Genomic DNA, 115343 nt, shown 5'->3' with positions numbered 1-115343 from the left:
AGCCCATGTCATGCCCGCCGGACTCCTTTCGCAGTGGCCTCGGTGTCCAGGTACTGGAGAAGGGGGACACCCATGTCCTCCGGTGGGGGATCACGGCATGGCGGGCCACGTGAACGCCTGAGCCGCTCGCGTGCTGCGGCGATTGAGCCGGCCGGGGGAGGCCGCTGCGCCCAATGGCCCAACAGCGGCCCGCCGGAGCCGCCGCCGCGTTCAGGTGGTGATTGCCTGAACCGCGCCTGCCTGCCGGCCGGAAGCCGGCCGTACCGGAGCGGGCCGGCGAGGAGACAGAGACATCATGGATTCCCACGGCGATGCGGCACGGGCGAGTGCTCTGCCCGCCGGCCTGCTGAAGGGCCAGACCGCACTGGTGACGGGCGCCAATTCGGGCATCGGCAAGGCCACCGCCCTCGGACTCGGCCGGGCCGGGGCCGACGTGGTGGTCAACTACGTGAGCGGCCGCGAGGCCGCCGAGGAAGTGGTCCGGGAAATCTCCTCGTTCGGCGTGCGCGCGGTGGCCCACGAGGCCGATGTGTCGCAGGAGACCCAGGTGACCGCGATGGTGGATCGAACGGTCCAGGATTTCGGAACCCTCGACATCCTCGTCGCCAACGCCGGTATGCAGCGTGATGCCCGGTTCACCGAGATGACGCTCGCCCAGTGGCAGAAGGTGCTCGACGTCAACCTCACCGGCCAGTTCCTGTGCGCACGTGAGGCGGCCAAGGAGTTCCGCCGGCGTGGAGTGGTCCCCGAGGTGTCCCGGGCGGCCGGGAAGATCATCTGCATGAGCTCGGTGCACCAGGTCATCCCCTGGGCGGGGCACGTGAACTACGCGTCGTCCAAGGGCGGCGTGCAGATGATGATGCAGACCCTGGCCCAGGAACTCGCACCGGAGAAGATCCGGGTGAACGCGGTCGCCCCCGGGGCGATCAGAACCCCCATCAACCGCAGCGCCTGGGAGACCCCGGAAGCCCGGGAGGATCTCCTGCGTCTGATCCCCTACGACCGGATCGGGGACCCCGAGGACATCGCCCACGCCGTCGTCGTGCTCGCGTCCGACCTCATGGACTACGTGGTGGGGACGACGCTCTACGTCGACGGCGGCATGACGCTCTTCCCCGGTTTCGCCACCGGCGGCTGACCTTCGCAGGTCCCGAACAGCGAAGGCGGACATGCACCCCTCGGCCCATCTCCTGGCGAGCGCACCGGATCAACTCCTGCCGGCCCGGGAACTCATGGCCTTCACCTTGGCCTCCCACATCATCCTGGTCCCCCTGGGCGTGGCCCTGCCACTGATCACCCTGGTCATGCACTATCGCGGGCTTCGCCACAACGACGCGACGGCCCTGCTGCTGGCGCGCCGCTGGTCGGCGGTGATGGCGGTTCAGTTCGCCGTCGGCGTCGTCACCGGCACCGTGCTCTCCTTCGAATTCGGTCTGCTCTGGCCGGGGATGATGGGCAGGTGGGGCGATGTCTTCGGGATCGGTTTCGGGGTGGAGGCATGGGCGTTCTTCCTCGAAGCCGTCCTTATCGCGATCTACCTCTACGGGTGGCGGCGGCTGAAGCCCCGGACACACTTCCTGCTCGGGCTGCCGCTTCCGGCCGCGGCGCTGCTCGGGGCATTCGGCATCCTGGCGGCCAACTCCTGGATGAACACGCCGAGAGGCTTCTCCCTCGATGCCCGGGGCAATCCCGTGGACGTGAACATCTGGAAGGCGATCTTCACGCCGATGTTCGGGCCGCAGTACTGGCACTTCGTCGTGGCGATACTGCTGACCGCGGGCTACATGGTGGCCGGCGTCTACGCGGTCGGCCGGCTGAAGGGACGCCGCGACCGCTACCACCGGCTCGGCTTCACCGTTCCCTTCACCATCGCCGCGGTGGCGACTCCGGTGCAGTTCGTCCTGGGCGACTCCATCGCCCGGTCGGTGTTCCACAAACAGCCGGTCAAGTTCGCGGCCATGGAGGTCGTCTGGAAGACCGACACCCGCGTACCGGAGTACCTCTTCGGCCGCCTGCACTCCGACGGCTCCATTTCCGGCGGCATCAAGATCCCGTTGCTCGACTCCTTCCTCGCCGGCTTCAGCCCGGACACCGAGGTGGTCGGCCTGACCTCCGTACCGCCGGACCAGCGGCCGACAGCCGTTCAGGCGACGATCGCGCACTGGGCCTTCGACATCATGGTCCTCATCGGCTCCGCACTGGTGCTCCTCGCGCTCTGGTACGGCCTGGTCTGGCTGCGGCACCGCAGGCTTCCCGCGTCCAAGTGGTTCTACCTCGGTGCGGCCTGCGCGGGGCCGGCCTCGGTGGTGGCCGTCGAGTGCGGGTGGATTGCGACCGAGGTGGGGCGCCAGCCCTGGATCGTCTACCAGAACATGCGCGTGGCCGAGGCGGTCACCGCCACGCACTCGTCCGCCCTGTGGACCATGCTCGGCCTCGTGATCGTCGTCTACCTGTTCGTCTTCGGCTCACTCCTCGCCGTCCTGCTCAAGCTGCGTACTCGATGGAGGCTCGCCGACGCACGGTCCGCGGGGCGTCCGGCGGATGAGCCGGAGGCAGACGGTCCCTACGGACCCCGGCCGGCTGTCCCCACGGGTGACGGCGTCACCCCCTCCCGGGGTGACCGGCCGTGACAGCCGACCTGATCGCCGTGGTGCTGCTGCTGGCCATCGCCGCGTACACCTGCGCGGGCGGTACCGACTACGGCGCCGGATTCTGGGACCTGACCGCGGGAGGCGCGGAACGCGGCAGGCGGCCCCGATGGCTCATCGACCACGCGATGGCACCCGTGTGGGAAGTCAACAACGTCTGGCTGATCTTCGTCTTCGTCATCATGTGGACCGGTTTCCCGACCTTCTTCCAGACCGTGTTCTCCGCGATGTGGCTGCCTCTCGCGCTGGCTGCCGTGGGCCTGGTCCTGCGCGGCGCGGGCTTCGCCTTCCGCAAGGTCGTCCACCGGCTGGCGGACCGGCGCCTGTACGGCGCGGTGTTCGCCCTGGCCTCGCTCGTGACACCGTTCTTCCTGGGCGCCGCCGCCGGAGGCGTTGCCTCCGGCCGTGTGAAGCCCGGAACGGAGGCATCGGCGGACGCCTGGGCCAACCCCACCTCGATCATGTTCGGCCTGCTCGCCGTCGCCGCGGCGGCGTTCCTGGGTGCCGTGTTCCTGACGGGCGATGCCCGCCGCTTCGACGCACCCGACCTGATCACCTACTTCCGGCGGCGCGGGCTGCTGAGCCTTGGCGTTGTCGTGGTGCTGGTGGTGACCACCCTGTTCGTCACGAGCGAGGACGCACCGCACGTATGGCACGGCCTCACCCACGGGGCGGGACTGGCGGTCGGTATCGCCGCCGGAGCGGCTTCCCTCCTCACAGCGGTACTGCTCGTGCGGGAGGGGGGACGCTACGCACGTGCCCCGGCAGTCGGAGTTGTCGCCTGCGCGGTCATCGCCTGGGGACTGGCCCAGCGTCCGTACCTCCTCCCGACGTCGATGACGGTCGCCGAGGGCGCCGGTGCGTCTTCCACGCTGACCTGGCTGGCGTTCGTCACCCTTGTCGCGCTGGTGATCGTGGTGCCGGCCGTCGTCTTCCTGTACTGGCTCGACAGCAGGGGCGACCTCGAAGAACTCACCGGGGCCGACCTGGGGCAGGGCGGCGACCCCGGGGACGGCGGCAGGCCCGGAACCACCTGATGACCGGGTACGGCCCGTTTCCTCCAAGCCAGGATTCCACCGAAGGGAGTTGCTGTGACAGACGAAGAGATCCTCCTCGGGCTCGCACTCACCGTCGTCCTCGCCACCGGCTCACAGATCCTGGCGAGCAGGCTGCGCGTGCCGGCCCTGATCATCCTGCTGCCGGCGGGATTCACCGCAGGCGCCCTGACGGATGTCATCCACCCCGACCGTTTGATGGGGCAGAACTTCTCCGCCCTGGTGTCGATGTCCGTCGCGGTGATCCTCTACGACGCGGGACTCGGACTCAACCTGCGGAAACTCACCGGCCGCACACGGTGGACCGTGGGGAGACTGCTCCTGCTCGGTGTGCTCATCACGTTCCTGGTCACCTCCGCCGTGGCACCCGCGATGTTCGACATGCCGCTCAGGGTGGCGTCCATGCTCGGGGTGATCCTCGTCGTCTCCGGACCCACCGTGGTGGGCCCGATCCTCGACTTCGTACGCCCCACCGACAAGGTGCGCCGCATCCTCATCTGGGAAGGGACCCTGACCGACCCGGTCGGCGCCATCCTGGGAGCGCTGGTCTTCCACGCGATCGCCACCACGCACAGGGTCGACATCGGCCGGGGATACCAGCTGGGCCAGTTCGCCCTCAGCATGGCCGTGGGCCTGATCGGCGGTGCCATCGGCACGGCACTCCTGTGGCTGGCGCTGCGCACGCTGCGCCTCGGCGAGACGCTCGGCACCCTGGCCCAGCTGGCCACCGTGATCGCCGTGTCCGCGGTCTGCGACATCGTCCGGGAGGACACCGGTCTCATCGCCGCCATCGTCACCGGGCTCGCCGTCACCAACATCAGTCAGTTCGACATGCCCGCGCGTCGCCCGTTCTTCGAGACGATGGCGCAACTGATCATCGGGCTGCTGTTCGTCTCGATCTCCTCCACGATCACTCCGGCCTCCCTCGTGCCGGTCCTCCTCCCCTCCCTGGGCCTCCTCGCCATCCTCGTGCTCGTGGTCCGTCCTCTCGTCGCGTACCTGTCGACGATGGGCACCGGACTGAGCGCGGGCGAGCGGGCGTTCGTCGGATGGATGGCACCACGCGGCATCGTCGCGGCGGCCACGGCCACCGCGTTCTCGGCGAACCTCGTCGACAGAGGAGTCGACGGGGCCGCCAGAATCCTTCCCGTCACGTTCCTCGTGATCGTCGGCACGGTCCTTCTGTACTCCCTGAGCGCGGCCCCGGTCGCCAGGATGCTGGGCATCGTCAAACCGGCCGGGACACGGATCCTGCTGGTGGGCGGCGAGCCGTGGGTGGTGGACCTGGGCAGGAACCTGCGATCGGCCGGCCTCGACCTCCTGATGTGGGCGGGCCTCGCTGAGGAACGCCGGCGGATCACGGACGCCGGCATCGCACTCGCCACAGGGCGGCTGCTGGCGACGGCCACCAACCCGGGCGCCCGTCTTGAAGGGGTGACGGCGGTGTTCCTGGCCACGGACGACGACGACTTCAACGCCCTGGCCTCGGTCATGATGCAGGACAGCGTCGACGGCCCCGTCTACCGGGTGGGCCCTCCCGAGGACAGCCACGGAGTCGTGGCGCCCTACACGGGCGGGGACATCCTGTTCGGCCGGTCGCTCGTACGTCACACGCTCGCCGCGCGGTACGAGGCGGGCGCGCGGTTCCTGGTCCAGCCGGCTTCCACGCCGTTGCCGCCAGGGAGCGAGATCCTCTTCGTGGTCCATGCGGACATGCGGCTGGAACCCGTCACCGAAAGGCGCCGGGTGAAGCCGGGAGAAGGCGACAGCGTGGTGCTGCTGACGACGTCCTGAGCGTGGTCCGGACCCACCCCCGGCCGGATCTTCCCCGGCCCCAGCGGAATCTGACACATCGCGCTGCCGTACGACCGGCGTCGCGTGGGAGGTATGCCCCGTGCGGATCAAGATGTCATGGGCCGCCGTGTTCAGGCTGCGGCAGTATGTGAAGGCAAGCCTGTGGATCATGCCGTTGTTCGGTCTCGTGCTGGGAGTCGTGCTGGCCGAATGGGCCATCTCCGCGGACAGTTCCCACTGGCCACCGAGCGGCTGGCGCTATTCGGCGACCACGGCGAGCGGCGTGCTGAGCGCCATCGTCGGAGCGATGATCGCGCTGCTGGGATTCGTTGTCACCATCGGCGTTCTCGTCATTCAGCAGGCCACCGGCACACTGTCCCCGAGATATATGCGTCTCTGGTACCGCGACCGGCTCCAGAAGACCGTGCTGGCCACCTTCACCGGCACCTTCGCGTTCGCCTTCTCCCTGTTGCGCAGCATCGAGACGCGGTCGGTCCCCGACCTCGGGGTCACCCTCGCCGGCGGCGCCGTGGCCGTCAGCCTGTTGCTGCTCCTCGTCTATCTCAACCGCTTCACACACAACCTCAGGCCCGTCGCCATCGCCGACCTCGTCGGCCGCATGGGCGAGGAGGTGTTCGAGCAGGCGGCCGGGAAGGTCAGGGCCTCGGCACCGCGCCCCGGCGGGCCCTCCGGGGCGGGCGGGCCGACGACCGTCGTCCGGGCGGCGTCAGGCGGAGCCATCCAGGCCCTGCACACCGCCGGCCTCTCATCCGTCGCCGCGCGCCACGACTGCGTCTTCACCGTGCCCCATGTGATCGGTGACTACGTTCCCCGGGGCGCCGTCCTCGTCGAGATCCGGGGTGGCACATCCGTCCCCGACCACCGGCAGGTGACCGGGCTCATCGCACTCGGCCCCGAGCGGACGATCGAACAGGACCCGGCCTTCGCCCTCCGGGTGCTCGTCGACATCGCCATCCGCGCCCTCTCGCCCGCAGTCAACGACCCCACCACCGGCGTCCAGGTCCTCAACCACATCGATTCGTTCCTCACCGCGGTCGGCCAGTCGCCCCTTCCCGGTCGGTATGTGCTGGCGGACAAGGGCGGCACGCCGCGACTCGTGCTGCGGGGAAGGCAGTGGGAGGACTACCTCCAGCTCGGCGTCTCGGAGATCCGTGACTACGGCGCGACGTCCCTGCAGATCTGCCGTCGGCTGCGCGCCCTGCTCGACGGGCTGCTCGACAGCCTTCCGCCCGTCCACCATCCGGCAGTCCGGGCGCAGTTGGAACACCTGGATGCTTCGGTGGAACGAGCCTTTCCCGATCCGGCCCGCCGTTCCGTCGCGCAGATGGCCGACAGCCAGGGGGTGGGCGGCCGGTCCGGGCCGGTCCGTTAGACGGCTGGACGGCGTCTTCCGGCAGCGCGGATACACCGTCTGCCCGAAGGACCCCTCAGTGTGCCTCGACCCAGCCGTGCCGGACGGCGTGACCGCCGAGCTGCATCCGGGTCCGGACTCCGGCGATGTCCATGAGGCGGCGCAGCCGCCGGTGCAGCGTGCGCGGTGACAGACCGAGCTGAGTCGCGGTCGTCGGGTCGGTCAGACCGGCCAGCAGGAGGGCGAGGATCTTCCGGTCCAGGTCGGTCGGACCCTCCGCACCGATGGCGACGGTGGGCTCGGTGTCCACGCCGATGCCCGACAGTTCGAGTGGGCGGGCGGCGCGCCACACCGTTTCGAACAGGGCGTCCAGCGCATCCAGCAGGCCGCTGCGGTGCAGCAGCACGGCGCCGGGATCGCCCGCAGGCGTGACCGCGAGCGGGACCAGGCCGAGGTCGGCATCGGCCAGCACGAGCTTCATCGGCAACGCGTCGGCGACCCGCAGTTGCACGCCGTTGCGCATCGAATCGACCGCATCGGCGATGATCCCCGGCTCTGCCAGTACGGCCCGGTCCAGTACCGCCCGGAAGTGCACGCCGCGGCTGATGGCCATGGGTTCCGCGGAGTTCTCGCCGGGCGGCACAGCGACGAAGGGCGCGGTGATGAAGGTGCGGACCTGCGTCCGGGCGGCCTGCTGCACCTGCAGGAAGCGATGGCGGATCGCGTCGACGCCCGTGATGACCTCGATCAGATCGCTGATGCTGCTCCCGGTCATCGCCGCCCGGTGTTCCTCGGCGAACGTGACCAAGGCCTGTTCGGCCATGCGCAGCCCGTCCCGGCGCTGGCTGATGAGAGCGCCGAGCGCCATGGCGGGTGGGGCGGCGGTGAACCGCTCGTCCGTCGACCTGATCACCAGTCCCCACTCGACCAGACGGCACAGGGCCGGGCCGATGTGGGCATGCGGGACGCCGAGCAGATCCGACAACAGGGGCGCGGTGGAGTCCGGCCGGCCGAGCAGCTCACGGTAGACACGCTCATCATCGGGCCCCAGGCCCAGGACATCCAGCATCGGCGACCGACTCTCTTCCGCTTGCCGCAGCGGTGCGAGTATGCGCCATGGCGGCAGACTCTGAATAGTCGCTGGTGGGAGCAGGTATGACGGGAAGGGCCCCGGGGAGTCGCCTCCCCGGGGCCCGGCGGGGTGGGTCATCGCAGGCCGTACGCCCGGATGATCTCGTTCTTGACGCTGTAGCCGCTGTCCGTCGCGGCGCTCGCGCGGACCGACACGAAGCCCCCGGGCTTCTTCGTGGTCCGGAACGACCCGGTCCAGGACCCGCCGGCGCGCTTGGCCAGGGTCACCTTCTGCCAGGTGGCGCCGTCGTCGTCCGAGACGTCCAGCTTCACCGTTCCGACGGTGCCCGGCACGGTGCCGGAGTCCATCGACACCGGCTTGAGCGTGATCCGCTGGGTGGCGTCGGCCCTGACGTCGCCGTGCAGGTCCAACTCCAGCGCGTAGTCCAGGTTCAGCACCGAGAACCGCTCGAAGAAATCGGACTCGACGGTGCCGGACATGAAGGTCCATTCGGTGTGGGTGCGCGTCGACAGCCGGAAGGCGTCACCGGGCCGCTCCACATCGAGGACGGTGCGGTAGGGCAGCTTGCCCGCGGGCACCTCCACCCACTGCATGTCGCCGCTGTTCGGATTGTCGTGGATCAGGTCGTCGCCCTGGAACACCTGGAGGTGGGACGGCGTCTCACCCCACGGCAGGTAGCCGCCCAGCCGCATGTTGTCGCTCGCGGAGGCCCAGGCCTGCACGTTCCACGTCATGTAGTTCTGCCAACGGGAGTTGTACACACCGAACGACTCGCCCTGGCCGGGGCGGGTCGCCGGAGCGAACCAGTCCAGCCGGCTGGTGCTGCCCCTGGCGTACGTGTTGTCGCCCGACACCATCGACCACGGCAGCGCCGTGTCGACGCCCTGCGTGTGGAACTCCCTCCACACCTGGCCCGGCGTCACCCACTCGGTGCGCGTGCCCGGGTGCCACTCGAGCTCGGGGAGGTTGAACGACGGGTCGAGGGTGAAGTCGGACCGGTAGCCTTCCGCTCGTCCGCCGTCCGTGGCCGAGTAGTAGCGGGCGTCGATCCGGGCGAGATCATGCTTGGACGGCTTGTAGACCAGCGCCCGGTCCGGCACATGGCCGGGGTAGTCCCGGGTCAGGTCGTAGACGAACGGTGTGAACTCCGTCTGCTTCACGGTCAGTTTCAGGACGCCGGCCCTGGCCATCGCGACGAGGGCCTTGCCCGCGTCACGATGCACGGTGGCGACCGGGACGGCCGACTCGCCGACGTACTCCATCAGGGTTCCGACCCCGTCGTTGACCACGATCAGAGCCTTCGCGCCGGCCGCGACCGCGGCGTCGGTCCGCTCCTGCGGAGAGACCTCGTCGCTGCGCCCGATGACGACGAGTTTGCCCTTGGCGCGCGCCTTCTCGTAGGCGGCGGCAGAGCCGTCGCCCGCGTAGACGGCGTCCAGCCGGTCCGTGGCGGTGCCCCGGGCGCTGCCCGGCTGCACCGTCGCCTCGAAGCGGAGCCGCCCGCCCGGGGTGCTCAGCGCGAGCAGCGGCTCGCCCTTGCGCCAGCGGGTGATCAGTGTGAAGTCGCCCTGTTTCATGGGCTCCGTCGGTGCGACGTAGACGTCGTCGTACGTCGACGGCACCACGTACGCGCTGCGGAAGTCCGTGTACGGGTCGAGGCCCGCGTAGTGGACGTTGAAGTCGACCTTGCGCTGGCGGTCCTCGGTGAGCTGGGGCGCCTCGGTCTCCAGCAGGTGTGCCTTGCTCGCGTCGAGCACCACGTCGGCGGAGCCGTCCTTGAGTACCGTCTCCGGGTCGACCAGCACGGCCAGACCCGAGCGGTCCGTCTTCTCGCCGGCCACGTCGACGTACGCCGCGACGGTGTAGAGGCCGGGTGCCATGCGCATCGTGGTCGAGCCCTCGACGTAGACGTTCCACGGCCAGGAGTCGCCGGCCAGGCTGACCGTGACCCAGCCCCCCGCCGGCTTGCCGTCGCGGCCGACCAGTTCGATGTTCAGGTCGTAGCGCTCCTCCTCCTTGAGCAGGGCCACGGAGGTCCGGGTCAGCTGCTTCCCGGTGGCCGCGTCGGTCCCCGTCACGTAGCCGACGTGGCGGCCCGCCGAGGCGGTCCGCGGGTCACCGGTCACCGGGATCGCGGCGGTGCCGCCCGCCGGAACGGTCACCGCGGTGGCTCCCAGGGTGAACGGGCCGCCCGCGTCGGTCAGCGTCAGGTCCAGCGTGACATCGGCGGAGCCGGTGTTGGTGAAGGTCAGGTCCTTCGTGACGGCGGCGTCGCCCGGCTCGTGGGGCCAGGTGTATTTGCCGAAGAAGAGCGATCCGGTGCCGCGGACCGTCGTGTGCACGGCGGCGGCGACGTCGACACGGCCGGTGCCCACCTCGTACGGCGAGTACCCCTCGTCCAGGCCCTTCGCCGTGCTCATCAGGTGTTCCTTGAGCTGTGCGCCGCTCCAGTCCGGGTGCTGCTGGGACAGGATCGCCGCTGCGCCGACGACGTGCGGGGTGGCCATCGACGTGCCGCTGAGGGTGCGGTAGAGGCCCTCGCCGCCGTCGGTCATGTCCTGTGAGCGGGGCGCGGTGATGTTCACGCCGGGCGCCGCGATGTCCGGCTTCATTCCGCCGGAATAGGCCAGTGGGCCGGTGCTGGAGAAGGACGCGAGCCGGTCATCCTTGTCCGTGGCGGCCACGGTCAGTGCGGAGGCGGCGGCGCCCGGGGCCGAGACGGTCTCCGGGCCCGCGTTGCCCGCTGCGATGACGAACAGCGTGCCGTACTGCGCGGACAGCGCGTCGACCGTCTGCGACATCGGGTCGCTGCCGTCCGTCGGATAGGAGTCGCCGAGGCTCATGTTGACGACGTCGGCACCGGACTCGGCGGCCCACTGCATGCACGCCATGACCCAGGAGTCCTGGCCGTAGCCCTCCGCGCCGCCGAGCACCTTGCCGACGAACAGGTCGGCGCCGGGGGCGACACCCTTGTTGTCGCCACCCGAGGCGGTGCCCGAGCCGACGATCGTGCCGGCCACGTGGGTGCCGTGGCCGTTGACGTCGGTGACGGTCTCACCCGGGACGAAGCTGACCGTGCCGTCGATCAGGCCGGCGAAGTCGGGGTGGTTGACGTCGATACCGGTGTCGAGGACCGCGACCTTGGCCCCCTTGCCGGTGTACCCGGCCGCCCAGGCCTCGGGCGCGCCGATCAGGGGCACGCTGTCCTTGAGGTTGACCTTCACCCGGCCGTCGAGCCACAGCTTGTCCACACCGGCTCCGAGCCTTGCGCCGCCCTGCGGCGCCACGGCGGTCCAGAACGTGTGGGCCTGCCGCTTCCCGGTGCTGAGCGCGGCACCGTGGATGCCCTTGAGGCTGCGGGTCAGCTTGCTGCCGCGCGGTGCCGTCGGCTCGACGGCCGAGCGGGACTTCGACGGGGTGTACGTCGCGATCAGCGGTACCGCTGCCGACTTCGCGTCGTCGTACCCCATCTCGATCAGGTCGGTGACGTTGAACAGCCGGCGGTCGAGCTTGCCGGCACCCAGCAGCGGTGCCGCCTCGTCCGGGACGACGAACAGGTCGCCCCTGACCTCCTGGATCTTCACGCCACCGACGGCGCTGTCCGGCCGGTCGACGTCAGCGGATTGTTTGCCGTCGGCCATCGTGGTGACGGTGACGACGTCGCCGGTGACCAGGGTGACCTTGTGGGTTGCCGAGGGCTTGCCGGGAACGGCGGGCCTGATCGGAGCGGCCTGTGCGGGCGCTTGCAGAGCGACGAGGCCCGACGCCAGAAGCGGCACAGCGGCGGCGGCCGAGATCAGCTGCCGGCGTCTGCGCCGGAAGGCGGAGGACTGAATGGGGGAGAACATGGCATCGGTCTATCTGTGGCGAACCCACGACGTGAAGGGCCGATGGCGGCAAGTCCTCGCCATGGCAGCGACTTGCCGGCGGAGAACGTCTGGAATGCGGGCAAGTCGCCCTCGGCACCCCTGTTCGCCGGTCGCGGGATGCCGCTGTCATGCCACGAACCTGCCGGACGACCGGCTCATCGTCCGGACCCGGGCGTGTGACCGGCGGCGTCCCTGAGCTCGCGCTTGAGGATCTTTCCGGTGGCATTGGTCGGCAGGGTGCCGAGGAACTCCACGATGCGGGGGTACTTGTAGCCGGCCATCTCCTGCTTGCACCAGGCGATCAGCCCGTCCTCGGTGAGCGTCGCTCCCGGGGTGCGGACCACGCACGCCTTGACCTCCTCACCATGGCGGTCGTGCGGCACTCCGATGACGGCCGCCATGCTCACGGACGGATGGGCGAGCAGCACTTCCTCGATCTCCCTCGGATACACGTTGAAGCCGCCGCGCAGGATCATGTCCTTGGCCCGGTCCACGATGGAGAACCACCCGTCGGCGTCGCGGCGGGCCAGATCCCCGGTGCGGAACCAGCCGTCGCGCATCACCTCGGCGGTCGCCTCGGGGCGGTTGTGGTACCCCTTCATGACGTTGTGGCCACGGACGACGATCTCGCCGATCGCGTCGGCGCCCCGTACCGGGACCCAGTCCCTGTCGACCAGGTCCACCTCCACGCCCCAGACCGGGCGCCCGATCGAGCCCGGGCGCACCTGCTCACCGCGTGGGACGAAGGTGGCCACCGGGCTGGTCTCCGAGAGGCCGTACCCCTCCAGGACCGTGACGCCGAAGCACTCGCTGAACCGGCGGTGGATCTCGACCGGCAGGGCGGAACCTCCCGACACGGCCAGCCGCAGGTTCGCGGCGATACGCGCGGGGTCCACGTCGGGTGCCTCGGCTTCGAGGAGGGCCCAGTACATCGTGGGCACACCCCCGAAGAACGTCACCGCGTGACGCTGCATCAGGGCCAGGGCGGACGGGGCGTCGAAGCGGGGCAGGAGTACCAGCGTCGCCTGCGAGGCGATGCCGGCGTTCATCTGAACGACCTGGCCGAAGGAGTGGAAGAGCGGCAGGGCGACCAGGTGTACGTCGTGCCCGGCCTCGCCGAACAGCTTGTGGCAGGTCAGTACGTTGAGCATCAGGTTGGAGTGGCTGAGTTCCGCGCCCTTGGGCTGTCCGGTGGTGCCGGAGGTGTACAGGATGACCGCCGTGTCGCCCGGCTCCGTGGCCACCGTCTCGAAGTCCGCGCTCCGGCCGGCCAGCGCCGCGGTCAGGGTTTCGGCGCCCTCGATGGGGGAGCGCCCGGTGGGGGCGGCGGTCATCAGGAGGAACTCTTCGCAGCCGGGGGTCGCGTGAAAACCGGACCAGCCCTCCCGGCCCATGGGAAGATCCGCGCCGCCCTCGAAGCAGAAGTAGGCCCTGGCCCCGGAGTCGGCCAGGTGATAGGCGATCTCACGGCTCTTGAGCAGCACGTTGAGCGGTACGACCACCGCGCCGGCTTTCAGGATCCCGTAGTAGACGACCGGGAACCACGCGATGTTGGGACAGGACAGGGCGACCTTGTCGCCCGGCCCGATGCCGCGTGAGCGCAGCAGACCGGCGACGCGCCGGGCAGCCGCGTCCAGCTCCGCGTACGTCGTGCTCTGGACGCCCAGCACGAGCGCCGTGCGGTCGGGCACGGTGCGGGCGCTGTTGTCCAGCAGGGTGGCGAGATTGAGCATGAGGTCTCCGTAGGGGGGTGCGTGCGGAGGCGCGGACATGCCGGCGGACGGTGCCGGGGCATGGCCGCGAAAGAGGAGCCATGAAATCGTTACTGGGAGTATTGTTATTAGGGCAGGGTGAGGCAAGGTGCGTGGGGGAGGGGATTCCGCAGCCGGAAGAGCCTCGGGGCCGTCGGCCGGAAGCCGTCAGCCGGCCGAGCCGACCGCCCTGGTGACGAGATCGACCAACGCGTCCACGAAGCGGGTGTCGGGCAGCTCCAGCTCGCCGATCAGCCGGAAGAGCAGGGGGGCGGCCACCAGGGTGGCGGCGGCCCGGACGTCGGTGTCGGGGGCGACGTCACCGCGGGCGATTCCGCGTTCCAGGACGCGCCTCGTCTCGCTCGTGATCCGCTCCGTGTACTCCGCGTACTGGCTGCGCGCCGCGCCCGCATCGGCCGATGCTCCGATGAGGCCGGCGAGCAGTCGGTCCGAACCCGGCAGCAGGTACGCCTCCAGCCGGGTGGTCAGCACGAAGCGGAGCTCGGCGCGGAAGTCGCCCAGGTCGGGCACCGACAGGATGCCGATGCGGGTCTCCGCGGCAGCGATGATCAGATCCTGTTTGGTGGGCCACCGCCGGTAGATGGCGGGCTTGCTCACCCCGGCCCGGGCCGCGACGACGTCCATCGTGACCGCCCCGATCCCCTGTTCGGTGACCAGGCCCACCACCGCGTCGAGCACGGCTCCGGTGACCCGTTCCTCGCGCGGTCGCCCCGGTCCCCGTACGGCCCCGCCGGCCTGCCTCTCCATCATGTGCAGAGCCTACGGCCCCGGCCGGTGCGGCCGGCCCGGCGGCCGTCACCTCGCGGTACTCCCTCATCAGGACGGGGTGCCGTCATCGGCATACGATGGGCCACCGGTGCCGAAAGGGGCGCAAAGTGGATGAATATCCCCTGATCGAGAACCACGGTCTGATCGGAGATCTGCAGACCGCGGCTCTCGTGACCACGGACGCGACGATCGACTGGTTCTGCTGTCCGCGCTTTGATTCACCCAGCGTCTTCGGCGCTCTGCTCGACCACCGCAAGGGCGGTCACTTCACCGTCCGGCCGGTCGCCGACACCTACACCAGCAAGCAGCTGTACCACCCCGACACGGCCGTCCTCGTGACGCGATTCATGACCGAGGCCGGCACCGGCGAGGTGGTGGACTTCATGCCGGTGACCGGGACGGCGGCGACGGACCGGCACCGTCTGGTCCGCATGCTGCGCTGTGTCCGGGGCAGCATGACGTTCGAAGGGGAGATCGCTCCCCGCTTCGACTACGGCCGCACACCGCACGAGCTGCACATTACGGAGCGCGGGGCCCTTTTCGCCTCACCGGACATGAATCTCGCCGTCCACACCGTCCGCGAGCCCCAGGACGAGCGGCTGCTGAACATCCTCGCGGGCGACAAAGACGTGCAGTTCACCCTGACCCTGCAAGCGGGCCAGCAGCGCGGCCTGATCATGGAGTCGTCCCCCGACGGGCCGCCGCACGAGGTCTCGGTGGCGGAGTTCGAGCAACTCTTCGACGAGACCGTCCAGTTCTGGCGCTCCTGGCTGGGCCAGTCCACCTACACGGGCCGGTGGCGGGAAGCGGTGGAACGTTCGGCCGTGACGCTGAAACTCATGACGTACGCGCCCACCGGCGCGCTGGTGGCGGCCCCCACGGCGGGCCTGCCCGAGCAACTGGGCGGAGAACGCAACTGGGACTACCGGTTCACCTGGATCCGTGACGCGTCGTTCTCGGTGTACGCGCTGCTGGGCCTGGGGTTCAGGGAGGAAGCCAGGGCGTTCATCGGCTGGCTGCACGACCGCGTGAAGGAAGAGGCCGGTCACGAAGGCGGCACCGGGCCGCTGAACATCATGTACCGCGTCGACGGCTCCTCGGACCTCGTCGAGGAGACCCTGGACCACTGGGAGGGCTACGGCGGATCCTCCCCGGTCCGCATCGGCAACGGAGCGGCGAGCCAGCTGCAACTGGACATCTACGGTGAGGCGCTCGACAGCATCTACTTCGCGCATCAGCACGGCATGCACCTGGACACGCGGGGCTGGGCCGCGCTGCACACCCTTCTCGACTGGCTGGTCGACCACTGGGACCAGCCGGGTGAAGGGCTGTGGGAGACCCGGGGCGGCCGGAAGGACTTCACCTACGGCCGTGTGATGTCCTGGGTCGCCTTCGACCGCGCCGTCCGCATCGCCACCGACGACGGCCGTCCGGCGGCCCGCGGCCGCTGGGTGGACGCGCGGGACACGATCTACCAGCAGGTGCTCAACCGGGGCTGGGACCCGAAGAAGAAGGCCTTCGTCCAGCACTACGGCGACGACGTCCTCGACTCGTCCCTGCTGCGCATGCCGACGGTCGGCTTCATCACGCCGGACGACCCCATGTGGAAGACCACGCTGGACGCGATGGAGCAGGAGCTGGTCAGCGACAGCCTCGTCTACCGCTACAACCCCGAGGCCTCACCCGACGGGCTGAGCGGCTCGGAGGGAACCTTCTCCCTCTGTACGTTCATGTATGTCGACGCCCTGGCGCGGGCCGGCCGCGTCGACCAGGCCCGGCTGGTCCTGGAGAAGATGCTCACCTACGCCAACCATCTCGGCCTGTACTCGGAGGAGATCGCCCTGACGGGACGTCAACTGGGCAACTTCCCACAGGCGTTCACGCATCTGGCACTGATCGACGCCGCGATCACGCTGGACGCGAGGCTCAACGCGGCGCGCGGGGGCACGGGCGCGCCGTGAGGCCCCCGCGCTCACCGTTGAACGTGGTGTCGTCCGGGTTCAGTCCGAGACCGGGGCCCCGGTCCGTCCGGTGACCGCCGCACCCGGGGCCGCGGTCACCGGACGACACTCTCCCCCGGTGCGAGCGGCCGTCCGCAGCGCAGGTTCCACCGTCCCGACCTGCCGCTGAGCTCCGTCACCGTCAGCGGTGCCACGTCCAGTCGCCAGAACGCCTGGGGCGGGAGGGCCAGAGCGTGGACGACGGCGGCCCGGATCACGGCAGGTTCGACCACCCCCAGGACCCGGCCCGAGCCGTCCCCGCGCGGCGTGTCGAGCCACGCGCCCACCCGGGCACAGAGCTCCATCAGCGACTCGCCCCCGTGCGGAGCGGCCGACGGATCCGCCAGCCAGGCCGCCACCCCGTCCGGTTCGTCCGTGCTCACCTCGGACAGCCGTGCACCGGACCAGCGTCCCATCTCCCAGTCCCGCAAGGCGTGTTCGGTGTCCGGTCGCAGCCCCAGCGCCTCCGCGGTGCCGGAGCACCGGAGGGACGGCCCCCGCAGCCACCGGTCCGCAGCCGGGACCGACCCGAAGGCGGCGGCAGCCCGGGCCGACCGGAGTCCGGAGCCGTCGACGGGGGCGTCACCGGCGAACCGGGCTTCGCGCAGTGCGGCGTTCAGCCCCGGTGAGATCAACATCACCCGTACCGTCATACCGGTCCTCAACTCCTTGAACTGTGGCCCCGTGGCCAAGCACACCATGGCATCCGTGGCTCTCCGGCCCACCCACGGGCACCATGGCGGCCGTCACGCCCAGGCGGTATGGTCGCGACGACACGACGAGGGTGTGACGGAAGTCCGGTGAGAATCCGGCACGGTCGCGCCACTGTGAACCCGTACCCGTACGGGAAGTCAGACCCAGCACCCTCGTCTCAGGCACCACGATCGGGACGCGTGTTCCCCCAGGAGGTTCTGCCATGGCACAGACTGCTGCCCCCGCCACGGTCACACCCGCCATCACCCCCATCTCACTGAAGGCCATTGCCCCTTGGGCGGTCTTCTTCGGCGTCCTCATGCTGATCCTGCTGTACTTCGTCGGCGCCGAGCAGGGTGCCACCGCGCTCATCTCGGGCGAAGGCGTGCACGAGTGGGTCCACGACGGCCGTCATCTCCTCGGTTTCCCCTGCCACTGATCCATCCGGCTGATCCAGGGGAATCCCTCATGAACTCCATATCTGTCAGAGCTCTGCTCGTTCGCGGCATGCTGGCCGGCCTCGTCGCGGGTGCGCTCGCGCTTGCGGTGGCGTACTTCCTCGGCGAGTCACGCGTCGACGCGGCCATCGCCCTCGAAGAGGCGCACAGCCACAGCCACGACCACGGCGGCGGCGAGGAACTGGTCAGCCGGGGCATGCAGGCCACCGGCGGCCTCGCCACCGGTGTACTCGTCTTCGGCGTCGCCGTCGGCGGCATCGCCGCACTCGTCTTCTGTTACGCGCTCGGCCGGTTGGGCCGATTCGGCCCCAGGGCGACCGCCGCGCTGATCGCGGGAGCCGCCCTCCTGACCGTGTACATCGTCCCGTTCCTGAAATACCCGGCGAATCCGCCGGCCGTCGGCAACCCCGACACCATCGGCAAACGCACCACGCTGTTCTTCCTGATGGTCGCGCTCAGCGTGCTGCTGGCGGTAGCCGCGGTGATCCTCGGCAGGCGGCTGGCTCCGCGCCTGGGCAACTGGAACGCCACCATCGCCGCAGCTGCCGGCTATGTGCTGGTCATCGGCCTGGCCTATGCCTTCCTGCCCTCCTTCAACGAGGTCGGGAAGGACTTCCCGGCGTCGCTTCTCTGGGAGTTCAGGCTGGCCACGCTCGCGGTGCAGGTCACTCTCTGGACGACCTTCGGGCTGGTCTTCGGCTATCTCACCGAACGGCTCCTGGTGCCGGGGCCGGACGCGGCGACGGCCACCGACGGCAGGACGAAGCGGCCGGCCACGGTGGCGGGCTGAAGTTCCGTCAGGGCCCGCCCGGGGAGACCGTCATCCCCGGGCGGGCCCTGCCGCGTGCGGAAGCCGGCTCACGCCTGCCCGGTGGAACCGTCCCAGTCGATCCGGTAGTACTTCAGCAGCGCGTCCTCCTTCACGAGGCGCATGCCCGCCGCGGCCATGACGTGCTGGGAGGCGATGTTGTCGAGGTCCGCGTCCCCGTGCACGCACGCGATGCCCTGGTCACGGGTGAACCGAAGAAGCGCACGGAGCGCCTCGGAGGCGTACCCCATGCCGCGCGCCGAAGGCACGAGTCCGTAGCCGACCGTGACGTGCCCGTTCTCGTCGGGCGCCCCGTGGAACCCGGCTCCGCCGATCAGCAGCCCGTCGTCGCGGCGCCTCACGTGGTACGAACCGTAGGGAGTCGGGTCGCCGGTGCCGGCACAGGTCTCCAGGAACCGCTGGGCCGCCCGCATCTCACCCGGCAGGGGAAAGTCAGGAGCCCAGCGTGCACCCTCGGCCGGCCTGCCCGCCGCCACCTGCTCGGCCTCGGCGAGGGTCATCGGGGACAGGATCAGCCGTGGTGTGCCGAGTGGAGTCATGCCCTGTGAGGTATCACGCGGCCCTGCCGGGCCGCACCCGGATATCCGGGTGCGGCCCGGTGTGTGCGGCGGTCAGGCACCACCGGCCGGGGTGAAGTCCCCGGACAGGGCGGCGGCCATCCGCAGCTGGGTGTCCGCCTCGGACTGCCGGCCCTGGCGCTCCAGCGTGCGGCCGAGCATGAGCCGTGCGTACTGCTCCACCGGGTCGAGTTCCAGTACCGCGCGCAGCTCCGTCTCGGCCCGGACGAGCCGTGCCGAGTGGTAGTAGGCCCGGGCCAGCAGCAGCCGGGGCGCGACCTGGTCCGGCACCTCCTCGACGAGTCCGCCAAGGATCCTGGCCGCCGTCGCGTACTCCTTCGACCCGAAGAACAGCTGCGCGCGGTCCCAGCGCTCGGCGGCGGTCCCGAACTCGTAGTAGGTGTCGCTCATGTGACCTCCTCGGTCGACGGTGCCGCCGGGCCGCTCCCGTACGTATCCACCCGCCACAACACCGACGGGTGGTTTAACATTCCACTAAATATTCGGCGTGGGTGCCACCCGCCCGGAGCCGCACGGGAATAGGTTGACCGCCATGAGCAATCTCGATCGCCAGGCCGCACTCTCCGTCTGCGGAGGGCGGGGTTTCGTCGTCGCCGAACCCGTACGTGAACTTCTCACCCCGCGCCATGTCCGGCTCGGCGAGTCCACCGAGGTCCGCAGACTGCTGCCCAATCTGGGCCGCCGCATGGTCGGAGCCTGGGCCTTCGTCGACCACTACGGCCCCGACGACATCGCGGACGAACCCGGGATGCAGGTGCCGCCGCACCCCCACATGGGCCTGCAGACGGTCAGCTGGCTGCACGAGGGCGAGGTCCTGCACCGCGACAGCCTGGGCAGTCTGGAGACGATCCGCCCGCGCGAGCTCGGCCTGATGACATCGGGCCGTGCGATCAGCCACTCGGAGGAGAGCCCCCGGCCGCACGCCGCTCTGCTGCACGGCGCCCAGCTCTGGGTCGCCCTGCCCGATGCCCACCGCACCGTCGAGCCGCACTTCCAGCACCACAAGGACCTGCCGACCGTGACCGCCCCCGGCCTCACGGCCACGGTGATCCTCGGCACCCTCGACGACGCCACCTCGCCCGGCACCGCGTACACCCCGATCGTCGGCGCCGACCTCGCCCTGAGCAGCGGAGCCGAGGCCCGCCTCCCGCTGGACCCCGACTTCGAGTACGCCGTGCTGTCGATGTCCGGCGAGGCGGAGGTCGACGGCGTGCCTGTCCTGCCCGGCTCGATGCTCTACCTCGGCTGCGGCCGTTCCGAGCTCCCTCTGCGTGCCACGTCGGACGCGGGGCTGATGCTCCTGGGTGGCGAGCCCTTCGAGGAGGAGATCGTCATGTGGTGGAACTTCGTGGGCAGAACCCAGGACGAGATCACGCAGGCCCGGGAGGACTGGATGAGCGGTGATCGGTTCGGCGCCGTACGCGGCTACGACGGTGCGCCGCTCCCGGCTCCGGCGTTGCCCCCTGTGCCCTTGAAGCCACGGGGGCGTGTGCGCTGAGCTGCGGGTTCTTGCAGATTCACGGGTTTCGAGGCGTGCCCGACCGTGCCTGCGTCGCCCTCTGGGAGGGGGAGGTCTGGAAGCGGCTGAGAGTGCCTCAGGGGCAGGCTTTCCGCTGGACCGGCGTTCCCGTCTGTGCCCCCGTCCGACCTCGTGTGCCGGGGCGGCTGCTGACTCAATGCTGACTATTGAGAGCGCGTCAGGTGTTGTGGCTGCTGCTTGGGCCGGCCGGGGGGCTGGAGCGACTACGCGTGAAGGTCGATGAGTCGTGACGTTGTGGTCCGGTCGAGCCACCCACGAGCTGTCGCAGCAGGAAGAGCCGGCCACGGCCGGCAGGCTCAACTCGTATGTGCGCCGCACGCTGCGACGTGCCGCGGGAATAGGGGCGGTCGGCCCGACGAAGAGCGACCCGTTCCGCACTGACCAGAAATGACGGCGCTCGGTTGCCCCCGAACCCGCTGAATCAGCCCACCACTACGAGATCCTGCAGGCGAGCGAGTCGTCCTGCACGGTGGCGATCTCTTCGGCGAAGCTCGCCACCTCCAGCGATGCCCGGTCCAGGGCGAGCGAGCGGCTGGACCGGGCAGGGCTGCCGGCCGACGCCTCCGAGCGGCTACCGCGCGAGTTCAGCGGCGGGCAGCGCCAACGCGTGGCGATCGCCCGCGCGTTTGCCTCGGCGCCCAGGCTGATCGTCTGCGAAGAACCCGTCTCGGCACATGATCTGTCCGCGTTGGCCCGTGTGCTCGACCTCTTCGTGGACACGCAACGGCATACCCGGGTCGCATCGCATACCTCTTCGTCTCCCGCGACCTCGCCGTGACCCGGCAAGCGGGCCACCGCGTGGGCGTGGTCGGCCAAGGGCACATAGTGGAGACCGGGTCCGCCGGCACCGTCACCGCGAGCCCCGACTACCCCTACACGCAACGGCTCCTGCCCACTGCACCGGTCGCCGACGCACTCCGGCGGCGGGAGCGGTGGGAAGAGTGCCGGCGCCTGAGGCTCCAGCGCTGACATTGAGCGTGAGGGCGGATGGACCGTGCGGTCGTGCTCAGGCGGCGAGTCCCGGGATGATCGAAAGCAGGAACGTGCGGATCGCGCCTTCTACGTTCACCGAGTCCCGGTCGAACAGCCACTGCTGCTGGAGGCCGTTGATGAGAGCGATGGTCATCGTGGCCAGCGCTGCGGGTTCGATCGGAGAGGTGAGTTCCCCGCGCTCCGCGAGAGCGCTGAACACCGCCTCGTAGAATTGGCGGAGGTTGCGGTAGCGCTCGGCGTAGTGTCGTGCAGCCTGGACATGCCCTATCGGATCCTGGCCGCGGACCCGGCCGTCTGGAAGGCCCTGACACGGGCCTTCGCCGAGCATCTCCCCGCGACCCCCTTCGCACACGTGGCCAGGAGGAGCATGGACGCCTCGCCGCGTACCGCCCTCGGACACTTCCCCGACCCCGGCGGCAAGCTGAAGACCGCTTTCGGGGCGGCGCTGGGCACGGTCCCGAACGAGCAGTCCGTCCGCTTCCGACCGCGCCACCTTGCACCGCAGGAGGCTGATGCCGAGGCCTCGTGCCACCACCGCCCGCAGTCGCCCTTCGTGATCTCATGTGGCGGTCTCGTGCCGAAGGATGATGCGGAGCGTTCTGGTCGGTGCGATTTCACTACGCCGTGTTGCGGCAAGCGCACGACGACGAGACGTTCCCTGCCCGGGCATGCTGGTCGGGCATTCCGCGAAGAACCGGTAGCCGCACCTCTTTCACCGTGGAGTTCGGTCGTGGAGCCCGTGTCTCGCGTGCCGTGTGCGGGATGCGTCGTACTCCTCCGCCCCGCGCCGGTCTCCTGCGCGTGGGCCGACAGAACAGGAAGACCTCCATGAGATGGAAACGAGCCGGCCTTGCTGGGCTGCTGGCCTGCGGTGTCCTCTGCACCGTGATCACGCTCACGCACGACGACTCCTCCGGCCGGAGGGCTTCGGCCGATGTGACCGAAGGCCCCTACGTCGCCATGGGTGACTCGTACACATCCGGTCCGAGAATTCCCGGCCAGAGCGCCACGCCCGTCGGATGCGCACGCTCCGACCACAACTATCCGACGCTCATCGCCCGCACGCTGGGGGTCAAGGCCGCAGATTTCCGTGACGTGAGCTGCAGCGGTGCGACCATCGCCAACCTGTCCGCGCCGCAGGCAACGAGCAAAGGAACCAATCGCGAGCAGCTGGCGGCGCTTTCGAAAAGTACGCGCCTGGTCACGCTGGGCATCGGCGGAAACGATGCCGGTTTCTCCGATGTGATAACGAGCTGTGTCAAAGCGGGAATCTTCTATCGAGCTACCGGCAGTGGCAAGTACATACCCGGCGATGCTCCTTGCGAGGGGCAATACGTACGTGGTGGTGTCGATAAGGTCGATCAGCAACTGCAAGAAACAGCAAAGCGACTGGCGGACGTCTTGGCCGAAGTGAAGCGCCGCGCTCCGCTCGCACGGGTATACGTCGTCGGCTACCCGGCGGTCGTCCCGCCCTCCGGAACCGGTTGTCTTCGGGAGATGAGCCTGGCGCCGGGCGACGTGGCGTTCCTCCACCGCGTACAGCACCAGCTCAACAGCATGCTGCGCGATCAGGCACATGTGGCCGGTGGCACCTACGTCGACACCTACACATCGTCCATCGGCCGTGATGCCTGCTCGCCACGCAGTACCCGCTGGATCGAACCACTCGTTCCCGCCTCTCTCGCTGCCCCGGTTCACCCCAATGAGCGAGGGGAGCGCGGGATGGCAGACGCGGTGCTGAGCGCTGTCAACCCGCGAGGATGATGCCGGCGGGGCACCAGGGGCGGCTCCGGCTCTGCCGCGGCGTCCCAATCGGCGGCGATGCCGTCGACCAGCCCCCAGCACAGAGCCTCCGCTGCGCTGAGCGCAGCTCCTGAGAGCGCGAGGTAGGCGGTCCGCTCCCGGCCGATGCGGGCCGGGAGGCTCGCCGTGCCTCCGGCGCCCGGTATCAGACCCATGCTGACCTCGGGCAGCCGTATCACCGTGTCCGGAGCGCTCGTCACCCTGCCGGCGAAGGCCGGCAGTTCGATGCCCGCGCCCACGCACGCGCCGTGGAGGTGCGCGGTCACCTTGGCGCCGCACCGCTGAAGCAGTGCTGCCGGACTGCGGTGCACGCGTACCCGGTGCGCCTCGGCGGGATCCCGGGAGCTGCCGAACTCGGCGAGGTCCCCTCCGCCGCAGAACGCGGGCCCACGGCCGTACAGGTCGACGCGAGCGATCGATGGGTCGGCGACGGCGACCTCCAGTGCCTCACACAAGGCATCACGGGTGGCCGCGTCGAAGGCGTTGCGCGCCCAGGGGCGATCCAGGGTCACGGCGAGGCGGTCGCCGTCGCGCCGTGTCCGTACCGGTTCCGCGGCGGGACGGTGCGTCCTGGGGCGGGCGGCCGACAACCAGGCGCGGAAGCCGGAACCGCCCTGGAGGGCGGAGTAAGCGAGGGATTCGACGATCAGCCGCTGCCGTGGCAGGAGCACTGAACCCATGCGGAGTACTTGTACGAGGGTGATGGCGGCGGCGGGTTGAGCTGCGACGACCTTCCGGAGCTGTTCGGCGGTGGCGTGGGGGTCGGCGCATGACACCCAGGGGCGGTGTGCTCCGGGGGCCCGTGTGAGCAGGACGTCGAAGTCGCCGGTCACCACGCCCGGTCGGGCTGCCACGCCGATCGCCACCACATCCGGTGAGGGCGCCGGCGGTTCTGTCCGGTCGAGGTCGACCAGTAGTGCGGGCAGCTCCATGGAACCGGAGTGTAATCTCGCACTGTCGAATGTGAGAAGGGTGTTTACCTGATGAGGAATGCCACTCTCGATCGTTGGATGGCAGCCGTAGACCCTTGTCTTGGCCCTCTCGTGGCCGTGGCGCAGGACTTCACCGGCCGTACCGGCGTTCCGGTCGACCTGGCCGAGATCCTGTTCCTGCGTGCGTGTCTGGCCGGCCTCCCGTGTCCCGGCCGGACGTCTGCGGGAGGCTCCTGCACCCTTCTCGAAACCGCTGACGGCTGGGCCGCGGTCAACCTGGCCCGCACGGACGACCATGCCGCCCTGCCCGCCCTGCTCGCCCTGCTCGGTATGCCGGGCACGGACCTTCGCACCGCCGCTCGGCGAACCGGTTCTGAACAACTCGTGCAACAGGCGCAGCTGTTGAGCGTGGCGGCGGCGGCCCCGGGCTCCGCGCGCGGCGTGCGTGCCCCCGTACACGCTGAGCGGCACGGAGAGCGACGGCCGACGGACCTGGCGGGTCTGCGCGTCGTCGACTTCTCGGCGCTGTGGGCGGGCCCGCTGTGTGCTCGACTGCTGGGCACGGCCGGGGCCCGTGTCACCAAGGTGGAAAGCGCCGGGAGGCCGGACGGGGCGCGGTTCGGTCCGCCGGAGTTCTACCGGTGGTTGCACGAAGGGCACGGGAGTACGGTGCTGGACTTCTCGCCCGGCGCCCTGGCCGCTGCCGTGTCCGACGCCGACATCGTCATCGAGGCGTCACGGCCGAGGGCGTTGCGGCGGTTCGGACTGCGTGCGGAAGAGTTTCTGGCGGCGCGTCCCGGAAGGGTCTGGGTGAGCATCACCGGATACGGCCGCGGTGACGGGCGGGTCGCCTTCGGCGACGACGCGGCGGTCGCCGGCGGCCTCATTGGGCTGGACGAGCGGGGCGACCCGCTGTTCCTCGGTGACGCGCTCGCCGATCCCGTCACCGGCATGTACGCCGCCGGGGCTGTCGCCCGCTGCCTCGCCGCCGGCGGAGGGGAGCTGTTGTGCGTGTCCATGGCCGCCTGCGCTGCCGCGCTTGCCGAGTCCCGGGGCCCGGTGTGCTGATCCGGGACGCGGAAGTCGAGGGTTACGGCCGGGTGGACGTGCGCGTCGGCGGTGACGGGCGGATCGCCCGTATCGGGGCCGGGGTGCTCCGGTCCGCCGGGGAGGCCGAGGTGGACGCGGGCGGCGGTGCGCTGCTGCCGGGGCTGCACGACCACCACGTTCATCTGACCGCTCTGGCCGCCGAGGCGTCGTCGGTCCGGGTCGGGCCCGTGGACGTGGGTGGGCCCGGCGGATTCGCCTCGGCGCTGCGGCGCGGGGCGCCGGGGGAGTGGGTGCGGGCCGTCGGTTATCACGAGAGTGTCGCCGGGGACCTGGACCACCGGGTGCTGGACGCGATCGTGCCGGACCGGCCGGTTCGGGTGCAGCACCGCAGTGGCGTGATGTGGTTCCTCAACAGCGCGGCGCTGCGCGCCGCCGGGCTGGACGGCGACGGGCGGCTGTGGCGGGAGGACGAGCGGCTGCGCGGGGTCGTACCGCTCGTGCGGCTGGATCTCGAGCGGGTGGGCCGACGCGCGGCACGCAGGGGCGTCACCGGGTTCACCAACGCCGACCCGAACCCGGCGCACGGCCTCGGGCAGACACTGTCGGTGCTGCCGCAGCGGCTCCTCGTCATGGGCGTCGACCCTCCGGTGAAGCTGGTGCTCGACGACACGACACTGCCGAGCCCTGCCGGTCTGGCCGCCGCGGTCGCCGCGGTCCGGCCCCGGCCCGTCGCGATCCACTGCGTCACTCGCGTGCAGTTGATGGTGACGCTGCTCGCGCTGGAGGAGACCGGTGGTGTCGAGGGCGACCGTATCGAGCACGGATCAGTGATTCCGGCAGAGACCATCCCCTGGATCCGGCGGCTCGGAGTGACCGTCGTGACGCAGCCGCACTTCCCCGTCGAGCGGGGAGCGGAGTACGCCGTGGACGTCCGCGCCGACGACCAGCCGCACCTCTACCGCTGTCGCAGCCTGGCCGACGCGGGCATCCCGCTCGCCGCTGGTACTGACGCCCCGTACGGCACCGACGACCCCTGGGCGGTGATGCGGGCCGTCGTCGCCAGGAACGACGGGGAGGGCATCACCGCACGGGGGGCACTGGGACTGTTCCTGGGCGCATCCGAGCAGCCTGCCCGGATGCGCCGCCTGGCCGTCGGTGAGGCCGCCGACCTGTGTCTGCTCCACGTGCCCCTGCGGGAGGCACTCGACGTGCTGTCCGCTGACGTCGTACGCGACGCCTATGTCGGTGGGCGGCGGCTCACACGCTGTACCCGCCGTCCACCCCGAGCGCCTGGCCCGTGATGAATCCAGCACGCTCCGAGGCGAGGAAAGCGACCGCTTCCGCGATGTCCGCCGCCCGCCCGAACCGACGCAGGGGGATGTTGCGCCGGGCGACGTTGAGGGCCTCCTCGTCGAGCTCGCTGGAGTCGATGAGCCGGGCGGCGATGCCGTCCGTGAGCATGCCGGGGGCGACACAGTTCACGCGCACGCCGTACCGCCCCTCCTCGGCCGCCAGGGCGCGGGCCACCGCCTCGACCGCACCCTTGACCCCGGACGACAGTCCGTCACGCACGGGGTAGCGGCGGGTGGCGACCGTGGTCACCGCGACGATGCTGCCCCGGTTCTCCCTCAGCAGGGGCAGTGCGGGATGGACGAGGTTGAAGAACGCCACCGCGTCGGCCTCCAACTGCTGCCGGTAGCGGCTGGGAGTGACCTTGCTCAGGTGCGTCATCGGCACGTGCGGCCCGGCCGCGTAGACCAGGGTGTGGAGTCCGCCACCGGCTCTCGCTGACTCCTTCACCGCCCTGGCCGTCGCGCCCTCGTCCGTCAGGTCCAGGGGCCACGGCACAGCCTCCCGGCCGAGAGCCTTCGATTCCGCGACGAGTTTCAGTGCCGTCGCTTCCGCGGACCGGAAGGTGAACACCACATCGCTGCCCCGCCGCGCGAGGGTTCGTACGATCTCGGCGCCGATCGCACCGGTCCCGCCTGCTATAAACGCCAGGCCCGGACGATCCGCGAAGTCCTTCTCGTTCATGCTTCACAACCCCAGCGACTTGGCGATGATGACCTTCATGACCTCACTCGTACCGGCGTAGATGCGGGTGACGCGTGCGTCCGCGTAGAGCCGGGCGATGGGGTAGTCCTGCATATAGCCGTAACCGCCGAAGAGTTGAAGGCAACGGTCGACGGCTCGGGCTTGCATCTCGGTGCAGAACAGCTTGACCTTGGCCGCGTCGGCCCCGGCGAGCCGGCCATCGACCAGTTCGAGTACCGCCCGGTCCAGGACGGCCTGCGCGGCCTCGATCTCCGCCGCCACAGCGGCGAGTTCGAACTTCGTGTTCTGGAACGAGGCGACCGGCGAACCGAAGACCTTCCGTTCCCTGACGTACGCGAGGGCCGCGTCGAGCGCCGCGCGGGCCTGCGCCACGGAGCCGACGGCGACCGTCATCCGTTCCTGCGGCAGGTTGTGGCCCAGGTACTCGAAAGCGAGGCCGTCCGCCCCGAGCCGGTTGGTGACCGGCACACGCACATCGTCGAAGGCCAGCTCGACGGTGTCCTGGACCTTGATGCCCATCTTGTCCAGTACCCGGCCCCGTGTGAAGCCCGGCATGCCGTCCTCGACCACCAGGAGGGTCAGTCCCGCACGGCGGTCGCCGGTGACGGTCGCGGTGCGTGCCACCACGATCACCAGGTCGGCGAGCAGCCCGCCGGTGATGAACGTCTTGGCGCCGTTGAGGACGTAGACGTCACCGTCGCGCACCGCGGTGGTGCGGATCCCCGCGAGGTCGGATCCGGTGCCCGGCTCGGTCATCGCGACCGCGCTCAGCAACGTGCCGGCCGCCAGACCGGGCAGCCAGCGTTCTCGTTGCTCCGGGCTCGCATAGGTGAGGAAATAGGGCAGGACGACGTCCAGTTGGGTACGGACCGTGCCGAGGGTGACCAGGGCCCGGGCCGCCTCCTCCTGAAGCACGACGTTGTAGCGGTAGTCGGGCTGCCCGCCGCCGCCGTACTCCTCGGGTATCGCCATGCCCAACAGGCCCAGCGTGCCGAGCCGTTCGAAGAACGGGCGGGGCAGTCGACCGGCCTTCTCCCAGTCGGCGTAGTGCGGGACCACTTCCTTCGCCACGACCTCCCGGACCAGCTCCCGGAACGCCTCGTGGTCAGCGGTGAAAACATCCCGGCGCATGTCAGCAGCCCCCGTCAGCCGACGAGTTCGACGAGGGTGGCATTGGCGGTGCCGCCGCCTTCACACATGGTCTGCAAGCCGTAGCGGATCCCCTGGTCGCGCATGTGGTGGATCATGCGGGTCATCAGGACCGCACCCGAGGCCCCGAGTGGATGGCCGAGCGCGATGGCTCCGCCGAGCGGGTTGAGACGCCCGGGGTCGGCTCCGGTCTCGGCGAGCCAGGCCAGCGGGACGGGGGCGAAGGCCTCGTTGACCTCGTACACACCGACATCCGGCAGGCCTACGCCTGCCTTCCTCAGCACCTTCTCCGTCGCCGGGATCGGCCCGGTGAGCATCAGCACCGGATCGGAGCCCGCCACGGCGCCCGCGCTGTACCGCACGAGAGGCGTCAGGCCCAGCTCCCGCGCCTTCTCCGGTGTGGTCACCAGCAGCGCCGCGGCCCCGTCGGATATCTGGGAGGCGTTGCCCGCGTGGATCACACCGTCCTCGGCGAAGGACGGGGTGAGCGCGGCGAGCGTGTCCACGCTGGTGCCCCGCCGCACACCTTCGTCAGTGGCGATCCCCGCCACCGGGACGATCTGCGCGTCGAATGCCCCGCGGTCCTGCGCGGCGGCTGCCCGCTCGTGGGAGAGCGCCGCGTACGCGTCGATCCGGGTGCGGGTCAGGCCCCACTTCTGCGCGATCAGCTCGGCCGAGATCCCCTGGTTGAAGGAGAAGCCCCGGTAGCGGTCGATGACCTGCGGCCCGTACGGAGTGCCACCGGCTCTGGCCGAACCGAGCGGCACCCGGCTCATCACCTCGACGCCGCCCGCCACCACCACGTCCTGCTGGCCGGACATCACGGCATGGGCGGCGAAGTCCAGCGCCTGCTGCCCAGATCCGCAGGCCCGGTTGACCGTGGTCCCGGGCACCGTCTCGGGCCAGCCGGCGGCCAGCACTGCGTAGCGTCCGATGTTGGCCGACTGGTCACCGACCTGGGACACACACCCCCAGATGACATCGTCCACCACCTCCGGATCGATCCCCGTCCGCTCGGCCAGCGCCCGCAGTACGGCGGCGGACAGGTCGGCCGGATGCAGACCGGCCAGCCCTCCGTTCCGCTTTCCGACGGCCGTGCGGACCGCCGCGGCGATCACCGCTTCGCGTGTCATGCGTCATCCTCTGTTCGTGTCGGCACGGCCCAGCGGCCGGTGAATCGGGCTTCGCGCTTCTCCGCGAAGGCGGCGTACGCCTCGGGAGCGTCGGCGGTGGCGAAATTGACGGCCTGTGCTCGCGCCTCGCCCGCCAGCGCCTCCCGCAGGGTGCGGTCGGTGTTCTCGTTGAGCAGCGCCTTGGTCTGGGCGAGCGCGACCGGTGGCCCCGCCGCGAGGCGTGCGGTGACGTCGTCGGTGAAGGCGTCCACATCGGCGGCCGCCACCACCCAGGTCACCAGGCCCCGCGACAGGGCTTCCCCGGCGTCGATCGTCTCCGCGAGCAGGGCGAGCCGCTTGGCCTGCTGGAGGCCGACCAGACGTGGAAGGATCCAGGTGCCGCCGCAGTCGGGGGAGAGCCCGCGACGGGCGAAGATCTGCGAGAACCGTGCTTCGGGAACGGCGATCACCAGATCGCAGCCGAGCGCCAGGTTCCAGCCGGCGCCGACGGCCACTCCGGTCACCTTGGCCACCGTGGGCATGGGCAGCTCGTGCAGCAGGAGCGTCACCTCGGTCAAGGTCCGCATCCGGTGCAGCGGGTGCGCGGTGCTGGGGCGCTTCGGAAGGTCCGCGCCGGAACAGAACGCGTCACCGGCACCCGTCAGGACGAGGGCGCGCACCGACCGGTCGGCGCCCGCATCGACGAGCGCCGACCGCAGCGCCTCCCACAGCTCCGCGTCGAGGGCATTGCGCCGGTGGGGCCGGTTCAGGACGAGGGTCCGTACGCCGCCGCTGTCGCAGGTGAGCAGGACGGGCTCGCCCGTCATCCCACCGCCCCCTGCTCCCGCAACGCGGCGATCTCCGCGCCGGACAGGCCCAGTTCGGCGAGCACGGCGTCCGTGTGTGCGCCGAGCGCGGGCACGGCCCCCATCGGTGGGTCGAACCCGGCGATCACCGGAGGCGGCAGCAGAGCCGGCACCGGGCCCGCGGGCGTGTCGATGTCCCGCCAGCGGCCACGAGCGGCCAGGTGCGGGTGCACGAGGACGTCCTTCGTGGTGTTGTAGCGCGAGTTGCCGATCCCGGCGGCGTCCGCGCGCTCCTGGATGTCCGCAAGATCATGTCGCAGACACCAGGCGGCGATCTCCGTGTCAAGAACGGCCCGGTGTTCCACCCGGCCCGAGTTGACCGCGAACCGCACGTCGTCCGCGAGGTCCGGCCGTCCCAGCAACTCGGTCGCGAGCCGCCGCCACTCGCGGTCGTTGGTCGTGCCGAGGACCACCGTGCGGCCGTCGGCGGTTCGGTAGGCGCCGTACGGGGACACGGCCGGGGAGCTCATACCGAGCGGCTGCTGCTCCACTCCCGAGTGCCGGGTGTACGTCAGTGGGTAGCCCATCAGCTCCGTCATGGTGTCGAACAGGCTCACCGCGACGGACGACGGGGGGCAGCCGCGCCCCTTGCCGTACAGCAGCGCCAGCACCGAGAGGGCGGCGTACAGGCCGCTGCAGATGTCGGCCACGGGCGGGCCCGGCTTGGCGGGCGCGCCGGCCTGCCCCGTCACCGAGCAGGCGCCGGATTCGGCCTGCACGAGCAGGTCGTAGGCGCGCTTGTGGGAGAGGGGACCGCCCGGGCCGTAGCCGTCGATCTCGACAGCGATGAGGCCGGGATGGAGTACCTCCAGGTCGGCCGGTGCCAGGCCCAGCTTGGCCGTGGTGCCGGGAGTGAGGTTGGAGACCAGGACGTCCGCGTGTTGCAGCAGACGGTGCAGGACCGCCATTCCCGCGGGTGACTTCAGATCGAGGGCCACCGACTCCTTGCCCCGGTTGACCCACACGAAGTGCGCGCCGAGGCCGCCCACCACGTCGTCGTAGTGCCGGGCGAAGTCACCGCCCGCCGGGTTCTCCACCTTGATCACACGTGCGCCGAAGTCGCCGAGCGTACGAGTGCACAGGGGAGCGGATACGGCCTGCTCGATCGCCACCACCGTGACGCCCGCCAGGGGACCGCTGTCGGTGGTCACATCAGCTCCCGAACCGAGCGCGCAGCTCGTGCTTGAGTACCTTCTGACTGGCGTTGCGCGGAAGCACGTCCACGAACCGCACATGCCGCGGGACCTTGAAGTTGGCCATGTGCTCCCGTGCCCAGGCGATGAGGCCGGCCTCGGTGGTGTCCGCGCCGGGCCTGAGGACGACGTACGCGCAGCCGACCTCGCCGAGCCGTTCGTCCGGCACGCCGATCACGGCGGCCTGGGCGACGGGCTCGTAGGCGAGCAGCAGCTTCTCGATCTCGGCGGGGTACGCGTTGAATCCGCCGACGATGTACATCTCCTTCTTCCGGTCGACGACGGTGAGGTTTCCGTCCCGGTCGAGGTGTCCGAGGTCGCCGGTGCGCAGCCATCCTCCGGGGTCGATGGCCGCCGCGGTCGCGTCGGGGTTGTCCCAGTACCCCCGGGTGACGTTGTAGCCGCGGACGAGGATCTCCCCGTCCCGGCCCGCCGGCACGTCCTCGCCGGCGTCGTCGGCGATGCGGACCTCGACGTCGGGTATCGGCCGGCCTGTGGTGCGAGCGACCACCTCCTCGGCGTCGTCGATGCGGGTGCTGGTGACCAGCGCCGTGGCCTCGGTGAGGCCGTACGCGCTGAGCACGACATCGAAGGACAGGTCCTTCTTCATCGCGTGGATCAGGGTCTCCGGGATCGTGCTGCCGCCCGTCATGGAGACGCGCAGGGACGACAGGTCGTGGCCGGGACGGCCGGCGTGATGCAGCAGGTCGTAGAAGATGGTCGGCGGTCCGAGGAGGATGCTGACCCGTTCCGCGGCGATGATCTCGAGCGCGCGTCCGGCATCGAAGACGGCCATCGGGACGACCGTCACTCCGTGCATCAGAGAAGCGAGCCAGCCGGCCTTGTAGCCGAAACAGTGGAAGAACGGCGGGACGACGAGGAAGGTGTCCGAGGCGTCGAAGGTGTACTCCGTGGACATCCACCCGTAGGCGCGCAGGGTCTGGCCGTGAGTGAGGATCACCCCCTTGGGATGGCCGGTGGTGCCGGAGGTGAACATCACGTCCGACACGTCGTCCGGGGTGAGCCGGTCGATCGAGGCGTGCGCGGCTTGCTTCGACGAGCCCGAGCCGGCGTCGAGAAAGCCCTGCCAGGACAGTCCGGCAGCGCCTTGTGCACCGGGCAGTGCCACCGTGGTGCGCAGCGCGGGCAGGCCGGGATCGGCCTCCTGGAGGGCGGCGATGTAGTCGGTACCGAGAAAGGAGGCGGCGAACAGTGCGCGAGCGCCGGACTTGCGCAGGATGTAGGCCATCTCACCGGCCTTGAAGCGGGTGTTCAGCGGGACGACGATGCCTCCGGCGCCTTGGATCCCGAGGGCGGCGATGATCCACTCCGCGGAGTTCGGAGCGCACAGGCCGACTCGGTCGCCCGGCCCGATGCCCAGCACGAGTGCGGAGCGGACGGCCTGGACCATACGGTCCTGCAGCTCGCGGAAGCCGAGGCGGAGCGGCCCGTCGATGAGGGCGGTCGCGTCTTCGAACCGGCGCGCGGCAGTTCTGATCACGTTCGGGATACTGCGGAATTCCTGGTCATGGTTCATGACACGGCTCCGTGGTCAGTCGCGGCGGTCGGCGGGCAGGTGAAGCAGGCGTTTGGCGATGATGTTGCGCTGGATCTGGGACGTCCCGCCGTAGACGGACGCTGCTCGGGAGTAGAGGTAACCGCCGAGGACATCGCCCGGCCCGCCGTGCAGTTCATCGGGGAACACCTTCAGCGCGGTTTCGTACAGCCGTTGCTCGGTGCGGGTCATCAGGAGCTTGTCGACGGAGGATTCCGCGCCTGCGGTCTGCCCGCCAAGCCGTTCCGCTGTGCGGCGGCGCGCGTGTGCGACGAGCATCCGGTAATCGACGACACATCGGCCGATCTCCGACAGCAGACCGTCGGGGAGCCCGTCCCGCCGGGCCCGCGCGTATGTGCGCAGACGCTCGACGAGGAATCCGTACGTTGCCAGATGACCGGTGTCGAGGGCGTTGCGCTCGTACGACACCGTCGTCATCGCCAGAGGCCAGCCGTCGCCCTCGGCGCCGAGTCTCTCGGCGTCCGCGAGCCGGACATCGTCGAGGAACAGTTCGCAGAACTCGTCGTCCCCGTTGGCCGCGCGCAGGGGCCGCACCGTGACACCCGGGCGGTTCAGTGGCAGGACGAACGCGGTGATCGAGGTGTGCGGGGGAACGGCAGGCCTTCCGTCTGTTCGAGCGGAGCCGGGAGCCCGGGCGACGCCGGTACGGGCCAGCAAGAGACAGAGGCCCGAGTACTGGGCGTAACTCGTCCAGAGCTTCTGGCCAGTGACGGTGTAGTGGCCGTCCTCGTGCCTGGTCGCGAAGGTACTCATCCCCGCCAGGTCGGAGCCCGCGGCCGGCTCGCTGAAGCCCTGGCACCACACGTCGTCCCCGGCCAGCATGCGCGGCAGCAGGCGGCGGCGCTGTTCCTCGGAGCCGAACTCCAGCAGGGCGTGCGCGAGATAACCGATGCGGGGGACACCGGGAGCACCGCGCGCGCCCAGTTCATCGCTGAGGGCGACCTGGTGGGCCGCCGTCAGGCCGCGCCCGCCGTACTCCTCGGGAACGTCGAGCCCGATCCAGCCGCCGGAATGCAGCAGCCGGTGCCAGCGGTGCAGGTGGACGGGGGACGGTTCGTCCGGCAGCCGTTCGGGAAGCGGGTGCTCGGCCAGCCAGGTGCGGAAGTCGCGTCGTAGCCGGCCGAGGTCCGCCGGGTCGCCGAAGTCGAGTGGGTTGTCGCTCACCGGTTCGTCTCCTCGGGCTCGGCAAGGACGGGCAGCAGGTCGTCCGTGGTCGCCAGCAGCGTGGCGCCCAGCAGGACCCTGCGCAGGAAGAGGTGGGCGACGTGTTCCCAGGTCTGGGCGATGCCGCCGAACACCTGCATTCCGGCGTGTACCGCCTCTACGGCCGAGATGTTGACCTCCGCCTTGGCAACACGGGCAGCCGTCAGCGCACGGTCCGGCGGCTCGTGGTCCAGGCACCAGGCGGCGTACCGGGTGGCGCTGGTGCAGGCCTCGACCTGGACGGTCGCGTCGGCGAGCAGATGCTGAACGGCCTGGAAGGACCCGATCGGGCGCCCGTACTGGTGGCGGTCGCGGGCGTAGTCGATGCTCTGTTCCACGAACGAGCGTGCTGAGCCGACCAGTTCACTCGATACGATGGTCAGCGCGTATGCCTGCCAGTGCTGATGGGTCTCGGTGGTGAGCCGACCGATCACCCCTCCGGTGGGCATGGCTCGCCTGACGTCGCGCACCAGGTCGGCGGTGGCCATGGGTGCCCCCAACTCGGCCGTGGTGACAGTGCCGTCCGGGGCCACGGACAGTGCGAGGTCGGCACCCGAGCAGTCCCACGCGACCAGGTCGGCCGATGAGGTTCCGGCAAAACGCAGGTCACGTGAGAGCGCGATGGTGGGCCGTGCATCGGTCCGGCCGAGACCGAGGCCGAGGCTGCTGTCGTGGGCGCCTTCGCCGTTGCCGAGGAGGCGCAGCAGCTCCGGCGCGAGGAGGACGGTGCCCAGCAGGGACGTCGTCATCGGCCGGCTGCCGTGCTCCTCGGCGAGCAGGGCACACTCTTGGACTGTGGCCGCCGGAGGATCCGCGCGGCGCAGCTCACCGAGGCCCAGTTCGTCGAGTGCCAGTTGCGCGGCCGCGCCGGACTCCGGCTCCACGCCGTCGGCCGATTCCTTGCCGAACCGAGTGCTGAACACCCGCAGGGTGTCCCGGACCAGGGCGAACTCCTCGCGTTCCACGCTCAGTCCTCCTCTGTCGCCGTGGCCCGGCGACTCGCGCGGGAGGCGAGCTCATCCACGATGCGGATGTGGTCGGGGCTCGTCATCGTGGACCGTTCGGCCAGTAGCGCCGCTTCCATGCCGCCGCGGGACACCTGCTCCACCACCAGGGCCAGGGCCGCTTTGGTGGCGCGGAGTGCCTCGGGCGGCTGAGCGGCGAGGCGGTGGGCCAGGCGGAGGGCTTGGTTCATCAGGTCCGCCGGGGGCACGACCCGGTTGGCCAGACCCAGTTCGACGGCTGTGGAAGCCGGTATCCGGTCGCCGGTGAAGAGGTACTCCTTGACCCGTAGCAGGCTCGTCAGATGAGGCCAGAGCGTCACCCCGCCATCGCCCGCGACCAGGCCGACCGATATGTGCGGGTCGGCGAGGTGGGCCGTCTCGGACATCAGGACCAGGTCACAAGCGAGGGCGAGGCTGCACCCCAGTCCGACGGCGGGGCCGTTGACGGCCGCGACCACGGGGAGGGGGAAACGGATCATCTCGGTCTGGATGGTCCGGTCCAGACGGATCGACTGTTCCCGCAGATCCGCGTCGTGGTGATGGCGGCGCAGATGGTCGAAGTCGCCTCCCGCGCTGAACGCCCGGCCGGCCCCGGTGAGGACGACGGCCCGCGCGTCGGAATCGTCCGCGAGCTCCCGCCACACCTGAGACAGGCGGAGGTGCAACTCTTCTGACACGCCGTTGAGTCGGGCGGGCCGGTTCAGCGTGACGATACGGACGTCGCCATCCGCGGCCACGGTCAGGACGGGGCTCAGGTCGGTCATGGCGGCCATGATATTAAAGGTCAGACCGGTAGTGTCAATGGTGTTGCGCAAGAAAGAGAATCAGATTCTCACCCGGGGTCGGCCGGGTGTCGCCTTCCCGTTGAAGGGGCGTGCGGGCCCGAAGCGATGACCGGGCGGCTGCCGGTGCCGCCGTTGCTCCATTCGTGCCCTGAAGGGTTGGCGTGAGTGCTGGGGGGCGGCTCGTGCATGTGCTGCCGGGTGTCGAATCTCGGGATCAGCTGCGGGGTGACTCGGGAGGCACGGGCCCGGGTGTCGCCAAGGCTGCGCGCGCGGCGGTGAGGATCTCCTCGGAGAGCGGGGAGTCCTTGGTGGCGCGGGCCAGGACGAGCGCGCCGAGCATGGTGCACAGTCGGGTGATGCCGTCCTGGTCGTCGGTGGCGAGGTGTTCGGCGAAGTCCCTCACTCCCTCGGTGTAGACGCGGCGTGCTTCGCGGTCTGCGGTTTCGCGTGCCATGTCGGTGGCCATTGCGGCGGCGGGGCAGCCGTCAGCCGCACTGTCGCGGTGCTCCACGGAGAGATAGGTGTCGATCAGTGCCTGCTGGGCGGCGTCGCGCTGTCCGGTGTGCCGCTCGAGCCCGTCCTTGTGGTGCCGGGCGAGTTCATCGAAGGCGTGCGCGGTGGCTTCCTCGATGAGTGCGTTTTTGGAGGTGAACTGCTTGTAGAAGCCCCCGTGGGTCAGGCCGGAGGCTTTCATGAGGTCGGCGACGCTGACGTGAGTGCCCTGCTCCCGGAAGAGTCGGGACGCGTTTTCCACGACCCGTCGGCGGTTCTCCTCGGCTTGCGCCTGCGATACGCGGCCCATCGGCCACCTCCTGTTGGATGTCGGTTGCAATCTATTCTAGACTGTGATTTAGATTGTGATTGAAATCTAAATTCGGCGGGCTGCCCCGGCGCCCGCGACGCAGGGAGAGTACACATGGAACTGAAGGACGCGGTCGCGGTGGTCACCGGTGCCAACCGGGGGCTCGGGCGGCATCTGGCCGGCCAGCTCGTGGAGCGCGGAGCGAAGGTGTACGCGGCGGCCCGCCGCCCCGAGACGGTGGACCTGCCTGGCGTCATCCCGTTGCGGTTGGAGCTGACGGACGAGGAGTCGATCCGGGCCGCGGCCGTCACCGCGTCCGACGCCACGCTGTTGGTGAACAACGCGGGCATCTCCACCGCCACACCGCTGATCGCGGGCGGCCTGGACGGGGTGCGCCTGGAGATGGAGACGAACTTCTTCGGTCCGCTCGCCGTGACACGGGCGTTCGCCCCCGTCATCGAGGGCAACGGAGGCGGCGCCGTACTCAACGTACTGTCCGTCCTGTCCTGGCTGCACCCCGCCGGCCTCGGGTCGTACGCCGCTGCCAAGGCCGCGGCGTGGGCACAGACCAATGCCGCCCGGGAGGAACTGGCGCCCCGCGGCATCACCGTCTCGGCGCTGCACGTCGGATACATGGACACCGACATGGGCGCGGGCGTTCCCGCCGACCAGAAGGCGGACCCCGCCGATGTCGCCGCCCAGGCCCTGCACGGCATCGAGACGGGTCTGGCCGAGATCCTCGCCGACGAGACCACTCGATACGTCAGGCAGAGCCTGGCCGCCTCGCCGAACGCGGTGTGAAGCACACCTCCTGCCGCGCCGTCTCCTCCCTCACGAGGCGGCCGCCGGATCCCGGGGCGGCATTCAGGGAGGCGACTTGGGCCGCGTCATCGCCCCGGCCACTCCGGTGGTCTGACGGGCGGTGCCCCGGAAGGCCGCAGCACACACCGCAGAGTCCGTTCCGGGAGATGCCCAGTACGGACAGAGACCCCGCCCCTGGCGGACGGGTACGGAGACGACGATGAAGACCTTCATGATCGAGCGATACGGCGACAAGGCCGGTGTGCACGCCCGCGAGATGCCCGACCCGCAGGTGGGCGCCGACGACGTCCTGGTCCGGATCCACGCGGCGAGTGTCAACCCGCTGGACCTCAGGCTCCGCGACGGGGCGTTCAAGGCGTTCCTTCCGTACCGTCTCCCGCTCATCCTGGGCAACGACCTCGCCGGGGTGGTTGTCCGGACGGGGTCGGCCGTCACTCGGTTCGCGGTGGGCGACGAGGTCTACGGGCGGCCCGACAAGGACCGCATCGGCACTTTCGCCGAACTCATCGCCGTCCACCAGGATGACGTGGCGGTCAAGCCGGCCAACCTCACCATGGAGGAGGCCGCTTCCCTCCCCCTGGTCGCCCTGACCGCGTGGCAGGCGCTGGTCGAGCGGGCGCAGGTGCAACCGGGCCAGAGGATCCTGATCCACGCCGGCGCAGGCGGCCTCGGCTCCATCGCCGTCCAGCTGGCCAAGCAGTTGGGCGCGCACGTGGCCACTACCGTGAGCACGGCCAAGGTCGACGTGGCTGAGGAGCTCGGCGCGGACGTCGTCGTCGACTACAGGAAACAGGACTTCGCGACCGTCCTCGACGGCTACGACGTCGTCCTGGACAGCCTCGGCGGCGAGACGCTCGAGAAGTCCCTGCGGGTACTCAAGCCCGGTGGCAAGGTCATCAGCGTCGCAGGCCCTCCTGACGCGGCCTTCGCACGTGAGCTGGGCCTGAGCACGGTCCTGCGGCTGGTGATGAGCGCGCTGAGTTTCCGGACCCGCCATCGTGCCGGGCGCCACGACGTCACGTACTCGTTCCTGTTCATGCGCGCCAGCGGCGACCAGCTGCGTGAGCTCGCGCCGCTCATCGAAGCCGGGAAGATCCGTCCCGTCGTCGACCGCGTCTTCCCGTTCGAGCAGACCCGACAGGCCCTGGAGTACGTCGAGAAGGGCAGCGCGAAGGCCGGCAAGGTCGTCGTGACGGTGGCGTGAGGACAGGCCCTCGCGGGCCCGCGGGTGAAGGCCTCCTCGGGCACGCGAGGATCCGGTCGGGAAGGAGGGTGTCGGCGCCCCCGGCGCCGCCGACGCGCAGCCCCTTCACTCGTCGACGTCGGCCAGGTCCAGCCGCTCGCGCGGGTCCACCTCGGCCGCCGCGCGGGCGAAGCCGCACACATGGCGGCTCATCCGGCGCTGGGCCGCCGCGTTGTCGCCGGCGCGGATCGCCTCGGTGACCTTCGCGTGCGCGCGGATGGTGACCTCGCGGACGCCGGCGTCCATGAACGTCTCCAGATTGGTCGCCGCGTGGATCGACTCCGACAGGGCGCTCATGAACCCGATGAGCAGTTCGTTGCGGCCGGCTCGTGCGACCGCGCCGTGCCAGCGGATGTTCGCCCGCAGAAAGCGCGGGATGTCGTCGTCGGCCTGAACCAACTCCGCATGGGCTGCGTCCAGTTCGGCGAGGTCCTGCGCGTCTCGGCGGCCCGCGGCGAGTGCGGCACAGGCCGGTTCGATCGCCTCTCTCGTCTCGTGCAGCGCCTCCAGCCTGATCTGCTGGCCGCGGATCACCAGGTGGACGGTGTTCGCCAGCGAGTCCCGCCCCGGACGGTGCACGAAGGCCCCGCCTCCGCGTCCGGGGCGGATGTCCACCAGCCGCTCGACCTCCAGAATGCGCAGGGCTTCGCGTACCGTCGCCCGGCTCAGACCCGTCTGCTCGACCAGTTGGCGCTCCGGGGGCAGCGCGGTGCCTTCCGGCAGCTCACCGGTGAGGATGCGTTCGCGCACCTCGGCCGCGAGTACGTCCGAGGCCTTGGGGACGGTCAGGGCGCTGAAGTGCGGCACGCTGGATGGGGGCGTGGTGCTCGGCACGGGCCTGGCCTCTCGTCGGGTGTCCGTTTGGCTGGACCATTCAACACAGCCGGGACGGCCCCTGTCACATGACCATGCCCCCGTCCACGGGCAGTACCTGGCCGGTGATGAACGAAGCCGCGTCGGATGCCAGGAAGACGAAGGCGCCCGCGACCTCCTCGGGCTCGGCCCACCGGCCCAGCGGGATCCGTGCGAGCATCTGGGCCGCGAACTTCTCGTTCGTGCGGATCGTCCGGGTCATCGGCGTCGCGGCGAGCGGTGCCAGCGCGTTCACCAGCACCCGCCTGCGGGCCAGTTCGCGGGCGAGTGACTTGGTCAGGCCGATGATGCCGGCCTTGGCGGCGGAGTAGTTGACCTGCCCGAGTGTGCCGACGAGGCCGGCGGAGGACGTCACGTTGATGATCCGACCCCGTCCGTCGTCGGGCAGGAAGGGCAGCGCGGCCTGGGCGCAGTGGTAGGCGCCCATCAGGTGGATGTCGAGGACCCGGCGCATGGACTCCTCGCTCAGCTTCTCGAACATCGACGGTTCGGTGACGCCGGCGTTGTTGACCAGGATGTGCAGGGTCCCCTCGGTGACCGCCGCCGCTCGGGACATCGCCGCGTCGGCCGCGGACCGGTCGGTCACGTCGAGGCCGACGCTGTCCGCGGTCAGGCCGGCAGCGGAGATCTGTTTGGCGACGGCTGCGGCGGCCTCCCCGTCAGCATCGGTCACGAGCACGGCGGCGCCGGCCCGTGCCAGGGCCTCGGCGACCGCCGACCCGATGCCGCCTGCGGCGCCGGTCACCAGGGCCGATCGTCCCGTGAGATCGAACAGACCGTTCACTCTGGCACTCATCGTTGGCTCCTTGTCTTTCATGCGTCAACACTGGTTGCTGGGATGTCGTCCGTCGGCCGGATTCCGTCGCGGGTCAGTAGCTCCTGGGCAGACCGAGGGTGTGCGAGGCCAGGTAGTTCAGGACCATCTCCTGGCTGATAGGCGCGATCCGCGTCAGGCGTGCCTCACGGAAGTAGCGGGCCACGGCGTACTCTTCGGAGTAGCCCATGCCGCCATGGGTCTGCAGCGCCCGGTCGGCAGCGGTGAAACCGGCATCCGCGCACAGGTATTTGGCGGTGTTCGCCTCACGGCCGCACGGGCGGCCGTTGTCGTACAGCCAGGTCGCTCTGCGCAGGACCAGCTCGGCCGCGTCGAGGTGGGCGAGTGAGTCGGCCAGGGGAAACTGGATGCCCTGGTTCGCGCCGATCGGCCTGTCGAAGACCACGCGTTCACCTGCGTACCGCACGGCCCGGTCGAGTGCCGCGCGGCCGATACCCAGGGCCTCGGCGGCGATCAGCATGCGTTCCGGGTTGAGGCCGTCGAGCAGGTAGCGGAACCCCTGACCCTCCTCGCCCACCCGGTCGCTCACCGGGACGCGCAGCTCGTCGATGAACAGCTCGTTCGAGCTGACGGCGTTGCGGCCCATCTTCGGGATGGGCTTGATGTCCACGTGGTCGCGGTCCAGGTCGGTGAGGAACAGCGTCATCCCGTCCGTGCGCTTTGCCACCTCGTCCACCTTGGACGTACGGGTCAGCAGCAGGATCTTCTCCGACTCCATCGCCTTGGAGATCCACACCTTGCGGCCGCTGATCACGTAGTGGTCGCCGTCCCGGCGTGCGAAGGTCGTGATGCTCGTGGTGTCCAGTCCCGCTCCCGGCTCGGTCACCCCGAAGCAGACGTGCAGGTCGCCGTTGGCGATGCGCGGCAGGGTCCGGCTCTTCAGCTCCTCGGTGCCGTGCACGACGACCGGGTGCATGCCGAAGATGGACATGTGGATGGAACTGGCCGCGTTCATCCCGCCCCCGGACCGGGCGACTTCCTCGAGCAGCAGCGAGGCCTCGGTGATGCCGAGTCCGTGCCCGCCGTAGTCCTCCGGGATTGTGATCCCCAGCCAGCCGCCTTCGGCGACGGTGGCGTAGAACTCCTCGGGGAAGGCGTGGTCGCGGTCCTTCTCCATCCAGTAGTGGTCGTCGAAGTCGCGCAGCAGACCGGCTACGGCCTTACGGATCGTCTCCTGGTCATCGGTCAGCTCGAAGTCCACGTGCTGGCCCCTCTGTGACGGTGAAGTTGTTAACCATATCAAAGGTCAGACCGAAGTGGACGTCAATACCTCTCGTCCGCTCGGGGGGCGGCCGAGCCCAACTGTGACTTTGGCTGGGGTGGTTGGCGGAAATGGGTGAGCCCGTGCCGACGGGGTCGGCACGGGCTCCGGGTTCTTCGACGGGAGGGCCTCGACGTCTTGCGCGTCGTGAGGCCTTGCGTCATCCTCCGGTCTGCGGGGCCGCCTTTGCCGCCCTGTCCGCCTTGCCGCGTCCGGCCGCGGCCGTCTTGGCGGGCGCTCTCTTCGTCGTCCTCTTCGCAGCCGTCTTCTTCGCCGCGACGGCGTCCTTGGCGGGTGCTTCTGCGGGTGTGGGCTCCGCGGCCGGTGCGGACTCCCGGTCGGTTCGGGGTGCGGAGCCGGTGATCCCGCCCAGGCAGAAGTCCCACACCTCCTGGGCGCTGATCGGCGACGGGCTGGAGCCCACCGGGGCGGCCGGGGCCTGGGCCGTGAACATGGCCGTCTGCATGATCAGGGACGCCGTGCGGCGCGGCTTGGGGGCGACGGCCCGGCCGTCGGCCACCGCTGCCTCCACGAGCTCGGTGAACAAGCTGAGCAGCGGCAGGTGGGCGGTGGCCACCTGGTCCGGGTGGGTGACCAGCAGCTGGATCGCGAAGTCGGTGAAGAGTGGCGACTGCTGGCCCTCGCGGGGGCTCGACGCGTCGTACAGCAGGTCCACTGCGATCCGCAGTCGCTCCAGTGGGTCGCGTCCTGCGGCGGTCTTCGCCTGGATCTCGACGGCGGACCGTGCCAGGGCGTCCTCGAAGAGGGCCAGCAGCAGTTCGTCCTTGCCGCCGAAGTGTTGGTAGAAGCTGCGCAGCGATTGCCGGGAACGCTCCACGATCTCCTGCACCGTGAAGTCGGTGGTGCCCTTGTCGGCGATCAGCTCCTGGGCGGCTTCGAGGAAGTGTTGTACGCGCTGTTCGGCGCGTAGCTTCGCCGCCCGGGTGGATCGCTCGACGGCGCGCTGCCGCCAGGCGGGCTCGGGGGACTCGACTGGTTCAACGGAGACAGCACTCATGAGGAGAACGGTACTCCACGCATGTGAAATGAAGGCACACGGTTCCTACCGAGTAGCGCTGTCTCAGAAGTGAGACTATTACTTTCCTGAAATGAGAATGATATTCTCGTCCGAGTGTGATCTGGGAAGGCGAGATGCGGAGGGCCTGGCGTGGAGTTCGAACTCGACGGAGACCAGCGGTTGCTGCGGCGCACGGTGCGCGAGACGGTGGCCAAGGTGCGAGGCCGGCCCGGGAGTGAGCAGTGGGACACCTACCTGCGGCTCGGCTGGCTGGAGGCGCCTCCGCTGGAGCTCGCCATCATCCTGGAGGAGCTGGGCTATGCGGCTGACCCGACCCCGTTCCTCGCCAGCGCCACATGGTTCGCACCGTTGGCCGGCCGCCTGCCCCGGGGCAGCGGCACCGCGGTGTTCGACGGTGAGGGCCGGTACGTTCTCGACGCGGACCGCGCCGACGAAGTCGCGCTCCTGACGGCCGAAGGGATCACCGTCGTTCCCGGATCCGATCTGGCAGCCGAGCGGACCCCCGTCCTCGATCCCCGGCTGCACGTCGCCCGGGCCGCGGTGGACGGTCTCGTCGCAGGAGTGCCGGACCTCGCTCTCGTGGGCCTTGCGGCCACCGCCGTCGGCGCATGCAGACGCGTTCTGGACCTCACCCTCGGGCATGTGGCCCAACGGGTTCAGTTCGGCCGTCCGCTCGGCTCCTTCCAGGCGGTGAAGCACAAGGCGGCCGACATGCATGTAGCCGTCGAACGGGCCCGCGCGCTGACGCATTTCGCCGCCCTGGCGATCGCGGAGGATGATCCACGCCGCGCCCGCGCCGCGCACATGGCCAAGGCGGCGGCGGGGGAGTGCCAGCGCACCGTCTTCCAGCATGGCCTTCAGCTGTTCGGAGCGATGGGCTTCACCTGGGAGAACGAACTCCAGTTCCACCTGAAGCGCGCCCAGGCCTGCGATCTGCTGCTGGGCAACGCCTCCACCCACAGGAAGGCAATCCTCGTCGCATGAGGCTGACCGACGATCCGGAGGTGGCGGAGTTCCGCGCACAGTTCTCCGCCTTCCTCGATGCCCATCTGCCCGCCGAGGCCGCGGCTCGCGACCGTTCGCGGTCCAGCGCCGACGTACCCGACTGGGCACGCCGCTGGCAACGCACGCTCTTCGACGCCGGCTGGCTGCTGCCCGGCCAGCCGCCCGCGTACGGCGGTCGGAACGCCACGTTGGCCCAGCAGCTCGCGCACCTGGAGGAACTGGCCGAGCGGGGCATCTATCACAGCTTCAACCCGCAGGGCCTCGGAATCATCGCCGCGTCCCTGCTCACGTTCGGTACGGAGGAGCACAAGCGCCGATGGGCGGTGCCGATCCTGCGCGCGGAGATCACCGCGGCTCTCGGCATGAGCGAACCGGAGGCGGGCAGCGACCTCGCCTCCCTGCGCACCCGCGCCGTGCTCGACGGTGACACGTTCACGGTCAACGGACAGAAGATCTGGACCTCCGGAGCGCATGACGCCGACGTCCTGCTCACCTTCGTCCGCACCGATCCGGACGCCCCCAAGCACAAGGGCATCAGCGCCCTGCTGATCCCGACGGACTCCGAAGGTGTCATCCGCCGTCCCTTCGGCTCGATCGCGGCCGAGGACGACCTCGACTTCAACGAGGTGTTCCTCACCGACGTCCGGGTACCACGCGAAAACCTCGTCGGACCGCTCCACGAGGGCTGGCGGGTGGCGAACGGCTCACTCGGCCATGAACGCACGCTGCTGTGGCTGTCGTACGCCGAACGGCTGGAGGACCTGGCGCGCGACACCGCGGACGTCGGTCGTGACCACGAGTGGTACGCCACCCTCCTCATGGACCTGCAGGCGCTGCGGCTCCTCGGCTACCGCCAGCTCGGCCCGGACCGCGACCCGGCGGAGATCTCCGTACTCAAACTGCTCGGCTCCGAAGCCGTCCAGTCGGCGGCTCTGCACGCTCTCGAAGCGCACGGCACGGACGCACTGCCACACCCGGCACGCACCGGCCCCTACCAGCACATGAACAACGAGGCGTTCATCTCCAGCTGGTTCGAGCGCTATGCCCGAAGCTTCGCCGGCACCATCGCCGGCGGCACCAGCGAGATCCAGCGCAACATCATTGCCGAGCGCATCCTCGGCCTGCCGCGATGAGGACTCCAGCCATGGACCAGATCCTGTACGAAGTCGAGGACGGCGTCGCTGTCATCACCCTCAACCGCCCGGAGGCGGCCAACGCCCAGACCATGGCCCTCCTCGACGACCTCGACGCCGCCTGGACGCGGGCCGCGCGCGACGAGGAGGTGCGCGTGATCCTGCTGCGCGCCAACGGGCGTCACTTCTCCGCCGGTCACGACCTGAACGACCGCTGGCCCGGGCCCGACGAGATCACCCTGGAGTGGATCTACGCCGCGGAGACCCGCCGCTATCTGGAGTACTCGCTCAAGTGGCGCAACACCCCCAAGCCGTCCATCGCCGCGGTGCACGGCAAGTGCATCGCGGCCGGGCTGATGCTGTGCTGGCCGTGCGACCTCATCGTCGCCGCGGAGAACGCCGAGTTCTCCGACCCCGTGGTGCACATGGGGATCGGGGGTGTCGAGTACCACGGCCACACCTGGGAACTCGGCCCGCGCAAGGCCAAGGAGATCCTCTTCACCGGCCGGCCGCTGACCGCCGCCGAGGCCGAGCGGACGGGCATGGTCAACTCGGTCGTTCCGCTCGACGCCCTCGACTCCACGGCCCGGGAACTGGCCGGGCGCATCGCGCAGATGCCGCCCTTCGGCCTGCGCCAGGCCAAACGCGCGGTCAACCAGACCCTCGACGTCCAGGGCTTCTACGCCGCGCTCCAGTCCGTCTTCGACATTCACCAGACCGGGCATGGCAACGCGCTCAGTGTGGGCGGCCTCCCGATCCTGACCGACCTGGACGGGATGAAGCAGCGGCTGAAGCGGGGCTGAACGGTCCGGCGGCGCGGACGGGGGGCCCGTGCCCGAGCCATCCGGCTCCGGCACGGGCCCGTCCGCGGTGCGGCTCTCAGGAGGCGTCGAAGCCCCCGTCGTCCAGACCGGAATCCAGTTCCACCCCGCAGGTGTTGAAGACCATCGCCAGCAGCCCGTACGTGCCGACGGTGAACACGAAGTCCAGCAGTTGCTGTGCGTCCAGTTCCTTTGCCAGCTCGGCATAGGTGTCGTCGGTGAGCGCCGATGTGGTGTCCAGTTGGTCGACCGCACGGTTCACCAGTGTGTCCGCGCCGTCCCGCACCTGGGCGAGGTCCTCGTCGCTCACGCCGGCCCGGCGACCGATGAGCACGTGCTGGGCCCACTCGTAGCGGCACCGGCGCCGCCACGCGACGCGCAGGATCACCAGCTCGCGCGTTCTGTCCGGCAGCGAGTTACGCGTCAGGAGATGGGTGTTGAAGGTGAGGAACGCCTTGGCGAGGGCCGGATGGTGCATGAACAGCCCCAGGGCATTGGACGGCGGTACGCGCCGCCCGCCGGTCAGCGGCCGCAGCGCCTCGGCGTCCCATTCCTCGTACGGGACCGGGGGCAGCCTGGTCATGTGTTGCGCCCTCCGTTCACCCCGATGATCTGCCCGGTGATGTAACCGGCCTCCTCCGAGATCAGGAAGGAGCAGGTCGCGGCGATGTCCTCCGGGCGGCCCACCCGGCGCACAGGGGTGCGCGCGATGTGGTCCTCGACGGTGCCGCCGAGCCGACGGCGCTGCTCGGCGCTGCGCAGCATCGGGGTGTCGATGAAGCCCGGGGGGACGGCGTTGACGGTGATGCCCTTCGGGCCGAGTTCGAGCGCGAGTGACTTGGTCAGCCCGTTGACGGCGGACTTCGCGGCGACGTAATGGGCCATGAAGGGCTGGCCGGAGTGCGCGCTGGAGGAGGAGATGTTGACGATCCGGCCCCAGCCGGCGTCGACCATGTCCGGCAGGACCGCCTGCGCGCAGTGGAAGACGCCGTTGAGATTGATGTCGACCACCCGTTGCCATTCCTCGGCGGACAGTTCGGCGAACCGGGTGAAGCCGTCCCGTCCCGCGGCGTTGACCAGGACATGGATCGGGCCGAGGCTTTCACGTACGGAGTCCATCGCCTTGTCGACCTGCGCCCGGTCGCTGACGTCGGCGGTGAACGCGTGTCCGTCCTCGGCCGGAGAGATGTCGAGGACGGCGACCTGCATGCCGTCGGAAGTCAGCCGTCGGGCGATCGCCCGGCCGATACCGGAGGCGCCGCCCGTGACGACCGCAGTCCTCATGCGAACGCCTCGTCGCCGACGACGGTGGTGCGGTGCAGTAGCCGCTCGGAGCTCTCGTCGTACGGCAACGCCCGGTGCAGGACACCGGTGTTGTCCCAGACGACGAGGTCACCGACCTCCCAGTCGTGCGCGTAGCGGAAGCGCTCCCGGGTGGACCAGTCCAGCAGTTCGTCCAGCAGGGCGCGACTCTCCTCGGGGTCCATGCCGACGACGTGGTCGGCGGTGGTGCCCGTCACCAGGGAGCGGCGGCCGTCGCGGCGTTGCCACACCAGGGCCACCTCATGGGTGGGCTGGGTGCGCCAGGCGGCCAGTTCCTCGTCGGTGGGGTCCGGGGTTACCAGGCGCTGGGCCGCCTCGAAGCTGTGGACCACGCGCAGGTCCTCGTAACGCTCGCGGTCCTTCTGCGGCAGGCTGTCGTAGGCCGCGTAGGTGCTGGCGAACTCCGTGCCTCCGCCGACCGCGGCGATGTGCCGGGCCGTGAGCGTGGTGGCCTTGACGGGTACGTCGTCGCTGGTGCCGTCCAGATGCCAGTAGAACGCTCCCCGGAGGTACTTCGCGCTCTTGCTCTTGGACGGGTTGACCGAGATCGGGAAGATCTCCTGCCCGCGCAGTGCCACCACCTCGCCGAGCTTCCGGCTGAACGCCAACTGCTGTTCGTCGTCCAGGTGCAGCCCGCGTACCAGGAGCACGCCCCGCCACTTGAGGGCTTCGGCGCTGCGTTGGACGAAGGTGTCGTCCAGAGGGTCGGAGACCCCGGTGAACTCCACGCCCAGCGACGGACTCAGGGCCTTCGATTCGATCATGGAAACTCCCCTTTCGTGTATGAGAACCATATTCTCATCGTGGGTGGTGCGGGAAGGCTTGTGCGCGTCCGGGATGCGGCGGCGCGTCGACGGGCGGCTGCGGCCCGCCTGCGGATTACAGCATTCTCGTGTGCGAGTTCTTGCTATGTTCCTGGTGAGAATGTAGTTTCCGGACCAATCGAGCAAGGAGGCTGTGATGCGATTCAAGGGCAAGGTGGCCGTCGTCACCGGTGCCGGCCAGGGCATCGGTGAGGGGTATGCCAAGGCGCTGGCTCGTGAGGGGGCCCGAGTCGTCGTCGCGGAGCTGAACGAGGAACAGGGTCAGCGGGTCGCCAAGGAGATAGGTGACGCACTCTTCGTACAGGTGGACGTCGCCGACCCGGCCTCCGCCGAGGCGCTCGCCCGGACGGTGATCAGCGAGTTCGGTCAGATCGACTACCTGGTCAACAACGCGGCGATCTTCGGTGGCATGCGCCGCGAGGGCATCGTCACCGTGGACTACGACTACCTCGACCGGTTCCTCGGAGTGAACCTCCTCGGCGCGCTCCACATGACCCGCGCCGTCCTTCCGCACCTGAAGGAAGGCGCCGCGATCGTCAACCAGTCCTCCACCGCCGCCTGGCAGCCCACCGGCTTCTACGGGCTCGCGAAGGCCGGCATCAACCACCTGACCGCCTCGCTGGCCGCGGAGCTCGGCGGGCGCGGTATCCGGGTCAACGCGATAGCGCCCGGCCCGACGGACACCGAGGCCATCCGCAGCATCGTCCCGGAGGAGCACCGCACGGCCATGGTGCAGTCATTTGCGCTCAAGCGCCTTGGGACACCCGCCGACCAGGCAGGAGTCCTGCTCTTCCTGCTGTCCGACGACGCCTCCTGGCTCACCGGCCAGATCGTCGCCGTCGACGGCGGATCGGTGGTGCGGCTGTGAGCGACCTCGTCGTCAAGTCCCAGCTGATCGATGGCAAACTGGTCGCCGCCGAAGCGACCTTCGCCTCGTACAACCCCGCCACCGGCGCCCTTCTGGGACACGCCCCGGACGCGACGGAGGCGGATGCCCGTACGGCCGTCGCCGCCGCCCGCCGTGCCTTCGACACCACCGACTGGTCCACCGATCACGCTCTGCGCGTGCGGTGCCTGCACCAGTTGCACCAGGCCCTCGACGAGCACCGCGAGGAACTGCGCGAGCTGACCATCGCCGAGGTCGGAGCGCCCCGCCAGCTCACCCACGGTCCCCAGCTCGACGAGCCGATCGGCATCGTGCCTTACTACGCCGATCTCCTGGAGGGCTACTCCTTCACCGAGGACCTCGGAGAGACCGACTCCCGCGGGCAGCGCCACCACCGGTGGGTGGAGAAGGAGGCGGTCGGCGTCGTCGCCGCCATCCTCCCGTACAACTTCCCCAATCAGCTGGCCCTCGCCAAGCTCGGTCCCGCCCTCGCGGCCGGCTGCACCGTCGTGCTCAAGGGCGCTCCGCAGACCCCGCTCACCACCCTCGCGCTCGGCGAGATCATCGCCGAACACACCGACATACCGCCCGGCGTCGTGAACGTCCTCAGCTCCTCGCGCCCCGATGTGGGGAAGGTCCTCACCACTCACCCCGACGTCGACGCCGTCACCTTCACCGGCGCCACGACGACCGGCCGCCACATCATGGCCGCCGCCGCGGGCACCGTGAAGCGCGTGTTCCTCGAACTCGGCGGCAAGTCCGCCATGATCGTCCTGGAGGACGCGGACCTCGTCCAGGCCGCCATGTTCGCCGCGTTCACCATCTGCTCCCACTCCGGGCAGGGCTGCGCCCTCACCTCCCGCCTCCTCGTGCCGCGCGCCCAGCACGACCGGATCGTGCAGATGGTCGCCGCGGGCATGGACCGCGTACAGGTCGGGGACCCCACCGACCCGAAGACCGCCATGGGCCCGCTCATCAGCGGGGAGCAGCGTGACAAGGTGGACGGGATGGTGCGGCGCGCCGTCGAAGCCGGCGCCACCCTGGTCCGCGGCGGCGCACGGAGGGACCCCGGCTTCTTCTACGAGCCGACCCTCCTCGTGAACGTCGACCCCGACAGCGAGATCGCCCAGGAGGAGGTCTTCGGACCGGTTCTCGCCGTCATCCCCTACGACGGTGACGACGACGCCGTCCGTATTGCCAACCAGTCCCGCTACGGGCTGTCCGGTGCCGTGCACAGCGCCGACGAGGAGCGCGCGATCCGCATCGCACGCCGCGTCCGGACCGGCACGTTCTCCATCAACGGCGGCAACTACTTCTCCGTCGACGTTCCGTTCGGCGGCTACAAGCAGTCCGGAATCGGACGCGAGAGCGGACGCAGCGGATTCGAGGAGTTCCTGGAGCAGAAGTCCCTCGCCCGCGTGGTCCGCACGGAGAGCACCGCATGAGGCCGCTGGAGGGCATCCGGGTCCTGGAGGTCGCGATGTACGGCTTCGTGCCCTCCGCCGGCGCCGTGCTCGCCGACTGGGGCGCGGACGTCCTGAAGGTGGAACACGCCGTCACCGGTGATCCGCAACGGGGGCTGCGCCAGACCGGCGCTTTCCGGGTCGAGGGAGACCCCAACCCCAACGTCGCACACGCCAACCGGGGCAAACGCTCGATCGGGCTGGACATGGCCGCACCCGGCGGCCGGGAGCTGCTGTACGAGCTGGCCAGGGATGTCGACGTGTTCCTCACCAGCTTCCTGCCGGAGGCCCGGACCCGGTTCGGCATCGACGTCGACGACATCCGCGCCGTCAATCCGCAGATCGTGTACGCACGAGGCAGCGCACTCGGTCCGCGCGGGCCCGAGGCCGACCGCGGCGGCTACGACATGACGGCCTTCTGGGCCCGTGCGGGCACCGCCGCCAGCATTACCCCGCCCGGCACCGAGGGCATGATCAGCCCGCCCGGCCCGGCTTACGGTGACACGATCTCCGGCACCAACCTGGCCGGAGGCATCGCCGCCGCGCTGCTGCGCCGTGAACGCAGCGGCGAGGCCGCGGTGGTGGACGTATCCCTGCTGGGCAGCGGCCTGTGGGCGATGGGCCACGCGATCGGGGTCTCCCTGCATCTGGACCGCGCCTGGGAGGGCGTACCGCCCCGCACACACGGCTCGCCCACCAACCCGCTCACCGGGCTGTACCGCACCTCGGACGAGCGCTACCTGTCGCTCGTCATGCTCCAGCCGAGGAAGTTCTGGCCCGAGGTGTGCCGCTGTCTGGGCCGCCCGGAACTCGCCGACGATCCTCGCTTCGCCACGGCCGAGGACATCGCACGGCACACCGGCGACGCGGTGAAGATCCTCCGCGAGATCGTCGCCGGCCGCACCCTGGCCGAGTGGTCGCAGCGTCTCGCCACCCAGAAGGGTCCGTGGGCGCCCGTGCAGGACACACTCCAGGCCGCCGCCGATCCCCAGGTGCGGGCCAACGGATACATCGGCCGGGCGGGCGAGCTCGAACTCGTAGCCAGCCCCGTGCAGTTCGACGTCGAGGACATCCGGCTCGACCCCGCACCCGAGTTCGCGGCACAGACCGAGGAGGTTCTCACCGAGCTCGGCTACGGCTGGGAACGCATCCTCGCCCTCAAAGCGAGTGGCGCCATCACCTGAACGGCGCCCCCGCCCTCCGATCCCGCGGACGAAGGCGTCCGTACTTCCCGAGGAGGCACCTTGCGCAGAGTGCTGATCGGCACAGTGGCCGCTGTCGCGGTCCTGCTGGCCGGCTGTTCCACCCGTTCCGGCGACGACCCCGGCACCACGCGGCCGACCGGACCCGCCACCCAGAAGGCGTCGCCCAGCGGCACCGACTTCGGCACGCTGAAGGACGTGTGCGGTTCCGGCACCCCCGGAACCTCGACCTCCCAAGGCGTCACCGACGACAGGATCCAGGTCGGTGTGATGTCCGACGTGGGTTTCACCAAGAAGTCCGAGTTCGAGGACACCGCGAAGGTGTTCACCAGCTGGTGCAACGACGCCGGCGGCATCAACGGACGGAAGCTCGTCCCGGTGACACGTGACGCGAGGTTCACCGAGGTGCGCCAGCGCACGTTGGAAGCCTGCAAGGAGGACTTCGCCCTGGTCGGTGGCGGGTCGGCGCTGGACAGCCTCGGCGTCAAGGACCGCCTGAAGTGCCTGCTGCCGAACTACCCCGCGCAGACCAGCCAGATCGGTGCCATCGGCTCCGATCTGCAGGTGATCACCTCCGGCCCGGCCGCCGGCTACTTCCAGTACTCCGGCTACTACAACTGGCTGCTGAAGAAGAAGTACCCGGACTCGGCACAGAAGGTCGGCATCATCGCAGGCGACTCACCGGTCACCAAGGTGATGCTCGCCCAGTTCAAGGAGGCGGTCGCCGGCCTGGGCGGCAAGGTGTCCTACACCGACCTGTACCCGGCGGCCGGTGTATCCGACTGGACCCCGTACGCCCAGTCGATCAAGGAGAGCGGCGTCAAGGGCCTCGTCTTCCTCGGCGACTTCGCGAGCCTGGCCAAATTGGAGCAGGGCCTGACCAACATCGGCTACGCGCCCGACTGGACCGACGCGAACAGCAACGCCTACGGCCCCGCCTTCCTGCAACTGGCGAAGCCCGCCCTGGGCAAACAGCACAACTACGCGGAACTGTTCGCCACCGCCCCGCTGGAGAGCGCGGCGGACAACCCGGCCGTTCAGCAGGTCAAGGATCTGTTCGAGAAGTACGCTCCGGACAAGCAGGTCACCTACCCGGCACTGCGCGCCTTCTCCGCCTGGCTGGTGTTCGCCACCGCCGCCCGCGACTGCGCGACCCTGACCCGGGCGTGCGTGTACGACAACGCCCGCAAGAAGACCGACTGGACAGCCGGTGGCCTCCAGGCCCCCTTCGACCTGTCGTCGGACAAGCCGCCCGCCTGCTACTCGATCGTCGAGGCGAAGGAGAAGGGCTGGCAGCCGGCCGCCTTCGCACCGGACCGGGGCGACTTCCGCTGCGACGCGCCCGCCTACCGCTACAAGGGCGACTACGGCAAGCCGGTCACCCTCGCCGACGTCGGAAAGTCCATGTCGGACCTGACCTGACCCGAAGGAGAGATGAGACAGGTGAAGGTACGCGTCGATCCCGAGCGATGCCAGGGCCACACCCTGTGCGCGATGCGCGCCCCGGGGATCTTCGAACTGAGCGAGATCGACGGGCACTCATCGGCGTCGGCCGAGGAGATTCCCGCCGACCAGGAGGACGCGGCGGTCGAAGCCGTCCGCTCCTGCCCCGAACGAGCCATCGGCGTGCTGTAAGCACGCGCCCCGCCTCCGCACGCGCCAGGGCCTTCCGGGAACGGGCAGGCCGCAGCGCACTGGAAGGAAGCACACATGACCGCACGGGACCCCGCGGACCACGAGGCCCGCAAGCAGCCCCGCATCCACTTCGACCGGCATGCTCCCTCGTACCGGGACCAGTTCGAAGAGCAGACCCGGGAGTTCCACGACCGTTGCCCGCTCGGCTGGAGCGACACCTACGGCGGGCACTGGGTGGCCGCCGGCAACAGGGAGCTGCTCGCCTTCGCCCGGGCCGGTGAACAGCTTTCCAACGACCACGACATCCACGGCGAACGCCGCGGCTACCAGGGCATCAGCATCCCGGCGCCGCCCCGCGGCCGAGGGCTGCGAGGCGGCTTCCTGGAGATGGACCCGCCCGAGCAGCGCGCCTACCGCAACGCCCTGAACCCCTACCTCTCCCCGGCGGCGGTCAAGCGCTGGATCCCCTTCATCGACGAGGTGGTCGGCGCCGCGATCGACGAGCGGATCGAGAGCGGCCGGATCGACTTCGTGGACGACCTCGCCAACATCGTCCCCGCCGTCTTCACCCTGGCGATGATGGGCATTCCGCTCTCGAAGTGGGAGCTGTACAACGAGCCCGCCCACGCCGGCGTCTACACGCCGCCCAACTCCCCGGAGATGGCGCGCGTCGTCGAGAGCCACATGGCGATGATCCAGGACATCGCCGCCACGCTCCACGAGGTACGCGCCCACCCGCGCCCGGGCCTCGCCGACGCGCTCGCCCGGCTGGAGATCGACGGTGAGACCCCGTCCGACGCGGACCTCGTCGGCGCGCTCGCCCTGCTCATCGGAGGCGGCTTCGACACCACCACGGCCCTCACCGCACACGCCCTGGAGTGGCTCTCCCGGAACCCCGACGAACGGACGCGCCTCAGCAGCGAGCGCGACACCCTGCTCGACCCGGCAACCGAGGAGTTCCTGCGCTACTTCACCCCAGCGCCCGGGGACGGGCGGACGGTCGCGGAGGACTGCGAGGTAGCCGGCACCGAGCTCAAGGAGGGCGACCGGTTGTGGCTGTCCTGGGCCATGGCCAACCGCGACCCGGCCGTCTTCTCCGACCCGGACAGCGTCGACCTCGCCCGCTCGGGCAACCGGCACACCGCGTTCGGCCTCGGTATCCACCGCTGCATCGGCTCGAACGTCGCCCGCACGGTCTTCAAGCGGATGCTCATCCAGGTCCTCGACCGCCTGCCCGACTTCGTGTGCGACCCCGAGGGCACCGTTCACTACGAGACCATCGGCGTCATCCAGGGCATGCGTCACCTGCCGGCCACCTTCACCCCCGGCCGGCGCCGCGGTCCGGGCCTCGACGCGACCCTGCGGTCCCTCCAGCAGGTCTGCGACGAACAGGGCCTCGCCGAACCCGTCACAGTGCGCAGAGCCGAGGCGAAGGTCCGTTGAGCATGACGCCGGAGGCCGGACGTCCGCAGCCGCAGGTGACCCAGGAGACCGAGTTCTTCTGGACCTCCGGCCGCGACGGACGGCTCCGATTCCAGTCCTGCACCGCCTGCCGGGCCCTGATCCATCCGCCACAGCCCGTCTGCCGGAACTGCCGCTCACACGCGACCGCGATACGTACGGTGTCCGGCCGGGCGACCCTCATCGGCTTCACGGTCAACCACCGCTTCCCCTTCCCCGGTCTGCCCACCCCGTACGTCGTCGCCCAGGTGGCGATCGAGGAGGACCCGCGGGTCCGGCTGACCACGAACGTCGTCGACTGCCCGCCCGAAGATCTGTGTCTGGGCATGCGGATGGAAGCCGTCTTCGCTCAGGCCGGCGAAGCGTGGCTGCCCCTCTTCCGTCCGTGCGCCGACGACGAGAACCCTCTCGCGACCCTGCCTTCCGACGACCCCGCACCCGAGCGGATACGCGCGTACTCCCGCGCACCGCTGCCGACGCGCAAGTTCGAGGACCATGCCGTCATCAGCGGCGCGGGCGCGTCCCGCATCGGCAGGCGCCTGATGGTCCCACCGCTCGAACTCACCGTGGAGGCCTGCGAGAAGGCTGTCGCCGACGCGGGGCTCAGCCTCGACGACATCGACGGTCTGTCGGCCTATCCAGGGGCCGGCGCGTACGGCGGCTTCGCCGAGGGCGGCGTCACCGCGCTGGAGTCGGCGCTGGGCATCCGCCCGGTCTGGCACAACGGCGCCGGAGAGACCATGGGCCCCGGTGGCTCGGTGATCGCCGCCATGCTCGCGGTGGCAGGCGGCCTCGCCCGGCACGTCCTGTGCTTCCGCACGGTCTGGGAAGCCACGCACGCCGAGCTGGTCCGCCAGGGCCGCATCAGCCTGCCCCGGCCGGCCGGGGCCGACGGATGGCTCAAGCCGTACGGGGCGACCTCACCCGCGATCACGCTGGCGATGAACGCCCAGCGGCACATGCACCGCTACGGCAGCACGCGCGAGACGCTCGGCTGGATCGCCCTCAACCAGCGCGCGGGCGCCGCCCTGCACCCCGACGCGGTCTACCGCGAGCCGCTCACCATGGACGACTACCTCACCGCGCGCACGGTCTCCACCCCCTTCGGACTCTACGACTGCGACGTGCCGTGCGACGCCTCGGTGGCTGTTGTCGTCTCCGCCGTCGAGACCGTGCCCGACCTGCCGAAGCCGCCGGTGCGCGTCGAGGCCGTCGGCACCCGCATCCTCGAGCGCCTCGAATGGGACCAGTCCACACTCACCCACGAACCGCAGGTGCTCGGCCAGTCCGCCCATCTGTGGACCCGCACCGATCTGCGCCCCGCGGACGTCGACGTGGCACTCCTGTACGACGGCTTCACCTTCAACTGCCTGTCCTGGATCGAGGCCCTCGGCTTCTGCGGCATAGGAGAGGCCCGCGACTTCCTGGACGGTGGCAAGAACATCGCCCGCGACGGCGTGCTGCCCCTCAACCCGCACGGCGGCCAGCTCTCGCACGGCCGCACCCACGGCATGGGGCTGCTGCACGAGGCCGTCGTGCAACTGCGCCACGAGGCCGGAGCACGGCAGGTCACGGGCGCACGCACCGCCGTCGTCTCCAGCGGCGGGCTCACTCCCAGCGGCGTACTTCTGCTCAGGACGGACGGATGACCTCACTCGATCCCGGCCTCGCCACCACGGTACGGAGGCAGGTGGTCGACGTACACGGCGTCCCCTCCTCCGCCCTGGTCGCCGAGGTGCCCCGCCCGCAGGCCGTGATCGTGGCCCTGCACGGCGGCGCCACCACCTCCGCCTACTACGACCACCCCGGCCACCCCAGGCTCTCCTTGCTGCGCACCGCGAGAGCGGCGGGCTTCACGGTGCTCGCCCTGGACCGTCCCGGCTACGGCTCCTCGGCCGGCCACCAGGACCACATGCGTCAGCCGGAGGGGCGGACCGACTTCGCCTACGCCGCCGTCGAGGCACACCTCCACGGACAGGACCGCGGCCTCGGCACGTTCGTCTGGGCGCACTCGGCAGGCTCGGAACTGGCCATCCGGATGGCCGGCGACCCGCGAGGAGCCGAGCTGCTCGGCGTGGAACTGGCCGGAATGGGCCGGGTCCACCACCCCCGCGCCCTGGACGCCATGGAGGAGTGGCGCCGGGACCCGACCCGTACCCGGCCCAGTCTCCGCCACGCCCTGTGGAACCCTCCGGAGGCCTATCCGCCCGACGTGCACGGCGGGCGGCGCATCGGCTCCGCCTCGCCCGCCTACGAGGGCCACCGGGAGGGCTGGCAGGAGGAGCTCCTCCTTCTGTCGGGCCGGGTTCCGGTGCCGGTCCACATCACCCTCGCGGAGCACGAGCAGGTGTGGGCGAACGGGCCGGAGGCGCTGGCCGATCTGGCATCCATGTTCACGTCCGCGCCCCGTGTCGCTCTGCACGAACAGGCGGGCGCCGGCCACAACACCAGCATCGGGCGCACAGGTCTGGCCTACCACCTGCACGTCCTTGCCTTCGTCGAGGAGTGCGCGCTCGGGGTCCAGGCGCTGTCCGCAGAGAGGGCGTGGCGCGATGGGTGAGGCCTCGGACGTCGCCCTGCTGCTGACGAGGCTCGCCCTGGGCGGCGTGATGATCGCGCACGGCTGGAACCACTGGCGCGGCGGGGGCGGAATCACCGGCACCGCCGGCTGGTTCGGCGGCCTCGGCCTGACCCGCCCACGGCTCCAGGCATGGCTGAGCGTGCTCACCGAACTCGGCGCGGGCGCCCTGCTGCTGGTCGGCCTGCTGACCGCGCCGGCCTGCGCCGCCGTTCTCTCCGTGACGCTGGTCGCCGGTCTGCTCGCGCACCGCCCGCACGGCTTCTTCGTGTTCAAGGAGGGTTACGAGTACGTCCTCGTCCTCGGCGTCCTCGCGGTCGCCATGGGCGCGTGGGGGCCGGGGGAGTACGCACTGGACGAGGCGTTGGGCATCGCGGTGACCGGATGGGCCGGAGCCGGTGCGGTGCTCGGCCTGGGGGTGGTGTCCACGGCTGGACTGCTGGCCGCCTTCTGGCGGCCGCTGCCGTCCGCCCCTGATCAGCAGACGACTTGAGGAGGAACCTGTGCGCGTCGGTTTCATCGGACTGGGCAGCCAGGGGGCGCCCATGGCCCGCAGGATCGTCGATGCGGGCTTCCCGACCACCTTGTGGGCGCGGCGGGACAGTTCCGTGGCCCCGTTCGCGGACACCACGGCCAGGACCGCCGGCACACCCGCCGAACTCGCCGCTGTCAGCGACCTGGTGTGTCTGTGCGTCGTCGCCGATGCCGATGTGGCACAGGTGACCTCGGGCGTCGACGGCGTCCTGGCCGGCATCCGGCCGGGCGCGGTGATCGCCGTGCACTCCACGGTTCACCCCGACACCTGTCGTGCGCTGGAGGAGCGGGCCGCCGAGAAGGGCGTAGCCGTCCTGGACGCCCCGGTCAGCGGTGGCGGGCGGGCTGCCGAGACGGGCACCCTGCTCGTCATGGCCGGTGGCCATCCGGAGGTCTTCGCGCGCTGCCGGCCCGTGTTCGCGAGTTATGGCGACCCCGTCGTCCACCTGGGCCCGACCGGCTGCGGGCAGCTCGCCAAGCTCCTCAACAACGTTCTTTTCACCGCTCAGTTGGGTCTGGCAGCCGACGCACTGGAGACGGGCGCGGCGCTCGGCCTGGACCCCGGAGGGCTCGGCCGGATCCTGCCACGGGGCAGCGCGGCCAGCTTCGCGCTCGACCGGGTCGCCGACGCCGGCGGCACCCTGGACCGCATCGCGGCCCACGCCGGCGGGCTGCTCGCCAAGGACGTGCGGCTCTTCGCGGAGGTCGCGGAGAGGGCGGCGGTCCGCGGCGAGGGAACACTGCGGGAGACGGCCATGGCCGCACTGGCAGCCATGGGGCTGTGAACAAATTGTGTTCGCGCCCCTCGTGCTGTGGCGATGACCGTACGTACTGTGAGCGGGCACCGGTCCACGAGCGGAAGGGCGCGGCATGGAGTCGTCGGCACGGCGTGAGGACATTCTCCAGTCGGCGCTGGAGGTGTTCGCCGAACGAGGGTTCAAGGGCGCTTCGATCGACGCGGTGGCCGAGCGTTCCGGACTCACGAGACAGGGTGTGCTGCACTACTTCCCCAGTAAGAGGCGGCTCCTGCTGGACCTGCTGGACTTCCGTGAGCAGCTCAACCGCGAGCATCTCGCCGGCCGCCGGGTCGGTGAGGACTGGGCCGGGGACTTCGCCGAAGCCATCTCCTTCGAACAGGACCACCCCTCGTTGGCCACGGTGCACAGCGTCATGGTCGCCGAGGCGGTCACCGGACAGGAACCGGCCGCGGGATATGTCAGCGAGCGCTGCCGGTCGCTTCAGGACCACCTCACCCGACGGATGACGCAGAAGTACGGTCAGCGTCTGCCCAGCGGGCTGAGCGCGCCGACGGCCGCGGCGGCCGTCCTGGCCCTGGTCGAGGGCATCCACCAGATGTGGCTCGTGGATCCGGATACGGCGGGCCGATACCCGGGGGTGGTGCGGGAGGCGGTGTCCGTGCTCATAGGCGCGGTCGACGGGGTTCAGCTGCTGGAGGATCAACTGCCCGTCGTGAAGGGGTAGACGCGGGTGAAGTCCGCTCCGGGCAGTGCGGCGGCGAACCGGCTCCACAGGTCCGCCGTGACCGCGCCGACCACCGCCGGGCCGTCCAGTCGGGTCACCTCGTCCAGATAGAGACGGACATCCTTTGCCATCAGAGTGTTGCTGAACCCGGAGGCGTAGCGGCCGGTCAGGACCTCGTCGGGGAACTTGTCGGTACTGGCCCCGCTGCGTCCGCTGGAGGCGTTGAGGACGTCGACCATCACCGCGGGGTCGAGTCCGGCGGCCGTGCCGAAGGCGACGGCCTCGCTCGTCGCCGCCAGGGCCGTCGCGGACAGGAAGTTGTTGGCGAGCTTGAGGGCCTGCGCCTGCCCGGGCCGGTCACCGATCAGTCTGCGTCGATCGCTCAGGCCTGCCAGCACGGCCTCCACATGGGCACAGTGCTCCTGCCTCCCCGCGTACATGATCATCAGCGTGCGCATGCGGGCGCCGGCCACGCCGCCGGACACGGGCGCGTCCACATAGGCCAGGCCCATCCCGGCCAGGGCGCCCGCTGCCGACACACCGACTGTCGAGGTGTCCACGACATGGGTGACCCGCCGCTCCCGGGCGCTCGCCAGTTCCTGTACGACCTCGCGGCATACCTCACCGTCCGGCAGGCTCAGCACCACGGTGTCCGCCGCGCGTGCCGTGTCCGCGCAGCTCCGGGCCCAACGGGCGCCCTCCGGGAGGCGTGCGGGTCCGGCCGCGTCATGGGCCACCACCTCGAATCCGGCCGTCACGAGGTTCTCCGCCAGCACGCTGCCCATGCTTCCCAGGCCGACGAAGCCGACGACCGGGGCGGTTCCGCTCACGCCGCATCCCGGGCTTCGCGCACCTCGCGGATGACCGCCAGGGCGTCGATGCCCGCGGGCGCACCGCAGTAGGCGGTGAGCTGGTAGAGTAGCTCGTCCACCTCGGCGTCGGTGACGCCGGCCCGCGATGCTGCCGCGAGGTGGATGCGGAAGGCGTTCATCCGGGCCGTTGCCGCCGTCATCGCCAGCACCAGCAGGCTTCGGTCCCGGGTACTCAGGGGGCCGCCTCGCGCCCATACGCCCCAAGCGGTCGCGGTGACGTAGTCCCGGTAGCCGGTGGGCGCCCCGCCGTCGGAGCCTTCCTGAGTCCCGCCCCCGCCGATGACCTCGGCGCGAACGGCTCGCGCGGCTTCCTGCCACTCACTGTCGTACATCCGGTCTCCTCGTCAGCCTATGAGAGTTGTGCTAACGATATAGGAGAATGCCGTTTCTGACTGTGCCGAGTCACGTTTTCGGCTCACGGACTGCGAGGTGGAGGTTCCTGTGGAGCTGGGATTCATCGGTGCCGGGCGCATGGGCCGCCCGATGGTGGAGCGCCTGGTCGGGGAGGGGCATCGTGTGCGCGTCCACGTCCGTACCCCGGAGGCCTTGGAGGCGCTGGCCCGCGTCGGTGCCTTTCCGGTCGCGTCCGCCGGTGCGGCCGCGCGGGATGCCGAAGCCGTGCTGGTCTGCCTCTACGACGACGAGCAGGTGCGGGCCGTCTGTCTGGAGGGGGAGTTGCCGGCCGCGCTGTCGGCCGGTGCCGTTCTCGTGGTGCACACCACCGGCAGTCCGCGCGTCGTCCAGGCGCTGGCCGCACGGGGCGCCACCGTGGTGGACGCGCCGGTCAGTGGCGGGCCGCACGACGTCGCGGCCGGCCGGCTCACCGTGTTCGCGGGCGGTGAGCGTGGTGCGCTGGAGTGCGTGCGGCCCGCGCTGCGCGCCTACGCCGATCCGTTGGTGCATGTCGGTCCGCTCGGTGCGGGCCAGTGTCTGAAGCTGGTGAACAACACCCTTTTCGCTGCCCAGATCGGGCTGCTCGCCGAGGCGGTCCGGTTCGCGCGTGACCTCGGCGTACCCGAGGAGACGCTGCTTGCCGCGCTGCCCCATGCCAGCGGCGCGAGCCGGGCCGCCCTCGGTGCCGCGGTCAAGGGGTCGGTGGCCGCGCTCGCGGCGAGCGCGGGTCCGTTCCTGCGCAAGGACCTCGCAGTGGGCGCCGAGGTGCGTGCCGAGCTGGGGAGCGCGCGGCTTGGTGCGCTGGAGCCCGCCCTGCGGGCGCTCCTGCTCCTCCTGGACGGGACGACGGCGTGAGTGCCGGGGGAGAGGAACAACGAAAGCGGAAATCCTATTCTCGCTGAACGAGATTGCTGTTACCGTATGCACGTCAACAGACCGGAGGTTCCGTTCCATGGCCCACTTCCCCAAGCCGCCCGAGGGCAGCTGGACCGAGCACTTCAAGATCGGCACGGAGCCGGTCTCCTACGAGGACTCGATCTCCCCCGAGTTCTACGAGAGCGAGCGGGACGCGATCTTCCGCCGCACCTGGCTCAACGTCGGCCGTGTCGAACAACTGGCGCGAAACGGCAGTTACTTCACCAAGGAGCTGGACGCCGCCCGGGCATCCGTCATCGTCGTGCGCGGCTCCGACGGTGAGGTGCGCTCCTTCTACAACGTGTGCCGTCACCGCGGCAACAAGCTGGTGTGGGACGACTATCCGCGCGAGGAGACCAAGGGCAACTGTCGTGCGTTCACGTGCAAGTACCACGCCTGGCGCTACGACCTGGAGGGCAAGCTCGCCTTCGTGCAGCAGGAGTCCGAGTTCTTCGACATCGACAAGTCGAAGTACGGGCTGCTGCCGGTGCAGACCGAGGTCTGGGAGGGGTTCATCTTCGTCAACCTCGACCCGGACAACACGACGCCCCTGAAGGAGTACCTGGGCCGCTTCGCGGACGGCATCGAGGGCTACCCGTTCCACAAGCTGACGCAGGTGCACAAGTACCGTGCCGAGATCGGCAGCAACTGGAAGCTCTTCATCGACGCGTTCGCGGAGTTCTACCACGCGCCGATCCTGCACTCGGGACAGTACGTGGCCGAGGAGGCCGCGAAGATCAAGAAGTACGGGTACGAGGCGCTCTCGTACGACATCGACGGCCCGCACAGCATGGTCTCGTCCTGGGGTGGCATCGCACCGCCCAAGCAGCGCGCCATGGTCAAACCGGTCGAGCGCGCCCTGCGCAGCGGCCTGTTCGGATCGTGGGATGCTCCCGACATCGGGATGACCACCGAGGAACTGCCGCCGGCGATCAACCCGACGCGCAGCGATGTCTGGGGCATGGACACCTTCGTGTTCTTCCCGAATTTCATGCTGCTGGTCTGGCGGCCCAACTGGGTGCTGACCTACCACTACTGGCCGACCTCGCACAACACCCACATCTTCGAGGCGACGTGCTACTTCGTCCCGCCGAAGAACGCCTTCGAGCGGCTCCAGCAGGAGCTCGCGGCGGTGTCGTTCAAGGAGTACGGCCTGCAGGACGGCAACACCCTGGAAGCGACCCAGACCATGCTGGAATCGCGCACGGTGGACACCTACCCGCTGGGCGACCAGGAGATCCTGCTGCGTCACCTGCACACCACCGTGCGGCAGTTCGTCGACCAGCACCGGCAGACCCCGTCCCCGGCATCTGCCGACGCCAACTGAGACGTCCCGCGAGAAGACAAGGAGGATCCCGGCATGCCCAACGTCTTTCCCCCCGAGTTCGCCGCCCTGGAGCCGTTCGCGGACTGGGCGATCCACAGTGAGAAGGCCCGGTACGCCAAGCGCGTGGCCAGTACGATGGAGGAACTCCACGCCTTCTACGACGTGGCGTACCCCCTGCTGCAGGAGCACACCGCCTACCTGGAGAAGGTCGAACTCGACGGCATCGGCGACCAGGACAAGCACCTGTTGTGGGCGTTCTGCTCATTGGTGACGGTCGCCTTTCCCGTGGAGGCATGGGGCCAGCCCAGGGTTCCCGACAGCGGCCCCTCCAGCATCGATGCCGTCGTCGAACCCGCCGTGTGATGGCCACGAACCGTCAGCGGGCCCCGCGGCCGCCCGTGCTCCTGCGGGCGGCCCGGATGCTCGACGTCGACAACGGGAAGATCGTCGAGCCGGGCGAGGTACTGGTTCACGGCGAGCACATCGCCGAGGTGGGGCGGCCCGCACAGCTGCCCGAGGGCACCGTGGTGCACGATCTCGGCGATGTCACCCTCCTGCCCGGCCTGATGGACATGGAGGTCAACCTCTTTCTCGGCGGCCCCGACCACCGTAGCCCGCTGATCCCCGTCCAAGAGGATCCGGCGGTACGCACCCTGCGCGCGGCTGCCAACGCGCGGCGCACGCTCCGGCGCGGCTGGACGACCGTACGGAACCTCGGACTGTTCGTGCAGACCGGCGGCGTGCTGCTCGACGTCGCGCTCAAGAAGGCGATCGACCTCGGCTGGACCGAGGGCCCGCGGGTCGTGCCCGCCGGGCATGCGATCGCACCGACCGGTGGTCACCTCGACCCCACCATGTTCCAGGCGCTCGCGCCCGGGGTCCTGCCCCTCACCGTGGAGGAGGGCATCGCCAACGGCGTGGCCGAGGTGCGCAAGGCGGTCCGTTACCAGATCAAGTACGGCGCACAGGTCATCAAGGTGTGTGCCTCCAACGGCGTCATGTCGCACACCGGCCCGGCGGGGGCGCAGCAGTACTCCGACGAGGAACTGCGTGCCATCGTCGACGAAGCACACCGGGCAGGTGTGCGGGTCGCCGCGCACTGCATGGGGGACAGCGCGATACGGGCCGCGGTCGAGGCAGGCATCGACTGCATCGAGCACGGCTTCCTCGCCAGTGACGCCACGCTCGACCTGATGGCGGAGCGGGGCACCTTCCTGGTGGCGACCACCTGCCTCACCGAACGCATGAACACGGAGCATGCCGACCCGGCCCTCAAGGCCAAGGCAGCCGACGTCTTCCCGCGGGCGCGCGAGTCCACCGCCCGCGCGATCCGCCGGGGCGTCAAGATCGCCCTCGGTACCGACGCGCCGGCCATCCCGCACGGCAAGGGAGCCTTCGAGCTGCTGGCCCTCGCCGACCGCGGTATGCCACCGGCGGACGCGCTGCGCGCCGCGACCACCGTCGCGGCCGACCTGATCCAGGCCGATGACCGGGGGCGGCTGCGCCCCGGGCTGCTCGCCGACGTCATCGCCGTTCCCGGCGACCCCCTCACCGATCTGTCCGTAGTGGAGCGGGTCTGCTTCGTGATGAAGGGCGGTCAGGTGTACCGCGACGACACGCCGGAGGCCTGACCGCCGCCAACGCCCCGTCACTCCTCTCACGCAGCGTCTCGCGGCCACGGCGGCGAGGCGCTGCCGTGGCCGGTATGACGACCGACCAACACCCGACCAACACCCGGCCGGCACCGTACGGGCAGTCCGGGGACGCGCGCCGGCCGCGGCCCTTCCCAACGGAGGTCTGTGATGTTCGACTACGTCGTCGTGGGTGCCGGCTCGGCGGGCTGTGTACTGGCCGATCAGCTGTCCCGCGACCCCGGAACCACTGTTCTGCTCGTCGAGGCGGGCGGCCCCGACCGCCACCCGTACCTGAGGATCCCGAAGGGCGTCGGCAAGCTCTTCGGCGACCCCTCGTTCTCGTGGCACTACCGCACGCGCCCGGTGCGTCCCGGTGGCAACCCGGACATGTGGGTGCGAGGCAAGGTGTTCGGCGGGTCCAGCTCCGTCAACGGCATGGTCTACAACCGCGGCAGCCGGCCCGACTGGGACGCTCTGGAAGCCCTCGGCAACCCCGGCTGGGGCTGGGACGACGTCCTGCCCGCCTTCCGCTCCATCGAGGACAACGCCCTGGGCGGCACCTCCACCCGGGGTACGGGCGGACCCCTGCACGTCTCCTCGGTCCGCGACCCCGATCCGCTGTGCGACGAGCTCATCGCCACCGGGGGCGCCCTCGGTCTGCGTACGGTCAAGGACCTGAACGAACACGAGGGTGAGCGCATCGGCTACGCCATGGCGACCATCAAGTCGGGGCAACGCTTCAGCGCGGCGCGCGCGTTCCTCCACCCGGCCCGCTCGCGTCCCAATCTGACCATCGCCTCCCGCACCACCGCCACACGGGTGCTGTTCGACGGGGACAAGGCGGTCGGGGTCGAGGTGCGCAGGGCCGAGGGGGAGAGGGAGGAAGTCCGCGCACGGCGCGAGGTCATCCTCAGCCTGGGCAGCCTGAACACCCCCAAGCTGCTCCAACTGTCCGGTGTCGGACCGGCCGAGGTGCTGCGGGCCGCGGGCGTGGACGTACGTCTTGACCGCCGGCAGGTCGGTGGCCGCCTGCGCGAACACCGCTGTCTCGCCCTGCGCTTCCGGCTCAACGCCGATCTGGGCGCCAACCGGCAGCTGTCCACCACCGTTGCGCAGGCCCGCACCGGCGCGGGCTACCTGCTCACCCGCAGAGGCCCGCTGGCCCGTCCCGCCTACGACGTGATGGCCTTCCTCAAGTCGCGCCCCGACGTCGAACGCCCTGACGCCGAGGTGCTGTTGGCCCCCTGGTCCTTGGGCTCCCTCATACCGGGAAAACCCGCCGCCGTGGAAAGGGAGCCCGGCCTGTCCGCGTGCGCCATGGTGCTCAAGCCGTCCTCCGAAGGGTCGCTGGCCATTACCTCGGCCGATCCCGACGCGGCCCTGGACATCGACGCGGGGTACTTCACGTCGGGGCACGACCGCCAGGTGGCGGCCGATCTCTTCCGGCGGCTGCGGGAGTTCTTCGCCGCGGATCCGATCGCCTCCCGTATCACCCGCGAGACGTTCCCCGGCCCGGCCGTCCACTCCGACGACGACGAGGGCATCGTCGGCTCCGCCCTCGACGGCGGCTACTGCGGCTTCCACGCCATCGGCACCTGCGCCATGGGCCCCGACCCGGACGACGTCACCGACTCACGTATGCGGGTGCGGGGCGTCGAGAACCTTCGCGTGGTCGACGCATCCGTGCTGCCGGTGATGGTGTCGGGCAATCTGAACGGCCCCGTCATGGCCATGGCCTGGAAGGCGGCTGAGTACATCCGCGAGGATGGCTGACATGCCTGTGGGGTGTGCGGCCGGAGGGCCCGGCCGCACACCCCACAGGCATACTCACCCGGCGGGCTCGGCGAGCCGGCTCGGACACCACGCCCGCAGGAAGTCCGCCGTCGCGCCCAACTGGCGCAAGCCCTGCGCCGACGCGTCCTCATAGACACGGACGTCGACCGCGACACCCGAGTGCGCGGCACGGGTCGCGAAGGACAGTGTGTCGTCCAGGAGGACTTCGGTCCCGGCCGCGTGGAGCTGGATGGGCGGCAGACCGTGCAGGTTGCCGTGCAGCGGGCTGAGCCGTGGGTCGCTGCGCGGTGTCGTCCCCGCGTACGCCGCCGCGCGCACCCGCAGCACGTCGACCTCGACGGTGCGGTCGGCCGCCGCGTTGACCAGCAGGCTCTGGGTGTCCAGGGTGAAGTCCAGAACGGGCGAGGACAGCACCGCGCAGGACGGCGGCGGGGCGCCCTCGTCGCGCAGCCGCAGCAGCAGCCCGGCGGCGAGCGCGCCGCCGAGGCGCTTGCCGATCACCGCTGCCGGCCCCCGGTCACGGCAGTGGGCCCAGGCGGAGAGGACGTCGTCCAGAGCTTCGGGGAAGCGCGGCCGGTAGCGGGCGCAGAGCACGGTGTGGCCGGATTGGCGGGCCAGTTCCCGGGCGGTCGGCAGTGCGTCCTGAGGGGTGCCGGAGAGTCGCGGATCGCCGTGCAGGTACAGCACCGTCTGCTCCGGCCGGGTACCCTCCGTATGGACTTCGGGACCGAACGGGCCCTCCACGACGCAGATTTCATTTGCCACGGGACATCACCTTCTCAGCTGCCTGCCAGTGCTCGTCGGACACCCAGAGCCGGGCGAAGGCCGCGGCGGCCTCGTGCGGCGACCTGGTACGGGTCGTGAGGTTCTTGATCTCGAGACCCTGCGGGGAAGCGAGGGTGCGGGCCGCGGCCCGCCAGACGTCCGGGAAGTCCGCCCGGGGAACGACGAGGTCCACCAGGCCCGCCCGCTCGGCCTCGGCCGCGTCCAGCACCCTGCCGGTACCGGCCAGCAGCAGCGCCCGCCCCGGGCCCACCAGCCGGGCGAGCCGTTCCGCTCCGCCCCACGCCGGGACGATCGCCAGCCGCGACTGGTTGAACCCGATGCGGATGTCCTCGGCTGCGATGCGGATGTCGGCCGCGACGGCCAGTTCCGCCCCGCCGCCCAGGGCGTGTCCGTTCAGGGCGGCCACGACCGGGCCGGGGAAGGCGGCGATCCGGTCGCACAGGGCGCGCATCCTCAGCGCCATGTCCGCCGCCTCCTCCTCGGTGCGCAGCCGCGCCAGTTCCTTGAGGTCTCCGCCGGACACGAACGCCTTGTCGCCCCCTCCGGTGAGGACCAGCGCGGCCGCGCCCGCGGTCGCGTCCAGCGCCTTCTCCAACTCGTCCATGGTGGTCAGGTCGATGGCGTTGCGGGCATGCGGACGGTCGATGGTGACGACGGCGAGGCCCGCGTCGGACTCCAGCTCAACCATGGAAGGCCTTCCAGTCGGTGGATGGGTGCGGTCAGGACTCGTACACGACCGTCACATCGGGGGTGGTGGGCTCCGCCTGGCAGGTGAGTACATAGCCGTCGGACACCTCGTCGGGGTCGAGGGCGTTGTTGACCCGCATCTTGGCCTCACCGTTCGTGAGCCGCGCCATGCATGTCGCGCAGTCGCCGGACTCGCAGGAGAAGGGCGGCGTGAAGCCGGCCCGGCGCGCGCTCTGCAGCAGCGTCTCGCCCGACCGCTGCGGCACGGTACGCCGCTGTCCGCGCAGATCGACGGTGAGGCTGCCGGCGCCGGTCACCACGGGAGGAACGGTCTCGGCGGGTTCGGCCTCCGTGGACGTGAACCGCTCCACGAAGATGTGTTCGGAACCCGCCCCGCCCGCCGTCAACGTCTCCTCGACCAGATCCATGAAAGGGGCGGGTCCGCAGACGTAGAAGTCCGCGTCCGGCGAGGAGCGGCCGGCGACGGCAACGATCTCCGCCCGGGTGACCAACCCGTCCCGGTCGTCAAGATGCTCGTGGACGTGGAGGCGACCGGGATGCCGCTCGGCGAGGATGTCCAGCGCCTCGCGGAAGATCGCCGTATCCGCGTTCCGATGTGCGGTCAGCAGGTGTACGGGCCTGGCCGTCATGGTCAGTGCGCTCTTGACGAGTGAGAACACCGGAGTGATACCGCTGCCGCCCGCGAAGGCGACCAGGGGCGCCGAGGTCGGCTCGCGCAGACAGAACGAGCCGCTCGGCCGGGTGGCTTCGAGCGTGTCGCCCGGTTCCAGCCGGTCGTGCATCCACGCGGAGACGAGCCCGCCCGGCACTCGTTTGACGGTGAAGCGCACATCGCTGTCGGCGTCCGGCGAACTCGACATCGAGTAACTGCGGAGAGTCCCGCACACCTTGAACGTCAGGAACTGGCCGGCTCGATAAGGGAACTGGGCGTCGAGGGCGAACGTGCGGGTGTCCGGCGTCTCCTCGATGATCTCGGTGATGCGCACCGGATGGAAGCCGTGGTCGCGTGCCATGTATGGAACTTACCTTCTCGCTGTGCGAGAGTGCAATTCTCTTACATGGGCGAGAGGAGAACTTCTGCCATGCGGACGACTTCCCCCGGTGCGCTTCGGCCCCTGCCGATCGAGCTGGCTGAGCGCTACGAGGCCGAAGGGTGGTGGACCCGGGACACGCTGGGGGATCTGCTGGCGCGAGGCATGGAGGCGGCGCGGGACACGGAATTCCGGGTCCACTCCGAGGTGCGGCCCTGGTCCGGCACTTTCGCCGAGGTCGAGCTGGTGGCCCGCAGGCTGGCCGCCGGCCTGCGGGTGCGCGGCGTCGGCCCCGGTGACGTCGTGGTCATGCAGCTTCCCAACTGGATGGAAGCGGCGGCCGTGTTCTGGGCGTCGGCCTTCCTGGGGGCGGTGGTCGTGCCCGTCGTCCACTTCTACGGGCCCAAGGAGATCCGGCACATCGTCCGGGAGACCCGCCCGAAGGCGTTCTTCGCCGCCGAGCGCTTCGGCCGGTCGGCCTTCGATCCGGACCTGTGCTCCGGGGTGCCCGTCGTGGGCGTGGTCGGTCGCGACTTCGACGGTCTGCTCGCCGACGAGCCGATGCCCGGCGTGCTTCCCGTCGATCCCGGTGACCCCGCCCTCATCGCCTTCACGTCCGGGACCACCCGTGACCCCAAGGGCGTGGTGCACAGCCATCAAACCCTGGGCTGCGAGACCCGGCAGCTCGCGGCGACCTATCCGCCGGACCGGGGGAGGCAGTTCACCGTGGCGCCCGTCGGCCACTTCATCGGCATGGTCAACGCCTTCCTCATACCGGTACTGCAAGGCACGCCGATCCACCTCGGAGACGTATGGAGCCCGGCCCAGGCCCTCGCCCTCATGCGGTCCGAGGGGCTGACCGTGGGGGGCGGCGCGGCCTACTACATGACCAGCCTGCTCGACCATCCCGACTGCACGCCCGAGTACATCGGGCACCTGAAGTACGCCGGCCTGGGTGGTGCCCCCGTGCCCTCCGCCGTGACGAACAGGCTGGAGGACCTGGGTGTCAGCGTGTTCCGCGCTTACGGCTCCACGGAGCACCCCTCGGTCACGTGCGCGCCGTACGACGGTCCTGTCGCCAAGCGCGCGCACACCGACGGCCTTCCGCTGCCCGGTGTCGAGCTGCGCCTCGCCGACGACGGGGAAGTCCTCACCCGTGGCCCCGACCTCTGCCTCGGATACACCGATCCGGAACTGACCGCCGCCGCGTTCGACCAGGACGGCTGGTACCGGACCGGCGACATCGGCGTGCTGGACGACGACGGGTGGCTGTCCATCGTCGACCGCAAGGCCGACGTCATCATCCGGGGCGGCGAGAACATCAGTGCCCTGGAGGTGGAGGAAGTGCTGCTGCGGCTCGACGGGGTGGCCGAGGCGGCTGTCGTGGCAGCGCCCGATCCGCGCCTGGGTGAGCGGGCGGCGGCATTCCTACGGATGCGCCCGGGCCGGCCCGCGCCGGGCCTCGACGAGGTGCGACGCCATTTCGAGCGTGCCGGGCTGGCTCGGCAGAAGTGGCCCGAACGGCTGCGCTGCGTCGACGACTTCCCCCGCACCCCGAGCGGCAAGGTGAAGAAGTTCGCCCTCCGTAAGGATATTGCCACTTCCGATGAGTGAGAATACGATTCTCAAAACCAGTCAGGGAGGATCTCATGCCGTCGCGCGAGCTCGCCTATCCGCTTTTCGATGCGGACAACCATCTCTATGAGACCGAGGAGGCGCTCACCAAGTACCTGCCGAAGGAGTACGCCGGGGCCATCGAGTACGTACAGGTCCGCGGCCGTACCAAGATCGCGATACGTGGCCAGATCAGCGAGTACATCCCCAACCCCACGTTCGACGTGGTCGCCCGGCCGGGCGCCATGGAGGAGTACTTCAAGGTCGGCAACCCGACGGGCAAGACCCGCCGGGAGATCTTCGGCGAGCCCATGCGTTCGATCCCCGCGTTCCGTGCCCCCGGTCCGCGGCTGGAACTCATGGATGGTCTCGGTATCCAGCGCAGCCTGATGTTCCCCACGCTGGCGAGCCTGATCGAGGAACGGATGAAGGACGACCCGGAGCTGATCCACGCGGTCATCCACGCGCTCAACCAGTGGCTGCACGAGACCTGGTCCTTCTCCCACAAGGACCGCATCCTCACCGTCCCGGTCATCACTCTTCCCATCGTCGACAGGGCGATCGAGGAGCTGAACTGGGTGGTGGAGCGGGGCGCCCGCGCCATCCTCGTCCGCCCCGCGCCGGTGCCCGGATACGGCGGGACGCGCTCCTTCGCACTTGAGGAGTTCGACCCGTTCTGGAAGCGGGTCGTGGAAAGCGGGGTCATGGTGGCCCTGCACTCCTCCGACAGCGGTTACGCCAACTACGCCAACGACTGGGAGGGCAACAGGCGCGAGTTCCTGCCCTTCAAGCCCAACGCCTTCCGGCAGGTCAACGAATGGCGGCCGATCGAGGACGCCGTCTCCTCCCTGATCTGCCACGGAACCCTCTCCCGCTTCCCCGAGCTGAAGCTCGCGGTCATCGAGAACGGCGCCTCCTGGGTGGAGCCGCTGCTCGGCCGGCTCGCCGACGTGCACAAGAAGATGCCGCACGAGTTCCGGGAGGACCCCGTCCAGGTCTTCAAACGGAACGTCCACATCAGCCCGTTCTGGGAGGAGGACCTGGCAAGCCTCGGTGACCTCATCGGCATCGAACGGGTCCTGTTCGGCTCCGACTACCCGCACCCCGAGGGCCTTTCCGACCCCATTACCTATGTCGATCACCTCGGCAAACTCAGCGAGGCGGACAAGGCGAAGGTCATGGGCGGCAATCTGGCTCGGCTGATCGACGGATGACAGCCGAAATGGCCTGGCGCAGCATCCCCGAACTCGTACGCAGCGCGGGGGAACGGTTCGGCGGTTCCGAGGCCGTTGTGGACGGTGACCTGCGGCTGACATTCGCTGAACTCGCCGACCGGGTCCGTCGCACCGCAGGGGCGTTCGCCTCGTCGGGCGTCGGGCCCGGCGACCGGGTCGCGGTCTGGGCGCCCAACTCCGCCGAGTGGATGATCGCCGCGTTCGGCCTGCTCACCGCCGGCGGGGTGCTCGTCCCCGTGAACACCCGCTTCCGCGACGAGGAGGCGCACGACATTGTCATCCGCAGCGGTGCCAAAGCGCTCTGCGTACAGAACGGCTTCCTGGACCGCTCGTTCACCGGGCCGCCGGGCGTTCCCGTCATCGATCTCAAGACGGACGGGTTCCTGGCCTCCGGTACGCCCTTCGAGCATGAGGTCGGCGAGGAGGACCTGTCCGACATCGTTTTCACTTCCGGCACCACCGGCCGGCCCAAGGGCGTGATGACCACCCACGGCCAGACCCTGCGGTCGTACGCCGAGTGGTGCGACCTCGCACAACTGAGGCAGGGCGACCGCTACCTGATCGTCAACCCGTTCTTCCACATCTTCGGCTGGAAGGCCGGCTGCGTCGCCTCCATGATCCGGGGTGCGACCGTCCTGCCGGTCGCCGTCTTCGACGGTGACCGGGTGCTGGACCTCGTGGAGAAGGAGGCGGTGACCGTCCTGCCCGGACCTCCGACCCTCTACCACTCCCTCCTGGAAGCCGGCGGAGACCGCGATCTGTCCTCCTTGCGCGTCGCGGTCACCGGCGCCGCCGACATCCCCGTCGAACTGGTCCGGCGCATCACCACCGACCTGCCCTTCACCCACCTGATGACCGGCTACGGCCTCACCGAGGCGGGCACCGTCACCGCCTCCCGCCACGGCGATCCCTACGAAGCCGTCGCGACCACCGTGGGCCGGCCCTGCGCGGGCTTCGAGGTCCGCATCGCCGACGACAAGGAGGTGCTGGTGCGCGGCTACTCCGTCATGCGCGGCTACCTCGACGATCCGCAGGCCACCGCGGAAGCCGTCGACGAGGACGGCTGGCTCCACACGGGCGATCTCGGCGCACTCGACGGCGAGGGACGGCTGCGGATCGTCGGCCGCAAGAAGGACATGTTCATCGTCGGTGGCTTCAACGCCTACCCCGCCGAGATCGAGGGCTTCCTCCTCGAACACCCGGCCGTCGCCCAGGCCGCCGTCATCGGCGTGCCTGACGAACGGATGGGACAGGTCTGCAAGGCGTTCGTGGTGCCCCGGGGAGAGGTGACGGAAGCGGAGCTGATCGCCTGGGCGAGAGATCGGATGGCCGGCTTCAAGGTGCCCCGGCAGGTGGCTTTCCGCACCGCACTGCCGCTGAACGCCACCGGCAAGGTGATGAAGGACGAACTCCGCCGACACTCACAGACCAAGGGATCCGACGCACCATGACCGACTCCGCCCGGACAGCCTCCGGCATCCCGCTCGCGCCGGTCTACGGCCCGGACAGCAGCCGCTCCGAACCACCGGACCCCGGCACCTACCCCTTCACCCGCGGCAACTACCCCACCGGCTACCGGGGCCGCACCTGGACCCTGCGCCAGTACTCCGGCTTCGGCACCCCCGAGGAGTCCAACCACCGCTACCGCTACCTCCTCGACCAAGGTGGCACCGGGCTGTCGGTCGCCCTCGACCTGCCCACCCAGTGCGGCTACGACTCCGACGACCCGGAGTACGGCGACGAGGTCGGCCGGGTCGGCGTCGCCCTCGACACCCTGGCCGACGCCGAGATCCTCTTCGACTCCATCCCACTGGACCGCATCAGCACCAGCTTCACCATCAACGGCACGGCAGCGATCCTGCTGGCCTTCTACGTCGCCGCCGCGGAGAAGCGCGGAATCCCGCGCGCCGCCCTCACGGGCACCATCCAAAACGACATCCTCAAGGAGTACGCGTCCCGCGGCACCTGGATCTGGCCACCGGAACCGTCACTCAGGCTCATCGCCGACACCATCGAGTTCTGCGCCGCGCAGGTGCCCCGGTTCAACGCGATCTCCGTCGCCGGAGCCCACTTCCGTGACGCGGGAGCCAACGCCGTACAGGAGATGGCGTTCACCCTCGCCGACGGCGTGACGTACGTCGAGACGGTCCTGGCACGCGGCCGCATGACCATCGACCAGTTCGCCCCGCAAGTCTCCTTCTTCTTCTACACACACGGCGACTTCTTCGAGGAGATCGCCAAGTACCGCGCCGGACGCAGGCGCTGGGCGACCATCGTGCGCGAGCGCTTCGGCGCCACGACCGACAAGGCCTGCATGTTCCGCTTCGGCTGCGTCGCCGGCGGAGCCTCCCTGTACGCCCCGCAGGCCCGCAACAACACCGTCCGCGTCGCCTACGAGGCGATGGCCTCCGTGCTCGGCGGGGTGCAGTCCATGTTCACCGCCGCCTGGGACGAGCCGTTCGCGCTGCCCAGCGAGGAGTCCGCGACACTCGCCCTGCGCACCCAGCAGATCCTCGCGCACGAGACGGGCGTGACCCGCGTCGCCGATCCGCTCGGCGGTTCCTACTTCGTCGAGGCACTCACCGACGCCACCGAGGAACGCATCGAAACGATCATGGCCGATCTGGAGGCGCACGGAGGCATGGTCCGCTGCATCGAGGACGGCTACCTGCAGGGCCTCATCGCCGACGAGTCGTGGCGCCTGCACCAGGAGGTCGACTCCGGCGAGCGGCCCGTCGTCGGCGTCAACCGCTTCGTCACCGAAGAGCCCCCACCGGACCTCGCCACCTACGAACTCGACGCCGAAGGCCGCGAACGCCAGCTCAAGCGGCTCGCCCGGGTCAAGGCGGAACGCAGCCCGGCGGACGTCCGCGCCCGCCTCGCCGAACTCAAGAGCGCCGCCCAAGGAGACACCAACCTGATGGACCCACTCATCGCCTGCGCCCACGCCTACTGCACGGTCGGCGAGATGGCCGGCGCCCTGCGCGACGTGTGGGGCGAGTTCCGGCAGCCGGTGGTGTTCTGATGCCGGCGCCGGCGCGCATCCTCGTCGCCAAGCCCGGGCTCGACGGCCACGACCGTGGCGCGAAGCTCGTCGCCCGCGCCCTGCGGGACGCCGGGTTCGAAGTCGTCTTCACCGGTATCCGGCACCGTGTCGACGACATCGCGGCCACCGCCGTCCAGGAGGACGTGGACCTCGTCGGGCTGTCCATCCTGTCCGGTGCCCACCTCGCCCTGACCCGGCGCACGGTCGCCGCGCTGCGCGCGGCCGGCGGCGACGACATCCCGGTCGTGGTCGGAGGCACCATCCCGACAGGCGACGTGGAGCGCCTGCGGGAGACCGGGGCCGCCGCCGTGTTCCCGACCGGCACCCCCCTCGACGCGGTCGTCGCCGGAGTCCGCTCCCTCACCACCACCCGTCACGAAGGGACGACATGCGCATCGGAGTGATGAGCGGCCCCGAACGGGGCGACGCCGCACACAAGGCAGCGCGGATGGTCGACGACGCCCGATGGGCCGAGGAGGCCGGCTTCGACACGGTATGGGTGCCCCAGGTGCCCACCGACTTCGACGCCCTGACAGCCGTCACCCTGATGGGCGCGGCGACCTCACGTATCGAACTGGGCACGGCGGTCGTCCCGGTACACGCACAGCATCCCGTCGCTCTCGCCCGGCAGGCGCTGTCCGCGCACGCGGCGGCGGGCGGTCGGCTCGCCCTGGGCGTCGGAGCGTCCCACCACTGGATCGTCCGCGACATGCTGGGCCTTCCCTACGAGAAGCCGGCCGCCTACACGCGTGACTACCTGGAGGTGCTCGCCGCCGCGGTGAGCGGCACGGACACGGTGGACGTCGAGAACGACGCGTTCCGGGTCCACAACCCGCTGACCCTGGCCCCCGTCGCCCCGCTGCCCGTCCTTGTGGCGGCCCTGGGCCCGGTGATGCTGCGCATCGCGGGGGAGCGTACGGACGGGACGGTGCTGTGGATGGCCGACGAGCGCACGGTCGCCGAGCACGTCGTACCGGCCATCACCAAGGCGGCCGAGTCCGCGGGCCGCCCTGCCCCGAGGATCGTGGCGGGAATCCCCGTCTGCGTGTGCGCGCCGCACGAGGTCGATGCGGCCCGCGAGCGCGCCAACCGAATTCTGGGCGAGGCCGAGGTGTCCCCCAACTACCAGCGGCTGCTCGAGCGCGGTGAGGCCCGCAACGTCGGCGACCTGTGCGCGGCCGGCGACGAGGCGGCCGTGGCGGCCCGCTTCCGGAGCTTCGCCGACGCGGGAGTCACCGACCTCTCCGTACGTCTGCTGCCGATCGGTGAGGACCGCGAGACGCTGGTTGCCTCGAAACTGCGGACCCGGGAGGCGGTCGCCGCCATCGCCGCGGAATTCCGATGACCGGCGCCGGCCCGCTCGCCGGGCTGCGCGTCCTGGAGGTCGGCCACATCCTCGCCGGGCCGTACGCCACCATGCTTCTGGCCGACCTGGGAGCACAGGTGACCAAGGTGGAGCCGCCGGGCGGGGACCTCTCGCGCAGGGTTTCGGACGCGTACTTCGCCAGTCTCAACCGGAGCAAGCGTTCCGTCCGGCTGGATCTGGCCACCGAAGAGGGCCGGGCGCGGCTGCACGAACTGGTACGGGGGGCAGACGCGTTGCTCGTCAACCTCAAGCCCTCGGCCATCCGCCGCTTCGGCCTCACCTACGCGGATCTGCGCCCCTGGAACGAGCGCCTGGTGTGCGTCGCCCTCACCGGCTGGGGGATGGATGCCGGTGACGACCCCGCCTTCGACTACGTCGTCCAGGCGGCCACCGGCGTCGCCGCGCTCACCGGGACTCCGGAGGGGCCGCCGCAGCTCCCCGGCTACTCGGCCGCCGACAACTCCGCGGGCTTCGCCGCAGCCCTCGGTCTCCTGGCGCAGGTGGTGTCGGGACGGGGCGGGCAGATCGATGTCTCCCTGCGCGACGTGATGCTGTCGCAGCTGAACTACCACGCTGCTGCCTGGCTCAACGACGGCACAGCCCCGCGCCGGCGCGGGGGCGCCCACGCCTACTACGTCCCCGCCCAGCTGTTTCCCGCAGCCGAGGGCCACTTGGCGCTGTTCATCACGCATGACGGCTTCTGGCGCTCGCTGGCCAACGAGATCGGTGTGAGCGGCTTCGACACGATGGCCGAACGCGCGGCCTGCCGGGAGGAGGTCGTCGCCGCGGTGACGAAGGCGCTCGCCGCTGACACGGCGCTCGGCTGGGAGGCGCGGCTACGCCCGCTCGGAGTGCCTGCCGCTGCGGTTCGAACCCTTCCCGAGGCTCTCGCCGGCCTCCCCGGCGCAGTGGTGCGGGCTGGTGGACACCGTTTGATCGGCAGCCCGTTCAAGGTGGATGGATGCGAGCCACCGTACGACCCCCCGCCCGGCCTGGGAGAGCACGGCGACTTCGTCGGCGAGGCGTAGGAAGCCTTCGGTCTCCGGGCTGCGGCGCCCTCGGCGCCGCAGCCGTGGGCAGGCTCCGTCCTACTTCGGAGGAAACCTCAACGCCCCGTCGAGACGGACCACTTCACCGTTGAGGTAGTCGTTCTCGCACAGGTGCTGCACCAGCGCCGCGTACTCCTCGGGCCGGCCCATCCGTCGTGGGTGCGGCACCTGAGGGCCCCAGTGCGCTGCCACCTGTTCGGCCGAGCGCCCGTAGGCGGGTGTGAGGACGGTGCCGGGTGCCACGGTGACGACACGGATGCCCAGGGGAGACAGATCACGCGCGGCCACCAGGGTCATGGCCGAGACACCGCCTTTGGCCGCAGCGTACGGCAGTTGCCCGACCTGGCCCTCGTACGCCGCTATGGAGGAGGTGGTGACGACGACCCCTCGGTCTCCGTCTTCACCGCAGGGTGCGGTGCGGGCGATGGCCGCTGCGGCGAGCCGCAGCACATTGAAGACACCGGTCAGATAGACGTCGATGGTGGTGCGGAAGGCGTCGAGATCCAGCGGCTCTCCGCCCTTGCCTACCAGTCGGCCGCCGCCGGCGGGGCCCCCGTGGCAGTCCACGGCGATGCGGAACGGGCCGGTGCTCTCGGCTTCCCCGACCGCTGCCGCGACCGACGCCGGATCGGTCGCGTCGGTCCGTACGTAACGGACGCTCAGCTCCGACTCCAGGGCCTTCCCCTTCTCGTCGGCGAGGTCTGCCACGACGACATCGGCGCCCGCGGCGTGCAGTCGTCGCACGGTCGCCTCGCCCAGGCCGCCCGCGCCGCCTACCACCAGAGCGGTGACACCTTTGATGAGCATGTTATTCCTCTCTCTTGCTAGTAAGCCTCTTACTGTACGAGAATGTCGTTCTCATGAATATAGCCATGATCCTGGAAATGGCCGCTTCCGCGGGGGACCGTCCAGCCGCCACCGAGGGTGGCCGCTCGTACTCCGCCGCGGATCTCCTGCGCCTCGCGCGGCACGCGGCCGACCGCTTCCGAGACCGCTCCGCGGTTCTGTACCTGGGCACCAACCACCTCGCCTATCCGGTCGCCGTGTTCGGCGCCGCACTGGCCGGGGTTCCGTTCGTGCCTCTCAACTACCGCCTGGGCCGGGACCAGCTCGACGGTCTGATCCAGCGACATCCGGGCGCGGAGGTCCTGCGCTCCGGCGACCTGGACGCCCTGCTCGAACCGTCGGAGGAGGCAGAGCCCGCCGTCGTCCCCGACAACCGGGACGGGACCGCGGTCGTCCTCTACACCAGTGGCACCACGGCAGCGCCCAAGGCGGCCCTGCTCCGCCATCGGCATCTGCTCGCCTACGTCCTCAACACCCAGGACTTCGCTGCCGCCGACCCGGCCGACGCGGCCGTAGTGGCGCTGCCGCCCTACCACGTGGCCGGGCTGATGAACCTCCTGACGAACCTCTACACCGGCCGCCGCATCGTCTACCAGGCCGCCTTCGAGCCCGCGGGCTGGCTGGAGACGGTACGACGCGAGGGCGCGACGCACGCCATGCTGGTGCCGACGATGCTCGCCCGCATCACCGACCTCATCGGCGACGGCCGGGCCGACGCGCCGAGCCTGCGCAGCCTGGCCTACGGGGGTGCGCGCACTCCGCGTCCGGTGGTGGAACGTGCGTTGCGCCAGTTCCCGGATACCGCCTTCGTCAACGCCTACGGGCTCACCGAGACCGCGTCCACCGTCAGCGTGCTCGGGCCCGATGACCACTGGCAGGCGCTGGCATCCACGGATCCGGCCGTCCGCGACCGCCTGAACTCCGTCGGCCGCCCACTGCCCGGCATCGAGGTAGCGATCCGCGGCGGTGACGGCGCACTCCTGGCCCCCGATGCGACGGGCCTGGTCTTCGTGCGCGGCGAACAGATCTCGGGTGAGTACGAGGGCGCGGGCGGCCCCGGCCCGGACGGATGGTTCGCCACCCGCGACCGCGGCCGGCTGGACGGGGCGGGCTACCTGTTCATCGAGGGCCGCGCCGACGACACGATCATCCGGGCCGGTGAGAACATCGCCCCCGCCGAAATCGAGGACGTCCTGTTGCAGTATCCGGGCGTACGGGATGTCGCGGTGCTCGGCGTGCCCGATCCGGAGTGGGGGCACCGCCTGGTCGCGGTCCTGGTCGGCTCGGGCGATCCGGAGGCCGTCCGGGCCTTCGCCAGGGAACGCCTGCGTTCGTCCAAGACGCCGGACACGGTCGTCTTCCGGTCCGAACTGCCCCGAACCGCCACGGGGAAGCTGCTGCGCCGCACTCTCGTATCCGAGCTGGAAGAGGTCACCGATGTCTGAAGCCGTCCTCGTCGCCGCCCTGCGTACGCCGATCGGCACCGCGTTCAAGGGAAGTCTGCGCGACACCACCGCCTACGACCTGGCCGACCGCATCGTCACGACCGTGGCGGAGGGCCTGGAGCCGGGCCTCGTGGACGACATCGTCCTCGCCGAGTCGCACTACGGGGGCGGCGTGGTCGCACGGCATGCCGCCGTCACGGCCGGACTGCCCCGCGTGCCAGGTCTGGCGCTCAACCGGCACTGCGCGGGCGGGCTGGCCGCCATTCAGACCGCCGCGGCCTCGATCCGGGCGGGCATGGACCGTCTGGTGCTCGCCGGCGGGGTCCACTCCTCGTCCACCGGGCCCCGGCTCACCTACCGGGGGTCGGGCCAGGAGTGGGTGGAGCGCTGGGTGCCGCCGACCCATCCGGACCGGCCCGACGCGCCCAACCTGGACATGTCGATCACCGTAGGCTGGAACACCGCGGTGCACGCCGGCATCAGCCGGACGGACATGGACGCCTGGGCGCTCCGTTCGCACCGGCGTGCGGTGCGCGCACTGGACGAAGGGCGTTTCGAGCAGGAGACGGTGACGGTCGAGACACCGTACGGCCCGTTCGAGGCGGACGAGCATCCGCGCCGGGGCACCAGCGAGGAGAAGCTGGCCGCCCTCAAGCCGTTGCACCCGGAGATCGACGGGTTCTCCATCACCGCGGGGAACGCCTCCGGGGCGAACGACGCGGCCGCGGCCGTCGCCGTGGTGGAGGAGGGGCTCGCCCGGGAGAGGCTCGGGCTCCCGGTCCTGGCCACCGTGCGTGCGTGGGCGTCGGCCGCACTGGATCCCGCCGAGACCGGGCTCACTCCTGGCCTGGCCATCCCGCGCGCCCTGCAGCGGGCCGGCATGGAGGTGTCCGACGTCGACCTCTTCGAGATCAACGAGGCGTTCGCCTCGGTGCCCATCGCCGCGGTACGGCAGCTCGGCCTCGACGAGGAGCGCGTCAACGTCAACGGCAGCGGGTGTTCGCTCGGGCATCCCGTCTCGGCCACCGGTGCCCGCATGGTCGTCACCCTCGTGCACGAGCTCCGCCGACGTGGAGGGGGAGTAGGGGTGGCGGCCCTGTGCGCCGGGGGCGGCATGGGTTCGGCGCTGGTCCTGGAGGTCCCCGCACCCTGACCTGCGGCACGCGGAAAGGGGAGGGGCCCGGGGCCCCTCCCCTTTCCGCGTGCCAGGCGTCAGGCGAACCGCAGCAACGCCTCCTGCGCGTACGACGCGAGCAGTACTCCGTCCCGGTTCAGCACGTCCCCGCGGCCGAAGCAACGCCCGTGCGCGGCGAGCGGGCTGTGCTGGCGCAGCAGAAGCCAGTCGCCGCCGGTGATCCGGCGGTGGAACCACAGCGTGTGCGAGGTGACGGCCGAGGTGAAGGCCCGGCCGGAGTCGTCCTGGGTCATCCCGTGGACGGGCCGCAGAGCGGTGCCGATCAGGGTCAGGTCGCTGGTGTACGCCACCATGGGCGCCGCCAGGCTCTCGCCGGCGTCGGGCATACGGGACCACAACTCATGGACGGGAGGGCCGGATTCCACGGTGTCCAGGTCGTCCGCGGCCCGCGACTCCCACGGCAGCAGTGTCAGATCCACGGTGCGTTCCGGTCCGGGCGGTTCCCCAACGGCCTCCACGCTCTGGCGGTCAGGCCCCTCCTCCCACTCGTGCAGGCAGGCGTCGGCTACGGCGACGATCCCGTGTTCCTGCCATGCCGTGAGCCGTACGGCGGAGAATGTGCGGCCGGACCGCAGCACGTCGGTGTCGTATCGGACCGGTTCCCCCGTACTCCCCTCCCGCAGGAACTGTGTGTGCAGCGACTTGAGGGCCCGTCCCCCGGCGGCGAGCGACGCCGCGCGGGCGAACTGGGCCAGCAACTGTCCGCCGTACACCCGGCGGTAGGCCAGCCGCTGTGAACGGCCAAGGTAGGAACCCGTTTCCAGCGGTTTCAGCTCCAGACACCCGACGAGGTCCGACAGCTTGTCGTCAGTCATGCGATCCACTTCCTCATAGCTCGGTCAACCGGGGCGTACACCGTTCGTGACGCAGCATCCGGCCCGCCTCACGCGTCAGTTCGCGGGACGACCCGAGCAGTCCGTCGAGCACCAGGACTCGTCTGACGTACAGGTGCAGGGGATGTTCGGCTGTGAAGCCGATGCCACCCAGCGCCTGCTGGCAGTGGCGTGCGGCGGTGAGCGCGGCGCGGCCGGCTGCCGCCTTGGCCAGCAGCGACCCCGTCGCGTCCGTTGCGGCGACCAGCACCGCCTCGGCCCCTTCCAGGGCTACGTAGGTTTCCGCGAGCCGGTGCCGCAGCGCTTGGAACGAGGCCAGCGGGCGCCCGAACTGGTCGCGGCTCAGCACGTGGTCCCGGGCGAGGGCGAGCATGGTCCGGCCGGCGCCGAGCAGCCACCACCCCAGGGCCCGGTGCCCCGGCGCCATGACCACCGGCTCGCCCGCCGGGACAGGCCGGAGCGGCAGAGCGGGATCGAGCGGGCTGCCGTGAGGGGCGTCGCCCCGCGTCCACTCCACCCAGGCCCCGCCCGCATACGGCAGCGGCAGCGTGCCGCCCACCGGCCGGCCGACCGCCGCGAGCAGTACGTCGTTGAGGACGGAGGCGTGTGCGCCCGTCTCGCCGAGCAGCAGGAACACCAGGGGGACAGCGGTGTCCGGCTCCTCGGTGAGCATCGTCGGCCACCCCAGATCCGTGAGTGCGGCGTCGAGGGCCGCCCCAGTCGTGTCCGCCATCGCCTTGCGCAGTACTTCTTCCATGAGCCGGCGTTCGCCCGCGTCCACGACGGTCACTCCTTTCCGAGGCCCAGAAGGCGTCGGGCGACGATGTTGCGCTGGATCTCCGCTGTGCCGCCGTAGATGGTGGCGGCCCGCGAGTACAGGTACTCCGTGCGCCAGGGGGTGCCGGCGTCGAGCTCGACGGTCCCGGGCAGCAGGTCGCGTGCCGTGTCGAAGAGCCGCTGCTCGGCCCCGGCGAGCAGGATCTTGTCCACAGAGGTCTCCGGCCCCAGCCGGTCGCCCAGCGCCAGCCGCCTCTGAGTGGCGACCGACCGGCACCGCGCCGTGTACAGGTCGAGCCAGGCGGTCCCGAGAGCGTCCGCGTCTGGCTCGCAGCCGTCGGCCAGGAGCCGGTCGAGACGGCTGTACAGATGGGCGATGCGGTGCCAGAAGCAGGTGGAGCGTTCGTGGGGCAGCAGGTCCATGGCGAGCCGCCAGCCGTCTCCGGGCGCACCCAGCAGCCGGGAGGCGGGGATCCGGACATCGTCCAGGAAGACCTCGGCGAACTCGTCCACGCCGTGCATGGTCCGCAGCGGCCGGACGGTGACGCCGGGGGAGTCCATGTCGAGGAGGAAGGCACTGATGCCGTCGTGCCCCGGCCCGCCCGTGCGGGCCAGCAGGACGCAGCGCGCGGCGTACTGGGCGAGGCTGGTCCACACCTTCTGACCGGAGACCACCCAGGTGTCGCCCTCCATGACCGCGCGCGTCGAGAGGGACGCCAGGTCGCTGCCGGAGCCGGGTTCGGAGAATCCCTGGCACCACTGCTCGTCGCCGCTCAGCAGCCTGGGTACCATCTCGGCCGCCAGCGCGGCCGGCGCGTAGTCGAGCAGGGTCGGTACAAGGACTTCGACCATCGACCAGATGCCGGGCTCCGCCAGGTCACGTGTGGCGATCTCCTCGCCGAGTACCGCGCGCAGTGCGCTCGGCCCGCCGAGGCCGCCGACGGTCCGCGGCCACCCGTAGCGCATCCAGCCCGCCTGCCACAGCTCGCTTCGGACGCGGGCCAGTTGGGCCACTTCCGCGTCGAGACCGCTCGTCGGGGGAGGGGTCAGGTCGTGGGTCTCCAGCCACCCGCGCAGTTCCCGGCGGAACTGATCGGTCTTCATGACCCCGTACGCGCGAAGGCGTGCGGACGGCCCGAGTCGTGGTCGCCGTTGCGACGGATGAAGGTCATGGCCCTGGTGCGCAGCCGCCAGCCTCCGGGGGTGCGTGCGTAGGTGTCGTTGTAGTAGCCGATGCGCATGTCGTGCCGCGCGTGTTCGACGAAGCACAGCGGCTGGGTGCCGGTCGCCCGGTCGCCGTCCAGGTCGATCGCGGGTGGGCCCACAAGGAACAGGCCCTTGGGCGCTGCGGCGATCAGGCCGGGGAACTCGTCGAGCGGGTAGGTGTCACCGAACGCGCTGTACGTGCCGTCGGGAGTGAAGAGGGTGAGAACCCGGTCCGTGTCGCCGCGCGTCATGGAGACCGCGTAGCGAGCCAGTAGTTGGCCGATCTCCACCACGTCGTCCGTGCTGGTGACCGGGGCAGATGAAGTGTTGCTCACGTCTCGGCTTCCTCTCCACGTGCGTCGAATCCTCTGGAGTGAGAATCGCATTCTCGCAATCGAGTACCACGCTTCCATGCTGATCGGGCGGCGTCAATGACGAGGTCGCCGCCAGTCGTCTCGTCGGAGGCGGAGTGGTCGCGGCGTGCGGGGATCGTGCCGCTCGGATCCCCATGTGTCCGAATGGTTGCTTCTCTCATAGCGAGAAGATAGTTTCCAACTCATGGATCAGTTCCTGGTCTTCACCGTGGTGGGCCTGAGCACAGCCGCCGTATACGCCGTGATCGGCAGCGGACTCGTGCTCACCCACACCGCTGCAGGCGTCTTCAACTTCGCCCACGGGGCGGCCGGAATGCTCGCCGCCTTCTCCTACTGGCAACTGGCCGTCGGATGGGGCTGGCCGGTGCCGCTGGCCCTCGCCACCGTGCTCCTGGTGCTGGCCCCCGCGTTCGGCCTCCTGGTGGAGCGCGTACTGATGCGCCCCGTCCAGAACCTGGGCGAGGCGGAACGACTCGTCATGACGGTCGCCCTGCTCACCGGCTGCATAGCGTTCGCGCGCTGGGTGTGGGACCCCAACGCGCCCCGCCCGCTTGTTCCGTTCTTCAGTGACCGGGCCGCACTGCGCCTGGGTCCGGCCACCGTCACCTGGCATCAGGCCGTCACCATGGCGGTGGCGCTCGCCATCGCCGCAGCCCTCTGGTTCCTGCTGCACCGCACCCGTGCCGGCACGGAGATGCGCGCATCGGTCGATGACCGCGCCCTGGCCCGTCTTACCGGGGCCGACCCCTTGCGGGCCGGCCGGCTCGCCTGGGTGCTCGGCATCCAGCTCGCGGCCGTGGGCGGGATCCTCATCGCGCCGACCGTCGCCCTCGACGCACAACAGCTGTCGCTGCTCATCGTGAGCGCCTACACCGCCGCCGTGTTCGGGCGGCTGCGCAGCCTGCCGCTCACCTTTCTCGGCGCGGTCGTCGTCGGTCTGCTGGAGGCCTACCTCGCCGGATACCTTCCTCGGAACGACTACCTGCCCGGCGTACGGCTCGCCGCCCCGGCGCTGCTCCTGTTCCTGGCCCTGCTCGTCTTCCCGCACCGGCGCCTGCGAGGACGGGACCGCAAGGCGATCCCGGTTCCGATGCCGGGCCGCCGCGGGAGTCTCCTGCTCGCCGGGGCCATCGTCACCCTTGCCGTGGTCTTCGTCACGGTGCTCGACGAGAACGCGGTCATCTCCTACGGCGTGGTGTTCTCGCTCGGGCTTGTGGCCCTGTCCTTCGTCCCTCTCGCGGGCCTCGCCGGGCAGGTCTCCCTCTGCCAGCTGTCCATCGCCGGTGTCGGGGCGCTCACGTGGGGGCACCTCGGAGCGCAGGGCGGACTGTGGGCACTCGTGGTCGCGGTGCTGACAGCCGCGGGGGTCGGCGCGCTCATCGCGCTGCCCGCGCTGCGGCTGTCCGGCATCTACCTCGTCCTGGGCACCGCCGCCTTCGCCGTCGTCATGGACCGCTGGATCTTCACCCTCCCCGCCTTCGAGGTGTTCGGCGTACGAATCGCCCTCTTCGACCAGGGGTCGGTCTCCGTGACCGGTCCGGATCTGTTCGGGCTGCACCTCACCTCCCCGCGCGAGCTGATGGTGCTGGCCGCCGTCTGTCTGGCCCTCACCTCACTGGCAGTCGCCGCGATCCGGCGGAGTCGGTTCGGCCGCCGTCTGATCGCGCTGCGCGACAGCGAGGCCGCCTACGTCACCCTGGGCGGCCGACTGCTCGGTGCCAAGGTCGCGGTGTTCGCGCTGTCGGCCGGAATCGCCGGCCTCGGCGGAGCCCTCTACGGCATGCAGCAGCAGACCGTCACCGCCGAGCAGTTCAACCTGGTGGCCGGACTGCCGGTCTTCCTGATCGCGGTCATCGGCGGGCTCGGCACCATAGGGATGGGTCTGTTCGCAGGTCTCGCGTTCGTCGTCCCCACCCAGGTCCTGACCGGCCTCGGCCCGTGGGCGCACGACCTCTCCGCCCTCCTCATCGCCCTCACCGGTATGGCGCTCGCCCACAGCCCGAGCGGTGTGGCGGCCCGGATGCGCGACCAGTGGGCTCCCCTGGCCCGGGACCGCGTGCTGATGCCGGTCCTGCTCGCAGTGCTCTCAGCGTGCTGGGCCGCGGCGGGGCTCGGGGCGGCCCCCGGGTGGTACCTGGTGGTCCTGGCGGCCGCCGTGGCCGTCGCCCTGCGCACCCGCGCCGCCGCCCGGCAGGCGGGCCCCGACGACGTACCACCGGAATGGTGGGGTGTGCGGCGCCCCTGGCGACACGACGACGGGGAGGTGCTCGACCGTGCCCTTGCTGCACACCGATGACGTGACGGTCGCCTTCGGCGGCCGCCGTGCTCTCGACAACGTGTCCCTGGACGTCGAAGCAGGCCGCATCACCGGACTGATCGGCCCCAACGGGGCCGGTAAGAGCACGTTCTTCGACGTGGTGTCCGGACTGCGTCGCCCCGAGACCGGGCGGGTTGTCCTCGACGGCGAGGACATCACCTCCCTGGGACCCGCCAGGCGTGCCAGGCGCGGCATGGCCCGCACCTTTCAGCACCTCGAACTCTTCGGCCGGCTGTCGGTGCGGGACAACCTCCTCGTCGCTGCCGAACTTGGCCCCGGACGACGCCACGCGTCAAGAACCGTCAACGCGGTGCTTGCCCGGCTGGGCATCGAGGACTCCTGCGACGATCTCGCGGACTCGCTGCCCACCGGCACGGCCCGCCTGGTCGAAGTAGGCCGCGCGCTCGTCCTGGAACCGCGTGTACTCCTGCTGGACGAGCCGGCGGCCGGTCAGGACGCTCAGGAGACCGAGAGGTTCGCCGCCATGCTGCGCGACCTGGCAGCCGAGGGCACGGCGGTGCTCCTGGTCGAGCACGACATGAGCCTCGTCATGTCCGTCTGCGACCGGATCCACGTCCTCGACCTCGGCGTGGTGGTCGCCGGCGGGCCGCCCGCCGACATCCAGCGGAACCGAGCGGTCCTGGCCGCCTATCTGGGGGAGGGCTGATATCCACGCCGCGCCGACCGCTGCTCACGATGTCCGGGATACGTACCGCCTACCACGGCATCACGGTGCTGTCCGGCGTCGATCTCGCGGTCGACGCCGGACAGGTGCTGGCGCTGCTGGGTCCCAACGGCGCGGGCAAGAGCACCACGTTGAAGGTGGCTGCCGGGCTGCATCCGCCGAGTGGCGGCCGGGTCCTGCTCGGCGGACGGGATGTCGTCGGGGTCCGGGCGCAGGACCTGGTGCGCGCGGGGGTCTGCATGGTCCCCGAAGGCCGCGGCGTCTTCCCCAACCTCTCGGTCCGCGACAACCTCCTGATGATGACCTTCGCCGGGCACGGCCTGGAGAAGATCGAGGAGTCCTCCTACACCCGCTTCCCCGTCCTCGGCACGCGCCGGCACCAGCCCGCCGGCACGCTCTCCGGCGGCGAACAGCAGATGCTCGCGCTCGCCCGCGGCCTCGCCACCGACCCTGCGGTGCTGCTCCTCGACGAGCTCTCCATGGGGCTTGCTCCGAGGGTCGTCGCCGAGCTCTACGAACTGGTCGGCGAGATCGCCCGGCAGGGCGTCGCCGTGCTCGTGGTCGAGCAGTTCGCCACGGCCGCCCTGAAGATCGCCGACCGCGCCGCGGTCCTGGTGCGCGGCCGGATCCAGTGGCAGGGCCAACCCGACGACTCCCTGCATGCCGCCCTTTCCTCCTACTACCTGGGGAGCTCCACATGACGTCGTCCCACGTCCCGTCGCCGCGCGCGGAGCGGTTCGTGCGCGAGCTCGCCGAGCTCCGGATTCCCGATCCGGCCTCCACGCGCAACGCCCTCTGGCTGCGCCTGGGCCTCCTGCTGATGATCGCCGGCCTGATCCTGGGCGCCCTCGCCTTCCCCCTCGCCCACGCAACCGACAGCAGCCTCGGCCAGGGTGACGCCCTGGCCCTGGGACTCGGCGGTGTGGCAGCAGCGGTCGTGGGCTCCGCCTTGTTCCTGCGCTACTCGCTCACCGCGTTCCTGCGCTTCTGGCTGGTTCGCCAGTCGTTCGACCTGGACGTGCTGGGGGAGCGGCTCACCACAGAACCGCTGGAGCCCCCAGCGGCGACCACACACGCACCCGAAGGAGAGACGCACCATGGCACCACCCACCCCGCCCCTGCACCCCGGTGACCAGCTCGCCTGCGCCACCGGCACCACCCGGGTGATCGTCATCCGGGCACCCGAGGGGCGGTCCGGCACCGTCGCCTGCGGCGGCAGACCGATGACCGCGGCCCAGGCCGCCCCCGCCCGCCCTTCGACCGACGAGCCCCCCGGCGCCCTGATCGGGAAGCGGTACGTGGACGCCGACGACACCATCGAGCTCCTGTGCACCGCCTCCGGTGCGGGCGAGCTGACCTTCGACGGTGAGCCGCTGACCATCAAGGCGCCCAAGGCCCTGCCCGCCTCGGACTGAGCCCGGCCCCGGCCCACGACCGTCCGTGCCCCAACGCAAGGAGAGCCGACAGCATGAACCGCGACGACATGATTCTCATCAGCGTCGACGACCACATCATCGAACCCCCCGACATGTTCGTGAACCACCTGCCGGCTCGCTACAAGGACGATGCCCCGCGCCTGGTCCATCGCGACGACGGCACCGACGTGTGGACCTTCCGCGGGACGGTCATCACCAACTCGGCGCTCAACGCCGTGGCCGGCCGCCCGAAGGAGGAGTACGGCACCGAACCTCAGGGACTCGACGAGATCCGGCCCGGCTGCTACGACGTCGACGAGCGGGTCGCCGACATGAACGCCGGCGGCGTCCTGGCACAGATGAACTTCCCGTCCTTCCCCGGCTTCGCCGCCCGCCTGTTCGCCACCGAGGACCCCGACTTCTCCCGCGCCCTGGTGCGCGCGTACAACGACTGGCACATCGACGAATGGTGCGGAGCCCACCCCGGCCGCTTCATTCCGATGGCGCTGCCCGCCATCTGGGACCCGGAGCTGTGCGCACAGGAGGTCCGGCGGGTCGCCGAGAAGGGCTGTCACTCGCTCACCTTCCCGGAGAACCCCGTTCCGCTCGGCTACCCCAGCTTCCACACCGATCACTGGGACCCGGTGTGGCGGGCGCTGAGCGACTGCGGCACGGTGATGAACCTGCACATCGGATCCTCCGGCCGTCTCGCCGTCACCTCCGCCGACGCACCGCCGGACGTCATGATCACGCTGCAGCCGATCAACCTCGTCCAGGCCGCCGCCGACCTGATCTGGTCCCGTGCGCTCAAGGAGTTCCCGGACGTCAAGATCGCGCTGTCCGAGGGAGGCACCGGCTGGATCCCGTACTTCCTGGAACGCATCGACCGCACCTACGAGATGCACTCCACGTGGACGCTCCAGGACTTCGGCGGGAAGCGGCCCTCGGAGATCTTCCGCGAGCACTTCCTCACCTGCTTCATCAGCGACCCCATCGGTGTGAAGCTCCGCAACGAGATAGGGATCGACAACATCTGCTGGGAGTCCGACTACCCGCACAGTGACTCGATGTGGCCCAACGCCCCGGAGGAACTGCACCAGGTGCTCACCGCGAACTCCGTCCCGGACGACGAGATCAACAAGATGACGCACGAGAACGCGATGCGGTGGTATTCCTTCGACCCGTTCACGTACGTGCCGCGCGAGCAGGCCACGGTGGGCGCGCTGCGCGGGCGGGCGGCAGGCCACGACGTCTCCGTTCAGCCGCGCAGCCATCAGATCGTCGCGCCGGCGCAGAAGCTCGCGGCCTTCCGCAAGAAGGCCGAAGCGGCGACCGCGGCGGCCGCCCGGGGCTGAGTGCCCGGTTCTGGTGGCCTGCCCGGCTCAGGCAGGCCACCACGGGCCGCCGACGGATGGAGGGCGTTCCTGAAATCCGATCACAGTTGAGTCAGCTCATGGAGCGGGACGCCGTTACGGCTGCTTCTCGATCAGCTGCAGGAACTGCCGCAGCGGCTCGACGACATCGAGTGAGCGATCCAGCAGCCACTGTGTCTGCAGCCCGTCGAGGACCGAGACGAGGAGCGCCGCGCCGACTCGGGGGTCGAGTCCCGCACGCAGTTCCCCGAGCTCCGCCCGTGAGCGCAGGTGTGCGGTCATGATGTCCCTGGCCTGCTCGTAGCGGCCGACGAAGTAGTCATGTGCCGGGTGGTCGTTTCTACGGGCGGCGATCGCGAGTTCTGCCCACAAGCCGGTGAGTTCAGGCGTCTCCTGATGATCGCGGAGCAGCCTGGTGAGGAATTCTGCCGGGGACGCGTGGGGCGTGTCGCGGCTCCTGGTCTCCTCGATGGCGTCGCGTTCCGCGAGCATGGCCGCCAGCACCGCCTCCTTGGTCGGGAAGTGGTGCTGTACGCCCGCATGGGTCAGACCGGCCCGCTTGGCGATGTCACGCAATGAGGACGCGGCGTACCCGTGTTCGGCGAAGGCGGTGCCGGCAGCGCTCAGGATCTGGGCGCGTCGGGCCGCCGTCTTCGCGTAGGTCCCGCGGCTGCGCGGACTCTCCATCTGTCCCCCTCCGGTAACGGATTCGCATCGCCGTGCCCGTGCTCTCGCGGTTCGGCCCGGGCAACGCTACCGTCCACCGAATACCGGCCGCATGGCAGGTTTTTATGACGACTAGCTGGTGGCGCGCTGACCCCGCGCCCGACGGAGGACGCCGTGACATTCCCCGAACCCCCTGCCAGAGCCGAACGCCAGGCTCGCCGTCGGCGTGCTCAAGTCACCGCGACTGCCGTGGCGGCGGCCTTGACGCTGGTCGCCTCGGCCGGGCTGACCGCCCCGTCCGCGCTCGCGGTCGACACGGCTACGAGCCGGACAGTGATCACTCCGTCGTCACGCGTCACCGCGCTGATCGCGCGCATGACACTCGATGAGAAGCTGTCGTTCGTCAGCGGGTCGGTGGACCCGCAGCCGACCGGTGCGGCGGGCTTCGTGCCCGGTGTCCCGCGCCTGGGGATCCCGCCGCTGCGTCTGACCGACGGTCCGAACGGGATCCGCCTGAACACCGGGGCGACGGCCTTTCCCGCACCGGTGGCACTGGCCTCCTCATTCGATGACCGCCTGGCCCGCGCCTACGGCCAGGAACTGGGCAGGGAAGGCCGAGCCCTGGGACAGGACGTACTGCTCTCGCCGATGACGAACATCATCCGGGTGCCTCAGGCGGGCCGGAACTTCGAGACGTTCAGCGAGGATCCCCTGCTCAGCTCCCGCATGGTGAGCGAAGAGGTCAAGGGCATCCAAGGCCAGGGCCTGATCGCCACGGTCAAGCACTACGCGCTCAACAACCAGGAGACCGACCGCACCACGGTCGATGTCCGGGCCGACGAACAGACGATGCGCGAGGTCGAACTCCCCGCCTACCAGGCGGCCGTCGACGCCGGCGCGGGTGCGGTCATGTGCGCCCACAACAAGGTGAACGGCGCGCACTCCTGCGGCAGCGACGAGCTGCTGAACACGATTCTCAAGGAACAGTGGGGCTTCCAGGGCTGGGTGATGTCCGACTGGGGCGCCGCCCACTCGGCCCACGACATCGAGGCGGGCCTCGACCAGTCCATGTTCGCCGCCGGTCTGCAGGAGAGCCCCTACTTCTCCCGTGACCTCAAGGCCGCGATTCAGGCGGGAACGATCCCCGAGTCGGCGCTGACCGACGCCGTCGCCCGCATCCTCGGCCAGATGGAGCGCTTCGGCCTCCTCGACGGGGCCGCCGCCACCCGCCCGCCCCGCGATCGGAAGGGTGCGGCCGAGGTGGCCCGACGCGTCGCGGAATCCGGCGCGGTGCTGCTGAAGAACGACGACGGTGCCCTGCCCCTGGGCACCGAGGACGACAGCCTCGCCCTCATCGGCACACCGGCGAAAACCCCCAAGGTCACCGGCGGCGGCAGTGCCAACGTGGTCCCCGAATCCGCGGCCTCGCCCATTGAAACGATCACAAGGCGGGCCGGGAAGCGTACGACGGTCCGGTACGAGGCGGGGACGGCTCCTGGCACGGCGATACCCGCCGCGTCGCTGAGTCCGGCTCCGCCGTTCGACCGGGACGGCACGGTCAAGGTCACCACGGACAGCACGTTCACCTACACGGCGAGCCTGTCCGTCCCCGCCGAGGGCGACTACACCTTCCGTCTTGACGCGGCCAACGGGTACGGATCGCTGGGCGTCGACGGCAAGAACGCGACCGTCAGCGTCCTGGGCAGCACCACCGCCACCGTGCACCTGACGGCAGGCACCCACACCTTGTCCCTTTTCGGACTCGCCGCCAATGGCGCGGAGTTCCCGCTCTCGCTCACCTGGGTCACACCGGCCGCGGCAGCCGAGGCACGCGACCGGGCGGTCGCTCTTGCCCGGAAGGTCCGGACGCCGGTCGTGTTCGTGCAGGACGAGGGAACCGAGGACAAGGACCGGGCCGGCCTCGGTCTGGCCGGCGGACAGGACGAACTCATCTCCGCGGTCGCCGACGCGAATCCGCATACGGTCGTGGTCCTGAATACGGGTTCGTCGATCACGATGCCCTGGCTCCCGAAGGTCGACGCCGTACTCGACATGTACTACCCCGGCCAGGAAGGGGCCGCGGCCACCGCCCGGTTGCTCTACGGCGACGTCAACCCGTCGGGAAAGCTGACCCAGACCTTTCCCACCAGCGAGAGGGCGACGCCGGTAGCGGGTGACCCGCAGGCGTTTCCTGGCACAGGCGGCACGGAGACCTACTCGGAGGGCGTCCACGTCGGCTACAAGTGGTACGACAAGCAACGAGTGAAACCGCTCTTCGACTTCGGCCACGGTCTGTCCTACACCTCGTTCTCCTACCGCGACATCGCCGTCAAGCAGCGCCAAGGCGGTCTGAGCGTGTCGTTCACCCTCACCAACACCGGCAGACGCGCCGGCCAGGAAGTCGCCCAGGTGTACGCGGGCCCCAGCCGGAACATCGATGCTCCTCAGGCCGTGCGCAAGCTCGTCGGCTACGAGAAGGTCCGTCTCGCCCCGGGGCAGTCGCGCCGGGTCACGGTCACCGTCGATGCCCGCACGTTGTCGTCCTGGGATACGGACCGCGGCCGGTGGGCCCTCGGTACCGGCCCACGCGACATTCGAGTCGGGGGCTCGTCGGATGCACTCCCGCTCCGGGCGCGCACCGTGGTGACCCGCTGAAGCGGCGCACCGTGGTGACCCGCTGAAGCGGCGCACCGTGGTGACCCGCTGAAGCGGGTCTTCTCTTCGATGAGTCTCCGCCTGCCGCGCGGTCACGCGGCAGGCGGAGACATCAGCGGAGGCGAAGAAGGGGCTCCGGTCGTCCAGGTCCAGCCCGCCTTCTACGGGCGCTGCCTGTTCGAGGCCACCTGTGCGACCACGCCGCTTCGTCCCCGTAGCACGCTCCGCCGCGTCAACGCAGGGCGTTCCGCCGCGCGATCTCGCCGAGCCGGCGAGCGCTGTCCTTCACTGTGCGCTGCTGCGTTTCGCGGTCCACCGCTATGAGCCCGAACGTCGGCTTGTACCCGAGCATCCATTCGAAGTTGTCAAATGTGGACCAGTGGTAATAGCCGCGCACGTCGATGCCGTCGGCCAGGCAGCGTTCCAGGCCCTGCAGAGCGAGGCGTACGAATTCTACCCGGCGAGTGTCGTCGTCGGTGGCGATGCCGTTTTCGGTGACGAACATCGGCACGCCGGCCGAGGCCGCGCGCCGCAGGACGTTCTCCAGCGCCTGAGGGTAGAACTCGTGCCCCATCTGGGTGAGTTCCGCTCCTTCAGGATGGGGCAGGGCCCCGTCCGGACCGACCAGTACGCGGCTGTAGTTCTGCACCCCGAGGAAGTCGTCGCCATCCAGCGCCGGCAGGAAGGACTCGAAGGCAGCGGCCCACCTCCGGTCGGAGGCCTTTTCCCCACCCGGAGCGGGCTGGTAGTCCTGCAGGGCGAGCGTCAGGCCGACCTGCGTCGAAGGGCTCACCTCTTTGATGGCGCGACGCGCCATCGTGTGGGAGCGCTTGACCACAGCCATGCCCGTCTCGCTCCAGGTGAACAGGAACAAGTTCCGCTTGTCGGCGGTCGTGCCGAGCGCATCGGCGCCCGGCTCGCCACTGTCGATAGTTGGGCCGGCCGGCACCGGCCCCACTCCGACAGGAGCTTGTTCCACCCCCACAGGAGCCGGCGAGCCCGTCCCCCCGGTCATGTCTTCGATCATCTGGCGGGTGAGTGTGGCGATGTTGGCCTCGTTGATCGTCGCTGCGTGCGGGATCAGCGAGCCGAGTTCGCTCATCACCACCCGGCAGTAGGCCGCGAACCGGTTCGGCGTCTTCTCGTACTCCCAGCCGCCGAGCCGCATCAGCCAGCGTGGGCTGCTGAAGTGGTGCAGTGTCACCATCGGAGCGATCCCGAACTCGTGGCAGGTCTCCAGGACATCCCGGTAGTGGGCGATCGCCGCTCGGGAGAAGACGCCGTCCTCTGGTTCGACCCTCGCCCACTCGATGGAGAAGCGGTAGCTGTTGAACCCCAGTTCCTTGAGCAGGGCGATGTCCTGGCGGTAGAGCCGGTAGTGATCGCACGCGTCTCCGCTGGGCTCGGCGAAGCCGGAGTCGGGGACGTGCTCCACGGCCCAGAAGTCGCTGGCGAGGTTGTTGCCCTCGACCTGGTGAGCGGCGGTAGCCGAACCCCACCGGAAGTCATCGGGGAAGGTCATTCAAGTGCTCCTTCTGACCCCTGGCGCCACCACGGGCAGCTCAGAGGCGGTCGACATGAGGTTCGGGGTCGAGCGATGCGGCGGCGTTGCACGGGCGTGGACACCACAGAAGTAACGCGCGTTAGTAAGTAAGTACTGTCAGATACGGAAGGGCAAGGGGGTGGCTCGAAACGGCTTGATAACGAGACTGCCCTCGGGTTCCGGGCCGCGCCGCCCCGCCTCCGGTGGCCCTTGTTGTCTGTCGCCGCGCCGGAAGCGGGGCGTTCTCGTGCGGGCGTTGCCGGGCCCCGGCCGGTGACTCGTCGCACGTGGTCGGGACCGTGCCGGCGTCCGGTTTCCGTGCGGAGGCCGGGCATCTGCGGGCCCCGGCCCCGGAGCCGCAACGGGAGGGCCGGCGCGACAAGGGGCCTGTGTGGGTGGGGTGCCCACGCCAGGCCTCAGGTCATCTCGTCAGGTCGAGGAGCGCTGCACCACGCGCGGGGCGACTGTGGCAGGTGGAGGCGTGTACTCGCGGCCCGCCAGCCCGGCCACGACTGCCTCGGCGCGCTGCTTGCCCGTCTCGTGAAGATCGAAACAGACCGTCGTGAGCGGGGGCGAGGCCAAGCGGGCGGTGGGGATGTCGTCGGCCCCGATGACCGCGAGGTCCGCCGGAGCGGAAAGGCCCGTCTCCCGCATCCCGGCGAGGACGGCGATCGCGGTCTCGTCGTTGTAGGCGCACACGGCTGTTACGGAGTGCTGTGTCCACTCGGTCACGGCGTGAGTGCCCCCGGCGATCTCCAAGTCGGTGGTCATGACGAGCGGAGGCTCGACGCCGGCCTTGGCGCACACGGCCATGACGCTCTGCAGTCGCTCCTGTGCCATGGTCCGGAACCGGGGCTGCGCCGGCAGGGCGTACCCGATGCGCCGGTGTCCGCGTGCGATCAGGTGTTCCGCCTGCAGCGTGCCGATGAGGCCGGTCGGAGAGACGGGACCCATGCGTGACGACGGGATGACGACATCCGCACCGGCGCGTCGCAGCGCCTGGGTGGCTTCGTCGTCGAATGGCTCCAACCCGAGCACCGCCGAGGCGTCGATGCTCGCGCACACGTCGGGGAGCGGACGCCCGTGGGTGCCGGCCAGATGTGTGACCAGTGTCAGGCCCGACGTTGCCAGGGCCGCGGTCAGTTCCTCGACGAACCGGCTGATACCCGAGCCCATGGGCAGATCGGGGACGGAGAGCAGGACGACGTCACTGCGCCCGGCCGCGAGAGCGCGCGCCGAGGCGTGCGGACGGTAGTCAAGGTTCTTGGCTGCGTCGAGGACCCGGCGTCGGGTTTCCTCCGGGATCGAAAGCCCCGGACGGTCGTTGAGGACGAAACTAACCGTGGTGCGGGAGACGCCGGCGGCACGGGCGACATCCTGGCTGGTAGTCCGCTTTGCGGGTCGCGTCATAGCCCTCTCGTTACGTACGGGTGGTCCACATCGGGCCGGGCTCCGATCTTAGACGATGAAAGTAACGCGCGTTAGTGAACCTGCGTGATCTTTGGCTTGCCGCAGTGGGTGAATTGCCCGACGCGGTTGCCGTGTGCCGTCAGGAACGGCCCGTCGTGCCGGTGTCGCTCGGGCGCGGGTTCCGCGGCCTTCCGGCCGGCCGCGAGTGGTGGCCTCATACCTGAGGAGGATGCGCGGCGTGAGCTCTCGTGCGATTTCAGCAGACTGAGAGGCGGCAGGCGCACGACGCCGGCAGGGGCCCTGTCAGCGAGTCTTGAGATCTACCCAAGATCAGATGTGGAGATTCCTGACTCGTGGCTACCATCCTCTACCGCTTGGGCCATATGGCCTTTCGGCGGCGCTGGTCCGTTCTTCTGGTGTGGACGGCGGTCCTCGTCGCGGTCGGCGCCGCGGCGGCCGTGGCGCCCGCTGCCAAGGAAGACGGCTCCTTCATGCCCGGAATCGAGGCGCAGAAGGCCTTCGACCTGATGGAGCAGCGCTTCCCCGGCACCGACTCCGAAGGCGCCAACGCCCGGATCGTCTTCGTCGCCCCCGACGGTCAGAAGATCACCGCCGCTGACAACCGGGCCGTCATCGACGAACTCGTGGAAGAGGTCGGCGGGGGTGCGCAGGTCGATCATGCGGTGAGCCCGTTCCAGGGAAAGGCGGTGAGCAAGGACCTCTCGACCGCGTATGCGACTGTCAGCTACAAGGTGAAGGCGGCCGATCTGACCGACGGGACCAAGAACGCGCTGGAAAGCGCCATCGACGTCGCCCAGAAGAAGGGGCTGACGGTCGAACTCGGTGGAACCGCGTTGGCGAGCCAGCCGGCCGCAGGCGGCATGGCCGAAGGCGTGGGCATCGCCCTCGCCGCAGTGGTGCTGGTGATCACCTTCGGGTCATTGGCAGCTGCCGGGCTTCCGCTGCTCACCGCGATCATCGGAGTCGGCATCAGTCTGGCGTCCGTTCTGGCCCTGGGCAGCACATTCGGCCTGTCCATGACGACCGGCACCCTGGCCAGCATGCTCGGAATCGCGGTCGGGATCGACTACGCCTTGTTCGTGGTGTCCCGCTACCGGGAGGAACGATCGAAGGGGCACGATCCACAGGAAGCAGCCGCTCTGGCCGCGGGAACCGCAGGGTCGGCTGTGGTCTTCGCAGGGCTGACAGTCGTGATCGCGCTGGCAGGCCTCACGGTCATCGGCGTTCCCATGCTCAGCAAGATGGGCCTGTCGGCGGCAGGCGCCGTCGTCATCGCGGTCCTCATCGCGCTGACTCTGGTTCCGGCGCTGCTGGCCTTCTGGCCCAACGCCGTTCTGTCCCGTTCCGCACGAAAGGGCGGCGCGAAGCGCAACGGCACCGCGGAGGAGAGCGGCGTCCCGAAGGAGAACGGCGGAAGCCGCTGGGCGCGGTTCGTACTGAGGCGTCCCGTGCCGGTCCTGCTGGCCGGTGTCGCGGGCCTCGGCGCTCTCGCCCTGCCGGTGATGGACCTGCAGATGGGTATGCCCGGTGACGAGGCGAAGCCCACCTCGACCACCGAACGCCGGGCCTACGACGCACTCGCCGACGGCTTCGGGGCGGGGTTCAACGGCCCGCTGACCATCGTGGTGGACGCCAAGGGCGCACCCGACGCCAAGGCCGCTGTCGAGACCATGAGCAAGGAGATCGGCGGCACCCGGGGAGTCGTCTCGGTCTCGCCCGCCCAGTTCAACGAGGCCGGCGACACCGCGATCTTCTCCGCGGTGCCCACCGGCGGCCCGAACGACGCGACCACGAAGGATCTCGTCCATGAGATCAGGAGCGAACGCGCCGCGACGGAATCGGCGACCGGCGCCACATTCGAAGTGACGGGTAGTACGGCGATGAACATCGACGTCGCCGGAGCTCTGCAAGATGCCCTGGTCCCCTACCTGGCCATCATCGTGGGGCTGGCCTTCGTCCTTCTCCTCGTCGTCTTCCGCTCCATTCTCGTCCCCGTCAAGGCCGCTCTCGGTTTCCTGCTCTCCGTGCTGGCGGCTCTCGGATCGGTCGTGGCCGTTTTCCAGTGGGGCTGGGGTGCAGAACTCCTCGGCATCGAGCAGGCCGGGCCGATCATGAGCCTCATGCCGATCTTCCTCGTGGGCATCGTGTTCGGCTTGGCCATGGACTACGAGGTGTTTCTCGTCGCACGCATGCGGGAGGCGTACGTTCACGGTGACAGGCCCGCCCAGGCAGTCGTCACCGGGTTCCGTCACAGCGCCCGCGTCGTCGTCGCGGCCGCGCTCATCATGATCGCTGTGTTCTCCGCGTTCGTCGCCTCGCCCGAGTCGATGGTCAAGACCATCGGGTTCGGCCTCGCCATCGCGGTGCTCTTCGACGCCTTCGTCGTCCGCATGGCCCTGGTGCCCGCCGCACTCGCTCTGCTCGGCCACGCGGCCTGGTGGCTGCCGCGCCGGCTGGAGAGGATTCTGCCCAACGTCGACATCGAGGGCGCGGCCCTTCAGAGCCGCCCCACCACCGATCAGCAGCACGACGAAACCAGAGAACCCGCCTACAAGTGACCGCGCGCCCTTGAGAGCGGAGTGTCACGAGGACGGCACTTCCTCCTGACGCTCCTGCCTCTCCGGTGCGTCCCCGCCCGTGTCCCGGCATCGGTATCCCGGTGCCGGGACACGGGATTCCGCCTGCGGCGGCCCGCCGCAGCAGCATCCCGGACGGCGGTTACGGGACGATGGGCGAGACAGCGGCCGGCTTGGACCTTCGGCCCACAGCAGGCGAATGTGCGGGCGAGAAAGGGAATCATGAGCACTCCTTGGCGAGGCCGCATGGAGTCGCACCCCCGCAGGGTGGACGTCACCCTGGTCCTGGCGCTGTTCGCGTTCTCCGCTGCCGGAAGCGTGTTCACCAGCCACAGCTTCGACGAGCAGCTTCCGAGCTGGCCCGCGGTGCTGCTGTCCGCGATCTCCAGCGCCGCGCTTCTCTGGCGCCGGAAGCGACCTCGAACGGTGCTGGCCGTGACCGTCGGATGCGCCCTGGCGGAGGCAGCACAGGGGTACGTGCTCAGCCCGCTGACGCAAGCCCCGCTGATGGCAGCCCTCTATTCACTGGGACTGCTCACCGACCGCAGGAAGACCCGTACGTGCGCCGCGATCACCATGGGATTGCTGATCGCCATGGCGCTCCTCGTTCAGCGGAACGACCACCTCACACTCCTGCTCACCGCGGTCAACCCCATCGCATGGGTTCTTCTGCCGGCTGTCCTCGGCAGTGCCGTTCAGCTGCGCCGCGCCTATATCGCCGCCGTGCACGCCCGCGCCGAACACGCCGAGCAGACCCGCGAGGAAGAGGCCCGTCACCGGGTCGCGCACGAACGTATGCGTATCGCCCGCGAACTCCATGACGTCGTCGCACATCACCTGGCCCTGGCCAACGCACAGGCCGGCACTGCGGCACACCTCGTACGCACCCAGCCCGACCAGGCGGGCCTCATGCTCGACAGCCTGGCGGAAACCACCGCGGCCGCGCTGCGGGAGATGAAGGCCACCGTCGGGCTCCTGCGTCAGGACAGCGACACCGACACACCGCTGGGCCCCGCGCCCGGCCTCGCCCAACTCGAAGAACTGAACCGGGCCTTCGCCACGGCCGGTCTCACCGTCACCACCAGCGTCGAGGGAGACCCGTGCCCTCTGCCGCCCGGGGGCGACCTGAGCGCGTATCGCATCGTGCAGGAAGCGCTGACCAATGTCACCAAACACTCCGCCGCCGGGGCGGCACACGTACGGCTCATCTACTCAGTGGACCGGCTGACACTGATCGTCAGCAACGAGGGGGGCACTGTCACGATCGCGCCCGCCACCGGTGGCGGCTTCGGCCTGGTCGGTATGCACGAGCGAGCCCAATCCGCCGGCGGGACCCTCTCTGCCGCGCCCCGCCCGGAAGGTGGCTTCGAGGTCACCTGCACGCTGCCGCTGCACCGCCGGCGGTCCGAGAGAGAATGAGCCACATGACGACCATCCGTGTCCTGCTCGTCGACGACCAGGCGCTTCTGCGTGCCACCTTCCGGGTCCTGATCGACTCCGTCCCGGACATGAGCGTCATCGGCGAAGCAGCCGACGGGAGCGAAGCGGTTGACCGGACACGCGCACACCACCCTGACGTTGTCCTGATGGACATCCGCATGCCGGGAGTCGACGGCCTGGCCGCGACCGCCACCATCTGCGCCGATCCCGACCTGGCGGATACCCGGGTCCTCATCCTCACCACGTTCGAGAACGACGAGCATGTCGCCCAAGCGCTCCGGGCCGGCGCCAGTGGCTTCCTTGGCAAGGACGTCACCGCCGACGTACTGCTGGCCGGCATCCGCACCGTGGCGGCCGGCGACTCGCTTCTCTCCCCCCTCGCGACCCGCGCGCTCATTACACGTTTCCTCGCCGCTCCGGAACCCGAGAACGGCCTCGTCCCTTCGGACGGCCTGAACGCCCTGACCGACCGTGAACGGGAAATGATGGCGCTGGCCGCTTACGGCAAGTCCAACACCGAGATCGCCGACGAACTCTTCCTCAGCCCCTTGACCGTACGAAGTCACATCCAGCGCGCCATGATGAAGCTCCATGCGCGCGACCGCGCGCAGCTCGTCGTCATCGCCTACCAGAGCGGGCTCGTCAAAGCCTGACGACTCCGGCTCGGCCGGCCGGCCTCGCGTCAGGCGCGCGATCGAAGCCGCCCCTGTGCCGGAAGTGTTCCGGCACAGGGGCGCAGTCATCGGCGATCACGCCCGTTCGGCGCCGTGGGCGGCGCGGGAAGCCGCAGTCGCTCAGCAGCGAGCGCGGGGCCTCACGGCCATACGGTGAAGCCCTCGTGGTGCACCGTCCAGCCACCGTCCTTGGGGAAGCCGGGACACTCGGTGTCCGATCCGTCCCAGCCCGCCGCCATGAGTGAGACCGCGGCGAGCAGTCCGCCGTTGGCGGGGAGGTAGACAGGCAGCATGCTGCCGATCTGCGGGCTGTGACCGGTCGGCAGGTACCGGTTCTTTCCGGCTTCCATGAGCAGCGCGTCCACCGCCAGGTCGGGTCGACCGATGCGTGTGGCGGTCATCGCCATGACAGGGAAGTCCCATCCCCACGCGCTGTTCCACTCCCAGTTGGCACGGACGTCGAGCAAGGTCGTTTCCATCGTGATGGGATCGATGAGAGGCGTGGCGGGTACGACTCCGAGTGCGCACAGCATGGAGGGATGATCGTCCCGGCGCAGGTACGGTTCACTCGCGACAGCCGAGTAGACGCCGTCCTTCTGATGAGGCGTCGCCAGGCCGTCCTGGACGCGCCGCCACTGTGGGTCCCGGTCGAGACCCAGGCGTTCGCGCCACGACTGGGCGATTTCCAGGCCCCACCACCAATAGGCCAGCTCGAAGGTGGGGTCCTTCGTCGTCCTGGGGTCGTAGAACTCCTGCGCCGGCACGAGCGGCGCAGGGAGGTGGTGCACGCCGTCGGCCTCCTCGGTGAAGGACACCATGAACAGCGCGGTCTCTTCGACGAGTTCGGCGAACTCCCGCACCAACTTCTCTCGTTCGGCACCAGCGAGGCAGCGGTAGAGCAGTTCGAGGAGATACAGGGGGTGCGGCTGCTGCCAGATGAGCAGGGAGCCGATGTCCGAGGGGCTTTCACGGCCGTCCGGACCGACGTGCTTGGGCCAACGAGCGCCGGCGTAGTGCTGGCGCAGTGCGGTCGCACGGGCCGAGTCCAGGATGGACAGGTACCAGCCCATGCTGCGCCGGAGGAGGTCAGGTCGGCCCCACGCGGCGAAATGGGCCGCATGCCACCAGTGCATCTCCAGGTGGAACTTTCCCTGCCAGGAGTTCGTGATCAGGCCGGTTTCCTGCGGCGGGAGAGTGCCGGCGCAGTTAACGGCGGTCAGGTACTGCGACAGGACGACTCGCCTTTCGAGCTCGGCGGCCCGGGGGTCGGCGCTTCCGGTGAAGTCGATCGCGGCTCCCGATGTCCAGAAGTCCCGCCACCGGTCCACCGATGAGCGGTGGACCGCCTCGAAGGAACCTCGGGTGCTTGCGTCGTCGCCCCCGGGTGTGAAGCCGGCGACGACGTCGAGTGTCGATGCGGACGTGGCCAGCGCGCATTCATGCGGCCCGTCGGAGGTAATGATGTGGCCCTCGGACCAGTCGAGGCGTACGGAGTACTCGGTGTCGTCGAGAGCCCGGGCGAGCAGGCAGGAGCGGTCGTCAAGGAGACGCAGGGTGGTGGTGTGACGCTGCGGTCGCGTCCAGTCCGAGGTCCTGTAGAAGTTGTCGCTGGCGTAGGGGAAGCGCGCGACGACACTGAGCTGACCGGTGGCGAGCAGGGCCGATTCGATGCGGAAGGCGACCCGGGCATGGTGGGCATCCGCGACCGTCCGGACACGCACGTGGTGCCCGGCGTACTCGAACGTGCTGGTGAGCACACCGGTCCACAGGTCGAGTCGCTGGTGGGTGTTGGTCAGCGCGGAAGGATCGTCCTCAGGCGGACCGTCCGGTGTCGGTCGAAGGACGAGGCCTATGCGCCCCAGGTCGAACCGTTGAGGGTTCATGTGGAGCCAGCTCCCGGCACGGAACTTCTCGGGGACGTCACCTCCGAACGTGCTCGTCATGTCGAACCTGTCCGGATACTCCACCGGTCCGCGGGCGGTTTCGTAGGTGGACATCGCGTCTGCCAGGACGAAGTTGTCGGGGTTGGGCATCGAGTGCCAGCCCCAGGTGGACATGGTGGCGGTATTCAGAGCGAGGCGCTTCTCGGCCGCCGCCGCGCTCTGATCGTGGAAGGAGACGAAGGACTGCATTCCGGTGATGTCGGCGGTGAAGGCGAAGTCGCCGTTCCCGACGGTCAGAGCGGTTGAGGGGTCTGCCCGGGTGATCTCGATGGTGTGACGGCGGACGAGTGACTCTCGGTCGATCATGGAGCCGTTCCTGCTGGATGAGTGGGTGGGTCTGCTTCCCGAGGGGGAGCGGTGGGCTACTCGACAGGGATGAGCACCTCGACCGGCTCACAGTCGGCCGCCGTGGCGACGAGCCGGATCCTGCCCGGTGCGGTGGGCCGCAGGATCACAAGCGCGCGACCTTCATAGGTGCTGCCTTCGACGGAGTCGAAACGCGCCTCGGTGGACGGGTCGGCGTTTCCGAACCCGGCGAGGACACCCGTTCCCGAGATGTCCAGGCTCACCGTCCGGTCGGCAGCAGGGTGACACGTCCCGTCCGGGGCCGTCAGAGTGAGTTCGACGTAGGCGAGGTCGTCCCCGTCGGCAGTGGCATGCTCGACCGAGGCACGCAGCTGGACCGGTCCGTCGGCGGACCGAAGGGTGTGGCGTCCGGTCTCGACGCCGTCGAGATAGGCGATCGCGACGATCTCACCCGGTTCGTAGGCGGTTTCGAACTCGGTGCGGAAGCGGTGGTCCTCACCCACCGGACGGCGCCCGAGGCTACGGCCGTTGACGAGCAGTTCGACCTCTTCGGCGTCACTGTAGACCTCGACGGTGACAGGGGCTTCGTCGAAACCGGGCCACGTCCAGGACGAGATCGAGTCGCTCCACGTCCACGGTCCCCCGGCGAAGACCTTGCCGTGGTGCTGCGGCTTCCGGACCGCGATGTAGGGCCGCGCGCGGAGGCCGAAGACGATCTCCCGGTAGTAGGAGGCAGGCCGACGGTGCCCGGTGATGTCGATGTCGCCACAGCCTGCCACCAGGTAGGGGTACGGCGCCGTGTGCGTGGGCCGCGGGTCGTCGGCGGTGAGGTACTGGGGGTGTCCGATGCCGACCTCGCCGAGATAGTCCCAGCCGGCCCACGTGAAGTCGCCGATGACGTGGCCGTGCTGCTTCACGAGCGTCCAGTTGCCGTCGATGCGGGTCGGGAAGGTCTCCGTGCCGAGGATGATGCGGTTGGGGAAGAGGCCCTTGTCGAGGGCGTAGCGGCCTTCGGCGTAGTTCATGCCGGCGACATCCAGAGCCGCGAAGGCCTCGGCTGTCCGCTGGGAGACGAGTTCGGACGAACTGATCCTGTCCATCATGTCCGCGGTATCGCTCATGAAGGTGTTGATGCCGGTGTCCTCCTGCACCGCTTCCGGTGTCCGGTTTCTCATGGCGATCAGATCGGACAGGACCGTGAGCATGCCGTTGATGGCATTGGTGACGAAGCGGGTGTCGTCGAGGGCGCGTACCTTGTCCGCGAGCTTGCGTCCCCAGGCGGCTCCGGCCGGCGACCCCACCTCGGGTATCTCGTTGCCGATCGAATACAGGATGACACTGGGGTGGTTGAAGTCCTTGGTGACCATGGCTTCGATGTCGCGTTCCCACCACTCGGGGAAGTTCAGGCTGTAGTCGAACTCGTTCTTACCGGACGTCCATACGTCGAACGCCTCGTCCACGACGAGCATGCCGAGACGGTCACACGCGTCCAGCATGGCCCTGCTCATGGGGTGGTGGGACATGCGGAGTGCGTTGAATCCCGCGTCCCTGAGTATCCGCACGCGCCGCTCCTCGGCACGGGCGAAGGTGGCGGCGCCGAGGATCCCGTTGTCATGGTGGATGCAGGCGCCGCGCAGCTTGACGGTTTCGCCGTTGAGGCGAAGCCCGTGCTGGGGATCGAGGCGCAGCGACCGGATCCCGAATTCGGCCGACTCTGTGTCCACCTCGCCGCTTTCGTCCGTCAGCGCCACCTCGGCCGCGTAGAGGGCGGGGGACTGCGGGCTCCACAGGGACGGGTCACTGACGTAGAGGCGTTGGCGGACGGTGGCGGGTTCGTTCGGCAGGACGGTGATCCTCGAGGCGTCCACAGCGACGACCGTCCCGGCCGTGTCGCGCACCTCGGTGACGACATCGAGGGTTCGCATCGCGATGGAGTCGTTCTCGATGGTGGTCTCGACCTCGACCACCGCGCGTTCCCGGTCGATGTCCGGTGTGGTGACGCGCACGCCGTAGGGCCGGACGCGGACCAGGTCACCGATGAGCATCCAGGTGTCACGGTAGATTCCCGCGCCGGTGTACCAACGGGAGTCCTGGTGGCTCCGTGCCTCGACACGGATCTCGTTGTCCTCACCGAACCGCAGAAAGGGGTCGGCGTCTATGCGGAAGTGGGAGTAGCCGAAAGGGCGCTGGCCTGCGTAGGCCCCGTTGATGTGGACCGTGGCGTCACGGTAGACGCCTTCGAACTCGATGACGATGCGCTTGCCCCGGTGGTCTTCCGGTACGAAGAACGTCTTGTGGTACTCCCACGTTCCGCCGGAGAAGTAGGCACCCGCTCCACCCGACATCGTGACCTGCCCGGACGGAGCGGCACGCCCCTGCGCGAGCATCGCGTCATGAGGCAGCCTCACCGGCTGGTAGACAGCGGTCTCACCCGACAGTTCGGCGAACGGGTTCACCTTGCGCCGCCACTGCCAGTCGCTGTTGAAAGAAGCGCGGATCATTAGATTTCCTCGAAACGAGTTGGGTCGACGAACGCTGCACGACCACCGGCTGCCTCCGGTCGCGGAGGCGGCCGGTGGTCGCGGGTCACAGGGCTGCCTGCCCGACTTCCGCTTCGTCGAGCTTCTTGACCTTGGGGATCAGCAACACGAGGAGAGCTCCCACCGCGCCGACAGCGGAGATCAGCCAGAAGGCGTTGGTGAAGCCGGAATCGACATAGAACTGCGTACCCTTCATGACCTTGCCGTTCTGGGACATGATCACGAAGGCGATCTGCGTGACGATCACCTGAGCCACGCTCTGGAGCAGGTTCTGAGCACCGTTCGCCACGGCTTGGTCCTTGGGCCCCACCGCGCCGATGACCATGATGGGAATGATCGAGACGATGATGCCCATGCCGACACCTGCCACGAGGCCGAAGGTGACGATGTCGCTCACCGAGTGGTGGATCTGTGAGCCGAGCCCGTATCCGACCGCGGTGAAGGCCCCTCCTATGCCCAGCAGGAGGCGTGTGTCGATGCGGCGGGCGAGGGTACCGGTGACCACGGCCATCACGAGGATGATGATGCTCATGGGGGCGGTTACCTGGGCATTCTTCGTGGCCGACCAGCCCAGGCCGTCGGAGAGACCGGGGATCTGCGGCATCAGCGCGAGAAGCTGCATGACCACGCCCACCGAGTAGACGGCGCCGGCGGCCACGGAGGTGGCCAGGAAGACCGTCCACACCTTGCGCTGCGTCAGGAGCGACAGTGGGAGGAGCGGGCTGGCGACACGACGCTGGACGAGGAAGAAGGCGATCAGTGCCACCAGTCCCAGGCCGACGAAGGCACACAGCTTGCCGCTGGTCCAGCCCCAGTGCGAGCCTTCGCCGATCGCGTAGACGATGGAGGTGAGCCCACCGCCCAACAGCAGACCGCCGAGCCAGTCCATCCGGCCCCCGTCCTCACGGACCGGGCTCTCGGGCACGAAGACGAGGAGGAGCAGCAGGTTCACCGCAGTGGCGACAGCCATGAACCACAGCGAGCCGCGGAAACCGTGGTGGTCGAGAAGGTAGCCCGAGAGGAACGGGCCGACCAGGGCTACCAGACCCACGCCGCCTCCTAGGACACCGCTGGCCGGTCCGACCAGGCGTCGGGGGAACACGTCACGAGCCATGGCGTAGGCGAGCGGCATGGCTACCGTGTAGAGGCCGGCTATGCCACGTCCCAGGAGGAGCATGTCGTAGCTCGTGGACATCGCCGCGATGACGTCGCCGACCAGGCCGAGCGCGGTGGCGATGACCATGACCCGCTTCTTGCCGTAGAGTCCGGCGGCCTTGGCCGCGAACGGCAGAACGAAGGTTCCCACGAGTGCGGTGATCAGGGTGAACCAGGCGATCCTGGTCGTTCCGAAATGGATGGCGATCTCGGACTGGGCGTTGCCGGAGAGCAACCCCATGATCGGCAGGAGCTGCACGCTCAGCAGCAACGAGATCAGGATCAGGACGTAGCGCCCGGTGAAGCCGCTAGGTCCCTCTTCTCTCGTAGCGGGGGCAATCTTGGCGTCGGACATGGGTGGCCTTCCAGGAGGATACGAGGCAGTTTTTGCGAGGGCTGCCGGAACTACGGGGCGGGGACCGTTGCCCACTCCGTGAGCCGGCTCAGAGGTGCCGCGTCCATGCGGCCCGCGCTCATGGCGAGGAGCCGCTCGAGTGGCAGGGACTCGATCATCCGGGAGATCTCCGGGTCGGTTCCGAGAGCCGAGCCCTTCGTGGTGTTCAAGAGGTCCCGCAGGAGTGGCGCACCTTCTGGGTGTGCCAGCCACTCCCCGACGGACGAGGCCATCCCCAACGGGCGGACGACCGGGGGTGCCGTGACCGGCACGGTGGCGGTGAGGCGCAGGTCGCGGGACGAGGAGCCGACCGAGACGTGGAAGTCGCCGCTCTCGAGGACCCAGCGATGGAGCGTGGGGCTGTAAAAGGAGAGGTCACGGGCGGACAGGTCGAAGGTGACCGTCGTCTGCTGTCCGGGCGCGAGCTCGACCTTCTGGAAGGCCTTGAGCTCGCGCAGCGGTCGGTCGACGGAGGCGTCGACATCACCGACGTAGACCTGTACGACTTCCTTGCCGATGACCGGACCGGTGTTGGCCAAGGTCAGCCGCAGCCGCACCGCCACCCCTTCTTCGTTCTCGCCCAGCACCTCTGTGTGCAGATCGGAGTAGGAGAAGGTGGTGTAGGAGAGGCCGTGTCCGAAGGGGTAGCCGACCGGCATGTCGACGGTGTCGTAGTAGCGGTATCCGACATAGAGGCGCTCGCCGTAAGGGACGACTCCCTCGGAGCCGGGAAAGTTGAGGTAGGAGGGGGTGTCCTGCAGCCTCAGGGGAACGGTTTCGGCGAGTCGGCCCGAGGGATTGACCCGGCCGAAGAGAAGGTCGGCCACAGCGGCCCCGCCGGCTTGCCCGTTCAGCCACCCTTCCAGGATGGCCTTGGCGTGGTGCTGCCAGGCCGCCGTCTGCACGACCCCTCCGTTGGCCAGCACGACGACCACGTGGGAGTTGACGCGGGCTACCTCCTCCAGGAGCCGGACCTGTACGTCGGGCAGATGAAGGTGCGTCCGGTCGAACCCTTCCGATTCCTCGCCCTCGGGCAACCCGAGAAAGACGACGGCGATACCGGCGCTTGCGGACGCGGCCACGGCCTCGGCCAGCAGCGCTTCGTCGGGCTCGCCGGCGAGAGTGAACCCGGCCGCGAACGACACGTCCAGGTGCTCTCCCGCGGCGGCGGTCAGGGCGTCGAGGGCACTGTCGACCTGGGTGGGATTGACCCAGGAACTGCCGGCGCCCTGGAAACGGGGAGTCCGTGCAAACTCTCCCACCACGGCCACTGTCATCCTGGCGTCAGGATCCAGCGGGAGCAGGGAATCCTGGTTCTTGAGCAGGACCGCCGACTCCGCCGCGGCACGTCGGGCCAGAGCGTGGTGGGTTTCCGGATCGACGGGCGACACGGAGTCGGTGGTGCCCGCAGTACGGGCGACGAGAGTGAGAAGACGGGCGACGGCTCGGTCGAGTACGGCCTCCTCGATCCGCCCGGTTCGGACGGCATCAACCAACCGGGCAGCGCTGGCGGCGTTCGCGGGCATCTCCAGGTCGAGCCCGGCTGTGACGGAGGCTTCGGGGTCCGACACCGCACCCCAGTCGGACATGACCAGGCCGTCGAAATTCCATTCGCCCCGCAGTACGTCCGTGAGCAGCCAGTGGTTGTGAGCGGCGGGAACGCCGTTGATCCGGTTGTATGCGGCCATCACCGTCCATGGCGCTGCCGCGGTGACCACGTGCTCGAAGCCTGCCAAGTAGATCTCTCTCAGCGTGCGTTCATCCACGTCGGCGCTGACCCGCATGCGCTCGGTCTCCTGGTTGTTCGCAGCGAAGTGCTTGACCGAGGAGCCCACCCCCGTGCTCTGAACGCCGCGCACCAGTGCTGCCCCGAGGTGACCGCTGACGACAGGATCTTCCGAGAGGTACTCGAAGTTCCGCCCGCACAGGGGCGAACGCTTGATGTTGATCCCGGGGCCGAGCAGAACTGACACACCGGCTGTGCGGGCCTCCCGCCCGAGCGCCTCGCCCACCGAGTGCAGCAGGTCCGCGTCCCATGAGGATCCGAGGGCTGCGGCCGTGGGGAAACAGGTAGCGGGCAGGCTGCTTCGGAAGCGGAAAGCCTCGGCGTCCGGGGCGAGCTTGCGTACGCCATGCGGGCCATCGGTGAGAACGATCGAGCGGATCCCGAGTCGCGGAATGGCCGTCGTCTCCCAGGCTCCCTCACCTGAGAGCAGGGCAGCCTTCTCTTCCAGGGTCAACCCCGCCGCCACAGCGGGTGCGATCGCTTCTTCGTGCATGGCAGTTCCTTTGAGTTGCTGGGCCGCGTCAGGCCGGACACCACAGGCCCGACGCGAGTCTGCAGGGAAGACCCTCTGTTGGTAACGCGCGTTGGTATCGCGCGTTAGTAAGGAACACCAGGCGGTATGAGGACAGCAAGACACTGGCCTGTAACGCTTGCGTAACGAGACGCGTGCGACGCTGCGCTGTGGCCGTGAGTCGCCTTGCAGGGCGTCTTTTGAGGAGTTGCGTCGCCGGGCATGTGGTGCGCAGTCCGGGTTGGCGGCACTCGGTCGCTGTCCGTGTCGTTGCACGTTCGTGACGCCCGCGCCCTTGTCAGCGGATCGGAGCGTGCCATTAGGTACTAACGCGCGTACGTGAAGCGCGTTAATAGACGTCCGGATGCAGGTTGCCGGATGTCAGGCGCCTCCGGCGCTGGTTGGCATGCCGGAACCCTGGCGAGTCGAGACGCTTGAGGAGGGCCGATGGTTGCGGCGACGCGAGCGAGTCGAGTGCGAGGAAGATGCGGCTCTGGTGTCGACGGTCTCCATGTCGTCGAGCGGTTGCTCGGTGTCAGCCCATGACAGGGGCGATCCGTCCCGCCAGTGTGGAGGCCGGCATGCTGCGGCGATCTGGCTGATCCGGTCTCCTGTTTCAGGTGACCCGCGAGGTATTCGAGGGCTGCAGTCAGCCAGTTGCGGGTACGTTGCCCGATTCCCGGGCCGAGCCGTCCGTGCCAAGCCCTTGCTGCGGGCGTCCGCTCGATACGTGTGGTGTCCGGGTGTGGCGGGGCCCGGCATGCCCAGCGAGCGGTGCCGGTTGCGCTGTGAACTTGCCCTGCATCCGTGAGGCCGTGGTTGGCGGCCGACGGTACTGATCCCTTGTTCGGAGGCGGTATGGCATCCCCTGGTGAAGTTCCCGCGTTCAACGCGTTCGTATCCCATTTACGCTGGATCGCTTCCCTGTTGCCCGCTGAAGACGGGTGGCTGGCTGTTCTGGCCGTACGCGACACGGACAGGCTGCGGGCCTGCCTCGAAGGCCGTGATCTTCCGGCATGGGAGACGGTGACGCTGCTGCTGGGTGACTACGAGCGCCGGTACGGGGTCGATGCTCCGGCGCGGAAGCAAGCCAGGGAGTTGCACGCGCAAGCGGTGACGGCCTGGGACGCCCGGTTGGACGCGGAGCGGTATCTGGCAGGGCGGGTGGCTCAAGCCGAGAGCGAGCGAGCAGAGGTCGCCGGCCGCTCGCGTCAGGAACACATGAGCCGGGACGAGCTGGCCTGGGCTCGCGCGGAGTTCGCCAGCGCCCAGTCCCGGTACGAGGAGTACACCGTCCGCCGCCGCTCACTCGCTGAGTACAGGTCGGTGTACTTCCCTGCCCCCGGTGCTGTTGGCGAACGGGCGGAGAGCATGGAGGTCGGACCGTTGGGAAGCGCGCCTGATGCAGTGCCCCGGCCGGAGGGAACGATGCGCCGGGCGAGGCGCCTGGCAGGATCCTCTCTCTCCGCGTTGGCTTTCGGGACTGCCGCTCTGTCCATGGAGGCCGAACTGTCCGAGGAGCGCGCCGCTGCCGGGGCTGCCCAGGCCGCGGCGCGGGCACAGCAGCAAGCCGTCTGGACCCGCGAAGCGCAGCAGATCGCAGCCCAGTTAGAGGTCTTGCGCGTCCAGGATGAGGGCGGCAGGGCCCATGAACTGCTGTGCGAAGCGGTCGAAGGGGAAGCCGCCCGCCTGCCGTTGCTGGTCAGAGCGCTGGAATCGGGCGCGCGGGGATCGGAAACGACCGTCTTGCTATGGGAGGCGGCTTCCCTGCCCCCATTGGCACTGGCCGATGCGGCGCAGGCCTTGGACGGCGGTGGCTACCGGGATCATGCGGCGGGGTTGCTGCGCCAGGCATCAGGCCGTGCCTTGAAGGACATCGCGACCCTGGTCGCGGCACTCAATGAGCAGTCGGAGTTGCGCGACGGAGTTCTGAGAGATGTCCTCACTACGCGCCGGCGCGAGGACTTCATCGCCCTGGCCCGGATGGATTTGCTTCTGATACCCCCACTCCTTGCAGCGGCGCGGCAGGTGTCCGCTGGGTGCAGCCAGGATCTGCGGTACGCGCTGCGCCTGGCCGGACTGCCCGATGTCGGGTAGACATTGCACGCCTTCGTGCTCCTGATGTCGATTGCATTCGTGAGGCTCAGGATCTGCGCACGGTGTGAAGTAGTGGACCGAACTCCCGCTCTGACACACGCATGAGGGCGTCTGGTCTGTGGATGCGAGCCGGGCCACCGCCGCAGGGCTTCGCTGCCGGCCCCCGCCGGACACCGTCGCCGATACCTGGGCCCGATGCAGAGCAAGGGCAGCCCCATCCCTCGCCCTCGGTGGGATGAGCACGGGATCGATCCGGTGAAGGAGACAGCCATACTCGCCACTCTCTGATCAGGCATCCAGCGCGGGCGATTCGTACGGGGGCGAGACGTGCGCGGCTGCGACGGTGCGCCGCTCCCGGCTCCGGCGTTGCCCCCTGTGCCCTTGAAGCCGCGGGGGCGTGTGCGCTGAGCCTCGCCGCCGCATGGTGGTGTTGCGGCCCGGCCAAGCCGCCGTCGCCTGTCACAGTGAGAGGAGCTGTCCACGGCCGGTGAGTTCGGAGTGCGCTGGTGGTTCAGCGGCAGCAACTCACGGACTACGGACAGGTGGCCGTGTACACCCTGCCGGGAGGGCCGTGGGGCCAGGTGCCTCGGCGCAGTTGCGGCCAGGTGGAGAACTCGACCGTTCCAGGTCGCGGGGCTGAGTGGCGGCGGTGCTGTGAGGCCGGCCGGACCGAATTCCGGATCTTGGTTTACGCAGGTCCTGGGATCGTTGCTGTGTTGCGCCGGCTGCGAGCCGACGGTCCCGCCTGCCACAGGTTGTGGACGGCGTTGTATGCGGTCCCACGTGGTCCAGTTGAGGCGCGTCCAGCGCGTCGCGGCCCTCACCCCGCAACAGGCGAACGGCAAGCCGTCCGGGGTCAGGGTTCCCGGTTCCACCACTTCCTCGGCCTCGGCGATCGTCACGCGGCCGGCCATGGCGTCCTCCGGGCCAGGTCCTCTCTCAGGTCTTCCTGGTCCGCACGTCCGTGTGCGGGCCACCTGAACCACGCGCTTTCATAAGGCAGTTGCTTGGTGTCGCTGCCCACCTCGCTACTCCGTGCCACCGAACCACGGGCCCGTATAAGGGAGTTGAGGCATGCGTCAGAACGCCTGCACTTTGTCCCTCCGCAGATAAAAGTTGGAGCCTGTGGCGTCAAAGGGGTTTCTGGCTGATGAAAAAGCCATTACCTTCCTGCTCAGTACCGGATAACAAGGACGCGCTCGCCCGACACCCTCCCTCCCAGGGCGTCCGTGTCCCCGGCGCGACGGCGCGCGCCTGTGCGACACCCCCCAGCCCCGTTGACTTACGGAGGACGCGCGTGCACAGGAGACTCACCCGGCCCCTCGCGGCGCTCGCCGGCACCCTGCTGGCTGCCGCGGGCGCCCTCACCGTCCAGCAGAACCAGGCCGAAGCGGCCCCGGCAGCACCCGAGTTCCAGCAGGTCACCCTCGCCAAAGGGGTGGCCGAGACCGGCGAGCCGATGACCCTCGCCGTCCTGCCGAACCGGTCGGTCCTGCACACCTCGCGGGATGGAACCCTGCGCCTCACCGACGCGGCCGGCACCACCAAGGTCGCCGGCAAGCTGGACGTCTACTCGCACGACGAGGAGGGCCTCCAGGGTGTCGGCGTCGACCCCGCCTTCACCACGAACCGCTTCGTCTACCTCTACTACGCCCCGAAGCTCACCACTCCCTCCGGCGACGCCCCCGCGGACGGCTCGGCAGCCGACTTCGCCCCCTTCGACGGCGTCAACCGGCTCTCCCGGTTCGTCCTGAAGGCGGACGGCACCCTGGACGCCGCCAGCGAGAAGAAGGTCCTGGACGTCCCCGCGAGCCGTGGGCTGTGCTGCCACGTCGGCGGCGACATCGACTTCGACGCCCAGGGCAACCTCTACCTCTCCACCGGGGACGACAGCAATCCCTTCGCCTCCGACGGCTACACCCCGATCGACGAGCGGCCCACCCGCAACCCCGCCTACGACGCCCAGCGCTCGGCCGGCAACACCAACGACCTGCGCGGCAAGGTCCTCCGGATCAAGGTCAACGCCGACGGAAGCTACTCCGTACCGGCGGGCAACCTCTTCGCCCCCGGCACCGCCAAGACCCGGCCCGAGATCTACGCCATGGGCTTTCGCAACCCCTTCCGGATGACCGTCGACAAGCCCACCGGCACGGTCTACCTGGGTGACTACGGCCCCGACGCCGGCACCGCAAGCGCCACCCGCGGGCCCGCCGGGCAGGTCGAGTTCAACCGGATCACCAAGGCCGGCAACTTCGGCTGGCCCTACTGCACCGGCAAGAACAACGCGTACGTCGACTACGACTTCGCCACCTCGACGTCCGGCTCCGCGTTCTCCTGCTCGGGGCCCAAGAACACCTCGCCGAACAACACCGGCCTGACCGACCTCCCTCCGGTCCAGCCCGCCTGGATCCCGTACGACGGCGGCTCGGTCCCGGAGTTCGGCAGCGGCTCGGAGTCACCCATGGGCGGCCCGGTCTACCACTACGACGCGGCATTGACCTCCGAGGTCAAGTTCCCCGAGAGCTTCGACGGGGACTTCTTCGCGGGCGAGTTCGGCCGTAAGTGGATCAAGCGCATCGAGCAGGCCGGCGACGGCACCGTACAGTCCATCAACGCCTTCCCCTGGCAGGGCACCCAGGTCATGGACATGGCCTTCGGTCCCGACGGTGCGCTGTACGTGCTCGACTACGGCACCGGGTACTTCAACGGGGACGAGAACAGCGCGGTCTACCGCATCGAGAACGTCAGCGGCGGCCGGTCTCCGCTCGCCCAGGCCTCGGCCGACCGCACCTCCGGCAGATCCCCGTTCGTCGTGCAGTTCTCCTCGGCGGGAACCTCCGACCCCGACGGCGACCCGCTGTCCTACGCCTGGAAGTTCGGTGACGGCGGCACCTCTACCGCGGCCAGCCCCGCGCACACCTTCACCGCCAACGGTCAGTACACCGCGGAGCTGACCGTCTCCGACGGCACCGGCCGGACCGCGACCGCCTCCGTCACCGTGACCGTGGGCAACACCGCGCCCACGGTGAAGCTGGAACTGCCCGTCGACGGCAAGATCGTCGACCCGGGCGCCGCGGTGCCGTTCAAGGTGACCGTCACCGACCCCGAGGACGGCACCATCGACTGCTCGAAGGTCAAGGTCACCTTCATCATCGGCCACGACAGCCACGGCCACCCGCAGACCTCGGCGACCGGCTGCTCCGGCACCGTACAGACCATCGCCGACGGCGAGCACGACCCCAACGCCAACATCTTCGGGGTCTGGGACGCCGAGTACACAGACAAGGGCGCGAACGGGCAGCCCGCCCTGACCAGCCACGACGAGCACATCAGCCAGCCCAGCCACCGCCAGGCCGAGCACTACGGAGGCTCCGCCGGTGTGTCCGTCGTCAGCCATGACGCGGCCCACGGCGGCAAGACCGTCGGGAACATCGAGAACGGCGACTGGATCTCCTTCAAGCCCTACGCGCTGGACGATGCCACCAAGCTGACCGCCCGCGTCGCCTCCGCCGGAGCCGGCGGCACGCTCGAAGTACGCGCCGGGTCGCCCACCGGCACTCTGCTCGGTTCCGTGGCCGTCCCCGTCACGGGAAGCTGGGAGACGTTCCAGGACGTCTCCACGAACCTGAGCAACCGCCCGGCCGGCACCACCACGCTCCACCTTGTCTTCAAGGGCGGGAGCGGATCCCTCTTCGACGTCGACGAGTTCACCGTCACGACCGCCGGTGCGACCGGGCCTCGGGAGGGTGCTGTCACGGGTATCGGTGGCAAGTGTGTCGATGTCGCTGGCGGTGCGACGGCCGACGGGACGCAGATCCAGCTGTACACGTGCAATCAGACGGCTGCGCAGAAGTGGACGGTCGGTACGGACAGCTCGCTGCGGTCGCTCGGTAAGTGCATGGACGTCAGTGGGGGTGGTACGGCGAACGGGACCAAGGTCCAGCTCTACGGCTGCAATGGCTCCGGGGCGCAGAAGTG

Annotated in this window: 100 protein-coding genes and 1 riboswitch (2 of these 101 only partly in view); of the genes, 56 read left to right on the top strand and 44 right to left on the bottom strand. The window is 69.7% G+C overall.

Annotated elements, in window-relative coordinates; translation table 11 throughout:
* The 6 genes from OG959_RS01025 to OG959_RS01000 all read left to right on the top strand — a co-directional run.
* Nucleotides 1-113 carry the end of an aldose epimerase family protein gene (locus tag OG959_RS01025; protein WP_326656054.1) on the top strand. It extends 1414 nt beyond the left edge of the window, so only the last 113 of its 1527 coding nucleotides appear in the window; its start codon lies beyond the left edge, outside the window; its stop codon occupies nucleotides 111-113.
* Nucleotides 114-295: 182 nt separating this feature from the next.
* Nucleotides 296-1138: an SDR family oxidoreductase gene (locus OG959_RS01020; RefSeq protein WP_326656053.1), complete on the top strand. Its 843-nt coding sequence runs from the start codon at nucleotides 296-298 to the stop codon at nucleotides 1136-1138.
* A gap of 31 nt (nucleotides 1139-1169) precedes the next feature.
* A complete protein-coding gene (locus OG959_RS01015; protein WP_326656052.1) occupies nucleotides 1170-2630 on the top strand; it encodes a cytochrome ubiquinol oxidase subunit I in 1461 nt (486 codons plus the stop codon).
* Entirely contained in the window at nucleotides 2627-3685 is a 1059-nt protein-coding gene (locus OG959_RS01010) for a cytochrome d ubiquinol oxidase subunit II (protein WP_326656051.1), read from the top strand. Before OG959_RS01015 ends, OG959_RS01010 begins: the two co-directional genes overlap by 4 nt.
* Nucleotides 3686-3739: 54 nt before the next feature.
* Entirely contained in the window at nucleotides 3740-5497 is a 1758-nt protein-coding gene (locus OG959_RS01005; RefSeq protein WP_326656050.1) for a cation:proton antiporter, read from the top strand.
* Nucleotides 5498-5597: 100 nt separating this feature from the next.
* Nucleotides 5598-6890: a DUF2254 domain-containing protein gene (locus OG959_RS01000; protein ID WP_326656049.1), complete on the top strand. Its 1293-nt coding sequence runs from the start codon at nucleotides 5598-5600 to the stop codon at nucleotides 6888-6890.
* Nucleotides 6891-6945: 55 nt separating this feature from the next.
* Here OG959_RS01000 and OG959_RS00995 read toward each other — a convergent pair whose 3' ends face one another.
* From OG959_RS00995 to OG959_RS00980, 4 genes are all read right to left on the bottom strand, one after another.
* Entirely contained in the window at nucleotides 6946-7938 is a 993-nt protein-coding gene (locus tag OG959_RS00995) for a TrmB family transcriptional regulator (RefSeq protein ID WP_326656048.1), read from the bottom strand.
* Nucleotides 7939-8075: 137 nt separating this feature from the next.
* Nucleotides 8076-11810 carry a S8 family peptidase gene (locus OG959_RS00990; RefSeq protein ID WP_326656047.1) on the bottom strand — a complete coding sequence of 1245 codons (3735 nt, stop codon included), beginning with the start codon at nucleotides 11808-11810 and terminating at the stop codon, nucleotides 8076-8078.
* A 176-nt stretch (nucleotides 11811-11986) separates the two neighbouring features.
* Nucleotides 11987-13564 (bottom strand): long-chain-fatty-acid--CoA ligase, encoded by a 1578-nt coding sequence (locus tag OG959_RS00985; protein ID WP_326656046.1) that lies wholly within the window; start codon nucleotides 13562-13564, stop codon nucleotides 11987-11989.
* 186 nt (nucleotides 13565-13750) lie between these two features.
* Nucleotides 13751-14353, bottom strand: a complete 603-nt coding sequence (locus OG959_RS00980) for a TetR/AcrR family transcriptional regulator (protein ID WP_326656045.1) — start codon at nucleotides 14351-14353, stop codon at nucleotides 13751-13753.
* Between the two features lie 125 nt (nucleotides 14354-14478).
* Here OG959_RS00980 and OG959_RS00975 point away from each other — a divergent pair, with 125 nt between their 5' ends.
* Entirely contained in the window at nucleotides 14479-16332 is a 1854-nt protein-coding gene (locus OG959_RS00975) for a glycoside hydrolase family 15 protein (protein WP_326656044.1), read from the top strand.
* A gap of 95 nt (nucleotides 16333-16427) precedes the next feature.
* Here the strand turns inward: OG959_RS00975 and OG959_RS00970 are convergent, their stop codons facing one another.
* Nucleotides 16428-17024, bottom strand: coding sequence for a histidine phosphatase family protein (locus tag OG959_RS00970; RefSeq protein ID WP_326656043.1), 597 nt, complete (start codon nucleotides 17022-17024; stop codon nucleotides 16428-16430).
* Nucleotides 17025-17148: 124 nt separating this feature from the next.
* A riboswitch (adenosylcobalamin (AdoCbl) riboswitch) is annotated at nucleotides 17149-17242 on the top strand.
* Nucleotides 17243-17287: 45 nt separating this feature from the next.
* Between OG959_RS00970 and OG959_RS00965 the strand changes: the two genes are divergently transcribed.
* Together OG959_RS00965 and OG959_RS00960 are read left to right on the top strand one after the other, a co-directional pair.
* Nucleotides 17288-17503 (top strand): CbtB domain-containing protein, encoded by a 216-nt coding sequence (locus tag OG959_RS00965; protein ID WP_326656042.1) that lies wholly within the window; start codon nucleotides 17288-17290, stop codon nucleotides 17501-17503.
* A gap of 29 nt (nucleotides 17504-17532) precedes the next feature.
* Entirely contained in the window at nucleotides 17533-18312 is a 780-nt protein-coding gene (locus OG959_RS00960) for a CbtA family protein (RefSeq protein WP_326656041.1), read from the top strand.
* Between the two features lie 68 nt (nucleotides 18313-18380).
* Here the strand turns inward: OG959_RS00960 and OG959_RS00955 are convergent, their stop codons facing one another.
* Together OG959_RS00955 and OG959_RS00950 are read right to left on the bottom strand one after the other, a co-directional pair.
* Entirely contained in the window at nucleotides 18381-18890 is a 510-nt protein-coding gene (locus tag OG959_RS00955) for a GNAT family N-acetyltransferase (RefSeq protein ID WP_326656040.1), read from the bottom strand.
* 72 nt (nucleotides 18891-18962) lie between these two features.
* Nucleotides 18963-19319, bottom strand: a complete 357-nt coding sequence (locus OG959_RS00950; protein ID WP_326656039.1) for a tetratricopeptide repeat protein — start codon at nucleotides 19317-19319, stop codon at nucleotides 18963-18965.
* Between the two features lie 142 nt (nucleotides 19320-19461).
* Here OG959_RS00950 and OG959_RS00945 point away from each other — a divergent pair, with 142 nt between their 5' ends.
* Together OG959_RS00945 and OG959_RS00940 are read left to right on the top strand one after the other, a co-directional pair.
* Nucleotides 19462-20427, top strand: coding sequence for a pirin family protein (locus tag OG959_RS00945; RefSeq protein ID WP_326656038.1), 966 nt, complete (start codon nucleotides 19462-19464; stop codon nucleotides 20425-20427).
* Between the two features lie 511 nt (nucleotides 20428-20938).
* Complete coding sequence (locus OG959_RS00940) at nucleotides 20939-21247, top strand: ATP-binding cassette domain-containing protein (RefSeq protein ID WP_326656037.1); 309 nt, start codon at nucleotides 20939-20941, stop codon at nucleotides 21245-21247.
* A 228-nt stretch (nucleotides 21248-21475) separates the two neighbouring features.
* On the opposite strand, the gene OG959_RS00935 is transcribed toward OG959_RS00940, so the two are convergent.
* On the bottom strand, nucleotides 21476-21790 hold the full coding sequence (locus OG959_RS00935) for a TetR family transcriptional regulator C-terminal domain-containing protein (RefSeq protein WP_326656036.1): 315 nt from the start codon (nucleotides 21788-21790) through the stop codon (nucleotides 21476-21478).
* Between the two features lie 557 nt (nucleotides 21791-22347).
* On the opposite strand from OG959_RS00935, the gene OG959_RS00930 reads away from it, so the two are divergent.
* The gene (locus tag OG959_RS00930; RefSeq protein WP_326656035.1) at nucleotides 22348-23226 is read left to right on the top strand and encodes an SGNH/GDSL hydrolase family protein; all 879 of its coding nucleotides are present in this window, start codon (nucleotides 22348-22350) and stop codon (nucleotides 23224-23226) included.
* On the opposite strand, the gene OG959_RS00925 is transcribed toward OG959_RS00930, so the two are convergent.
* Entirely contained in the window at nucleotides 23157-24197 is a 1041-nt protein-coding gene (locus OG959_RS00925; RefSeq protein ID WP_326656034.1) for an enoyl-CoA hydratase/isomerase family protein, read from the bottom strand. The two genes, OG959_RS00930 and OG959_RS00925, sit on opposite strands and share 70 nt — an antisense overlap.
* Nucleotides 24198-24308: 111 nt before the next feature.
* Here OG959_RS00925 and OG959_RS00920 point away from each other — a divergent pair, with 111 nt between their 5' ends.
* Both OG959_RS00920 and OG959_RS00915 read left to right on the top strand, forming a co-directional pair.
* Entirely contained in the window at nucleotides 24309-25265 is a 957-nt protein-coding gene (locus OG959_RS00920; RefSeq protein ID WP_326656033.1) for a CoA transferase, read from the top strand.
* Nucleotides 25259-26548, top strand: coding sequence for an amidohydrolase family protein (locus tag OG959_RS00915; RefSeq protein ID WP_326656032.1), 1290 nt, complete (start codon nucleotides 25259-25261; stop codon nucleotides 26546-26548). The genes OG959_RS00920 and OG959_RS00915 overlap by 7 nt, the downstream gene beginning before the upstream one ends.
* On the opposite strand, the gene OG959_RS00910 is transcribed toward OG959_RS00915, so the two are convergent.
* The 10 genes from OG959_RS00910 to OG959_RS00865 form a co-directional block, all read right to left on the bottom strand.
* Nucleotides 26505-27281: an SDR family NAD(P)-dependent oxidoreductase gene (locus OG959_RS00910; protein WP_326656031.1), complete on the bottom strand. Its 777-nt coding sequence runs from the start codon at nucleotides 27279-27281 to the stop codon at nucleotides 26505-26507. The two genes, OG959_RS00915 and OG959_RS00910, sit on opposite strands and share 44 nt — an antisense overlap.
* A 3-nt stretch (nucleotides 27282-27284) precedes the next feature.
* Nucleotides 27285-28433: an acyl-CoA dehydrogenase family protein gene (locus tag OG959_RS00905; RefSeq protein ID WP_326656030.1), complete on the bottom strand. Its 1149-nt coding sequence runs from the start codon at nucleotides 28431-28433 to the stop codon at nucleotides 27285-27287.
* 14 nt (nucleotides 28434-28447) lie between these two features.
* Nucleotides 28448-29584, bottom strand: a complete 1137-nt coding sequence (locus OG959_RS00900; protein WP_326656029.1) for a thiolase family protein — start codon at nucleotides 29582-29584, stop codon at nucleotides 28448-28450.
* Nucleotides 29581-30390 (bottom strand): enoyl-CoA hydratase/isomerase family protein, encoded by an 810-nt coding sequence (locus OG959_RS00895; protein ID WP_326656028.1) that lies wholly within the window; start codon nucleotides 30388-30390, stop codon nucleotides 29581-29583. The genes OG959_RS00900 and OG959_RS00895 overlap by 4 nt, the downstream gene beginning before the upstream one ends.
* Complete coding sequence (locus OG959_RS00890) at nucleotides 30387-31580, bottom strand: CaiB/BaiF CoA transferase family protein (protein ID WP_326656027.1); 1194 nt, start codon at nucleotides 31578-31580, stop codon at nucleotides 30387-30389. The genes OG959_RS00895 and OG959_RS00890 overlap by 4 nt, the downstream gene beginning before the upstream one ends.
* Before the next feature lies 1 nt (nucleotide 31581).
* Entirely contained in the window at nucleotides 31582-33159 is a 1578-nt protein-coding gene (locus tag OG959_RS00885) for a FadD3 family acyl-CoA ligase (protein ID WP_326656026.1), read from the bottom strand.
* Nucleotides 33160-33174: 15 nt separating this feature from the next.
* Nucleotides 33175-34362 (bottom strand): acyl-CoA dehydrogenase family protein, encoded by a 1188-nt coding sequence (locus OG959_RS00880; protein ID WP_326656025.1) that lies wholly within the window; start codon nucleotides 34360-34362, stop codon nucleotides 33175-33177.
* A complete protein-coding gene (locus OG959_RS00875) occupies nucleotides 34359-35366 on the bottom strand; it encodes an acyl-CoA dehydrogenase family protein (RefSeq protein ID WP_326656024.1) in 1008 nt (335 codons plus the stop codon). The genes OG959_RS00880 and OG959_RS00875 overlap by 4 nt, the downstream gene beginning before the upstream one ends.
* Nucleotides 35367-35368: 2 nt before the next feature.
* The gene (locus OG959_RS00870; protein WP_326656023.1) at nucleotides 35369-36169 is read right to left on the bottom strand and encodes an enoyl-CoA hydratase/isomerase family protein; all 801 of its coding nucleotides are present in this window, start codon (nucleotides 36167-36169) and stop codon (nucleotides 35369-35371) included.
* A gap of 235 nt (nucleotides 36170-36404) precedes the next feature.
* Nucleotides 36405-36992: a TetR/AcrR family transcriptional regulator gene (locus OG959_RS00865; protein WP_326656022.1), complete on the bottom strand. Its 588-nt coding sequence runs from the start codon at nucleotides 36990-36992 to the stop codon at nucleotides 36405-36407.
* A 114-nt stretch (nucleotides 36993-37106) separates the two neighbouring features.
* On the opposite strand from OG959_RS00865, the gene OG959_RS00860 reads away from it, so the two are divergent.
* On the top strand, nucleotides 37107-37793 hold the full coding sequence (locus OG959_RS00860; protein WP_326656021.1) for an SDR family oxidoreductase: 687 nt from the start codon (nucleotides 37107-37109) through the stop codon (nucleotides 37791-37793).
* Between the two features lie 220 nt (nucleotides 37794-38013).
* A complete protein-coding gene (locus OG959_RS00855) occupies nucleotides 38014-39018 on the top strand; it encodes an NADP-dependent oxidoreductase (protein ID WP_326656020.1) in 1005 nt (334 codons plus the stop codon).
* A gap of 105 nt (nucleotides 39019-39123) precedes the next feature.
* Here OG959_RS00855 and OG959_RS00850 read toward each other — a convergent pair whose 3' ends face one another.
* From OG959_RS00850 to OG959_RS00835, 4 genes are all read right to left on the bottom strand, one after another.
* The gene (locus OG959_RS00850) at nucleotides 39124-39891 is read right to left on the bottom strand and encodes a FadR/GntR family transcriptional regulator (RefSeq protein ID WP_326656019.1); all 768 of its coding nucleotides are present in this window, start codon (nucleotides 39889-39891) and stop codon (nucleotides 39124-39126) included.
* A gap of 64 nt (nucleotides 39892-39955) precedes the next feature.
* Nucleotides 39956-40726: an SDR family NAD(P)-dependent oxidoreductase gene (locus tag OG959_RS00845; RefSeq protein ID WP_326656018.1), complete on the bottom strand. Its 771-nt coding sequence runs from the start codon at nucleotides 40724-40726 to the stop codon at nucleotides 39956-39958.
* A gap of 73 nt (nucleotides 40727-40799) precedes the next feature.
* Entirely contained in the window at nucleotides 40800-41966 is a 1167-nt protein-coding gene (locus OG959_RS00840) for an acyl-CoA dehydrogenase family protein (protein WP_326656017.1), read from the bottom strand.
* Nucleotides 41967-42186: 220 nt separating this feature from the next.
* Nucleotides 42187-43044 (bottom strand): TetR/AcrR family transcriptional regulator, encoded by an 858-nt coding sequence (locus tag OG959_RS00835; protein ID WP_326656016.1) that lies wholly within the window; start codon nucleotides 43042-43044, stop codon nucleotides 42187-42189.
* Between the two features lie 150 nt (nucleotides 43045-43194).
* Between OG959_RS00835 and OG959_RS00830 the strand changes: the two genes are divergently transcribed.
* The 3 genes from OG959_RS00830 to OG959_RS00820 are packed head-to-tail and all read left to right on the top strand — an operon-like array spanning nucleotide 43195 to nucleotide 46006.
* The gene (locus OG959_RS00830; protein WP_326656015.1) at nucleotides 43195-44049 is read left to right on the top strand and encodes an acyl-CoA dehydrogenase; all 855 of its coding nucleotides are present in this window, start codon (nucleotides 43195-43197) and stop codon (nucleotides 44047-44049) included.
* Nucleotides 44046-45203: an acyl-CoA dehydrogenase family protein gene (locus tag OG959_RS00825; protein ID WP_326656014.1), complete on the top strand. Its 1158-nt coding sequence runs from the start codon at nucleotides 44046-44048 to the stop codon at nucleotides 45201-45203. Before OG959_RS00830 ends, OG959_RS00825 begins: the two co-directional genes overlap by 4 nt.
* 11 nt (nucleotides 45204-45214) lie before the next feature.
* Nucleotides 45215-46006, top strand: coding sequence for an enoyl-CoA hydratase (locus OG959_RS00820; protein ID WP_326656013.1), 792 nt, complete (start codon nucleotides 45215-45217; stop codon nucleotides 46004-46006).
* Nucleotides 46007-46082: 76 nt separating this feature from the next.
* Here OG959_RS00820 and OG959_RS00815 read toward each other — a convergent pair whose 3' ends face one another.
* The 3 genes from OG959_RS00815 to OG959_RS00805 are packed head-to-tail and all read right to left on the bottom strand — an operon-like array spanning nucleotide 46083 to nucleotide 48111.
* Entirely contained in the window at nucleotides 46083-46607 is a 525-nt protein-coding gene (locus OG959_RS00815; protein ID WP_326656012.1) for a carboxymuconolactone decarboxylase family protein, read from the bottom strand.
* Nucleotides 46604-47308 (bottom strand): SDR family NAD(P)-dependent oxidoreductase, encoded by a 705-nt coding sequence (locus tag OG959_RS00810; RefSeq protein ID WP_326656011.1) that lies wholly within the window; start codon nucleotides 47306-47308, stop codon nucleotides 46604-46606. The genes OG959_RS00815 and OG959_RS00810 overlap by 4 nt, the downstream gene beginning before the upstream one ends.
* Nucleotides 47305-48111 (bottom strand): TauD/TfdA dioxygenase family protein, encoded by an 807-nt coding sequence (locus tag OG959_RS00805; RefSeq protein ID WP_326656010.1) that lies wholly within the window; start codon nucleotides 48109-48111, stop codon nucleotides 47305-47307. Before OG959_RS00805 ends, OG959_RS00810 begins: the two co-directional genes overlap by 4 nt.
* A 196-nt stretch (nucleotides 48112-48307) precedes the next feature.
* On the opposite strand from OG959_RS00805, the gene OG959_RS00800 reads away from it, so the two are divergent.
* The 11 genes from OG959_RS00800 (at nucleotide 48308) to OG959_RS00750 (ending at nucleotide 59412) form a co-directional block, all read left to right on the top strand.
* Nucleotides 48308-49039 (top strand): SDR family oxidoreductase, encoded by a 732-nt coding sequence (locus tag OG959_RS00800; protein ID WP_326656009.1) that lies wholly within the window; start codon nucleotides 48308-48310, stop codon nucleotides 49037-49039.
* Complete coding sequence (locus OG959_RS00795) at nucleotides 49036-50502, top strand: aldehyde dehydrogenase family protein (protein ID WP_326656008.1); 1467 nt, start codon at nucleotides 49036-49038, stop codon at nucleotides 50500-50502. The genes OG959_RS00800 and OG959_RS00795 overlap by 4 nt, the downstream gene beginning before the upstream one ends.
* Nucleotides 50499-51704, top strand: coding sequence for a CaiB/BaiF CoA transferase family protein (locus OG959_RS00790; protein WP_326656007.1), 1206 nt, complete (start codon nucleotides 50499-50501; stop codon nucleotides 51702-51704). Before OG959_RS00795 ends, OG959_RS00790 begins: the two co-directional genes overlap by 4 nt.
* 69 nt (nucleotides 51705-51773) lie before the next feature.
* Nucleotides 51774-53144, top strand: a complete 1371-nt coding sequence (locus OG959_RS00785; protein ID WP_326666143.1) for an ABC transporter substrate-binding protein — start codon at nucleotides 51774-51776, stop codon at nucleotides 53142-53144.
* Nucleotides 53145-53156: 12 nt separating this feature from the next.
* On the top strand, nucleotides 53157-53357 hold the full coding sequence (locus OG959_RS00780; RefSeq protein WP_326656006.1) for a ferredoxin: 201 nt from the start codon (nucleotides 53157-53159) through the stop codon (nucleotides 53355-53357).
* Nucleotides 53358-53432: 75 nt separating this feature from the next.
* A complete protein-coding gene (locus OG959_RS00775) occupies nucleotides 53433-54800 on the top strand; it encodes a cytochrome P450 (RefSeq protein ID WP_326656005.1) in 1368 nt (455 codons plus the stop codon).
* Between the two features lie 2 nt (nucleotides 54801-54802).
* Nucleotides 54803-56467, top strand: a complete 1665-nt coding sequence (locus tag OG959_RS00770; RefSeq protein ID WP_326656003.1) for a thiolase C-terminal domain-containing protein — start codon at nucleotides 54803-54805, stop codon at nucleotides 56465-56467.
* Nucleotides 56464-57378, top strand: a complete 915-nt coding sequence (locus tag OG959_RS00765; protein WP_326656002.1) for an alpha/beta hydrolase — start codon at nucleotides 56464-56466, stop codon at nucleotides 57376-57378. Before OG959_RS00770 ends, OG959_RS00765 begins: the two co-directional genes overlap by 4 nt.
* On the top strand, nucleotides 57371-57889 hold the full coding sequence (locus OG959_RS00760; protein ID WP_326656000.1) for a DoxX family protein: 519 nt from the start codon (nucleotides 57371-57373) through the stop codon (nucleotides 57887-57889). The genes OG959_RS00765 and OG959_RS00760 overlap by 8 nt, the downstream gene beginning before the upstream one ends.
* 10 nt (nucleotides 57890-57899) lie before the next feature.
* Nucleotides 57900-58715, top strand: coding sequence for an NAD(P)-dependent oxidoreductase (locus tag OG959_RS00755; protein WP_326655997.1), 816 nt, complete (start codon nucleotides 57900-57902; stop codon nucleotides 58713-58715).
* An 85-nt stretch (nucleotides 58716-58800) separates the two neighbouring features.
* Nucleotides 58801-59412, top strand: a complete 612-nt coding sequence (locus OG959_RS00750) for a TetR/AcrR family transcriptional regulator (protein ID WP_326655996.1) — start codon at nucleotides 58801-58803, stop codon at nucleotides 59410-59412.
* Here the strand turns inward: OG959_RS00750 and OG959_RS00745 are convergent.
* Together OG959_RS00745 and OG959_RS00740 are read right to left on the bottom strand one after the other, a co-directional pair.
* Complete coding sequence (locus OG959_RS00745; RefSeq protein WP_326655994.1) at nucleotides 59388-60242, bottom strand: NAD(P)-dependent oxidoreductase; 855 nt, start codon at nucleotides 60240-60242, stop codon at nucleotides 59388-59390. The two genes, OG959_RS00750 and OG959_RS00745, sit on opposite strands and share 25 nt — an antisense overlap.
* A complete protein-coding gene (locus OG959_RS00740) occupies nucleotides 60239-60616 on the bottom strand; it encodes a carboxymuconolactone decarboxylase family protein (protein ID WP_326655993.1) in 378 nt (125 codons plus the stop codon). Before OG959_RS00740 ends, OG959_RS00745 begins: the two co-directional genes overlap by 4 nt.
* 109 nt (nucleotides 60617-60725) lie before the next feature.
* On the opposite strand from OG959_RS00740, the gene OG959_RS00735 reads away from it, so the two are divergent.
* The 5 genes from OG959_RS00735 to OG959_RS00715 all read left to right on the top strand — a co-directional run bounded on the left by OG959_RS00735 (nucleotide 60726) and on the right by OG959_RS00715 (nucleotide 66326).
* A complete protein-coding gene (locus OG959_RS00735) occupies nucleotides 60726-61532 on the top strand; it encodes an NAD(P)-dependent oxidoreductase (RefSeq protein ID WP_326655991.1) in 807 nt (268 codons plus the stop codon).
* Nucleotides 61533-61629: 97 nt separating this feature from the next.
* A complete protein-coding gene (locus tag OG959_RS00730; protein WP_326655990.1) occupies nucleotides 61630-62919 on the top strand; it encodes an aromatic ring-hydroxylating oxygenase subunit alpha in 1290 nt (429 codons plus the stop codon).
* Between the two features lie 33 nt (nucleotides 62920-62952).
* A complete protein-coding gene (locus tag OG959_RS00725; protein ID WP_326655989.1) occupies nucleotides 62953-63282 on the top strand; it encodes a hypothetical protein in 330 nt (109 codons plus the stop codon).
* Nucleotides 63282-64550, top strand: coding sequence for a metal-dependent hydrolase family protein (locus OG959_RS00720; RefSeq protein ID WP_326655988.1), 1269 nt, complete (start codon nucleotides 63282-63284; stop codon nucleotides 64548-64550). The genes OG959_RS00725 and OG959_RS00720 overlap by 1 nt, the downstream gene beginning before the upstream one ends.
* A 171-nt stretch (nucleotides 64551-64721) precedes the next feature.
* A complete protein-coding gene (locus OG959_RS00715) occupies nucleotides 64722-66326 on the top strand; it encodes a GMC family oxidoreductase (protein ID WP_326655987.1) in 1605 nt (534 codons plus the stop codon).
* 54 nt (nucleotides 66327-66380) lie between these two features.
* On the opposite strand, the gene OG959_RS00710 is transcribed toward OG959_RS00715, so the two are convergent.
* From OG959_RS00710 to OG959_RS00700, 3 genes are read right to left on the bottom strand one after another with little or no spacing between them, the layout of a single operon-like run.
* Entirely contained in the window at nucleotides 66381-67112 is a 732-nt protein-coding gene (locus OG959_RS00710; RefSeq protein WP_326655985.1) for an alpha/beta hydrolase fold domain-containing protein, read from the bottom strand.
* Nucleotides 67102-67821, bottom strand: coding sequence for an enoyl-CoA hydratase/isomerase family protein (locus OG959_RS00705; protein ID WP_326655983.1), 720 nt, complete (start codon nucleotides 67819-67821; stop codon nucleotides 67102-67104). The genes OG959_RS00710 and OG959_RS00705 overlap by 11 nt, the downstream gene beginning before the upstream one ends.
* Nucleotides 67822-67852: 31 nt before the next feature.
* Nucleotides 67853-68854 carry a ferredoxin--NADP reductase gene (locus tag OG959_RS00700; protein WP_326655982.1) on the bottom strand — a complete coding sequence of 334 codons (1002 nt, stop codon included), beginning with the start codon at nucleotides 68852-68854 and terminating at the stop codon, nucleotides 67853-67855.
* A gap of 69 nt (nucleotides 68855-68923) precedes the next feature.
* Between OG959_RS00700 and OG959_RS00695 the strand changes: the two genes are divergently transcribed.
* From OG959_RS00695 to OG959_RS00665, 7 genes are read left to right on the top strand one after another with little or no spacing between them, the layout of a single operon-like run.
* Nucleotides 68924-70486, top strand: coding sequence for an AMP-binding protein (locus OG959_RS00695; RefSeq protein ID WP_326655980.1), 1563 nt, complete (start codon nucleotides 68924-68926; stop codon nucleotides 70484-70486).
* Nucleotides 70487-70521: 35 nt separating this feature from the next.
* The gene (locus OG959_RS00690) at nucleotides 70522-71700 is read left to right on the top strand and encodes an amidohydrolase family protein (RefSeq protein WP_326655978.1); all 1179 of its coding nucleotides are present in this window, start codon (nucleotides 70522-70524) and stop codon (nucleotides 71698-71700) included.
* Nucleotides 71697-73172, top strand: coding sequence for a FadD3 family acyl-CoA ligase (locus OG959_RS00685; RefSeq protein ID WP_326655977.1), 1476 nt, complete (start codon nucleotides 71697-71699; stop codon nucleotides 73170-73172). Before OG959_RS00690 ends, OG959_RS00685 begins: the two co-directional genes overlap by 4 nt.
* Nucleotides 73169-74746 carry a methylmalonyl-CoA mutase family protein gene (locus OG959_RS00680; RefSeq protein ID WP_326655976.1) on the top strand — a complete coding sequence of 526 codons (1578 nt, stop codon included), beginning with the start codon at nucleotides 73169-73171 and terminating at the stop codon, nucleotides 74744-74746. The genes OG959_RS00685 and OG959_RS00680 overlap by 4 nt, the downstream gene beginning before the upstream one ends.
* Nucleotides 74746-75171, top strand: a complete 426-nt coding sequence (locus OG959_RS00675; RefSeq protein WP_326655973.1) for a cobalamin B12-binding domain-containing protein — start codon at nucleotides 74746-74748, stop codon at nucleotides 75169-75171. Before OG959_RS00680 ends, OG959_RS00675 begins: the two co-directional genes overlap by 1 nt.
* On the top strand, nucleotides 75156-76112 hold the full coding sequence (locus OG959_RS00670) for a TIGR03564 family F420-dependent LLM class oxidoreductase (protein WP_326655971.1): 957 nt from the start codon (nucleotides 75156-75158) through the stop codon (nucleotides 76110-76112). Before OG959_RS00675 ends, OG959_RS00670 begins: the two co-directional genes overlap by 16 nt.
* Nucleotides 76109-77161 carry a CaiB/BaiF CoA transferase family protein gene (locus OG959_RS00665; protein ID WP_326655969.1) on the top strand — a complete coding sequence of 351 codons (1053 nt, stop codon included), beginning with the start codon at nucleotides 76109-76111 and terminating at the stop codon, nucleotides 77159-77161. The genes OG959_RS00670 and OG959_RS00665 overlap by 4 nt, the downstream gene beginning before the upstream one ends.
* Nucleotides 77162-77221: 60 nt before the next feature.
* Here the strand turns inward: OG959_RS00665 and OG959_RS00660 are convergent, their stop codons facing one another.
* Nucleotides 77222-77989, bottom strand: a complete 768-nt coding sequence (locus tag OG959_RS00660; RefSeq protein WP_326655967.1) for an SDR family oxidoreductase — start codon at nucleotides 77987-77989, stop codon at nucleotides 77222-77224.
* A gap of 53 nt (nucleotides 77990-78042) precedes the next feature.
* Here OG959_RS00660 and OG959_RS00655 point away from each other — a divergent pair, with 53 nt between their 5' ends.
* Both OG959_RS00655 and OG959_RS00650 read left to right on the top strand, forming a co-directional pair.
* Nucleotides 78043-79473: a class I adenylate-forming enzyme family protein gene (locus tag OG959_RS00655; protein WP_326655965.1), complete on the top strand. Its 1431-nt coding sequence runs from the start codon at nucleotides 78043-78045 to the stop codon at nucleotides 79471-79473.
* Nucleotides 79466-80626, top strand: a complete 1161-nt coding sequence (locus OG959_RS00650; protein WP_326655963.1) for a thiolase family protein — start codon at nucleotides 79466-79468, stop codon at nucleotides 80624-80626. Before OG959_RS00655 ends, OG959_RS00650 begins: the two co-directional genes overlap by 8 nt.
* 59 nt (nucleotides 80627-80685) lie before the next feature.
* On the opposite strand, the gene OG959_RS00645 is transcribed toward OG959_RS00650, so the two are convergent.
* The 4 genes from OG959_RS00645 to OG959_RS00630 are packed head-to-tail and all read right to left on the bottom strand — an operon-like array spanning nucleotide 80686 to nucleotide 83819.
* On the bottom strand, nucleotides 80686-81483 hold the full coding sequence (locus tag OG959_RS00645) for an acyl-CoA thioesterase (RefSeq protein WP_326655961.1): 798 nt from the start codon (nucleotides 81481-81483) through the stop codon (nucleotides 80686-80688).
* Nucleotides 81484-81496: 13 nt separating this feature from the next.
* Entirely contained in the window at nucleotides 81497-82282 is a 786-nt protein-coding gene (locus OG959_RS00640; protein ID WP_326655959.1) for an acyl-CoA dehydrogenase family protein, read from the bottom strand.
* A 5-nt stretch (nucleotides 82283-82287) separates the two neighbouring features.
* Nucleotides 82288-83382 (bottom strand): acyl-CoA dehydrogenase family protein, encoded by a 1095-nt coding sequence (locus OG959_RS00635; RefSeq protein ID WP_326655957.1) that lies wholly within the window; start codon nucleotides 83380-83382, stop codon nucleotides 82288-82290.
* Nucleotides 83379-83819, bottom strand: coding sequence for a nuclear transport factor 2 family protein (locus OG959_RS00630; RefSeq protein WP_326655955.1), 441 nt, complete (start codon nucleotides 83817-83819; stop codon nucleotides 83379-83381). The genes OG959_RS00635 and OG959_RS00630 overlap by 4 nt, the downstream gene beginning before the upstream one ends.
* 223 nt (nucleotides 83820-84042) lie before the next feature.
* Here OG959_RS00630 and OG959_RS00625 point away from each other — a divergent pair, with 223 nt between their 5' ends.
* The 6 genes from OG959_RS00625 to OG959_RS00600 are packed head-to-tail and all read left to right on the top strand — an operon-like array spanning nucleotide 84043 to nucleotide 89630.
* Nucleotides 84043-86154, top strand: coding sequence for a branched-chain amino acid ABC transporter permease (locus OG959_RS00625; RefSeq protein ID WP_326655954.1), 2112 nt, complete (start codon nucleotides 84043-84045; stop codon nucleotides 86152-86154).
* Nucleotides 86132-86842: an ABC transporter ATP-binding protein gene (locus OG959_RS00620; protein ID WP_326655953.1), complete on the top strand. Its 711-nt coding sequence runs from the start codon at nucleotides 86132-86134 to the stop codon at nucleotides 86840-86842. The genes OG959_RS00625 and OG959_RS00620 overlap by 23 nt, the downstream gene beginning before the upstream one ends.
* Nucleotides 86843-86871: 29 nt before the next feature.
* Nucleotides 86872-87561, top strand: coding sequence for an ABC transporter ATP-binding protein (locus tag OG959_RS00615; protein ID WP_326655952.1), 690 nt, complete (start codon nucleotides 86872-86874; stop codon nucleotides 87559-87561).
* On the top strand, nucleotides 87558-87992 hold the full coding sequence (locus OG959_RS00610) for a hypothetical protein (RefSeq protein ID WP_326655951.1): 435 nt from the start codon (nucleotides 87558-87560) through the stop codon (nucleotides 87990-87992). The genes OG959_RS00615 and OG959_RS00610 overlap by 4 nt, the downstream gene beginning before the upstream one ends.
* Complete coding sequence (locus tag OG959_RS00605) at nucleotides 87958-88275, top strand: hypothetical protein (protein ID WP_326655949.1); 318 nt, start codon at nucleotides 87958-87960, stop codon at nucleotides 88273-88275. Before OG959_RS00610 ends, OG959_RS00605 begins: the two co-directional genes overlap by 35 nt.
* Before the next feature lie 53 nt (nucleotides 88276-88328).
* Nucleotides 88329-89630 carry an amidohydrolase family protein gene (locus tag OG959_RS00600; protein ID WP_326655946.1) on the top strand — a complete coding sequence of 434 codons (1302 nt, stop codon included), beginning with the start codon at nucleotides 88329-88331 and terminating at the stop codon, nucleotides 89628-89630.
* A gap of 114 nt (nucleotides 89631-89744) precedes the next feature.
* Here the strand turns inward: OG959_RS00600 and OG959_RS00595 are convergent, their stop codons facing one another.
* Nucleotides 89745-90335 (bottom strand): TetR/AcrR family transcriptional regulator, encoded by a 591-nt coding sequence (locus OG959_RS00595; RefSeq protein WP_326655944.1) that lies wholly within the window; start codon nucleotides 90333-90335, stop codon nucleotides 89745-89747.
* A gap of 209 nt (nucleotides 90336-90544) precedes the next feature.
* A complete protein-coding gene (locus OG959_RS00590) occupies nucleotides 90545-90691 on the bottom strand; it encodes a hypothetical protein (RefSeq protein ID WP_326655941.1) in 147 nt (48 codons plus the stop codon).
* On the opposite strand from OG959_RS00590, the gene OG959_RS00585 reads away from it, so the two are divergent.
* The gene (locus OG959_RS00585) at nucleotides 90690-92969 is read left to right on the top strand and encodes a glycoside hydrolase family 3 C-terminal domain-containing protein (RefSeq protein WP_326655939.1); all 2280 of its coding nucleotides are present in this window, start codon (nucleotides 90690-90692) and stop codon (nucleotides 92967-92969) included. The genes OG959_RS00590 and OG959_RS00585 overlap by 2 nt on opposite strands.
* A gap of 232 nt (nucleotides 92970-93201) precedes the next feature.
* Here OG959_RS00585 and OG959_RS00580 read toward each other — a convergent pair whose 3' ends face one another.
* Together OG959_RS00580 and OG959_RS00575 are read right to left on the bottom strand one after the other, a co-directional pair.
* Nucleotides 93202-94491 carry a glycoside hydrolase family 1 protein gene (locus tag OG959_RS00580; RefSeq protein WP_326655937.1) on the bottom strand — a complete coding sequence of 430 codons (1290 nt, stop codon included), beginning with the start codon at nucleotides 94489-94491 and terminating at the stop codon, nucleotides 93202-93204.
* Between the two features lie 450 nt (nucleotides 94492-94941).
* Entirely contained in the window at nucleotides 94942-95922 is a 981-nt protein-coding gene (locus OG959_RS00575; RefSeq protein WP_326655934.1) for a LacI family DNA-binding transcriptional regulator, read from the bottom strand.
* A gap of 353 nt (nucleotides 95923-96275) precedes the next feature.
* On the opposite strand from OG959_RS00575, the gene OG959_RS00570 reads away from it, so the two are divergent.
* The 3 genes from OG959_RS00570 to OG959_RS00560 all read left to right on the top strand — a co-directional run bounded on the left by OG959_RS00570 (nucleotide 96276) and on the right by OG959_RS00560 (nucleotide 100612).
* On the top strand, nucleotides 96276-98501 hold the full coding sequence (locus OG959_RS00570) for an MMPL family transporter (protein ID WP_326655932.1): 2226 nt from the start codon (nucleotides 96276-96278) through the stop codon (nucleotides 98499-98501).
* A 240-nt stretch (nucleotides 98502-98741) separates the two neighbouring features.
* Nucleotides 98742-99938: a sensor histidine kinase gene (locus OG959_RS00565; RefSeq protein ID WP_326655931.1), complete on the top strand. Its 1197-nt coding sequence runs from the start codon at nucleotides 98742-98744 to the stop codon at nucleotides 99936-99938.
* A gap of 5 nt (nucleotides 99939-99943) precedes the next feature.
* Complete coding sequence (locus OG959_RS00560; RefSeq protein ID WP_326655928.1) at nucleotides 99944-100612, top strand: response regulator transcription factor; 669 nt, start codon at nucleotides 99944-99946, stop codon at nucleotides 100610-100612.
* A 161-nt stretch (nucleotides 100613-100773) separates the two neighbouring features.
* On the opposite strand, the gene OG959_RS00555 is transcribed toward OG959_RS00560, so the two are convergent.
* The 4 genes from OG959_RS00555 to OG959_RS00540 form a co-directional block, all read right to left on the bottom strand.
* Entirely contained in the window at nucleotides 100774-102882 is a 2109-nt protein-coding gene (locus tag OG959_RS00555) for a hypothetical protein (protein WP_326655927.1), read from the bottom strand.
* Between the two features lie 56 nt (nucleotides 102883-102938).
* Entirely contained in the window at nucleotides 102939-105383 is a 2445-nt protein-coding gene (locus tag OG959_RS00550) for a glycoside hydrolase family 2 protein (RefSeq protein WP_326655925.1), read from the bottom strand.
* Nucleotides 105384-105468: 85 nt separating this feature from the next.
* Complete coding sequence (locus OG959_RS00545) at nucleotides 105469-106932, bottom strand: MFS transporter (RefSeq protein WP_326655923.1); 1464 nt, start codon at nucleotides 106930-106932, stop codon at nucleotides 105469-105471.
* Between the two features lie 50 nt (nucleotides 106933-106982).
* Complete coding sequence (locus tag OG959_RS00540; protein ID WP_326655921.1) at nucleotides 106983-109250, bottom strand: glycoside hydrolase family 3 C-terminal domain-containing protein; 2268 nt, start codon at nucleotides 109248-109250, stop codon at nucleotides 106983-106985.
* An 876-nt stretch (nucleotides 109251-110126) separates the two neighbouring features.
* On the opposite strand from OG959_RS00540, the gene OG959_RS00535 reads away from it, so the two are divergent.
* Together OG959_RS00535 and OG959_RS00530 are read left to right on the top strand one after the other, a co-directional pair.
* On the top strand, nucleotides 110127-111365 hold the full coding sequence (locus OG959_RS00535) for a hypothetical protein (protein ID WP_326655920.1): 1239 nt from the start codon (nucleotides 110127-110129) through the stop codon (nucleotides 111363-111365).
* A 1297-nt stretch (nucleotides 111366-112662) separates the two neighbouring features.
* On the top strand, nucleotides 112663-115343 hold the 5' portion of the coding sequence (locus tag OG959_RS00530; RefSeq protein WP_326655918.1) for a PQQ-dependent sugar dehydrogenase. It continues 142 nt past the right edge of the window; only the first 2681 of its 2823 coding nucleotides appear in the window; it begins with the start codon at nucleotides 112663-112665; its stop codon lies off the right edge, out of view.

The sequence above is a fragment of the Streptomyces sp. NBC_00385 genome (assembly GCF_035917155.1).
GTDB lineage: Bacteria > Actinomycetota > Actinomycetes > Streptomycetales > Streptomycetaceae > Streptomyces > Streptomyces poriferorum.
This window is presented reverse-complemented; position numbering and strand designations above follow the sequence as displayed.

Coding starts and splice junctions, on each gene's coding strand:
- OG959_RS00925 (WP_326656034.1), bottom strand. CDS start 24,197: ATGGAGCTGCCCGCACTACTGGTCGACCTCGACCGGACAGAACCGCCG.
- OG959_RS00825 (WP_326656014.1), top strand. CDS start 44,046: ATGAGGCTGACCGACGATCCGGAGGTGGCGGAGTTCCGCGCACAGTTC.
- OG959_RS00635 (WP_326655957.1), bottom strand. CDS start 83,382: ATGAAGACCGATCAGTTCCGCCGGGAACTGCGCGGGTGGCTGGAGACC.
- OG959_RS00595 (WP_326655944.1), bottom strand. CDS start 90,335: ATGGAGAGTCCGCGCAGCCGCGGGACCTACGCGAAGACGGCGGCCCGA.
- OG959_RS00765 (WP_326656002.1), top strand. CDS start 56,464: ATGACCTCACTCGATCCCGGCCTCGCCACCACGGTACGGAGGCAGGTG.
- OG959_RS00790 (WP_326656007.1), top strand. CDS start 50,499: ATGAGGCCGCTGGAGGGCATCCGGGTCCTGGAGGTCGCGATGTACGGC.
- OG959_RS00960 (WP_326656041.1), top strand. CDS start 17,533: ATGAACTCCATATCTGTCAGAGCTCTGCTCGTTCGCGGCATGCTGGCC.
- OG959_RS00955 (WP_326656040.1), bottom strand. CDS start 18,890: ATGACTCCACTCGGCACACCACGGCTGATCCTGTCCCCGATGACCCTC.
- OG959_RS00865 (WP_326656022.1), bottom strand. CDS start 36,992: ATGGGCCGCGTATCGCAGGCGCAAGCCGAGGAGAACCGCCGACGGGTC.
- OG959_RS00695 (WP_326655980.1), top strand. CDS start 68,924: ATGCGGACGACTTCCCCCGGTGCGCTTCGGCCCCTGCCGATCGAGCTG.
- OG959_RS00655 (WP_326655965.1), top strand. CDS start 78,043: ATGAATATAGCCATGATCCTGGAAATGGCCGCTTCCGCGGGGGACCGT.
- OG959_RS00670 (WP_326655971.1), top strand. CDS start 75,156: ATGCGCATCGGAGTGATGAGCGGCCCCGAACGGGGCGACGCCGCACAC.
- OG959_RS00540 (WP_326655921.1), bottom strand. CDS start 109,250: ATGCACGAAGAAGCGATCGCACCCGCTGTGGCGGCGGGGTTGACCCTG.
- OG959_RS00685 (WP_326655977.1), top strand. CDS start 71,697: ATGACAGCCGAAATGGCCTGGCGCAGCATCCCCGAACTCGTACGCAGC.
- OG959_RS00730 (WP_326655990.1), top strand. CDS start 61,630: ATGGCCCACTTCCCCAAGCCGCCCGAGGGCAGCTGGACCGAGCACTTC.
- OG959_RS00965 (WP_326656042.1), top strand. CDS start 17,288: ATGGCACAGACTGCTGCCCCCGCCACGGTCACACCCGCCATCACCCCC.
- OG959_RS00575 (WP_326655934.1), bottom strand. CDS start 95,922: ATGACGCGACCCGCAAAGCGGACTACCAGCCAGGATGTCGCCCGTGCC.
- OG959_RS00910 (WP_326656031.1), bottom strand. CDS start 27,281: ATGAACGAGAAGGACTTCGCGGATCGTCCGGGCCTGGCGTTTATAGCA.
- OG959_RS00990 (WP_326656047.1), bottom strand. CDS start 11,810: ATGTTCTCCCCCATTCAGTCCTCCGCCTTCCGGCGCAGACGCCGGCAG.
- OG959_RS00555 (WP_326655927.1), bottom strand. CDS start 102,882: ATGATCGACCGAGAGTCACTCGTCCGCCGTCACACCATCGAGATCACC.
- OG959_RS00600 (WP_326655946.1), top strand. CDS start 88,329: ATGAACCGCGACGACATGATTCTCATCAGCGTCGACGACCACATCATC.
- OG959_RS00535 (WP_326655920.1), top strand. CDS start 110,127: ATGGCATCCCCTGGTGAAGTTCCCGCGTTCAACGCGTTCGTATCCCAT.
- OG959_RS00565 (WP_326655931.1), top strand. CDS start 98,742: ATGAGCACTCCTTGGCGAGGCCGCATGGAGTCGCACCCCCGCAGGGTG.
- OG959_RS00560 (WP_326655928.1), top strand. CDS start 99,944: ATGACGACCATCCGTGTCCTGCTCGTCGACGACCAGGCGCTTCTGCGT.
- OG959_RS00860 (WP_326656021.1), top strand. CDS start 37,107: ATGGAACTGAAGGACGCGGTCGCGGTGGTCACCGGTGCCAACCGGGGG.
- OG959_RS01020 (WP_326656053.1), top strand. CDS start 296: ATGGATTCCCACGGCGATGCGGCACGGGCGAGTGCTCTGCCCGCCGGC.
- OG959_RS00980 (WP_326656045.1), bottom strand. CDS start 14,353: ATGATGGAGAGGCAGGCCGGCGGGGCCGTACGGGGACCGGGGCGACCG.
- OG959_RS00720 (WP_326655988.1), top strand. CDS start 63,282: ATGGCCACGAACCGTCAGCGGGCCCCGCGGCCGCCCGTGCTCCTGCGG.
- OG959_RS00750 (WP_326655996.1), top strand. CDS start 58,801: ATGGAGTCGTCGGCACGGCGTGAGGACATTCTCCAGTCGGCGCTGGAG.
- OG959_RS00700 (WP_326655982.1), bottom strand. CDS start 68,854: ATGGCACGCGACCACGGCTTCCATCCGGTGCGCATCACCGAGATCATC.
- OG959_RS00780 (WP_326656006.1), top strand. CDS start 53,157: ATGAGACAGGTGAAGGTACGCGTCGATCCCGAGCGATGCCAGGGCCAC.
- OG959_RS01015 (WP_326656052.1), top strand. CDS start 1,170: ATGCACCCCTCGGCCCATCTCCTGGCGAGCGCACCGGATCAACTCCTG.
- OG959_RS00680 (WP_326655976.1), top strand. CDS start 73,169: ATGACCGACTCCGCCCGGACAGCCTCCGGCATCCCGCTCGCGCCGGTC.
- OG959_RS00650 (WP_326655963.1), top strand. CDS start 79,466: ATGTCTGAAGCCGTCCTCGTCGCCGCCCTGCGTACGCCGATCGGCACC.
- OG959_RS00690 (WP_326655978.1), top strand. CDS start 70,522: ATGCCGTCGCGCGAGCTCGCCTATCCGCTTTTCGATGCGGACAACCAT.
- OG959_RS00610 (WP_326655951.1), top strand. CDS start 87,558: ATGACGTCGTCCCACGTCCCGTCGCCGCGCGCGGAGCGGTTCGTGCGC.
- OG959_RS00845 (WP_326656018.1), bottom strand. CDS start 40,726: ATGAGTGCCAGAGTGAACGGTCTGTTCGATCTCACGGGACGATCGGCC.
- OG959_RS00645 (WP_326655961.1), bottom strand. CDS start 81,483: ATGACTGACGACAAGCTGTCGGACCTCGTCGGGTGTCTGGAGCTGAAA.
- OG959_RS00970 (WP_326656043.1), bottom strand. CDS start 17,024: ATGACGGTACGGGTGATGTTGATCTCACCGGGGCTGAACGCCGCACTG.
- OG959_RS00550 (WP_326655925.1), bottom strand. CDS start 105,383: ATGATCCGCGCTTCTTTCAACAGCGACTGGCAGTGGCGGCGCAAGGTG.
- OG959_RS00665 (WP_326655969.1), top strand. CDS start 76,109: ATGACCGGCGCCGGCCCGCTCGCCGGGCTGCGCGTCCTGGAGGTCGGC.
- OG959_RS00815 (WP_326656012.1), bottom strand. CDS start 46,607: ATGACCAGGCTGCCCCCGGTCCCGTACGAGGAATGGGACGCCGAGGCG.
- OG959_RS00900 (WP_326656029.1), bottom strand. CDS start 29,584: ATGACACGCGAAGCGGTGATCGCCGCGGCGGTCCGCACGGCCGTCGGA.
- OG959_RS00805 (WP_326656010.1), bottom strand. CDS start 48,111: ATGATCGAATCGAAGGCCCTGAGTCCGTCGCTGGGCGTGGAGTTCACC.
- OG959_RS00870 (WP_326656023.1), bottom strand. CDS start 36,169: ATGACCGACCTGAGCCCCGTCCTGACCGTGGCCGCGGATGGCGACGTC.
- OG959_RS00625 (WP_326655954.1), top strand. CDS start 84,043: ATGGATCAGTTCCTGGTCTTCACCGTGGTGGGCCTGAGCACAGCCGCC.
- OG959_RS00770 (WP_326656003.1), top strand. CDS start 54,803: ATGACGCCGGAGGCCGGACGTCCGCAGCCGCAGGTGACCCAGGAGACC.
- OG959_RS00820 (WP_326656013.1), top strand. CDS start 45,215: ATGGACCAGATCCTGTACGAAGTCGAGGACGGCGTCGCTGTCATCACC.
- OG959_RS00905 (WP_326656030.1), bottom strand. CDS start 28,433: ATGCGCCGGGATGTTTTCACCGCTGACCACGAGGCGTTCCGGGAGCTG.
- OG959_RS00855 (WP_326656020.1), top strand. CDS start 38,014: ATGAAGACCTTCATGATCGAGCGATACGGCGACAAGGCCGGTGTGCAC.
- OG959_RS00580 (WP_326655937.1), bottom strand. CDS start 94,491: ATGACCTTCCCCGATGACTTCCGGTGGGGTTCGGCTACCGCCGCTCAC.
- OG959_RS00585 (WP_326655939.1), top strand. CDS start 90,690: ATGACACTCGATGAGAAGCTGTCGTTCGTCAGCGGGTCGGTGGACCCG.
- OG959_RS00705 (WP_326655983.1), bottom strand. CDS start 67,821: ATGGTTGAGCTGGAGTCCGACGCGGGCCTCGCCGTCGTCACCATCGAC.
- OG959_RS00810 (WP_326656011.1), bottom strand. CDS start 47,308: ATGAGGACTGCGGTCGTCACGGGCGGCGCCTCCGGTATCGGCCGGGCG.
- OG959_RS00995 (WP_326656048.1), bottom strand. CDS start 7,938: ATGCTGGATGTCCTGGGCCTGGGGCCCGATGATGAGCGTGTCTACCGT.
- OG959_RS00950 (WP_326656039.1), bottom strand. CDS start 19,319: ATGAGCGACACCTACTACGAGTTCGGGACCGCCGCCGAGCGCTGGGAC.
- OG959_RS00715 (WP_326655987.1), top strand. CDS start 64,722: ATGTTCGACTACGTCGTCGTGGGTGCCGGCTCGGCGGGCTGTGTACTG.
- OG959_RS00835 (WP_326656016.1), bottom strand. CDS start 43,044: ATGAGTGCTGTCTCCGTTGAACCAGTCGAGTCCCCCGAGCCCGCCTGG.
- OG959_RS00740 (WP_326655993.1), bottom strand. CDS start 60,616: ATGTACGACAGTGAGTGGCAGGAAGCCGCGCGAGCCGTTCGCGCCGAG.
- OG959_RS00725 (WP_326655989.1), top strand. CDS start 62,953: ATGCCCAACGTCTTTCCCCCCGAGTTCGCCGCCCTGGAGCCGTTCGCG.
- OG959_RS00675 (WP_326655973.1), top strand. CDS start 74,746: ATGCCGGCGCCGGCGCGCATCCTCGTCGCCAAGCCCGGGCTCGACGGC.
- OG959_RS00895 (WP_326656028.1), bottom strand. CDS start 30,390: ATGACGGGCGAGCCCGTCCTGCTCACCTGCGACAGCGGCGGCGTACGG.
- OG959_RS00545 (WP_326655923.1), bottom strand. CDS start 106,932: ATGTCCGACGCCAAGATTGCCCCCGCTACGAGAGAAGAGGGACCTAGC.
- OG959_RS00945 (WP_326656038.1), top strand. CDS start 19,462: ATGAGCAATCTCGATCGCCAGGCCGCACTCTCCGTCTGCGGAGGGCGG.
- OG959_RS00760 (WP_326656000.1), top strand. CDS start 57,371: ATGGGTGAGGCCTCGGACGTCGCCCTGCTGCTGACGAGGCTCGCCCTG.
- OG959_RS00985 (WP_326656046.1), bottom strand. CDS start 13,564: ATGCTCAATCTCGCCACCCTGCTGGACAACAGCGCCCGCACCGTGCCC.
- OG959_RS00935 (WP_326656036.1), bottom strand. CDS start 21,790: ATGCTCGGCGAAGGCCCGTGTCAGGGCCTTCCAGACGGCCGGGTCCGC.
- OG959_RS00885 (WP_326656026.1), bottom strand. CDS start 33,159: ATGAACCATGACCAGGAATTCCGCAGTATCCCGAACGTGATCAGAACT.
- OG959_RS00590 (WP_326655941.1), bottom strand. CDS start 90,691: ATGCGCGCGATCAGCGCGGTGACGCGTGACGACGGAGTGATCACTGTC.
- OG959_RS00660 (WP_326655967.1), bottom strand. CDS start 77,989: ATGCTCATCAAAGGTGTCACCGCTCTGGTGGTAGGCGGCGCGGGCGGC.
- OG959_RS00605 (WP_326655949.1), top strand. CDS start 87,958: ATGGCACCACCCACCCCGCCCCTGCACCCCGGTGACCAGCTCGCCTGC.
- OG959_RS00775 (WP_326656005.1), top strand. CDS start 53,433: ATGACCGCACGGGACCCCGCGGACCACGAGGCCCGCAAGCAGCCCCGC.
- OG959_RS00615 (WP_326655952.1), top strand. CDS start 86,872: ATGTCCGGGATACGTACCGCCTACCACGGCATCACGGTGCTGTCCGGC.
- OG959_RS00800 (WP_326656009.1), top strand. CDS start 48,308: ATGCGATTCAAGGGCAAGGTGGCCGTCGTCACCGGTGCCGGCCAGGGC.